This window comes from Planococcus kocurii, from assembly GCF_001465835.2.
Lineage (GTDB): Bacteria > Bacillota > Bacilli > Bacillales_A > Planococcaceae > Planococcus > Planococcus kocurii.
In genome coordinates this window covers 2960493-3075835 of sequence record NZ_CP013661.2, presented here as the reverse complement: position 1 = coordinate 3075835, position 115343 = coordinate 2960493, and the positions used below count along the sequence as shown (strand labels likewise).

Sequence of the window (115343 nt, the reverse complement as noted above, 5' to 3'; positions counted from 1 at the left end):
CTCTGTCGGCATATTTGTTGAATCGCTATTTGTCGAAGCACTATAAAAATACCAGACGACGGCAAGAATCAAAACAATAAACAGCGCAACAAGAACTTTAGGAATAATTTCAGCATACGCTTCACTCGGAGCTGTCCGCGTAATTGCGCGCCTTCTAGAAGTAAAGGTATCAGGCATTTCTTTTGGAGCAACAGGTTCATTTGCAGACAGTTCCTCTTTATGCTGTTCAAGCAGTTCTTCTCCACTTAGCCCGACTGCTGCCGCGTACTGCTTGATAAAAGCACGTACATAAAACGTACCCGGCATCATGCTGTGATTCCCATCTTCTATGCCCGCCAAGTAACGCTTTTGTATCTTGGTCAAGTCCTGTAAATCTTCTAAACTAAACCCTTTGGCGATTCTGGCTTGTTTCAGCCGAGTACCCAAGTCACTCAAAACAATCACCTACCTACTTAAAAGTTGAATCCATCGCCAAACATATTTCCTTGTGATTTCTCATCCATGAACGTATTTTTTTCCAATACTTCATACGTAATTTTTTCTTCCGGATGGTGACGTAGTTCAATAATATAATCAAAATCATCAATGCTATATTCTGATTGCTCGACAAACTTATCCGGGTGCTCTACTACTTTAATCGTTGGCATACGCATCATTTCCCGAACCAATTGCATGTGACGTTCATCAGCTGAGCGGCGTGTAACAATACCGTCTAAGATGAAGATATTGTTGTCGTTATGCTCATCACCCATCAACTGATTTCGAACCGTTTGCTTGATCATGGTAGAAGATAAGAAAATCCATTTTTTATTGGCGCTAACGCTCGCAGCCACGATTGACTCCGTTTTCCCCACACGAGGCATGCCTCTGAGTCCAACTAATTTGTGACCTTCTTGCTTAAAAATTTCTGCCATAAAATCCACCAGCAACCCTAATTCGTCACGCACAAAGCGAAACGTTTTGCGATCGTCAGCATCTCGCTGAATATATCTGCCGTGTCGCACCGCCAATATATCGCGTAGCTTCGGTTCACGGAACTTTGTTACAGCAATCGTATCGATAGTTGATAAAATTTGTTCAAAGCGCTCTAACTGTACGTCATGTTCTGCACGTAACAGCATGCCGCGACGACCTTGATCTACACCATTTATCGTCACGATATTTACTCGCAACATTCCCAGTAGAGAAGCGATGTCGCCAAGCAGACCGGGACGGTTAACTTGGATTTCATATTCAAAATACCATTCTTTCATGCACTATCCGTCCTTTCTCCATATAGAACTTCCTAAAAGCTATACGCGTTAAATTGCTGCTCTCGCGAAAAGTATGCTGCAATAGATAGAGTGTTTGGCTACGTAGGTTGAACGAATGATTTTCACTTGTTGATGTTCCGCAAAACAGCTGTGCTTTCGGGATCAGAGGATATGGGACATGCAACTGGCATGACAGAACATCGCGGTGCCAGTTGCCAAGGGCTCGCGCCATATCTTCTAGGCAACAACGAAAAAAATTACTACCTTCTTACTTAACGAGTTACTTAGCACCGGCACGTCCACGTGCCAGCGCTAAGTAAGAAGCTATGCCCAAAGTGGCCGAAGCGGTGTAAAAAAGTCGGCTTTTTTCATTCAACACCTATAGTTGAAAACCACTTTCTTACGTTTGACATCCTCAGTTAGTATACTAGCTGAATTGTCTTTAACAAAAAAGAGCATATAGTTACGAAAAAGCCTGAAAAGGCCATTATATTAACCAGCCACCATTCACTCGCAACGTTTGACCTGTCATATAATCCGCTTTCCCATTAACTAAAAAATCTACCGCATTCGCTATGTCCTGCGGAGCACCGAGACCAAGTGGAATCTCTTCCTCAATTTCTCGCAACTCTTCTACAGAAAATACAGCATTCATTTTCGTCTGGATAAATCCAGGTGACACGGCATTAACACGTGTTCCTGATGGTGCCATTTCTTTGGCGTACGCTTTCACAAAGGAGAGTTGCGCACCTTTTACAGATGAATACATGGTTTCCATGGAAGCACCTATCTCCCCCCAAATGGAAGAAATAAAGACAACGTAAGATCGATCGTAGCGATGAAAAAATGAAGAAATTGAACGAATCGCTGCGATTGGATTTTTCACATGGACTTGCCATAGTGAATTCATGTCTTGGTCCGATGTATCAATCAACATCTTCATCAGCGATTGACCGCTCGCAACAATAACACACGACGCATCAAAGACGTTGTCAGTAAGCTGCTGCGCACCTTCTTCACTAGCGAAGTCAGCCTGCACTGTTATAAATTCCTGCGCAGGGTAACGTGTTGCCAAGTGTTGGGCGAGTGGAGCCGTCGAATTGGTATTCCAGTGCAAGTATAAAGACCAACCACTCTCTGCCAACTGCTGCGCAATGCTTTCACCAATTTCACCAGATGCCCCTAACAGCACAGCAAACTTTTTCACTCTGTATCCTTTTTCGAAGGCATAATCGTGAAAACAGAATGCTGAGACTCGTGGCTAACCAAAGCAAATGCCTGTTGAAGATCAGCAACTTCTAACTCTTCAAGTACAGGAACTACATCAAACAAGTTCATTTCATTAAATGCGTAATTCGTGAATTGATTCGCAATGTATTCTGGTGAGTTTAATGCTCTTAAGAAAAAGCCGATTTTTTTGCGGCGAACACGATCCAGATCATCTTGTCCAAAAGGCCATTTTTCAACAGCATTTTGAAGCGTGTGTTTAACTTCTTTAATGAACGTTTCGGGTTTATGAGTATCGGAACCAATCAAGGCATAACCAAAGCCGCTTTCTAACGAATAATCAAACGAATAGGATTCATCAATCCAATCATTTTCATACGCTTCGTGATAAAAATCCGATGTGCGTCCAAACAACAATTCATACGCAAGTTGAGCAGCTAGTTCGTGCTTCAACATCTCAGGTCCAATCATATCGAGTTTCTCTGGCTTCAAACCATAGAAAACTTTTGGCTTCTGAACGCTCATTTCTAACACACGTTCTTTAATCGCTACTTCTTTTGGCTCTTGTGGATACATACGTTCGATTTCAGTTGGTTCTGCAAACGTTTTTTGTGCTTGGTCTTCTTTTACTAAAGTCATCATTTGTTCTGCATCCACATTTCCAACGATAAATAAAATCATATTTGATGGATGGTAAAACGTGTTGTAGCATGTATACAAATGTTCTGCTGTGATGTCTTGAATCGATTCCACTGTTCCTGCAATGTCAATTTTAACTGGGTGATTTTTGTACAAGTTTTCGATAATCCCAAAATAAAGACGCCAATCTGGCTGATCGTCGTACATTGTGATTTCTTGTGCAATAATGCCTTTTTCTTTTTCTACCGTTTTTTCTGTAAAGTACGGGCTTTGCACAAAATCCAATAACGTTTTTACGTTTTTGTCAATTTCACCTGTTGCGGAGAATAAATAAGCCGTGCGCGTAAACGACGTAAAGGCGTTTGCTGAAGCGCCTTGTTTGCTAAACTCTTGGAACACGTCGCCTGCTTCTTTTTCGAACATTTTATGTTCTAAAAAGTGCGCGATGCCATCTGGTACTTTAATAGCTTCCGTCTCACCTTGAGGTATAAAATGATTATCAATTGAACCGTATTTTGTAGTGAATGTAGCAAACGTTTTCGAAAATCCTTTTTTCGGCAAAATATAAACGGTTAAACCGTTATCGAGCGTTTCATGAAAAAGTGTTTCACCTAGTTGATCAAATTCAACTTTATGCATTTGTGTCATCCTCCTTACCAGATAGGAAGTAAGTCATTTCTAAAGACAATTCCTCAGCGACTTCTGCAATATCTTCTTTCGTTACGTTTTTCCATTTATTAATCATGTATTCAGGTTCGAAAGACTCTGTCAATTCCATGTACTGATCGTATATTTCAATTTGTCCACGTGCAGAATCTAGTGCTTCTTTTAATTGATTGATGAGCAGCGCTTTTGTCTGATCAAGTTCAACATCTGAAATATTGCCTTTTTTGACTTCTTCTAATTGTTCCAAAACCAAGTTCACAGCTTTTTCTTCTAATTTGGAATCAATGCCTGCTAAAACGAACATCAACCCAAATTGTGAAGCAAAAGAACTGGATACGTAATACGCCATACTTTCTTTTTCACGAATATTTACAAATAGTTTTGAGTGCGCATAGCCACCAAAAACACCATTCATCAATTGCATAACCGGGAATTTTTCGTGACGGAATGTAATGGGTGTAAAGAATGCCATATGCAGTTTGCCTTGCTTCATGTCTTCGTGTTCAAGGACACGTGACTGCTCAGGCTTAACCAATTCCATTGGAGCCACAGCAATTGCTTTTTCGCGATCTTTAAAATGGAAAAATTCACGGATGTATGACGCGATCATTGCCGGCTTTACATCGCCTACTGCATAAATTTCAATTTCATTTTGAGTGAGCATTTCTTGGTATTCAGCAACTAATTGCTCATTCGTAACAGCTTCTACTGCTTGAATCGTGCCGTTTGATGTAATCGAAGCAGGGTGGTTCGGCAAAGCGAGCTCCATCATGCGCTGCTGTGCATAGCGTGTCTTGTCATCAAACACCGATTCAATGCGTTGAACAATCGAATGTTTTTCCCGTATAAAAATAGACTCTTTAAATAAATCATTTTCAACATTAGGTTTGAATAGAACGATGTACATCAAGTTCAGTACTTTCTCAAGTACACCTTTTTCAGAAAGGTATTGATCATTAACCGTTTCAACATTCAAGGTTACTACATGTTCGTTGCCTCGTTTTGAGGAATCTATGTAAAGAGAAGTTCCATAAAGATCATCCAATACCATACGAAGTGCAGTGTGCGAAGGATAAACCTCGTTACTATGCTGCAAAACATTTGCCAAAATCGAGCGGGCAGACGCTTTTTCCTCCGTCAGTTTATCTTTAAATTTGATTGAAAAATTTATCGTTTTAAACTGTGTCGTTTCATTAACGTGTACATTCACGCCTTTAGCGATATTAATGGTTTCAAACATGTAGAATCCCCTCTCGTCGTTCATATCTTAACTATACCGAACTTTTTCCGTTAATTGCAAATAAAGAAAAGCGCAGGTACTAAATACTAACCGTATTTATGTGCATAAAAAAAGAGCCGTCGCAACTGACGGCTCTTTTGAAAGTCTTATCGTTGTCCTTTAATGTAAGGTTTACCATTGGCTAACGGTGCATTGGCACGGCCAATAAAGCCAGCTAACGCGATAATTGTTAAGACATACGGCAAGATTAACAAGAAGACGTTTGGAATTTCTGAAATATACGGAATGCGCGAACCGACAATACTTAATGATTGAGCAAACCCAAAGAACAAAGCAGCTCCCATAGCCCCAAGTGGATGCCATTTCCCAAAAATCATCGCAGCTAACGCCATAAATCCTTGTCCGTTAATCGTTGCATGTCCAAAATCATTTGTAATGGTTTGCGAATAAATGGCACCACCGACACCTGCTAAAGCTCCAGAAATCATAACGGCCACATAACGCATTCTTGTAACGTTGATCCCCATGGTATCTGCGGCCATCGGATGTTCCCCAACTGCGCGAAGGCGCAAGCCAAAAGGTGTTTTGTAAATGACAAACCATGCCACAAACGCTACCGCAATCGCAAAGAATGAGGTATTGTATACCGATTTAAAGAATAAAGGTCCAATAACTGGAATATCTGATAAAAACGGTACGTTATATCGTGAAAAACGTTCTGTGATGAAATCGGTTTGTCCTTTTCCAAAAATACTTTTCACTAAGTAAATTGACAATGCTGCTGCTAACAAGTTAATAGCAACCCCAGAGACTACTTGGTCCGCGCGGAACGAAATTGATGCAACCGCGTGCAAGAGTGACAAGAGTAATGCCGCTAGCATTGCCGCGACCAACGCAAGCCACGGTGTCGCTCCGCCAAATGTATCCGCGAACAATAAGTTAAATAAGATTCCGACAAAAGCGCCGATGACCATCAATCCTTCGAGACCGATGTTCACAACCCCTGATTTTTCCGAAAAGACGCCGCCAATCGCCACTAAAATAAGTGGCGCAGCATAGAAAATCGCTGAAGGAACGATGAAATATAGAACGTCAAGGAAACTCATATTACTTCGCCTCCTTCTTCTTAGCTGCTGCACGGAGCAACAGCAAACGAATAATGTAACCAGATGCTACAAAGAAGATAATCACTGCAATAACAATTTCAACAATTTCAATTGGAATACCGGCCGCATTTGGCATATTTAACGCTCCGTATTTTAGCGAGCCAAACAACGTAGCACCAAATACCACACCCAGTGGCGTATTCAATCCAAGTAACGCTACTGCAATCCCGTCAAAACCGATGCCGGTAAAGCCACCTTTTGATGACACATACTCAAATGTTCCAAGGGCTTCCATTGCACCTGCAAGTCCAGCAAACGCACCGGAAATAACCATAGCCAAAATGATGTTTTTATTGACATTCATCCCTGCATATTGAGAAGCGTTTTGGTTAAAACCAACTGCTTTTAGTTCAAAGCCCAGTGTAGTTTTTTCTAAAATAAACCACATAACACCCACCATCGCCAAGGCAATAATGATTCCGTAATGTAAACGAGAGAAATCCGTCAGTTCTTCTAAAAAATCAGAACGTAAAGAAGCACTTGCAAAAATATTTTCCGTACGGTCACCACCATCAGAAACTGTACGAATTAATGCATTGGATACGTGTAAAGCAATATAGTTCATCATAATTGTGACGATTACTTCATGAACATGAAATTTTGCTTTTAACAGTCCCGGTACAAATCCCCATAATGCGCCAGCTACCGCTGCAGCTAAAATGGCTAGAGGCAAATGAATAATTTTTGGCAATTCTACTGCTACGCCTACATATGCTGCTGCAAACCAGCCAACAATCAATTGTCCTTCAACACCAATATTAAAAAGCCCTGAACGAAACGCAAATGCTACCGCAAGACCTGCTAGTAGATAAGGAGTGATTTGTCGAACCGTTTCACCTATTGTATACAAGTCTCCAAAAATCCCGTTCCACAGAGCAGCATAGCCTTCAAGTGGATCGTAACCACTTACTAGCATAATCACCGCTCCGACCAAGAGGCCTAAAATAACGGAAATGACGGGGACCAGAATATTCGTCGCTCTATTCGACATGCTGATTCTCACCTTTCTTCGTCAAATCCTGTTGCTTTTTATCGACTGTATGACCCGCCATTAACAAGCCTAGTTCTTGCTCAGTAGTACTTTCTGGTATTACAATATCCACGATTTCACCGTCGTGAATAACCGCAATACGATCTGAAACGTTCATCACTTCATCCAACTCGAACGAAATCAACAAAACTGCCTTACCGTTATCACGTTGTTCAATCAACCGACTATGAATAAATTCAATTGCACCTACGTCCAATCCCCTGGTCGGTAATGCCGCAATCAGTAAATCAGGGTCACGATCAACTTCTCGGCCAATAATAGCTTTTTGTTGATTTCCTCCGGATAAGGATCTTGCCAATTCCGACGGCCCTTGAGTGCGGACATCAAAATCTTTTATAATTTGCAAGGCTTTTTCATTAATCTTGTCGTAGTCAATAATGCCCGACTTGGAAATAGGTTTTTTATAATAGGTTTGAAGTGAAATATTATGCCCTATCGGAAAATCCAATATGAGTCCGTGCTTATGGCGATCTTGAGGAATATGTCCAACGCCCGATTCTGTTACTTTTCGCGGTTTCATATTGGTAACATCTTTGCCATTGAGAGAAATGGTCCCACTTTTCACTTTACGAAGACCCGTAATTGCCTCGATCAGTTCAGATTGTCCGTTGCCATCAATTCCGGCAATCCCCATAATTTCACCTTTGCGAACGTTCAGATTCAAACTTTTAACTTTATCAATTCCGCGGTAATCTTGAACAACTAAATTTTTAATATCCAAAATTTCTTCACCCGGGAAAGCTTCTCCTTTTACCGTGGTAAATTCCACTGCGCGACCGACCATTAATGAGGCAAGGTCGTTCGGATTGGTTTCTGATGTAGTAACTGTGCCAATTCCCTTACCTTTTCGAATAACTGTTACGCGATCAGAAACATCCATAATTTCTTTTAGTTTATGCGTAATCAAAATAATCGACTTGCCCTCAGCTACTAATCGTTTCATAATTTGAATCAATTCAAGAATTTCCTGAGGTGTTAATGAAGCTGTTGGCTCATCAAAAATCAAAATCTCGGCTCCACGATAAAGCGTTTTCAGTATTTCTACACGTTGCTGCATTCCCACCGATATGTCTTCAATGATAGCGTTTGGATCTACATTCAAACTGTATTGCTCTGATAAGGCTTGAACTTTTTTAGCGGCGTCTTTTTTATTGGTAATTCCGTATTTAGTTGGTTCGCTTCCCAAAATAATGTTTTCGGTAACAGAAAAATTTTCGACTAGCATAAAATGCTGGTGGACCATGCCAATTCCGAGATCGTTAGCTATATTCGGATTAGAAATATCGACTTTTTTACCATGAACCCGAATTTCTCCACCTTCTGGCTGATACAGACCGAATAAGACGTTCATCAAAGTCGATTTACCCGCACCATTTTCTCCTAATAATGCATGAATTTCTCCCTTTTCCAGTTGCAGCGTAATGTTGTCATTGGCGACAAATGTACCGAACTCTTTACGGATATTCAGCATTTCGATTACATATTCCACTGTTGTCACTCCCTCAAAATCGCTGACTTCTTTTAAATTCATTAATTAATTAATACATGAAAGGCTTCTGTTGCAAAAAGCCTTTCATCTATTAATTTCTAGCTTGTAGACAAAAAAAATCATAAAGACCGGTCAAACCGGTCTTTATGATGACCGTGCTACAAAATAGCTATTACTTTACTGTTTCTGGAACTTCAATGTCACCATCGATTACTTGTTTTTGGAATTCTTCAATTTTCTTCATTACATCTTCAGGGATTGCTCCACGTGAATCAGCAAGACCTACACCTTCATCAGCTAAACCATAAGTAACTGTTTCGCCACCTGGGAATTCGCCTGCCATCGCTTGTTCAGAAATGTTGATAACGGCTGTATCCACACGTTTTAATACCGAAGTTAAAGTAACGTTAGCGTCACCAGTTTGACCTTCATCGTATTGGTCAGCATCTACGCCAATAACCCAAATATTGTCATCAGGATTTGCTTCTTTACGTTCTTTTGCTTCAGTGAATACGCCATTTCCTGTACCGCCAGCTGCGTGGAAAATGATATCTGCACCAGCAGAGTACATACGGTTAGCAGTTGTTTTACCTAATTCCGCTTTATCAAAAGCTCCTGTGTATTGAACATCGACTTTAATTGAATCGTCTACTGCTGCAACGCCTTCAAGGAATCCTGCTTCAAAACGCTCGATTACTGGAATTTCCATTCCACCGACAAAACCGATTTTTTTCGTTTCTGACATTAGAGCTGCTGCTACACCCGCAAGGAATGCGCCTTCTTGTTCTTTAAACAAGACACTTGCAACGTTTGGAGCGTCTACTACTGCATCAACGATTGCAATTTGAGCTTCTGGCTGCTGTTCAGCAATTTCTTTTACAGCACCTTCCATTAGGAAACCAATACCGTACACGACGTCAAAATCACGACGGATTAAGTTGTTCAAGTTGGTGTTGTAATCTGCATCAGATGCAGATTGAAGATAGTCAAAACCGCCATCGCCTTTTTTAAGACCATTTTCTTCGCCAAATTGTTGTAGCCCTTCCCAAGCAGATTGGTTAAAGGATTTATCATCTACTCCACCAACATCTGTAACCATCGCTACTGAGAAATCAGCTGTTTCTTCTCCGCCTTTTCCTTCATCAGTCTTGTCAGCTGTTGTGTCTTCGTCGCTTCCGCAAGCAGCTAGCATTGTACCAGCAGCTAGCATTAATGATAAACCTAAACCAAATTTACGTTTCGTCAATGTAATAACCCCCAAGGTTTTTTTGATATTAGCAGGAATTTGCTGTTTTACACACGTTTTCGAACTACATGGAAACTGAATTTATCAGCTCTAAAGTAATTCTTTGAATAAAGCACCAATCGATCGTCCTCATCGTAGTGGAGCTGTTTTAAAACAAGTAATGCTGTTTCCGGTTCACATTCTAAAATTGGCGAAGCCTCTTCATGATAACCAGTCGGATCGATAAACGTTACCGCATAGGAAATATGAATGTCCCCTGTTTCTTCAATCGCCTTAAAAATGGAACTTTCAGTACGTCCTAAAAAATCTGTAGGCAAATACGCAGCAGGAACCTTGTCTATGCAATAGACGACTGGATCTCCATTTGCCGTACGAACGCGTTCAATCGTAATAACAGTATCGTCGGCGGTGCAGTGAAAGCGCTTCATATCTTCTTCAGAAGAAAGGTTCTCCGACGTGCTCAAGTAGATTGCGCCGGGTTCCATTCCTGCCTGACGGATCATATCGGAAACACTTGTCAATTGTTCAATCCCTGAAGAAAATAGGGGTTTTGAATTGACAAATGTTCCAACTCCGTGGCGTCTGATGATAATATTATCTTCTTCCAACAACCGTAGCGCTTCTCGCAAAGTCGCACGGCTGACTCCAAGTGTTTTTGACAATTCAAATTCCGACGGCAACTTCTCTTTTTCTTTGTAGACGCCTGCAGCAATATCCTGCTTCATTCGATCAATCACTTGAAGATACAATGCACGATGATCTGATTTAATGGTCATCCGATTCACCACCTATGATAGAGATCAGACATCTGATGTAAAACATTCCTACTAATCAAAATTACTATACCACTTATTAGATACGAAATAAATAGCAATTTGTCGAATTCAGCGAATTTTCGCATCACAGCCATCTTAAATAGTGATCATTTTATCACAAAAACCTTCGAATACTTCAATATTCTTCCTGCTTTGGAACTAATACAGTCCGTGGCTTACTACCTTCATAAGGTCCAACCACACCACGCTGCTCCATTTGGTCTATAATTCTAGCGGCTCGAGAATAGCCGACACGGAAGCGGCGCTGCAACATTGACACGGATGCTGTCTGCATTTCTGTAACGAGTTGCACGGCATCATCATAAATTTCATCTGTTTCTTCATCTATTTTCGTTTCATCGATTTCACTCGGAATCATATCTTCTTGGTATTGGGCCTTTTGCTGTTCAATAACAAAGTCAACAATTTTTTCAACTTCTGAATCCGATAAAAATGCCCCTTGAACGCGCACAGGTTTTGATTGACCCGCTCCAAGAAAGAGCATATCTCCACGTCCAAGTAATTTCTCAGCTCCACCCATATCGAGAATTGTTCGCGAATCAATAGATGAGGACACCGCAAAAGCAATACGCGACGGAATATTCGCCTTAATAACGCCTGTAATGACGTTAACACTTGGACGCTGTGTCGCTATGATTAAGTGAATCCCAGCAGCGCGCGCCATCTGTGCTAGACGTGTAATCGCATCTTCTACTTCATTTGAAGCAACCATCATCAAATCCGCTAATTCGTCGACGATGACTACAATAAAGGGTAATTTCGGATGCTTGTCTTCATTTTCCTCATTGAAAACACGAACATATTCGTTATAGCCTTCAATATTACGTGTCCCTGTATGTGAAAAGAGTTCATATCTTCTTTCCATTTCCGAGACGATTTTCTTTAACGCTTGTGCTGCTTTTCGTGGATCCGTTACCACAGGCGCTAACAGATGCGGAATCCCATTATAAACGTTCAATTCGACCATTTTCGGATCGATCATCATCATTTTCACTTCATGGGGCTTAGCGCGCATAATAATACTTGTGATAATGCCGTTAATGCACACCGATTTCCCGCTACCCGTCGAACCAGCAACTAGTAGATGTGGCATTTTATTTAATTCGGTCATCACCGCTTGTCCTGTCACATCTCTGCCTAAAGCGAATAATAGTTTGGCATCCGGCTTGTTGTTCTCTTCTGATTCTAATACTTCACGCAAGCTAACTATTGAAACTTCCGAGTTTGGCACTTCGATACCGATTGCTGATTTACCTGGAATGGGTGCTTCAATTCGAATATCACGTGCAGCTAAAGCTAACGCCAAATCATCATGCAAACTAACTATTTTACTTACTTTCACACCGGTATCCGGCAACACCTCATATTTTGTCACTGCTGGTCCTAAATGCACTTGTGTCACTTTTGCCCGCACACCAAAACTTTGGAACGTTTTTTCGAGTTTTTTAGCATTTTTTTGTATGCCTGAATATTCTCCGCTTTGGTCGTGATGCGGCGGCAGGGTCAACAAGCTAAGAGGCGGCAGCTGATATTCTTCATTTTCTAGTTCTTCTGCCGTCGATAGTAACTGAACGTCTTCTGTTTTCATTTCCTTAGCAGGCTGTTGTGGTGCCTCGGTCTGTCTCGGTTTCACATTTTCGGTAAAGGCTGAAATAATCGGCTCTTGTTGTTTTGGTCGGTATAGAAGATCTTCTTGTTCATCCTCTTCTTCATAAGCCAATGATTCATTGATTTCTACTACTTGTTCAGGCTCCGACTTTTTACGCGGAGTGCGTACTTTTTTGGGTTTGGCCTGTTGGAAACGATTCATTAACGCATCGATAGCCGGACGCGCACTCGGTATTTTTTCTGCAATAAACGGTGCGGCTGCTTTTCCCGTTAAAATAATCGCCCCGATCGACAGTAAAATAATTGCGACAATCCATGTGCCAGCTGTATCAACTAACACATGCAAGAGTGCGTACAACAGCGCACCAATGAGGCCACCTCCAGTTGCCAAATAACTATTCCAAATAGTGCCCGTCATTTTTGTTGTACGAATTGTTTCATCGATGACATTTGATGAAGTAATCGGCAAAATAGTGCCAGCTGCCCAGATTAAATGACAGATTAGCAAAATACCAATTAAGACAAATGCAGAACCAAATGCCACTTTCATTCTTGGCTTTGGCCATTTCCGCTTGACCATCACATAAATCGCCAGATAGATAAGCACTAACGGTAGTAGAAAGGCCATATAGCCCACTAAAAACTCGGCCATATTGTAAAACATTTTGCCAATAACCCCGAGCTGGAATGTCATCAATATCGCAACCCCTACTAATACTAAGCCAATCACTTCATAAGCAATCATTGGCATGGGCTGTCTCTTTCTATTTTTAGACTTTGTTTTAGGTTTTACTTTTGCTCTCGCTTTGGATTTCGCTTTCGTCGTTGCACGAGCCCTGTTCATTGCAATCCCTCATTTCTTTCATAATCGAAAAAGGATTTCCGCCGATTAAATCGGTATGGAAATCCTTCTACTTTTTTCTTAGTATTCCATAATAATTGGGATAATCATTGGACGACGTTTTGTTTGTTGGAACAAGTAAGAATTCAATGTATCACGAATTTCTTGTTTAATATTGTTCCACTCGAATGCGTCTCTCGTAACGTATTTTTCAACGACTTTTCGAACAAGTCTTGTCGATTCTTCCATCAATTCCTCTGATTCACGAACATAGACAAAGCCGCGTGAAATCATTTCCGGACCCGATGCAATTTTCTTTTCTTTGCGGTTTAACGTAACCACGACGATAAAAATACCATCTTGCGACAATAATTTACGATCACGTAGAACGATGTTTCCTACGTCGCCAATGCCGATTCCATCGATTAAGACGTTTCCAGCAGTAACACGTCCACTCATCCGAACTTTGCCGCCTTTGTATTCGACGATGTCCCCTTTGTCAGCAATAAAGATCTCAGACTTATGCAACCCAACTTGTTGAGCTAATTTAGAGTGCGCGATTAGCATTTTGTATTCACCTTGAATCGGAATGAAATACTTAGGCTTCATCATATTGAGCATCATTTTCAAGTCTTCTTGACTACCATGTCCTGAGACGTGGACTTTCTTACTTGCAGTTAATACGTTTGCACCGGCTTTTGCCAGTTTGTTCATTGTTTGGAACATAGGAACTTCCATACCGGGTGATGGTGTGAATGTAATTAATACTGTGTCGGTTTCTTTAATTTTAACGTCTTTGTGTTGTTTACGAACCATTTTGTCCAAGGCTTCCAGTGGTTCGCCTTGGTTACCTGTAACGATAATCACAACTTCGTCATCACGGTAGTTTTCCAAATCTTTTAAGGAGATTACAACATCTTCATGAACGGTCAAATAGCCAAGACGCAATCCAACTTCATAACTATTTTCAAGACTTCTACCAGCTACCGCTACTTTTTTACCTGTAGTTGCTGCGCTATCAAATACTTGCTGAATACGAATAAAGTTTGATGAATACAGAGATACCAGTACACGCCCTTCTGCAGCTAGGAATGCTGATAAAATATGATCAGCAACCACGATTTCAGAAGTTGTGTACCCTGGACGCTCAGCTTCAGTTGAATCAGACAACAGCATTAAAACGCCGTCTTCTCCAAGTTTCGCCATTTTTGCGATATCTGGCTTGTAACTTCCTTTAGCCGACTGATCAAATTTAAATTCACCCGTATGCACAATGGCACCTTCTGATGTGTGGAAGACGATTCCAAGTGCATCAGGAATACTATGTGTCGTATGGAAAAACGTTACATGTGTTTTATCAAAGTTCATCCGGCTTTTATTGGTCACTTCAAAAAACTTCACATGTTTTAAAGAGCCTTGTTCTTTAATATGTTCTTTAGCTAACGCAATTGTTAATTTCGATCCATAAACTGGTGCTTGAATCTTTTTCATTAGATAAGCGATTGATCCAATCGCATCTTCATGACCGTGAGTCAGAAAAACTCCCTTTACACGGTCTTTGTTCTCTTCTAGGAATGTCATATCCGGAATGACGATGTCAACACCCAGCATCTCATCTTCTGGGAACATCAATCCGCTATCTACAACAAATAAATCTTCATCAATTTCTATTACATACATTGCTTTGCCGATTTCGCCGACGCCGCCTAAAGGGATAACTCTTATTACTTCATTTTTAATTTTACTCAATTTATTTCCTCCTAAAATTCACCCGTACGCATCCATAGACTTCATTATACGGGAATGACCGGAAACAGTCCAAAGAAAAAAACAAACCGAGGATGATCGGCTTGTTTTAGGGGTCTGTAACTTCTATCAAATAACATTTTCTTCGATTAGCGCTTCAGCAATCTGAACAGAATTCAAGGCTGCCCCTTTAACTAGATTGTCTGCAACTATCCACAAATGAAAGCCATTTGGATTGTCTAAATCCTGACGAATACGTCCGACAAACACTTCGTCTAGGCCCGCAGCCATTAATGGCATGGGATAAATTTGATTTGATGGGTCATCCATCAATTCAACACCTGGTGCGTCTTTAATCGCTTGTTTAACCTGTGCGATAGTCGCTGCACGCGATAGTTCTACATACACTGATTCGGAGTGGCCTGTGACTACTGGCAGACGTACACACGTGGCTGCTACGGCTAAAGAATCGTCATGCATAATTTTTTTAGTTTCATTGATCATTTTCATTTCTTCTAATGTATAACCATTATCAGCAAATTGATCAATCTGGGGAATCACATTAAAGGCAATCGGGTAATGATTTTTTGCCGATTTAACTGGTAGCATTTCGGCTTGTGCATCTTTTGCGTGGTCAAAATCAGCTGCCTGTGCTTTTAATTCGTTAATTGCACCGATGCCTGCTCCAGAAACAGCTTGATAAGTCGAAACTACAACTTTGGTCATTCCAAACTGTTCTTTTAACGGTTGCAACGCACAAACCATTTGGATCGTTGAACAGTTTGGATTGGCAATGATTCCTTTGTGAAGACCCAGATCGCTTTTGTTTACCTCTGGCACAACTAATGGCACGTCTTTGTCCATTCGGAATGCGCTGGTGTTATCAATAACAATCGCTCCTCGTTTAACGGCTTCAGGTGCAAATTTCTCTGAAATACTGCCACCTGCGCTGAACAATGCAATGTCTATCCCTTTAAACGATTCAGGTTTCGCTTCTTGAACTGTAAAAGTTTTCCCTTTAAACTCAATTTCTTTTCCGGCAGAACGGCTCGAAGACAAAAAGACAATATCTTTTATCGGGAAATCCCGTTTTTCCAATTGCTCTTTCATTTGCTGGCCAACTGCTCCAGTTGCTCCCATAATTGCTACGTTATACGTTTTCACAATATTCGCTCCTTCAATGATGATTTGAATTATTGTAACATAATTTAGTCTGCTAAAGGAATAGAAAACACAAAAAAGCTTCCTTAAACTAAAGAAGCTTCAGACTGTAGACAAAGTCTTATTAAACTGAATAGTAATGCATAATTTCCAACTGGGCTGGCCACTTCGCTTTCCGTGGGCTCAGCTTCAGCCTCCTCGTCACTGACGTTCCTGCGGGGTCTTCAGCTTTCGCTGTCCCACAGGAGTCTTCGTGGACCAGCCCAGTTGAAGGCTTCTTACTACGAACAACGTGAGATTCTTTAGTGCGCTTCACCGTATAAATAACGTGTTAAAAGCTTTTTGCCTACTCACTCTAGGATTCGGAGCACCTAGTGACGAAGGGCAAAGATATGCTCCTGCATCGCTGCGCTAGCTTCGTCGCAAAGCCACTGCCCGAAGTCCCTTCGGTCACTGACTTTCCTGCGGAAAAACGAAGGGATGAGACCCCGCAGGAGCTTGCGACGAGGAGGCTCAGCGCGGAGTCCGCGGAAAGCGTCCACTAGGTGCGGAGAATCCCACATGCATACAAAAAATGAGTAACTATTCTTTTGTCTACAAGCTGAAGCTTACTTAAACTAAGGAAGCTTCTTTCGGACGAATAATAGAAACAGCGGGTGCTTCTATCAGAATTTCTAACAGGTCCACTACTTTTTCGAGTGATACTTGGTCAATTTGTGTTAACACTTCTTCGTAAGTTTGATGTTTTCCTAGCAGCAATTCATGTCTGCCATTGCGGCTCATGCGTGCGCTCGTACTTTCAAGCCCAAGCATCAAACTGCCTTTTAACTGTTCTTTAGAGTCTGTGACCTCTTGTTCTGTAATACCACCATTTTTTAATTCTTTAAGTAAGCTTAAAATGACTTGTTGCATTTCAGCCATTTGCTCATCTGAAGTTCCTCCGTAAATCGCCAAAGTTCCGTGGTCGGAATATGCCGAATGATAAGAGAAAATAGAGTAAGCTAAACCCCGTTGTTCTCTAATTTCTTGGAACAGTCTCGAAGACATAGATCCCCCGATAATATTGTTTAACACTGTAATGTTATAAATATCTGGATCGTTTAAAGATAAGCCCGGATAACCAAGGCATAAATGACCTTGTTCCGTTTCTTTATTTTTTAAGGAATAGCCAGACGTGAAATTAGGAAGTTCATACTTTTTAGGGCTTTCTTCTTTTTCAAAAAGCCCAAATAACGTTTCAATCTTCTCAATTAAGGCCGGAGTAATATTACCTGCTACTGACACTACAGTATTCGCTGGTGTGTAGTGGCGGTCCATATAATCGCGAATTTTCTCTGGTGTAAATTTTGCTAATGTTTCAGCAGTTCCAAGTATGGGTGCACCAATGGAATTTTCGGGATACATCACACGCCAAAGTTGCTCATGAACATCATCGTCAGGCATATCTTCTGTCATGCTGATTTCTTCAAGAATAACTTGACGTTCTTTATCAAACTCTTCAGGGTCCATTTGTGAGTGGAAAAACATATCTGCTAGCACGGTTACTGCGTGTTCTGCATGATGATCTAATACTTTGGCATAGTAGCATGTATATTCTTTTGAGGTATAAGCGTTGATGTCGCCGCCAATACGATCAAATTCACGAGCAATTTCTTTAGCTGTTCGTGACTCCGTACCTTTAAACAGCATATGTTCGATAAAATGGGTAATGCCATTTTCTTCTGGCAATTCGTCTCGGGATCCGTTGTTCACAAAGACACCCATTGCGATAGAATGAAAATGCGGGATATGTTCGGAAACAATGCGCAATCCATTTTTGCAAGTCTGTGTAGTCACCATGTGCATGTTCCTCCTCATAGTAAAAAATTGCCGACAAAGTCGGCAATTTCCGTATGGTTAACTTTATTCTTGGTCTTGTTTTTCAGCAGCTTCTTTTTGTTCTTTTAAAACAATCTTACGTGACAAGTTTACACGGCCTTGACGGTCAATTTCAATTACTTTGACTTGAATGATTTGATCCATTTTCAAAACGTCTTCTACTTCTTTGGTCCGTTCTTCTTGGATTTCAGAAATATGAAGAAGACCGTCTTTGCCAGGGAACAATTCAACAAATGCACCGAACTTCTCAATTCGCTTCACTTTGCCTTCGTAATATTCGCCGACTTTCGCCTCGCGAACGATGTTTTCAATCATTGCTTTCGCTTTCGCGTTCATTTCTTCATCAACAGATGAAATGAAGATTGTACCGTTTTGTTCGGTATCAATCTTAACGCCCGTTTCATCAATGATTTTGTTGATCACTTTACCACCAGGTCCAATAACATCGCGGATCTTGTCTGGGTTGATCTTCACCATGATAATTTTCGGTGCATATTTAGAAAGAGTTGTTCTTGGTTCAGCAATCGTCGCAAGCATGGATTCCAGAATATGAATACGACCGATTTGAGCTTGTGCCAATGCCTCTTCCAGAATTTCACGAGAAAGACCATCGATTTTAATGTCCATTTGAAGAGCAGTAATGCCTTTTGCAGTACCCGCTACTTTAAAGTCCATATCGCCAAGATAATCTTCCATTCCTTGAATGTCAGAAAGAACGGTATAGTTTTCGCCTTTTTTCACTAGACCCATTGCAATACCTGCAACTGGAGCAGTTAAAGGTACACCTGCATCCATCATCGCAAGTGTTGACGCACAAATACTTGCTTGTGAAGTTGAACCATTCGATTCAAGTACTTCTGCAACAAGACGAATTGTGTAAGGGAAATCTTTTTCGTTTGGAATAACCGCTTCTAATGCACGTTCACCAAGTGCCCCGTGACCGATTTCGCGGCGTCCTGGTCCACGAAGGAATCCAGTTTCACCAACCGAGAACAACGGGAAGTTGTAATGATGCATAAAGCGTTTTGTATCTTCAATGCCAAGGCCATCAATAATTTGAACATCGCCTAATGCACCTAGTGTACAAATACTCATCGCTTGCGTTTGTCCACGAGTAAATAATCCTGAGCCGTGTGTGCGGTTAAGAACACCGACTTCAGAAGACAATGGACGAATTTCAGAAGGTCCACGGCCATCCGGACGAATTTTTTCGTCTGTAATTAGGCGGCGAACTTCTTCTTTGACCATTTTATCAAGAATTTGGCCAGCTTGCTTCTTAACTGCATCTTCTGACTCTTCATATGCAGCCATTGCACGTGCTTTAACTTCATCTATTGCTTCGTTGCGCGCTTGTTTTTCGTTAATTTGAACAGCAGCGTTTAAGTCAGTTTCCACAGCTTCTTTAATAGAAGATGTCAATTCTGCATCTAATTCATACAATTTGATATCTGTTTTTGCTTTACCAACTTCTGCAGCAATCTGTTCTTGGAAAGCGATCAATTTCTTGATTTCTTCGTGACCGAACATAATAGCTTCTAAAATGATTTCTTCAGAAACTTCTTTTGCTCCTGCTTCAACCATGTTGATCGCATCTTTTGTACCAGCTACGATCAAGTTAATCGAGCTTTGCTCAAGTTGTTCATTTGTTGGGTTGATGATGTATTGTCCGTCGATTAACCCAACAATGACTCCAGCAATCGGTCCACCAAAAGGAATATCTGAGATCATTAATGCAAGTGAAGAACCGAACATTGCAGCCATTTCTGACGGGCAATCCTGATCGACAGACATAACCATTGAAATCACTTGGACTTCGTTACGGAAACCATCCGGGAATAGTGGACGGATCGGACGATCGATTAAACGACTTGTTAACGTCGCTTTTTCAGATGGACGGCCTTCACGTTTAATGAAACCACCAGGAATTTTACCGACAGCGTAAAGACGTTCTTCGTAGTTAACAGTCAACGGGAAAAAATCTAAAGGTTTCGGCGTTTTTGATGCAGTTGCCGTAGATAAAACTGCTGTATCGCCATAACGGATTAATGCTGCTCCGTTTGCTTGTTTTGCTAATTGACCGACCTCAACTTGCAACTCGCGGCCAGCCCAATCAAGTGTGTAAACTTTTTTTGTTTGCTCCATATTATCGAGCTCCTCTCTCTTACCGTATATCTATATACTGTATGTATCTACTAGTAGTGTATCAAAAAGGCATCCAATGTGCGATGCGATAAATTAAAGTTTAATCCATAAAGAAAAAGCGGGACGAATCCCGCTTTTACTGTTTACTATTAACGGCGTAGGCCAAGTCTTGCGATTAACTCGCGGTAGCGAGCTACTTCGTTTTCACGTAAGTATTTTAGCAAGTTACGACGGCGTCCAACCATTTTGAATAGACCACGACGTGAGTGATGATCTTTTTTGTGAGTACGTAAGTGCTCATTCAAGTTGTTGATGTCTTCTGTAAGAATAGCGATTTGAATATCTGCAGACCCAGTATCTGTGTCGTGCACTTTGTATTCGCTAATCAATTCATTTTTGCGTTCTTGAGTGATTGCCATACTGTTTCCACCTCCTAATTTCTGATATCCCCTATTACCGAGCAAACGTTGGTGATTCGAATTGCCAAGCAACGGTTTGTACTTTCAGTACTCATAAATAATAGCATAAGACTTTTTCAAAATCAACCGTACGAGTTAATTTGTCCCTGCAAAAAACTGTTCAGCTGTTAATTTATCCGATTGAATCTGTGCTTTCAATTCGTCAATCCCTGAAAATTTTTGCTCATCCCGGATCCGTTCATACCACTCGACTTCTACCATTTCCCCGTAAATGGATTTATCGAAATGAAGAATATGGACCTCGATTACTTGTTTTTTTACATCTGGATCATTGAAGGTAGGCTTGTAACCAATATTGCAGACACCATTATATAGCTGTCCTTGCACCTGAATTTTCACCGCATAGACCCCGCGGCTCGGTACGATTGCACCAAGCTCTGGCTCCACGTTAGCTGTCGGAAATCCAATCGTACGGCCTCGCTTGTCGCCATTAACTACAGTACCCAGAACTCTGAACGGTCGACCAAGCAACTGGCATACTTTTCCGGTTTCGCCTTGCTTTAATAATTCACGAATACGGGTCGAACTGATTTTCTCGTCACTTTCTTCTAACTTCTCCGCAACGGTTACGTCATAATGACCCTTGCTCATTAGTTTCATCAATGCCATATCGCCTTTTCCTTTGCTACCAAAAGAAAAATCGAATCCAGCTGTCACGTGTTTTACTTGAAGGTTTTTAACGAAAATTTCGATAAATTCCTGTGGCGTCAATTTAGCAAATTCAGAAGTAAAGCGGACGATAAAACAATAATCCACGTCCATCTCCTCTAAGATATCCATTTTTTGCTGCATAGGTGTAATATAAAAGACTTCTTCTTTTCTTCCGCCCAATACAAGCGATGGATGAGGATCAAAAGTCATGACTGCTGACTTTATATTTTTTTGGTGAGCTTGTTTGATGGCTTCTCCTATGACGCGTTGATGTCCTTTATGTACACCATCAAAAAAACCTAACGCCAGGGAGATTGGTCCAGTTTCACTATCTGGTTTTACATGGTTCGGGTAATTCAAATGAATAATTTCCATATTACACCTCGTCTGCTGTCGGAAAACCGAACATTTTTTCAGGTTTCATTTTATCCGCTTTTTCAGGGTGATTTTTATAGAGTGCCACTGGCTGCCCCTTGTAGGTTAAAGCTACAAAACCCATTTCATCTAGTATGGCGTGGCGCGCTAACACTTGACCATTTTTCACAGCAAAAACTTGTTGCTGTTCAATTTCCAAAAACGGAAACGCACTTAGGCCATAACTCAACGGTTTTAAAATATCATCCATATGCCCATTTTGAGCAAGTTCAGCCACTTCAGCAAGTGTTACACAATCTTTTTCACTAAATTTCCCTGATTCTGTGCGTGTTAGTCTCGACATATGCGCAGGATAACCTAGCGCTTCCCCAATTTGCACGGCCAATGTCCGAATATAAGTTCCTTTGCCACAACGGATGCGAATATTAAAGCTAATTTTTTCACCGATCCATCGCTGATCGTCATCAAGCAATTCAATCGAATCAATGCTCACAATTCGTTCAGGTCGCTCAACCGGAATTCCTTGACGGGCATATTCGTATAATTTTTTGCCATTTACTTTGACTGCTGAATACATCGGTGGAATTTGTTTAATGTTACCGGTCAGCTGCAGCAAAACTTCTGCCACTTGCGCTCGCGTAATCACTTTTTCAGAAGCATCTGTCTCAACTGTTTCACCTGTAGCATCTTCTGTATCTGTTGAGTAGCCAATTGTCACTTCAGCTTCATAGGTCTTGCCTTGGTCCGTAATATATTCAGCCACTTTGGTCGTGTTTCCGATACAAATCGGCAATACCCCATCCACTTCAGGGTCTAGTGTGCCGGTATGTCCTACTTTTTTTGTTTGAAGAATTTTTCTGAGTTTAAAAACACAATCATGGGAAGTCATTCCTTTTTCTTTCCATAATGGTAAAATTCCATTTAGCGCCATTTTGTTGATCTCCTTTGCTTGATGCCAAAAAAAGCCTGCTATCTACAATAGACAGCAGGCTTTGATTTCAATCTTCTTTTGGTTCTTGAATACCACGCAATAACGTATCAATTCGATTGCCGTACGCAACCGATGAATCGATTTCAAAAGACAATTCAGGAGTTTTACGGAGACGGATCCGCTGTCCAATTTCGGAGCGAATAAATCCTTTTGACTTCGTCAACCCAAGCAATGTCTGTTCTTTTGCATGGTCTTCGCCTAATACGCTGATGTATACAGTTGCCTGCTGGAGATCTCCTGTAACTTCAACATCTGTTACAGTGACAAATCCGATACGTGGATCTTTCAGTTTTCGACTGATGATATCACTAAGCTCTTTTTTCATCTGCTCAGCTACACGATTCGCGCGCATTGTCATTGATGGTCCACCTCGTTCTTACAAATATTCTTTTTCAAACTCCAAGCATTCCCATGCAGGATTGCTTTCCAAATAGTAAAGAACTTGTGCCATTTCATTATCTGCCACTTCTTTTGATGAAGAAACAATAACAAAAGCAAGGCGGGTTCGCTGCCATACATTTTGGTGATCAATCTCTGCTGTAGAAACATTGAATTTTTGCTTGCTACGGGTCAGCATACTCTTCACTACTGCCCGTTTATCTTTTAACGAATGTGCAGTTGGAATGAAAAATTCACATTCCATATACAGGATCATTTGCGTACGATTTCTTCCATAATATACGCTTCGATAATGTCTAACTCTTTAACATCATTGAAGTTTTTAATTGTGATCCCACATTCGTATCCTTTTGCTACTTCTTTCGCGTCGTCTTTAAAACGTTTCAACGTATCGATTTCGCCTTCAAATACAACGATTCCTTCACGAATGACACGGACGCCGCTATCACGCGTGATCTTGCCTTCAGTTACATAGCTTCCGGCAATTGTTCCGACTTTAGAAACTTTGAATGTACTACGGATTTCTGCTTGTCCGATAATTTTTTCTTCAAATTCAGGATCAAGCAATCCTTTCATAGCAAATTCGATTTCTTCAATTACTTTATAGATAATGCGGTGTAAACGGATGTCCACGCCTTCAGCATCAGCAGCACGTTTTGCGTTTGCATCTGGACGAACGTTAAAACCAATAACGATAGCGTTTGAAGCAGCTGCCAATGAAACATCAGATTCTGTAATCGCACCAGCACCCGTGTGGATAATTTTCACATTGACGCCTTCTACATCAAGTTTAAGAAGAGATGCAGCCATTGCTTCAACGGCTCCTTGAACGTCAGCTTTGACGATCAAGTTTAACTCCTTCATTTCGCCTTGTTTCAATTGATCAAACAAGTTATCAAGTGTAACGCGTGTTTTCTCAGAACGCTGAACTTGAAGCGCTGAAGTTGCACGTGTTTCTCCCACTTGACGAGCAGTTTTCTCATCTTCGAAGACAACAAAACGGTCACCCGCTTGAGGTACATCATTCAAACCGGTAATTTCAACTGGTGTTGATGGTCCCGCTTCTTTTACGCGGCGGCCAATATCAGACACCATTGCCCGAACGCGACCAAATGTATTTCCGACAACAATCGGATCTCCAACTTTTAATGTTCCATCTTGTACTAGAAGAGTTGCAACAGAACCGCGACCTTTATCAAGCTCTGCTTCAATCACTGTACCAATTGCACGACGTGCGGGATTTGCTTTTAGTTCGCCAACTTCTGAAACTAGTAAGATCATTTCAAGTAATGAATCGATGCCGTCTCCAGTTAAAGCAGAAATTGGAACGAAGATTGTTTCGCCACCCCAAGCCTCTGCCACTAGTCCATGTTCAGTCAATTCTTGCATGACACGATCAGGATTTGCACTTGGCTTATCCATTTTGTTGACTGCGATAATAATTGGAACTTCTGCAGCTTTGGCATGGTTAATCGCCTCTACCGTTTGTGGCATAACGCCATCATCAGCCGCTACAACGATAATCGCAATGTCAGTCACTTTTGCTCCGCGCGCACGCATTGTTGTAAACGCTGCGTGTCCAGGAGTGTCCAGGAACGTGATTTTTTTGCCGTTGTCAACTACTTGGTAAGCACCAATATGTTGCGTAATTCCACCTGCTTCTCCAGCAGTCACTTTCGTGTTGCGGATTGAATCCAGCAAAGTTGTTTTACCATGGTCAACGTGCCCCATAATTGTGACAACTGGTGGACGCTCTTCATTAAGATTTTCATCTTCTGGTTCAAAATAAACTTCAAGATCGGTTTTATCCACCAAGATCTCTTCTTCTACTTCAACCTCATATTCAGCACAAATTAATTCAATTGTATCTTTATCCAATTCTTGGTTAATGGTAGCCATTGCACCAAGCATGAATAATTTTTTAATAATTTCAGACGGCTCGCGTCCTAATTTTTTTGCCAGCTCAGCTACTGTCAATGACTCACTGAAAGTAATTTTAGCTGGTAACTCTTTTTCTTTTTTAGGCATTGGTGGCAACGGATTTACCGGTTGTTGCTGTTTGCCTTTACGGTTACGGTTTTGGAAGCCGTTACGGTTTCCACCACCAGGACGACCTGAAGAACGTTGACCCGGACCTGCTGTTGGTTTAGCTGCCTTTGGCGTAAAGTTTGATCCTGTTTTGGCTGGTGCTGTTGGTCGTTGGCCATTCCCTTGTGAACGGGATTGTCCTTGACTAGGAGCTGCTGCCGGACGGGATTGACTTTGTCCTGATGGGCGTGACTGTCCGCCTTGTGACGGACGGGATTGTCCACCTTGTGATGGGCGTGATTGGCCTTGTGACGGACGGGATTGACTTCCCGATGGACGTGACGGGCCTTGTGATGATGGACGTGACGGGCTTGATGGTGCTTGTGTGCGCTGTCCAGCTGAAGCGTTTTTGTAAATGCCGTCCAACTTTGTCACATCTGTATCTTCTAATGTCGCCATATGGTTTGGCACTTTAACATTAAGCTTTGACAATTCATTGATAATTTCTTTACTTGGCTTATCTACTTTTTTCGCGTATTCATGTACTCGAATTTTGGTCATCTGCTCGCCCCCGATTAATTTCTTCAATTAAGCTGATTAGTTTTTTTGCAAATCCAGAATCTGTGATTGCAATTACTACTCGCTCTTCCTTACCTATCGCATGTCCCAATTCATACCGGGATCCAAAAACACGGAGTTCTACTCCATTGGATTTACATTTATCGTGCAACTTCTTGTGTGTATTATCAGAAGCGTCTTCAGAAATAATTACTAATTTCGCTTTCCCTTTTCGAACTTCACTCACGGACATCTCTTCACCTGAAATAGTCATTCTTGCACGTGTGGCTAATCCAAGTAATTGAAGGATTTTTTGTTTGTTCATTATTTCAACTGCTCTCTAAGAACGACGCGAATTAACTCATCATAAATTTCGTCTGGAACTTTAACTTCTAGTTGCTTGTCCAGTACTTTCTTTTTGCGGGCAGTCGCGATGGCATCTTCCGATTTCGAAAGATATGCGCCGCGTCCTGATTTTTTGCCTGTCAAATCGACGGATACCTCGCCTTCTTTCGAACGGACAACGCGGGTCATTTCTTTTTTAGGATGCATCTCGCCTGTAGCTACACACTTCCGTAATGGAATTTTCTTTTGCAGAGCCAACGGACATCACCTTTTCTACGTTATTCTTTTTCTTCGTAAAAATCAAAATCGTCTAGTTCTTCGCCAGATTCAACTAGTTCAATGCTAGAATTTTCGTTTGGATAAATTCCTAGTTCGCGTGCATCTGTTTCACTTTTAATATCGATTTTCCAACCTGTTAACTTCGCTGCTAAACGGGCATTTTGTCCACGTTTACCGATAGCAAGAGATAGTTGATAGTCAGGCACAACAACGGTTGTGGATTTTGCTTCTTCGTTTACTTGTACATCTAATACTTTAGATGGGCTAAGCGCATTTGCTACAAAAACGACCGGTTCTTCTGACCATTCTACAATATCGATTTTTTCTCCACTTAATTCGTTAACGATTGTCTGAACACGACCACCTTTAGATCCAACGCACGAACCTACTGGATCAATATCATCACGGTGGGCAAAAACGGAAATTTTCGAGCGATCTCCTGCTTCGCGTGCAATTGATTTGATTTCAACAATGCCATCATAAATTTCAGGCACTTCGTTTTCGAATAAACGGCGCAGTAGTCCTGGATGTGTACGTGATACAAACACTTGTGGTCCGCGTGTCGTGCGTTCTACTTTCGTGATGTACACTTTAATGCGGTCATGCGGTTTGTAATGTTCATTTGGCATTTGTTCTGTCTGCGGTAACACAGCTTCAACCTTGCCAAGTCCAACGTATAAATTACGAGCGTCCATACGCTCAACGATACCGTTTACGATATCATCTGCACGATCAACAAACTCTTCAAAGATTAAGCCACGCTCAGCCTCACGAACGCGCTGAGTAACAACTTGTTTGGCTGTCTGTGCAGCAATACGACCGAAGTTTCGTGGTGTTACTTCTTGTTCCACGATATCTCCTAGTTCATAAGCTGGATTAATAACTTTAGCATCTTCTAATGAGATGTGAAGACGTTCATCTTCTACTTCTTCTACAACATCTTTACGTGAATAAACCAGCATTGTTCCTGTGTTCAAGTTCAAGTCTACACGAACATTCTGCGCTTGGTTAAAATTCCGTTTGTATGCTGTTACTAATGCCGCTTCAATCGCTTCAATCAAGACTTCACGTGAAATCCCTTTTTGTTTCTCTAGTACTTCAAAAGCATCCAATAACTCACTGCTCATTTTATTCACTCCCAGGTTCTTCAATCAGGTTTTACAGAAAAATCAATGGCTAAACGGATCACTGCGATCTTGTCTTTTGCGATATTAATTATTTTTCTGCGTGTTTTGATTTTAATTTCAATTTCTACTTGTTCATCATCGTAGGACTTTAAATAACCTTCAAACTCTTTAGCATCTTCAACCGGTTCATAGGTTTTGATGTAGATAAATTTAGTAAGGGCTTTTTCAAAGTCTTTTTCTTTCTTCAATGGACGTTCAGCACCTGGAGATGAAACTTCCAAGAAATAGTTTTGTTCAATCGGATCTAATTGATCCAAAATTTCGCTCAACTTTTCGCTTACTAAAGCGCATTGGTCAATATCGATAGGTGCTTCTGGATTATCCACATATACTCGTAAAAACCAGTCGCGACCTTCTTTTAAAAATTCCACGTCTACAAGTTCCAATGCTAATTCACTGGTAATGGGTTGTACTATTTTCTCGATTTGTTCTGTAATTTTGCTCATATAAGCCTCCCGCCAATTTTATGCCAAACAAACAGAAAAGAGCGGGAGAACCCACTCTTCTGCGACAGAGCTATCAATAAATGTTACTACAATAATACCACAACCGGCACCGCGGTGCAACCGGCTAGAACAAGGATAGCTGATTCGCCTCAGGCATGCCTTCAAGGCAACCGTGATCATCCATGTATTCGATGATTGTTTTTGAAACACGACCACGTTGCTGCAAATCTTCTTTTGATAAAAACTCTCCATGCTCGCGTGCAGCAACGATTGATTTTGCCGCATTGGTCCCGAGTCCTGGAATGGCATTAAAAGGAGGAATCAGGCTATTTCCTTCAATAATAAATTCATCTGCAGAGGATTTATACAAATCGACTTTTTGGAAAGTATAGCCACGCTCCACCATTTCGAGTGTCAGTTCCATAACCGTTAATAAGTTTTTCTCTTTTGTCGAAGCCTCCAATCCTTTGGCATTAATTTCGCTAACTACAGTCCGAATCGCTTGTGATCCTTTGGCCATAGCATTGACATCGAAATCTTCCGCACGAACCGTAAAGTAAGCCGCGTAATAAAGAACCGGGAAATGTACTTTGAAATAAGCAATTCTTACCGCCATCAATACATAAGCAGCAGCGTGGGCTTTCGGGAACATATACTTAATCTTTTTGCATGACTCGATGTACCAGTTCGGCACACCCTCTTTTTTCATCGCTTCCTCAAATTCAGGCGTTAACCCTTTACCTTTTCGGACTGACTCCATAATTTTAAACGCTAATGAAGATTCAAGCCCTTGATAAATCAAGTAAACCATGATGTCATCACGGCAACCAATTACATCGGACAGCTGACAAGTTCCGTTTTGAATTAATTCTTGCGCGTTACTCAACCAAACGTCTGTCCCGTGAGAAAGTCCTGAAATCTGAACCAGTTCCGAGAATGTATTTGGCTTTGTTTCTTCTAACATCTGGCGCACAAATCGCGTACCAAATTCAGGAATGCCAAGTGTCCCCGTTTTGCAACCAATTTGTTCTTTCGTTACACCGAGCGATTCTGGTCCAGCGAATATTTTCATCACTTCAGGATCATCGGTCGGGATGGTTTTCGGATCGATTCCTGATAAATCTTGTAGCATGCGAATAACTGTCGGGTCATCGTGACCAAGTATATCAAGCTTCAATAAATTATCGTGAATCGAATGGAAATCAAAATGCGTTGTTTTCCATTCAGAGTCTTGCGCATCTGCCGGAAACTGTATCGGCGAAAAATCATAGATGTCCATATAATCAGGTACGACAATAATTCCTCCTGGATGCTGTCCGGTACTTCGTTTAACGCCCGAACATCCTTGCACCAGACGATCGATTTCTGCTCCGCGCAACGTCATATCACGATCATTTGCATATCCCCGCACGTACCCATAGGCTGTTTTTTCCGCAACCGTACCGATCGTTCCTGCACGGAATACATTGTCTTCACCGAATAATTCCTTTGTATAGTTGTGGGCTTTTGATTGATATTCACCGCTAAAGTTCAGATCAATATCGGGAACTTTATCCCCTTTAAATCCTAAGAAGGTTTCAAACGGAATATCTTGACCTTCTTTTTGATATGGCACGTCGCAATCCGGACAATTTTTGTCTTTTAAGTCAAACCCAGAGCTTACCGAACCGTCATCAAAGAACTCTGATTTTTTGCATTTTCTACAAATGTAATGTGGCGGCAACGGATTTACTTCCGTAATCTCTGTTAATGTTGCGACGAGCGAAGAACCAACCGACCCACGAGAACCTACTAGATAGCCATCGTCCAATGACTTTTTAACAAGCTTATGTGAAATCAAGTAAATAACCGCAAATCCGTGACCGATAATGGACTTTAGTTCTTTTTCAATACGCGCCTCTACGATTTCTGGTAAAGGCAATCCATAAATCTGTTTTGCCATGTTGTAGCTCAACTCACGGATCTCTTCATCGGCTCCTTCAATCTTCGGTGTATACAATTCATCCTTAATGGGTTTCACAACATCAATCATGTCTGAAATTTTCAAGGAATTTGCTACAACTAGTTCGTGCGCTGTTTCACTTCCAAGAAATTCAAAAGCATCTAGCATTTCATTTGTCGTTCTAAAATGTACTTTTGGTAATTTGGTTCGATTCAGTGGATTGGCTCCACCTTGAGACCCAATCAACACTTGTCGGAAAATAGCATCTGTCTCGTCTAAATAATGGACATTGCCAGTAGCAACCAGAGGAATCTCTAATTTACGGCTGATTTTCACTAATTTCCGGATAATGTCTTCCAAGTTCCATTCATCACGGATCATTTCTCGTTCGATTAAATGCGAGTAAACCTCTTTTGGATGAACTTCCAAATAATCATAAAATTGCGCTGCTTTTTCAACTTCTTCCATTGATTTTTGCATGACCGCTTCAAATACTTCACCTTTATCACAACCTGAACCGACTAACAGCCCATTTCGATGTTTTTGCAATAGTGAACGCGGAATACGCGGCACTCGGTAGAAATAATCGATATGTGAAGCAGACACCAGCTTGAATAGGTTTTTTAATCCTTCTTGGTTTTGCGCAAGTAACGTACAGTGAGTTGGACGTGCACGTTTGTACGCATCCCCACTACCGACATAGTCATTGATTTGATCGTGATAAAGAATCCCTTTTTGATCTGCTTCTTTTAACAGATGCGTCAATAAATACGAAGTCGCTTCTGTATCATAGATGGCTCGGTGATGTTGTGTCAGCTCAATGCCAAATTTCTTAGCCAAGGTGTTTAACCGGTGACTTTTCAACTCTGGATGGAGCATGCGGGCCAGTTCTAACGTATCAATGGTGGCATGCTTTTTATCGATACCGTATTTTTTATAGCATACGTATAAAAAGCCCATATCGAATGAAGCATTATGGGCAACCATAATATGATCGCCTGCCCATTCATGGTATTTGCGAATCACTTCTTCCACTTCTGGTGCGTTCTTGACCATGTCGTCTGTAATGCCCGTCAACTCAATTGTCGTCGATGACAGCTCATGATGAGGGTTGGCAAAGCTTTCGAACTTATCAATAATTTGGCCGCCCTTAATTTTTACAGCAGCTAGTTCAATAATGGTGTCGTATACAGCAGACAACCCTGTTGTCTCTAAGTCAAATACCACAAACGTTTCTTCTTCTAATAACGCATGACGCTCTTCATAAGCAATCGGTACCCCGTCGTCTACTAAATTTGCTTCTAAACCAAATATTGCTTTAATGCCATGTTTTTTACTGGCAGCATAGGCATCCGGAAATGATTGCACTCCAGCATGATCGGTAATTGCGATTGCTGGATGTCCCCATTTAGCCGCTTGACTGACGAGTGAATCGACAGAAGACACAGCATCCATTTGACTCATCGGTGTATGCAAATGCAATTCGACACGCTTTTCTTCTGCTGTATCCCGGCGAAGTTCCGGTTTGATCTCAACCATATCTTGCGCCATCATGACTAAATCACGAACAAAAGTGTCCGTTTGGATCGAGCCGCGCGCTTTTAACCACATGCCTTTTTTCGCATTAGCCATGAGTTCAGCATCTTCTTTATCACGCGAGAACATCTTGATAAGAATTGAATCAGTATAATCCGTTATTTTAACTGTTAACAGCGAACGTCCACTTCGAAGTTCTCTCACTTCTGCATCAAAGACGTAACCTTCAACTGTCACTCGGCGCTCTTCATCAGTGATGGATTTAATCTCTACAATATTTTCATCTGGCTTGATAGCAGTACCCATCTGGAATGGTCCTGAAGGAGCTCCATTTTCTCTCTGGTTGGTTTCTCGTTTTTTCATATCTGATAGTGCTTTTCTAGCCATTTCTTCTTCTTCACGTAGACGCTCTGCCATAAATGCTTCGTGGGCAGCTTCCTGATTTTCGTCAGACAGTTGGAAATCGATCGCGACATGTGGAAATCCAAACTGACGGTATACTGCTGCTAGTTTTTCGCTGTATTTTGATTTTAACGCCATCATTTCATGTTGATGATTGCATTGTAATAATAGTTTATTGCCATTCCATACAGGTACTTGCGACAATAAGCGATCACGCAGTGGAGGTGCCATGTCTGCTAATTCTTCAACCGCGTATTTCCAGTAAGACAACACAAGATTCTCTTGTGCTGTTTCTTGCGTTGTTTCAATAGTTAATTGAACGGAAGCAATCGGAGAAAAGGTACTATAAAGTCGCTCTTTAACTAATAAGTACAAATCAATCGGCAGGATATTCTTCAATTTCACAAGAAATTTCCACGACCGCTCTTTTTTATGGACCGTCATCCGTGTCAATTCAGCCTCTTCAAAAAAAGGCATGTGCACATCGTCCGTTAAGTCGAGATGCTGAAGCAGCAAGTTGAATCGCATTTTGGAGTCTTGCTCGTTTGTCATAATGATCCCCTTCATGGTAGTGATTTGAGAAAAGCGAATTGTAAAAAATTGCTTTAGGCGGACGCTTTCCACTCTTCCTTTAAATGCTATGTGTATAGAAGTAACTAAAACCCTAAAAATATAGAAATTAATAAACAGGAAGGTAAGTGATTCTTTTCCTAATCAGGAAAGTAGCTATACCCGTTCATTAAGTTTTGATAGCTCATTTGAGACATCCCTGTAGATTCTGAAGCGGGCAGAAAAAGAAAGGAAAGTACAATGTGTACTTTCCTTTCATCATATCAGATTTCGTTATTATTTTTTAAAAAACTGCTGTATTTTCTCAAGTACTTCGTCACGCGTCCATTCAAATGTTTCACCTGTACGACGTATTTTAACTTCTAAAATGCCTTCTGCTGCTTTTTTACCAATGGTGATACGGATTGGTAAGCCGATCAAGTCTGCATCTGCAAATTTCACACCTGCTCGTTCTTTGCGGTCATCAAGTAATACTTCGTAACGGTTTTCTTTTAATAACGAATACAGTTCTTCGCCAAGTTCACGCTGCGTATCGTCTTTAACATTAACCGGTACTAAATGAACTTCATAAGGAGCAACAACATCTGGCCAGGTAAAACCATTTTCGTCTTGGAATTGTTCTGCAACTGCAGCCAATACACGAGATACACCAATTCCGTAACATCCCATAATATAAGGCATCGCTTTGCCTTGATCGTTTAAGAACGTACCTTTTAACGGAATACTGTATGTTGTGCCCAATTTGAAAATGTGACCTACTTCAATGCCTTTAGCAAATTGAATTGTTCCTTGTCCGTCTGGAGAGGCATCTCCTTCTTGGATAAAGCGCAGGTCGTGGAAAGCAGGAACTGTAAAGTCTTTTCCTGGTGTTACATTTTTATAATGATAGCCGCTTTCGTTAGCTCCAGCAATTCCATTAACGATGTTTTCCACTGCGTGATCAGCAAACAAACGAATATCTTCAGGCAAATTGATAGGCCCTAACGAACCGATATCACAGCCTAATAATTGCTGTACCTCTTCTGGTGTAGCCATTTCGATAACAGTAGCACCGGTAGCATGTTTAACTTTAACATCGTTCACTTCATGATCGCCTCTTGCTAAAACGATAACCAATTCCTCATCCGCTTTAAAGACCATTGTTTTAATGCATTTATCAGCAGTAGTTCCAAAAAATTCTGCAACGTCTGTAATTGTATTCTTACCTGGCGTTGCAACTTTTTCCAACGTTTCAGGAGTTTCGTCTGAAACTGGATAATTTACGTTAACTGCAGCCATTTCGATATTCGCTGCATATGAAGAAGTGTCCGAATAAGCAATTGTATCTTCACCAATTTCCGACAACACCATAAACTCATGGTTGTCTTTTCCACCAATCGCACCTGAATCCGCAATAACTGCGCGGAAATTTAGTCCAAGACGTGTAAAGATATTCGTATATGCTTGCATCATTACGTCATACGTTTCATCTAAACTTTCAGTCGTCGCATGAAACGAATAAGCATCTTTCATTAAAAATTCACGACCACGTAACAAGCCAAAGCGAGGACGTTTCTCATCTCTAAATTTTGATTGAATTTGGAATAAGTTCAATGGCAATTTCTTGTAAGATTTAATTTCATCACGCAATAAGCTTGTGATCACTTCTTCATGCGTTGCGCCTAGGGCAAATTCGCGGTCGTTACGATCTTTCAAACGCATCAATTCGTCCCCGTAGGTATACCACCGGCCTGATTCTTGCCATAATTCGGCTTGCTGAAGTGCAGGCATGAAAATCTCGACGCTGTTCGCTGCTTCCATTTCTTCGCGAATTACCGTTTCAACTTTTTGAAGTACACGTTTACCGAGTGGCAAGAACGAATAAATACCACTCGTATTTTGTCGAATAAATCCGGCACGCAATAATAATTGATGCGATTTCACTTCTGCATCTGCTGGCGTTTCACGTAATGTCGGGATAAAAGTTGCTGTTTGTTTCATTCCAAAATACACCTCAACTGACTATAAAATTTTTAAAACGAAAAGCTTTGGACAGGCAACTATATGCCTGTCCAGTACTGCCCACTTGCTATTATTTAAAAGAAATACTTTTGAATGTCATTCCAAGTGACGACAATCATTAACAGCATGAGAAGCATAATTCCAACAAAATGGACCATTCCTTCTTTTTGCCGATCCACCGGTTTGCCCCGCACCGCTTCAAGAATAAAGAACATTAAACGTCCACCGTCAAGTGCTGGTAATGGCAGTAGATTCATGATGCCGAGATTAATGCTGAGCATACCTGCCCAACTCATCAAAGTAAAGAATCCGTATTTAGCTACTTCTTCAGTCGTTTTGTAAATGCCCACTGGACCAGAAAGTGCATCAATTGTAAACTGGCCCGTTACGAGCATACCAAGCAAACGGAAAATTTCTTTAAACCAAAAGATGGTTTGTTCTGCGCCGTAGGCAAAAGATCCAAAGAAATCTTTTTCTACCGGACTTTCGTAAAGTACACCGATTACACCGATTTCTTCAGCGGATTGACCTGAAATTTCAGGTGTAATGGTAAAGTCTAACAGCTCACCGTCTCGTTCAACACTAAAAGCAAGCGGATTCCCCGCATTCGTCTGAACCGATTCAACTAGTTCATCCCAAGTGCCAATTTGTTTTCCTTCAATTTCAGTTACCAAGTCACCATTTTGCATTCCAGCTTCTGCCGCTGGACTTGCTTCCGTTACTTCGGTAATAACAGGTTCAAAAGTTGGGACACCCTGCATCATACCAATTACTGTAAAAATAAGAAATGCCAAAATGAAATTGAAAAGCGGTCCTGCAAAAATTGTCATGAATCGTTTGCCCACTGATTTCGAATCAAATTGTCGGTCGTAAGGGGCCAAAATGGTTTCTCTGCCATTTTCCTCAACAACCGCGTCACGCGCAACTTCAATGCGTATTAGCTTTTCATCTTCATCATAGCCTTTGATCCACAGTTCTTTTTCAAGGTCTGCTTCTTCTACTTCAAGAAATAAAATTTCAGGGTAAACATGCTTCTGATTCATGATGATTTTTTTAGCTTGGCCTTCTTTGTTTAAAAGAACACCAATACGATGACCTGCTTGAAGATGGATTGTGTCCATATCTTCGCCTGCCATACGTACATAGCCACCAATTGGTAACAAACGCAACGTATAAAGCGTTTCTCCTTTAGTAATACCCAAAATTTTCGGGCCCATACCAATCGCAAATTCACGGACTAAAATACCGGCTCGCTTTGCAAAAAGGAAATGACCAAATTCATGAAAAAATACTAAAGCACCGAAAATTATTATAAACGAGATAACTGTCTCCATTTTAAACCCATCCTTATAAATTTATTCGGTTTTGATCTTTAGTCATTTTAGCATGTTTTTTACAGATTTTCTTGTTTCAGCATCTACGTGCAGAATGGTTTCAAGATCTGGATTGCTTAAAACTTCATGGTGATCCATTGCACGTTCAATCATTTCTTCAATTTGCAAGAACTTGATTTTTTCGTCAAGAAACAGAGCGACAGCCTGTTCATTTGCTGCATTTAAAACAGTAGTCATCGTACCGCCTGCATTTCCAGCATCAAAGGCTAACTGCAAAGCATGAAAACGTTTATAGTCCATCTTTTTAAAATTCAATTGACTAATTTCAGCTAAATCCAATCGTTTTGCTGTCGGTCGTGGAAGTCGATTAGGATAGGACAATGCATACTGAATTGGCACTCTCATATCAGGAGTTCCAAGTTGTGCGATTACGCTCGTATCTTGAAATTCGACCATCGAATGAATAATACTTTCTCGGTGAAGCACCACATCTATATCGGCATATGCAAAACCAAATAGCACATGAGCTTCAATGACTTCCAAACCTTTATTAACCATAGTCGCCGAATCAATGGTGATTTTTGATCCCATTGACCAATTCGGATGATTCAAGGCATCCTGTACCGTAACATTTTTTAGCTGGTCACGAGTCAAATCGCGAAAGCTACCGCCAGAAGCGGTCAAAATCAACCGACTAGCTTGATCTTTTTTCTCTCCATTGAGCGCTTGGAACAATGCGGAATGTTCACTGTCGACCGGAAGGATCACTGCCCCAAACTGTTTGGCACTATTCATAACTAAATGGCCTGCTGTAACGAGCGTTTCTTTGTTAGCGATTGCAATGGTACGCCCCAGCTTAATCGCTTCTAACGTCGGCTCAAGGCCCACACTGCCAAGAACTGCATTAACTAAGATGTCAGCATCCCAAACAGCAATTTCGATTAATCCTTTCGCACCTGAAACGAATGCCGTCGCTGGGAATTCTGCTGTCAGTGTTTTAGCATCTTCCGCTTGCTGAATACAGACAATTTCCGGATTGAATTCAACGATCAATTTACGCGTAACATCCATGTTTTTTCCGGCAGAAAATCCAATCAACGAAAATTCATGCGGATGTTCTCGGATGATATCAGCTGTTTGTACACCGATTGAACCGGTAGCTCCCAATAAAACAATTTTCTTAACCATTCAGCAAGTTCCTCTCTTAGATAAAATGTAAAAAATGAAGCAAAGGCATAACAAATAAAATACTATCAAAACGATCCAATATTCCGCCGTGCCCTGGCAAAATCGAACCTGAATCTTTTACATTGAAATGGCGTTTTAGCGCAGATTCTACCAAATCACCCATTTGTCCGAAAATCGAAGCGATAATTGTGACGATGACAATCAGGATGATTGAGTGATTTAACGGAATAAAGTAGTTAAATATCAATGCAATCCCAATTGCCCAAACAATACCCCCTACAAATCCTTCAATCGTTTTGTTCGGTGAAATTTCTGGCCAGAGTTTCCGCTTTCCAATTTTGCGCCCTGTAAAATATGCACCTGAATCGGTAAACCAGACTACCAATAATGCAAAAATTAAGTAACTCAAGCTTGCTTCGCGTGTTTCGATAAAATAGAAGAAGCCGATTCCTACATATAAAGTTCCTAAAACAGCAAAAGCGGCATCATCGAAAGTAAAACTATTTTTCACGACAACTGTATGTATTAATAGAAGAATAACGGCTAAAAAGGCAAATTCGACTTTTTCATAACCTGTCCATTCAAATACTTGGTCTGCCCAACGATCAGGGAGCATAAACGCATAAAGTGCTAGCAAAGAAATAAGACCGGGAATACTCCGTAGACTCCGGCCTTTCATTTTCAAAAGTTCCTGCAACGCTACTGTCCCTAGCAAATAAACCAGCAGGACAAACGGAACGCCTCCATAAATAACAAAAGGAATGAAAAGAGCTGCCGCAATGACACCTGTTATAATCCGTTGTTTCATTTCACTTCGTCTCCTTTCAACCCTCCGTAACGCCGATTGCGTTTTTGGTAATTCCTAATTGCTTCCAACAAGGAATCTTCATTAAAATCGGGCCACAAGGTTTCCGTGAACCAAAACTCAGTATAGGCCAATTGCCAAAGCATAAAATTACTTAAACGGACTTCGCCACTTGTGCGGATTAATAAATCCGGTTCTGGCAACCCTTTTGTCATCAACCCCCCAGAAATAAGATCTTCGCTTATATCATTGATATCTAAAGTCCCAGCAGCTACTTGCGCTGCGATATCTTTTACAGCATCCACAATCTCTGCACGGCTGCCATAGTTTAAAGCGAAGTTTAAGACCAGTCCGGTATTATCTTTTGTAGCTTCTTTCGCTTTCTCAATTGCCCGTAATGTGTGCCCTGGCAAATTATGACGATAACCCATCATTTCTACTCGCACATTTTCTTCAATCAGTTCCGGTAGAAAAGTTGTTAAAAACTCTTCAGGTAACCGCATCAAGAAATCCACTTCAATTTTTGGTCGCTTCCAATTCTCAGTAGAAAATGCGTATAAAGTTAACACATCCACACCCAGTTCGTTGGCAAGCTTAGTCACTTTGCGAACAGTCTTCATCCCTTCGTGATGACCTGCAACTCTGGGCAGTGCACGTTTTTTTGCCCAGCGTCCATTACCATCCATGATAATTGCAATATGAGCCGGAACCTTTTCAGTTGAAATCAAAACTGAGCGATCTCCGGTTCCCAAAGACTGATCAGTATTTCGTTTTAATAGTTTATTGAACATATTTAATCCTCCACCTAGTACAAATCGGCATGTCTATTGCTTATCATATCAAAAAAAACAGCATTGTGCGCTTCTTTAAAGAGACAGCACCTATTTTTTGCATGAAAAAGCGTCCTGTTTAACAGGACGCTCGACATGAAATGAAGTTCGATTTAAACTTCCATAATCTCTTTTTCTTTACCTTTAACCATTTCATCAATTTTCGTAATGTTATCGTCCGTTAGCTTTTGGACGTCGTCAGAATAACCACGCAAGTCATCAACTGTGATTTCACTTTTCTTTTCCAGTTTTTTGAACTCGTCATTCGCATCTCGACGAATATTACGAATTCCAACTTTTGCTTCTTCCGCTTCTTTTTTCACTTGTTTCACAAGATCTTTGCGGCGTTCTTCTGTCAGTGCAGGTACGGCTAAACGAATTACCGAACCATCGTTTGATGGGCTCAGCCCTAAGTCAGACTTAAGGATTGCTTTTTCGATATCACCAAGAACTGATTTGTCATACGGCTGAATCATGATCAACCGTGCTTCAGGAATCGAAATTCCTGCCACTTGGTTGACTGGAGTCGGAGAACCATAGTAGTCAATTGTTAACTTATCAAGAATTGATGGAGTTGCACGCCCCGCACGGATAGAGGCCAAATCACGCGAAAAAGCTTGAATTGCATTAGTCATTTTAGATGTAGTTTCATTCATTACTGATTTCGGCATTAGATTGTTCTCCTCACTACTGTCCCGATTTTCTCTCCGAGTACAGCTCTTTTTATATTTCCATTTTCCATAATTGAGAATACTACGAGTGGAATATCATTGTCCATACATAGTGTTGAAGCTGTTGAATCCATCACTTGCAAGCCTTGTTGAATCACATCGAAATAAGAAAGTTCTTCATATTTTACTGCTGTAGAATCCGTCTTCGGATCAGCTGAATACACGCCATCAACATTGTTTTTCGCCATTAAAATGACATCGGCTTCAATTTCTGCCGCACGTAATGCTGCTGTTGTATCAGTTGAGAAGTATGGATTTCCTGTACCTGCCGCAAAAATGACAACTCGTTTTTTCTCTAAATGACGGATGGCTCTTCTGCGGATATAAGGTTCAGCTACTTGGCGCATTTCAATAGATGACAGGACACGCGTTTCTACATCTTGCTTTTCTAATGAATCCTGTAACGCCAATGAGTTCATTACGGTTGCCAGCATGCCCATATAATCGGCTGTGGCACGGTCCATTCCCATTTCAGAACCAACTTTGCCTCTCCAAATATTGCCGCCGCCTACTACTACTGCGACTTCCACTCCGAGTTCCACCACTTCTTTTACTTGGCTTGCGACTGATTTGATGATTTCAGGGGACAATCCGAACCCCTGTCCACCTGCCATTGCTTCACCACTTAGTTTTAATACAATGCGTTTATATTGCTGAACACTCATCGGTACCCTCCGTTACACTTTTATTGAAAAATAGGGAACACATTCTTGTGTTCCCCAAGATAAAACATATGATAAAAAATCTTATTTTTTGTTAACTTGGCTCATAACTTCATCAGCAAAGTTGTCTTCACGTTTTTCGATGCCTTCTCCAACTTCGTAACGGATGAATTCTTTAATCGATCCACCAGTAGAAGTAGCGAAATCACGAACTTTTTGATCAGAGTTTTTAACAAATGCTTGGTCAAGCAAGCAAATGTCTTCGAAATATTTACCAAGGCGGCCTTCAACCATTTTCGCAACGATTTTTTCTGGTTTGCCTTCGTTTAACGCTTGCTCAGTCAACACTTTACGTTCGTGTTCTACTTCGTCAGCAGAAACTTCGTCACGTGAGATGTATTTAGGGTTTAATGCAGCAATGTGCATAGCGATGTCGCGTGCAGCATCTGAATCTGTAGAGTTTTCAAGAACTACAAGTACTGAAATTCGTCCACCCATGTGAAGGTATGGTCCGAAAGCATCTGCATCTGTTTTTGTACGAATTTCAAAACGACGCAATGTGATTTTTTCACCAATTTTAGCGATTGCGTTTGAAATGTGGTCTGCAACTGATAAACCATTAGACATAGTTGATGAATTTGCTTCTTCAACAGTAGCTGGTTTGGTTGTAATCAGGTGCTCGCCCAATTCTTTTACTAAGGTTTGGAAACCGTCGTTTTTCGCAACAAAGTCAGTTTCAGCGTTTACTTCGAAGATAATTGCTTCGTTTTCTTGAACAAGAATTGAAGTGATTCCTTCTGCTGCAATACGGTCTGCTTTTTTAGATGCGCTTGAAAGACCTTTTTCACGCAAGAAATCTAAAGCTGCTTCCATATCTCCGTTTGTTTCGACTAATGCTTTTTTGCAATCCATCATACCTGCGCCTGTTTTTTCGCGCAATTCTTTTACCATTTGTGCTGTAACTGCCATGATTAATTTCCTCCTTTATGATATGTTGCTATTTTCTCAAAAAAAGGTGATAAGAGGGGTTGGCCGCTTATCACCTGTGTAATCGTGAATTACTCAGCAGATTCAGCTTGAGTTTCTTCATCTTCTTCCGGTTTTGATTCAAGCAAAGCATCCGCCATTTTACCAGTTAGTAATTTAACTGCGCGAATTGCATCGTCGTTTGCAGGAATAACATAATCGATTTCATCCGGGTCACAGTTAGTATCTACGATACCAACGATTGGAATGTTCAATTTCATTGCTTCTGCAACAGCGATACGTTCTTTACGTGGATCAACTACGAACATTACGTCCGGTAGAGCTTTCATATCACGGATACCGCCTAAGAATTTAACAAGACGTTCGTGTTGTTTTTTCAACTGAACAACTTCTTTTTTCGGTAGAACTTCAAAAGTTCCATCTTCTTCCATGCGCTCGATTTGTTTCAAACGGTTCACACGTTTTTGGATTGTACCGAAGTTAGTAAGTGTTCCACCCAACCAGCGTTGGTTGATGTAGTAGTTACCAGAGCGTTCTGCTTCTTCTTTAATCGCGTCTTGTGCTTGTTTTTTCGTACCAACGAAAAGCACTTTCCCGCCTTCTTCGCCAACTTGTTTCATGAAGCTATAAGCTTCTTCCAGTTTGCGAACTGTTTTTTGTAGATCGATGATGTAGATACCGTTACGCTCCACGAAAATATATTTTTTCATTTTCGGGTTCCAACGACGAGTCTGGTGACCGAAGTGAACACCAGCTTCTAACAATTGTTTCATTGAGATTACTGCCATGATTTGTTTCCTCCTGATAGGTTATTTTTTCCCTCCGCATTTTTCTTCTCTGAACCGTTACCCAAGTTGGGCACCTACGACTCAAATCGAAATGCGTGTGTATTTAACACCATTTGAAATTATATCACGCTAACGCTTTAAAGCGCAACACTTTTATCTTAAATAAGGTTAAATAGACAGAAGAAAAGATGTCAGGATAAATTCCTGACATCTTAAAATTCGTTTAGTTCATTTTTAATTGTTCTAGTTCTGCAAGGAATTTTGCGTTCAATACTTTGATGTATGTCCCTTTCATTCCTAGAGAACGTGATTCGATAACACCAGCACTTTCAAGTTTGCGAAGTGCGTTAACGATTACTGAACGTGTAATTCCTACGCGGTCAGCGATTTTAGAAGCAACTAACAATCCTTCGTTGCCATCAAGTTCTTCAAAGATATGCTCGATAGCTTCAAGTTCACTGTAAGAAAGTGAAGAAATCGCCATTTGTACAACTGCTTTGCTGCGTGCTTCTTCTTCGATACGGTCACCTTTTTCGCGAAGGATTTCCATCCCTACTACAGTAGCGCCATATTCACCAAGAATTAAATCGTCGTCATGGAATTCTGCATCCACACGTCCAAGAAGCAAAGTTCCAAGACGTTCGCCGCCACCATTAATTGGCACGATCGTTGTTAAACCATTTTTAAACAATTCGCGTTCTTCTACAGGGAAGATTGTGTGCTCACTGTTAACATCCAAGTTTTCAGTCGTTTCAGTGATGTTTGAAAGCTTTTGTGTATACTCAACTGGGAATTGACGATCCTCAAGCATACCTTTCATACGATCATTCTCGATCTGTTGGTTAATTGCATAGCCTAATACTTTACCTTTACGGCTAACTACGAATGCGTTGCATTCGATTACTTCGCTTAAAGTCTCAGCCATATCTTTAAAGTTTACTTTTTTCCCGCCTGCTGCTTCCAGCATTGAGTTAATTCGTCTTGTTTTCCCTAATAAATTCATTTAAATGAACCTCCTACATAAATTCTTGCTCTGTTTATTCAATATTCTAAAGGTTTTTACTCTTTATTGAAACTATTTCGCCTTGTTTTACAGAATAAATTGTGACAAGTCTTTGTTTTTCGCCACATTCTCGAGTTTTTCGTTCACATATTGAGGGGTAATGTCAATTTGTGCCGGTGAAATCTCGGAAGCTTCGAAAGACAAATCTTCCAACAGACGCTCGAGTATGGTATGCAGTCTGCGTGCGCCGATGTTATCTGTGTCCTGATTTACTTCATATGCAATTTCTGCAAGTCTGACTATTGAGGCATCATTAAATTGTACCACAACTCCCTCTGTTTCGAGAAGAGCTTTATACTGATTTATTAAAGAATGTTTTGGTTCCGTTAAAATTTTAACAAAATCTCCCACTTCTAGCTTCTGTAATTCAACACGAATCGGAAAACGCCCCTGTAATTCAGGAATCAAATCAGACGGTTTAGACATATGGAAAGCTCCAGCAGCAACGAATAACATATAATCCGTTTTAACCGCACCATATTTTGTGGACACAGTAGAGCCTTCAACGATTGGCAAAATATCACGCTGCACACCTTCTCGTGACACATCTACAGATGAAGAACCATTCTTGCTAGCAATCTTGTCCATTTCATCAATGAAGATGATGCCATGCTGTTCTGCACGCTCAATTGCTTCTGATGCCACTTCTTCATCATCTACCAATTTTGCCGCCTCTTCAGTTGTTAAAATACGACGAGCTTCTTTTACCTGCAAACGACGTTTTTTCTTTTTCTTTGGCATAAGGGAAGAAAATGCATCTTGCATACTCGCACCCATTTGCTCCATGCCCGAACCTTGCAATGCATCAAACATAGAATTTGAATTTTCAACTACTTCTACGGTTATCCACTCATCTTCTAACTTACCTGCTTTTAAGTCCGCAGCGATTTCTCTTCTTTTCACACGAACTTCAACTTCTGCAGTCGGTTCTTCTTCTTCTTCTTGTTCAAGCTTCTGACCAAATAGCATTTCTAACGGATTTTGGTTTGCTTGTTTTTTACGCATCGAGGGAGCTAACAATTTTACAATTCGTTCATTAGCCGCCGACTCTGCTTGAAATTGAACTGCTTCAAACTTTTCCTCTTTGACAATACGAACAGCTGCCTCGACCAAGTCACGAACCATCGACTCGACATCCCGACCCACATAGCCAACTTCTGTAAACTTGGTTGCTTCGACTTTGATAAATGGTGCCCCGGTCAATTTAGCAATTCTGCGAGCAATTTCTGTTTTTCCGACGCCTGTAGGTCCGATCATTAAAATGTTTTTCGGAATAACTTCTCCACGCATTTCTTCGTCCAAACGGCTTCTTCTGTAGCGATTACGCAAAGCGATTGCTATGGAACGTTTTGCGTCTTTTTGACCAACGATATAACGATCTAAGTGGTCAGTAATTTGTCTTGGCGTTAAATCTGATTGATTTTTCATTCGGACAATTCCTCCACAACAATTTGATGATTTGTATAAACACAAATATCTGCGGCTGTTTCTAAAGCCGATTTTGCAATTTCTGCAGCTGTAAAATGATCACCTGCATATTTCTTTAACGCCCGCCCTGCTGCTAGTGCGTAGTTGCCGCCCGAACCGATTGCTAAAATTCCATCATCAGGTTCAATTACTTCTCCAGTACCTGAAACGAGCAACAATTCATCTTTGTTCATAATGATGAGCATTGCTTCTAATTGACGAAGCATTTTGTCTCCGCGCCATTGTTTTGCTAATTCGACAGCTGCTCGTTGCAAGTTGCCGTTGTACTCAGTCAGTTTTCCTTCGAACATTTCGAAGAGAGTAAAAGCGTCTGCGACTGACCCTGCAAATCCAGTCAGAACTTGTCCGTTATAAAGTTTCCGTACCTTTCTGGCTGTGTGCTTCATGACAACAGCATTACCAAATGTTACTTGACCGTCGCCTGACATGGCGCATTGGCCATTGTGGCGAACAGCGAATATCGTAGTTGCATGGAATTCTTGCATTGTGAAATTCTCCTCTCTAAGCTCGCGGGTGTGAATTTAAATACGTATTGCGCAAATGTTCTTTCGTCACATGCGTGTAAACTTGTGTAGAACTCAAGTGGGAATGCCCAAGCAGTTCTTGGACGGTCCGAATGTCGGCTCCGTTGTTTATTAAGTGAGTTGCAAAACTGTGGCGAATCATGTGCGGATAGATTGAAGAATTGACAGAAGCCTTTTTCATGCATTCGCTCAAAATGTGGCGAACTCCACGATCGGTTACTGCCTCTCCCCGGCTATTTACAAATAAGTAATCGTGTTTTTGATTCTTCATCAGTTTAGGACGCGCATCTTCCATATAATGTTCCAACGCGTCTTGTGCGAATTGCCCATAAGGGATGTAACGTTCTTTTCTGCCTTTGCCCATCACCTTGACAATCTGTATGGCTTGGTCTAAATCACCTAAGCGAATAGAGACGCACTCGCTGACTCGCATTCCTGTCGCGTACAACAATTCTAAGAGCGCGGTATTGCGTACTGATAATTTGTCTTCACCTAGAACGGACTTAAAAAGCTGCGCAAGCTCTTCTTCATAAAAAAATTGTGGGAGACGTTCTTCTTTTTTTGGATGGTAGAGAGATCTAAATGCAGCTTCATCTAGTCCAAACTCACGATTGCCGTAACGGAAAAATGATCGAATCGCAGAAATTTTCCTAGAAACCGTCGTTCTAGACAACTTGGCATCATATAGCTTTGTCATATAGTTTCGGGCATGTATATACTCAACTTCTCTAATGTTAGGTACGCCTTCAGCATTCAAAAACAGAAAAAAATCCGCCAAATCATGTTCATAATGGTGGACAGTGTGTTCTGAATAATTTTTCTCTAATTGAATATAGGTCATAAAGGATTCAAGCATCTTTTCTTTCTCCATATGTGCTCCACCTTTCACCAAATAGAAAAGCCTCTAAATTATAACAACATTTAGAGGCTTTTATCAATTAAACCGTTACTGTATTCATATAATTTTGAATTGATTCGAGTGCACGGTTTGCGTGTCTTTCAGCACGTTCTTGTTTCGAACGAATCCGTTCACCTAGCTCCGGGAATAACCCAAAGTTAACATTCATCGGCTGAAAATTCTTGCTGTCTGCTTCAGTAATGTAACGTGCCATGCTACCTAACGCTGTGTCCGCTGGGAACACTAGCAATTCTTCGCCCAACGCTAATTTCGCTGCATTGATTCCTGCTAGTAACCCACTTCCTGCAGATTCTACATACCCTTCGACTCCAGTCATTTGACCTGCGAAGAAGATATTGGCATCTGCTTTCAGCTGATACGTCGGTTTCAATACGCGTGGTGAATTGATGAACGTGTTACGGTGCATCACACCATAACGCACAATTTCCACATTCTCTAAACCAGGAATTAATTTCAATACCTCTTTTTGAGGTCCCCATTTTAAATGCGTCTGGAATCCAACAATATTGTAAAGTGTTCCAGCAGCGTCGTCTTGACGAAGTTGAACGACCGCATACGGACGCTCGCCTGTTTTCGGATCTTCTAGTCCTACTGGTTTCATCGGACCAAACGTTAAGGTTTTTTCACCTCTAGCCGCCATCACTTCGACAGGCATACAGCCTTCAAAATAAATCTCTTTTTCAAATTCTTTCAGAGGCACAACTTCTGCTTCGACAAGCGCGGTGTGGAAACGTTTAAATTCTTCTTCTGTCATCGGACAGTTCAGGTAAGCCGCTTCGCCTTTATCGTAACGGGACTTCAAATAAACCTTATCCATATCAATACTGTCTTTTTCAACGATTGGCGCTGCTGCATCATAGAAGTATAAATATTCTTCGCCAGTCAAGCCACGTATTTTTTCAGCAAGCGCAGGAGATGTTAATGGGCCTGTCGCGATAATCGTAATGCCTTCTGGAATCTCTGTTACTTCTTCGTTGATTACTTCTACTAACGGATGGTTTTTTACTTTGTCAGTAACGGCCGCCGCAAATTCATGGCGATCCACCGCAAGTGCCCCTCCAGCCGGTACAGACGCACCGTCTGCTGATTCGATAATCACTGAATCCAGTTTACGCATTTCTTCTTTAATAACTCCAACTGCATTAGTTAAAGAGTTAGCACGTAGTGAATTGCTGCACACCAACTCGGCAAATTTGTCTGTATGATGGGCTGCCGTCTGTTTAACAGGGCGCATTTCGTATAAACGGACATTAATCCCGCGTTTTGCGATTTGCCACGCTGCTTCACTACCAGCTAATCCTGCCCCAATTACGTTTACATATTTCGTCATTTTCAAACACCTCTATAGTATTATTGAACTTCTTCTTTATAATCACAGCTTGTGCAATTGATTTGAACGCCTTTTTTCACTTTTTTCTCTACCAGCAACTCGTTACATTTCGGACATGGGCGTTCAATTGGTTTATCCCATGATACGAATTCACATTCTGGGTAACGTTCGCAGCCGTAGAATATCCGGCGCTTCTTACTTTTTCTTTCAACAATTTCGCCTTCTTTACATGTTGGGCATTTCACGCCAATGTGCTTGACGATGGCTTTTGTATTTCGGCATTCAGGGAAATTGCTACAAGCCATGAACTTACCATAACGTCCCAATTTATAAACCATTGCCGAACCACACAGTTCGCAATCTTCACCAGCTGGTTCATCTTTAATCTGTACTTTTTCCATTTCATTTTCTGCCACTTCGACATTTTTTTCGAATTTCTGGTAAAAAGCATCGATAATGGTGCGCCATTCAATTTCGCCATCTTCCACTGTATCCAAATCATGCTCCATTTTAGCCGTAAATTCGATATTTAAAATGTCCGGGAAAAACTCGAGCACTAGCTGATGAACAATTTCACCCAGCTCCGTTGGAATAAAGCGTTTAGCGTCTAATGTAACATAGCCACGTTTTTGAATGGTATCCAAAGTTGGTGCATAAGTTGATGGACGTCCAATTCCTAGTTCTTCAAGTGCTCGTACTAAGCGAGCCTCTGTAAAGCGCGGAGGTGGCTGCGTAAAATGCTGATTTGGTGTAACGTCGACCGCTTTCACGATATCGCCTTCAGCCATTTCCGGCAGTATATTATCTTTTTCTTCTTTCTGGTCATCGGTGCCTTCAATATAAAGCTTCATAAAACCGGGAAACTTAACCTGAGAACCATTTGCACGGAACACTGCTTCACCGTTTTGCAACTCTGCCATAACTGTATCTAGAACAGCCGATGACATTTGGCTCGCTACAAATCGATCCCAAATCAATTTATATAGACGGTAAAGATCACGTGATAAAATGCTCTTCATCGATTCTGGCGTTCTCATCACGCTTGTCGGTCGAACCGCTTCATGGGCGTCTTGTGATTTTGCTGACTGCTTAGCTGGCGCTTTTTGTGTCACGTATTCCTCGCCGTAGTTCTCGACGATAAAGTCCATTGTGTCTTTTTTTGCCGTATCCGAGATTCGGGTAGAGTCCGTTCTCATATACGTAATCAAACCCGTGATGCCTTCTTTCCCTACTGAAATACCTTCATACAGCTGTTGTGCAAGCATCATGGTCTTTTTAGCTCGGAAGTTTAATTTACGAGCAGCTTCTTGCTGAAGTGAAGAAGTTGTAAAAGAAGGAGAAGGGTTTCTTTTTCTTTCTTTTTTCACTACGCGATTTACGGTAAAGTTTTTTCCTGACATGGAAGACATGACCGCTTTAACGTCAGCCTCATTATGCAATTTCATTTTTTCTTTTGTGTTGCCATAAAATTGCGCTTCGAAGTTTTTCTTCGCTTTTTCGAACTCTCCAGTGATTGACCAGTATTCCTCTGGTTCGAAGCTCTTGATTTCATTTTCTCGATCGATAACTAAACGCAACGCGACAGATTGTACGCGTCCAGCTGATAAGCCTTTTTTTACTTTTTTCCAAAGTAATGGGCTGATGCTGTAGCCGACAAGTCGATCTAATATCCGTCGTGCTTGTTGCGCATCGACTAAGTCCATATCAATTTTACGCGGATGCTTAAATGATTCCTTAATCGCATCTTTGGTAATTTCATTAAAAACGACACGGCAATCTGAAGTTTGATCAATACCGAGTGCCGTCGCCAAATGCCATGCAATTGCTTCTCCTTCTCTGTCGGGGTCAGCCGCGAGAAAGACTTTCTTCGCTTTTTTCGCTTCTTTTTTAAGATCTTGCAAAATTGGTCCTTTACCTCTTATCGTAATATATCGAGGTTCATAATTGTTTTCCACGTCTACACCCATTTGACTCCGGGGCAAATCGCGTAAATGTCCAAGTGAAGCACGGACTTTATATTTCTTACCCAAATACCGTTCGATCGTCTTAGCCTTTGCAGGCGACTCAACAATCACTAAAAAATCCGCCATAACTATTTCCTCCTCATAGAGGTTTCTCAAAATGCTTAAAAGAATTACCTGTTGCAAAATGTATAACAGATTTTAGCTTAATGCAAGGCTTTTCATTTTTTTCATTGTTTTTCAGCTGTCATTTGTTGGTATTCTTCGAGTACTTGCCAGCCATTCCACACGGGTTTTGCGCCTTCTAAAATTAATTTATGCGGTCCTTCAGATAATAGCGAACCAATATCTCCAGGAACTGCAAAAATATCTTTTCCGTGATCTAGCGCATGTTCAATTGTACTCAAAGTACCACTTTTCACTAGAGCTTCCGTTACAACAATTCCTTTAGATAATCCACTAATGATGCGATTTCTCATCGGAAAATTCCATTTTAAGGGTTTCATATAAGGGGGATACTCAGTCAAAACCAACTGTTTTTCTTCTATTATATCGTTTAATGCGTTGTTTTCTTTTGGGTAAGGATGCAAAAAACCACTACCTGTAACAGCAATCGTTCGACCACCTAAATCAATCGTTTTTTGATGGGCCATAGCATCTGCGCCTCTTGCTAGCCCACTGACAATAACAAAACCGCTTTCAACAAGCGGAGGTACGATTTTTTCAAGAGCTTTTTGTGTGTATGAAGAGGCTTTTCGGGAACCGATGATGGCTATTTTTTGAGAATTTGCGAGTAAAGCAATGTCTCCTTTCGCATAAAGTACAGCTGGTGGATCGATTAATTCAAATAAACTTTCGGGATAGAAAGGATGTTGATAAGACATGGGGAGGATCCTATATTTGTCGTAGGCTTCATGTAAGGGATATGTCAGGGATTGTCTGTAAGAGGCTTTTAGTTTGATTGCTTGTTCTAATTTAATGTTCAGTAGTGACATTAATTCATTTGGTGATTTTTGTTCAAGTGCTGATAAATCTGGATCATCCGCCAGTAGTGGCAGTAATTTGTTCAAACTTTTTGGATATACGTAATGCAGCGCTAGTAACCGTTCTGTAAATTCTTTGTTCATGTTATTCCTCCTGTTCTTTTTTAAGGTAAAAATGCATATCTTCGCATGCACTTATAGTCCATATTAATAGGTTTTACACTTGCTGTAAATAAAGGAAAATGAATAGTAAAGTTTTGTACTAACCATATGACCGTTCGGACAGAATCCTTTTAATGGATTATCAAAAGCTAAGATAAAACAGTCAGTACTGTATCGGTTTTGATAAAATCAGGAATTCTATAATTAATTCAGTTATTGCCAGTTTGCTTTCACCGGATTATCACAATGCAAAAAAAGGCTCAAAATACTGATAACACAGCATTTTGAGCCTTCCTTATAGATCAATGAGTTTTACACTTGTCGTATAAACCTTTTTCTTTAATCACTTTGATCAACGTTTCTCCAATTACGGATGGAGTGTCTGCAACTTCGATTCCAGCTTCATTCATTGCTTTGATTTTATCAGCAGCTGTTCCTTTACCGCCAGAAATAATCGCACCGGCATGGCCCATACGTTTTCCTTCAGGTGCAGTTTGTCCGCCGATAAATCCGACAACAGGTTTTGTCATGTTCGCTTTAACCCACTCAGCAGCTTCTTCTTCAGCTGTTCCGCCGATTTCACCGATCATAACAACTGCGTACGTATCTTCATCTTCGTTGAATTCTTTCAACACATCGATAAAGTTTGTACCGTTTACAGGGTCTCCACCGATACCGACAGCTGTCGATTGGCCAATTCCCTCTTCAGACAATTGGTGAGTCGCTTCATACGTCAATGTACCTGAACGTGAAACAACGCCAACATGTCCTTTTTTGTGAATGTATCCAGGCATGATGCCGATTTTACATTCGTCCGGAGTGATAACGCCCGGGCAGTTTGGTCCAACAAGACGTGTTTTCTTGCCTTCCATGTAACGGTTCACTTTCACCATATCCAATACAGGAATGTGCTCAGTGATACAAATTGCCATGTCAAGCTCAGCTTCAACAGCCTCAAGAATTGCGTCTGCTGCGAAAGGTGCCGGTACGTAAATTACAGATACGTTAGCGCCTGTAGCTTTTACTGCTTCTTCAACAGTATTGAAGACAGGTACGCCTTCAGCTTCAGTTCCGCCTTTACCTGGTGTTACACCCGCAACGATTTTCGTTCCGTATTCAAGCATTTGCTTTGTATGGAAAAGGGCAGTTGACCCTGTAATTCCTTGTACAAGCACTTTTGTGTCTTTGTTAATGTATACACTCATTTTTGTCCCTGCCCTTCTTTAGCCTACAAGTTCTACGATCTGTTTAGCGCCGTCTGCCATTGTTCCAGCAGCTACGATATTAAGACCTGATTCATTCAGCAGTTTTTTACCGATTTCTACGTTTGTTCCTTCAAGACGGACTACTAATGGCACTTCAAGACTTACTTCTTTGGCAGCTTGAATAACGCCTTCTGCAATGATGTCACACTTCATGATACCGCCAAAAATGTTAACGAAAATTCCTTTTACATTCTTATCTGAAAGAATGATTTTGAAAGCTTCCGTTACTTTTTCAGCGGTCGCACCGCCCCCAACGTCAAGGAAGTTAGCGGGTGTTCCGCCGTAATAGTTGATCGTGTCCATTGTTGCCATAGCAAGTCCGGCGCCGTTAACCATACAGCCGATGTTCCCATCTAAAGAAATGTAGCTTAAGTCATACTTAGAGGCTTCGATTTCTTTTGCATCTTCTTCGTCGAAATCGCGAAGTTCCACAATGTCTTTGTGGCGGTAAAGAGCGTTTTCATCGAAATCAAATTTCGCATCAAGCGCTAAAATATTGCCGTCGCCAGTTTCAACTAACGGGTTAATTTCAACGATAGATGCATCTTTTTCGATAAATACAGTGTATAGGCCAAGCATGAATTTCGCTGCTTTGTTTACAAGCTTTGGCGGAATGTTCATGTTGAAAGCCATGCGGCGTGCCTGGAAACCAGTCAAACCGATTACTGGATCGATAATTTCTTTAAAGATTTTTTCAGGAGTGTTTTCAGAAACTTCTTCGATATCAACTCCGCCCTCTTCAGAGCCCATAAGAGTAACACGAGCAGTTTGGCGGTCAAGCACCAATCCGATGTAATACTCCTTCTTAATGTCAGATCCTTCTTCGATCAACAGGCGTTTAATTTCTTTGCCTTCTGGACCTGTCTGATGAGTCACAAGAACTTTACCTAAAAGTTCTTTTGCATATGTACGGACTTCATCCAGATTTTTAGCGATTTTAACACCGCCAGCTTTGCCTCGTCCACCTGCGTGGATTTGCGCTTTAACCACGACAACATCCGTACTCAGTTCTTTCGCCGCTTTTACTGCTTCTTCCGGAGAAAAAGCAACAGTGCCGTAAGAAACTGCTACGCCGTATTGTCTGAGGAGTTCTTTTCCTTGATATTCATGGATATTCATCTGTCATCCTCCAATCAAACATCTTTATCGTAATTTTATTGCCTTTACCATTGTATTAAAGTTGTCACAAAAAGTCCACCGTTGTTCGTTATTCCGACAAAACTTCATCTATTTAAACCAGCGATTTTTTTGTCAAAAGAGATTTTATCGGTTCGAATGTTGATCGGTGGATTTTACATGGACCATATTTTTCAAGCGCTGCGATATGATCTTTCGTGCCATAACCGGAATGTTTTTCAAATCCGTACTGTGGATATTGAAGAGCGTATTCCGCCATAAGGGCATCTCTTCCTGTTTTCGCTAAAATAGAAGCTGCTGCAATGCTTAAGCTCTTAGCATCACCTTTGATGATGGATTCACAAGGCATTGGCAGTTTGAGCATCATCGCATCAGCCAGTACGATATGAGGAGAAGGGGAAAGCGCCAGTGCTGCTTGGGTCATCGAGCTTTTTGTTGCCTGATAAATATTAAGCCGATCAATTTCTTCAGGGGACTGGACATGAACCGAATAGCTAATGGCAATCGTTTTAATAATTTCTGCAAACTGATCGCGCTTAACTTTACTCAACTGCTTAGAATCATCTAAACCCACAAGGCTCGAGCAGTCCTCAGGCAAAATGACGGCAGCTGTTACCACAGGACCAGCTAGCGGACCTCTTCCGGCTTCATCAATTCCTGCCACTAAATCAGCTTTGGATTTTCTGAATACATCGTCGAATACTAATTTAGAATTATGATTTTCCAACAATTTTTTTCGATGCATTTGCTTGCGTAGCCAAGATGCTAATAAAGTTTGAACACTTTTACGCGTGTCCTTTTCAAGCTCCTCCATCCACGGTTGCCATTCCGTTATGCCATTCAATTTTTCTTTTATTTCCGTAGTTGTTTGCATCGATTCAACTTCTCTCGCCATTTAATTTTTTCTAAATTATTCATGCTGTTTCACTACACCGTCGCTTTTTCAATTCCAATGCTACGGTTAAAGCCGCAACACTTGTGTCACTTATCAAAAAAGCTGTTCCTCAAAATCGAGGAACAGCCGGTAATCGAATAGAGGAAACCCTCACTCTTCTTCAATCATTTCATCTCTATAATCGAACGTTACTTTGCCCAAATGCTGGTTCCGAATATCGCGAACAATTATTTCAGCGGTTGTTTCATAGTCGATTTCGCCATGCTGATCTAAACAACGACGCTTTTTTCCGATATGATCAAAGGTATTGACGATTTCTTCATCCACATGGTCAATTCCGTAACGCTCCATCATGCGTTCTGGATAGCGTTCTGCTAGAAATTTCAGAGAATAAATAGCCAGTTCCTGCATTTGAATAACTGAATCTTTGATTGCTCCCGTAACGGCCAGTTTCAATCCAGTCTCAGGATCTTCAAACTTCGGCCATAAAATACCCGGTGTATCCAATAGTTCAATTTCTTTCCCGACTTTAATCCACTGCTGAGCTTTCGTAACACCTGGCATATTTCCAGTTTTCGCTAAGCTTTTTTTCGATAAACGGTTGATGAGTGTCGATTTACCGACATTTGGAATTCCAACAATCATCGCTCGAATGGCACGAGGCTTAATACCTTTTGAAATCATCCGATCCCATTTTTCTTCAAGTATTTCTTTTGATGCTTTCGTAACTAATTGCAACCCTCTGCCTTCAAGCGAGTTGATGGCAACTGCACGAGTACCTTGATCTTCGAAATAACGAATCCATTTTTTCGTTTCAACTTCATCGGCCATGTCCATTTTGTTCAAGATAATAAGACGTGGTTTTTGCTGAATCACTTGATCGATCATTGGATTTCGTGAAGATAAAGGCAATCTGGCATCCACAAGTTCGAAAATAATATCCACTAACTTTAGTTTTTCAGTAACTTGTCTTCGCGCTTTCGCCATGTGTCCAGGAAACCATTGTATCGTCATAAAACCACTCCTTATTTTACAATTCCCGCTTCAGCCAATGGCCAGAAAACAAAATTCGTGTCCCCGATCACTTCATCGGTCGAGACCAATCCAATATGGCGGCTATCTTTGCTTGCACGGCGATTATCCCCCATCACAAAGATAGATCCTTCAGGTATGGTACTTTGTCCTTCGGTAACATCTTCTAAGACAAAATCTTCTGTCAGTGTACCGGTAATTCCTTGCTTATAAATGTCTAGATAAGGTTCTTCTACTGCTTCTCCATTTATATATAATTGGTCATCTTCATAGGCAATGTGATCACCTGGCAAACCGATTATACGCTTAATATAATCTTTTTGTTCAGGGGCATGAAAAACGATAATATCGAAACGGTCAGGTTCCCCAACTGAATAACCAATCTTGTTGACAATCATGCGATCTCCGTGCTCTAAAGTCGGCATCATTGACTCTCCATCTACTACAATCGGTGTGAATAAAAAGAAACGGATAATTGCTGCCAAACCGAAGGCGATCAACAGAGCTTTGGACCATTCCCACATTTCATTTTTCTTCTTCACTTCAGTCTCCATGCGCGTTCCTCCCCAAACTTACTGTTTTAATTGTACAAGGAATTAAACTTTTTAGCAAAAAGAAAGAGGGCGCAAGCGCCCTCTTTCATTAATACAAGCTTATCGAATTTCTTTGATACGAGCTGCTTTACCGCGTAGGTCACGCAAGTAATACAATTTAGCACGACGAACTTTACCACGACGGGTAACTTCAAGTTGTGCAATTTTTGGTGTGTGTACAGGGAATGTACGCTCAACACCAACACCGTAAGAGATTTTGCGAACAGTGAATGACTCACTGATTCCGCCTCCGCGACGGCCAATTACGACTCCTTCGTATACCTGAATACGTTCGCGTGTACCCTCAACAACTTTAACGTGGACGCGAACAGTGTCTCCAGGACGGAACGTTGGAAGATCCGTACGAATTTGTTCTTTAGTGATTTCTGTAATAATGTTTTGCATTATTTTTCTCTCCTTCTACAGATGTTCTTACACCAAATCAGCTGTTGCAGCGGAACATCGTGATCCTGTACTTCACATAAAAGTACAGTGTCCATAATACCACTGATAACCTGACAGCGCAAGAGCAAGCTGCACTCTATTTTCATTTCTTTAATTGGGCGATTATTTTTTTCTGTTTGTCATCCAACTCGATGTGTTCGAGCAGATCTGGCCGTCTTTCAAGCGTCCGTTTTAAGGTTTGTTCTTCGCGCCATTGATCAACTTTACCGTGATTACCGGAAGTTAAGACATCTGGTACTTTCCAGCCTCTGAAATCGGCAGGACGGGTGTATTGCGGGTGCTCTAGAAGTCCTGTAGAGAATGAGTCGCGAATTGGCGAATCGGCGTTACCTAGCACCCCAGGAAGCAGTCTAACGACACTATCAATGACCGTCATGGCTGCAAGTTCTCCTCCGGTTAGCACAAAGTCTCCAATTGAAATTTCATCTGTGACCAAATGTTCTCGAATTCGTTCATCATAGCCCTCGTAATGTCCGCAAATAAATACTAGTTCCTGTTCGTTTGCTAACTCTTCAGCTTTTTGCTGCGTAAAGCGCTCACCTTGTGGACACATTAAAATAACGCGTGGTTTGCTGTTTGTCGTGAGACTTTCAACCGCATTGAAAATCGGTTCTGGTTTTAGAACCATTCCTGCTCCGCCACCAAATGGGTAATCATCAACTTGGCGTTTGTTATCGGCAAATTCACGAATGTCCACAACGTTTAAACTAACTGCATTTTTATCCTGCGCTTTTTTCATAATTGAATGTTGAAAGACCCCTTCAAACATCGGCGGAAATAACGATAGAACATTTATGTTCATCAAGACAATAACCCTTCTATTACTTCGATCACGACTTTCTTTTGGTCAATATCAATTTCTTGGACGATTTCTTCAGTGTAAGGAATATAATGCTTCTTCCCCGACTCAGGTGTAACTTCCCAAACGTCATTGGCACCAGTTTCCAAAATTTCACTGATCTTTCCGAGTTCTTGCCCTTCGGTTGAAAACACTGTGCACCCCAAAATTTCATGATGGTAATACGCATTATCTTCTAGTTCAGTCAAATCATGTTCAGAAATTCGCAAATAAGATTCTTTAAACGGCTCTACGTCATTGATATATGGATAACCCTCAAAAGTTAGTAACTCAAAGTTTTTATGTCGGCGCTGACTGGCGATTTTTACCATGATTGGTTTTTTTGCATCCGGCATGAAAAGCCCGAGCTTCGTCCCAACTGCAAAGCGTTCTTCTGGAAAATCCGTACGCGATAAAACACGTACTTCGCCACGAATTCCGTGTGTATTGACAATCTTTCCTACATTAAACCATTGCATAAGCAAACATCCTTTCACTTTTATTTTTCTGAAAAAAAAAGAAGGAACCTGGGCTCCTTCTTCTTAATCAACAATATCGAGATACGTTTTTTTCTTATGATAACCACCTGCTGCTGAGTACACAATTGAACGAACAGCTTTCGCTACACGCCCCTGCTTCCCGATCACTTTCCCTGTATCCTCTGGATGCACAGAAAGCTTGTAGACAATTCGGCTTGCGTTTTCGTCAGTAACGACGCGAACTTCTTCCGGATAATCAACTAACGGTTTGACAATGCTCTCAATCAGCTGCCTCATAAAAAACTCTCCCTTATTTGTTTAGTTTTTCGTTATGGAATTTCTCCATAATGCCTTTTTGAGAAAACAAGTTACGTACAGTATCAGATGGTTTTGCACCATCATGAAGCCATTTCAATACTTGCTCTTCGTCGATCTTAACTTCAGCTGGAACTGTCAGTGGGTTGTAAGTACCTACTGTCTGGATTTGACGGCCGTCACGTGGAGCACGTGAGTCAGCTACTACAATACGGTAAAAAGGAGATTTTTTAGCTCCCATACGTTTCAAGCGAATTTTTACTGCCATTTCTTAAAGCACCTCCGAATAGTTTCACACAAGATATTATATTAGCAAGCTTTAAATAGTTTGTAAAGTATTTTTTCTTAACACCTTGAAATTTTTACTTGAAAAGTGAGTCTAGGCCCGGCATTCCCATTTTTTTTCTTCCTTTTTTCGTGTTCATACCAGACATTTGCTTCATCATTTTCTTCATGTCTTCAAACTGTTTTAGCAGTCTGTTGACATCTTGAATATTGGTCCCCGACCCTTTAGCAATTCGTTTTTTTCGATTGGCATTAATGATTTCGGGAGTGGTTTTCTCTTTTTTTGTCATCGAATAGATAATCGCTTCTACGCGATCCATTTGGCCTTCATCGACTTTTGCGTTTTCTAACCCTTTGATTTTATTGGCACCTGGCAACATTTTCAGTATCTCGTCCAATGGTCCCATTTGTTTGACTTGTGTCATTTGTTCAAGAAAATCATCAAAAGTAAAAGTAGAAGTTCTGAACTTTTCTTCTAACTCTTTTGCTTTTACTTCATCAACATTTGACTGCGCTTTTTCAATGAGCGACAGCATATCGCCCATGCCAAGTATTCGTGACGCCATACGTTCGGGGTGGAAAGCTTCAAGCGCATCCATTTTTTCACCCATCCCGACAAATTTAATCGGTTTTTGAGTGACAGAACGAATGGATAATGCCGCACCGCCTCGTGTATCACCATCAAGCTTCGTTAAAACGACGCCAGTGATGCCAATGGCTGCATCAAAATTTTGGGCCACGTTGACAGCATCTTGTCCTGTCATAGAATCGACGACCAAGAAAATTTCATCTGGCTCTTTAAGCGCACGAATATCTTTCAATTCCTGCATCAACGCCTCATCGACATGCAAACGCCCTGCTGTATCAATAATGACCGTATCCAAATGCTCTGCCTTCGCATGTTCAATTGCCTGACGCGCAATTTCCACAGGAGACATGTCTGTCCCTTTAGAAAAAACCGGAAGCGATAACTGCTTACCAATCGTCTCTAACTGCTGAATCGCGGCCGGACGATAAACATCGGCCGCTACGAGTAGCGGTTTACGATTGTGTTTTCTGCGCAACAAATTAGCGAGTTTTCCCGTGGTTGTCGTTTTACCGGCACCTTGCAAACCAACCATCATAATGACGGTCGGTTGTTTTGTAGAAAACTCGATTTTCCGCTCTTCGCCACCCATCAATTCTGTCAGTTCATCTTTAACGATTTTAACGACTTGTTGTCCTGGTGTTAGGCTGTCCATGACATCTTGTCCAATCGCTCGTTCACTGATTTTCTTGACGAATTCTTTCACTACTTTTAAGTTGACATCCGCTTCGATCAAGGCGAAACGAACTTCACGCATCATTTCCTTAACGTCTGCTTCGTTGACTTTACCTTTACCTTTTATCTTAGTCATCGTCCCTTGCAGGCGTTCGGATAAACCTTCAAATGCCATTCTTTCCGCCTCCTAATCCCATTCCTTTAGTTCGCCCAAAAATTGCTGGACGCGCTCTTCTGTGAATGGCTGTTTTTCAAATGACGAAACCAGTTGCTGCCGTTTCTGAAACTTTTCAAATAGCTGCAACTTGCGTTCATATTCTTCTAGCATTGCTTCTGTCCGGCGAATGTTATCGTAAACTGCCTGACGGGTGATATGGTATTCTTCGGCAATTTCGCCCAGTGAATGGTCGTCTAAATAGTACAGCATCATATAGCTACGCTGTTTTGGCGTCAGTAACTCCTGATAGAAATCAAACAAATAGTTCATACGTGTTGTTTTTTCTAGTCCCATCATTGACGCTCACCCCATTCATTCTAATGCTTAGAATACTGAAAATCGACAAAGCTGTCAAGTAATTTTACTTGTCTGCTTTAGCATCTTCCAATTCTTGCTCTTTATCCAATCCTTCAGCAAACAAGCCGTAAACGTATTTTTGCGCATCGAAAGGTTGCAGGTCATCTAGTTTTTCACCAAGGCCTACAAATTTCACAGGAATTTTTAATTTATTGCGAATCGCCAAGACAATTCCGCCTTTTGCTGTCCCATCTAGTTTTGTTAGAACAATGCCCGTAACATCGGTAACTTCTTTGAATGTCTGTGCCTGGAGCATAGCATTTTGACCGGTCGTAGCATCAAGTGCCAGTAATACTTCATGAGGCGCACCGGGAATTTCACGCGAAATAACACGATGAACTTTTTGCAGTTCGTTCATCAAATTGACTTTGTTTTGCAGACGTCCTGCCGTATCGCAAATAAGCACGTCCACTCCGCGGGATTTAGCGGAACGTACAGCGTCATACATAACCGCTGCTGGGTCTGACCCTTCACTTTGTTTAATCACATCCACGCCAACTCGCTTGCCCCAGACGTCCAATTGCTCGATTGCACCGGCACGGAATGTATCACCTGCCGCAAGCATAACGGTTTTGCCTTCATTTTTGAAACGATGAGCGAGTTTTCCGATAGTGGTAGTTTTGCCAACACCGTTAACTCCAACCATCAAAATGACCGTCAATCCTTCAACAAAATTGATTTCATTGATTTCTGCTTCACCAGCTTCATAGATTTCCACCAGTTTTTCCGAAATAACGGATTGGACATTTGACGTATCTTTTACGTTTTTCCGTTGCACTTCAAAACGCAAGTCGTCCATTAACTCAATAACCGTTTCGAAACCGACATCCGCTTGCAACAAAATTTCTTCTAGTTCCTCAAAAAAGTCTTCATCGACTTTTCGGTATTTCGCTACCAAATCATTGATTTTTGATGTAAAACCAATACGGGTTTTGGCTAATCCTTCTTTGTATTTTTCAGTTGATTCTTCAGCTTCAGTATTGCCAGCAAATTTATCTTTTAGTTTTTTGAAGAAACTCATGTGTATCCACTCCTTTTTCAGGTTTTTTCTTCGAGCCTGACCGAAACCAGTTTCGATATCCCAGATTCTTGCATGGTGATGCCATATAAAACGTCGGCACCTTCCATTGTCCCTTTACGATGTGTAATGACGATAAACTGCGTATCTTCGCTGAATTTCTTCAGGTATTGACTGTAACGCACGACATTCGATTCATCAAGCGCCGCCTCGACTTCATCAAGCACACAGAAGGGTACAGGACGCACATTCAAAATCGCAAATAATAAAGCGATCGCTGTAAGTGCACGTTCTCCACCAGATAGCAAACTCAAATTTTGCAACTTTTTACCAGGTGGCTGAGCAATAATCTCTACACCTGTTCTCAACATATCTTGCGGATCTGTCAATACTAAGTCAGCAGAGCCCCCACCAAACAACTCTTTAAAGACCCGTTGGAACTGCTTGCGAATGGCATGAAAAGTATCGTCAAAACGACTAGTCATTTCTCCGTCCATTTCCCGAATTAATGTTCGCAATGTTTCTTTCGCTTCGTTTAAATCGTTACGTTGCTCTGTTAAAAAGGCATGGCGGTCAGAGACATGTTCAAATTCTTCGATTGCACCAATATGGACAGGCCCTAATTCTTCAATAGATTGTTTCAGCAATTTAACTTTTCTACGAACAACGGCTTCTTCATCAATCATTTCAAACTGTTTTGCTTGCTCTAGTGTCAGCTGATAATTGGTGTCAAGCTGGGTAATAAAACTTTGAATTTGAACTTCTAACCGTGTTGATTTGACTTCATAAATTCGAATCGCTTCCACATAGCCTTTATAAATACGTTGGTGTTCTTTTAAATCTTCTTCCAAACCAGTTAAGGTATCTTGCTGTCCTAAGCGTTGTTTTTTTGTCTGCTCAACCGTTTGCAACATGTGCATTTTTTTCGTTGACCAGGTCTCAATTTCTTGCAGAATTTCCTTGTCTGAATACACTTTTACTGCTTCTTCTGACTGAATCCATTGCAACTCTTTTTGATTTTCTTGCAGTTTGTAATTGCTTTTCTCGAGTCGCTCAAAAAGCTCCGCTTCACTCACTGTTAATTGATTGAGGCGTTCTTTTGTTACAGCATCTAACGACTTTTGTTCTGCTAATTTCTCCAAAACTTGATCACGTGCTGATTGGTTTTGCTGCTTAAACAGCGTGAGTTCGTCAATTTCCACGGTAATAGCAGCCAATTCTTTTACGATGCTCTCACGGCGTATAGATGCTACTTCTTTTCGTCCAGTAATGGCTGTCAAATCATATTCTTTGTTTTTTTGTTCTGCTTCAAAAAGATGGAAACGCTCTAACGTTGTCTTTAAAACAGCTTCAATTTCACGAAGAATGGTCGAACTTTCCGCTTCTGAATCCCGGTATTTCTCCCCTTCATTTTTCAAGGCTTGAATGGATTCCTCTGCCACTTTCACTTCTGCCTGTTCTTTGATTACTGTTTTTTCAGCGTTTATGATGGTCTCTTTTAACTCTGCTGATTGCACAAGCAATTGCTCAAGTTCAGCTTTTCGCGTGAAGAATGAAGCTTGGGTTTTGTTAGCACCGCCTGTCATCGATCCACCGGCGTTCACGATATCGCCATCTAAGGTTACGACACGGAAGCGATTGCCGGTTGCTTTAGCAATCGCTGTCGCGCCTTTCAAGTCTTCAGCGATAATGACATTGCCTACTAAATTTTCAATAATCATCGCATACTGTGCATCGTAATCGATTAATTCGCATGCCATATTCACATAGGCTGGGTGCTCCCGCACAGTAGCCAATGTATGTTCTGGGATCTTCCGCGATTTCATGACAGTCATTGGTAAGAAAGTAGAACGTCCCGCCCTCTTTTTACGAAGAAAATCAATGGCTTCTCTAGCATGCTGCTCGTTTTCTGTAACAATGTGCTGACTTGAAGCACCTAATGCCGTTTCAATGGCCTTAGCATAAGTTTTCTCTACTTGCGCAATTTCAGCAACTGCTCCTCTAATGCCTGCTAGCTGGCCTTTTTCACGTGCCATTAATACTTCACGGACACCTTGAAAAAACCCTGAGAAATCGGCTTCAAGTTCCTGTAAGGTACCAACGCGAGCCGCAAGCTGTTTTTCAGACTGATAGGCTTGAAACAGCATCGCTTGCTTTTGATCAAATGATTGCTTTTGCAGTTGATAAGAAGCTTCCGCGTTTTTATATTGCTGACGCTTGTCTTCTAACAAGGTACGAATGTCTGCAACATTTTTTTCTGCATGCGTTTTTTGGCTTTTCAATTTCGATAGTTCCAACTCAAAGTCAGCCCGTTGCGAAGTAATTCGTCCGGTTGATTCTGACAGTTGTTGTTCTTGCAAACCAATATTTTTAAGCTCGTTTTTGACTGTTGCCTGCTCGTTCATCAAATCGATATAGACCGACTTGCAATTTTCAATTTCGTTGTCGATATCGGCCGGAGTTCGGTTCAACTGCTCTTCAAGTTGTTTAATCGTCGTCCGTATTTTTTGACGCTGTATTTTGCGTTCTTCTAATAACACCAACTGCTCATTGTGTTTTTTCTGAAGCAAAACATTTTCTAGTTTTTCCGCATCTAAATTACTTTGTAATTGCTGCGCTTGGCGATGAGCATTGCTTTTTTTCTCGGACATCAACAGTTTGCGTCCTTGCCATTTCTCCGTTTCGGCACTCGCTTCAACTAAAGCATTTTGCGCTTGATCTATTTTGCGATCCAACTCTGCGAGCGCTTGACGAATTTCAGCGACTGCACGCTCTTTCGTCGTAATTTCTGCAGCTATTTGCTGCTCTTTTTCTGAATGAACTGCTGCTTCTTGCGCTAGTTGATTGAGTTCCTGCTCCAAGTTGCTGGCATCATGAGCCAACAAGGCGATATCGGCATCTTTTAATTGTTCGTTCATATCCAAAAAATCGCGTGCAGTGGAGGCTTGAATTTGAAGCGGCTCCATACGACCATCCAATTCATGTAAAATATCCAATACACGATTAAGGTTTTCATCGGTTTCATTTAGTTTCATTTCAGCTTTTTTCTTCCGCTGCTTGTATTTCAACACACCTGCAGCTTCTTCAAATATAGATCGACGTTCTTCTGCTTTTGAATTCAGAATTTCATCTACTCGTCCCTGCGAAATAATGGAAAAGGCTTCTTTACCCAATCCAGAATCCATAAACAAGTCTGTAATATCTTTCAATCGACAATTTTGCTTATTCAGCAAATAGGCACTTTCACCACTGCGAAAAACCCTTCTCGTTACGCTGACTTCGCTGTAATCGAGAGGGACACGCCCGTCCGTATTATCTAAAATCAACGTAACTTCTGCAAAATTTAACGGTTTTCTTGAATCACTGCCAGCAAAAATAACGTCCTCCATTTTTGCACCGCGTAGTGATTTTGCTGATTGTTCTCCGAGCACCCAACGGATAGCATCGGTAACATTGCTTTTGCCGCTACCATTTGGTCCGACAACGGCGGTTACTCCAGGTACAAAGTCGATGCCGATACGATCAGCAAATGATTTGAACCCCATGATTTCCAATCTCTTCAAAAACATTACGACTACTCCTCCGCCAATTCTTGCAATTTACGGATTGCCAGCTGAGCTGCCTGCTGTTCCGCTTCTTTTTTCGATCGACCATTACCGACGCCAAGTTCCTTATCCGCAAGAGATACACGAGTCACAAATACACGGCTATGCGCTGGTCCGATTTCATCAATAATTTCGTAATTCAATGCTCCGGTATTTTTTTGTTGAACCAATTCTTGTAATTGGCTCTTATAATCCATCACATGCGAAAAAGCACCGATTTCCACTTTTGGAAATAATACCGTTTCCAAAAATGCGACAACAGGATCTAATCCTTGGTCTAGGTAAAGAGCGCCAATATACGATTCGAAAACATCTGCCAATAAAGCTGGACGTGTTCTTCCACCTGTTAACTCTTCTCCTTTACCTAAAAGGATATATTTACCGAAATTTAGTTCATTGGCAAATAAAACCAGAGAAGGTTCACAAACGATTGCTGCACGCAACTTTGTCAACTCGCCTTCGCTCATTTGTGGGTATTTCGTATACAGGTAATGCGAAACGGATAATTCCAATACCGCATCCCCTAGAAATTCCAAACGTTCGTTATCGGTAAATTGTTTTCTTCGATGCTCATTCACATAGGATGAATGGGTAAAAGCTTGATGCAATAAGGCAGGTTTATTAAATGAAACATTGAGTTCTTTTTGCAGTTGTTCAAATGACGCTTTGACACTTTCTTTTATGGTACTGGTCTTTTGGTGATTTACTTTTTTATTCATGGCCATTTTTATCTGCCTTCCTTTGTGTACTTCTTTCAATTTTACCTTTTTTTCAGCGATTGTGCAAAAGAGAATTGACGCACAATCGCTTAGTGTAACAGCAATTGTGCGTCAATGGTTTTAAGTATAATTTTCTGGTAGAACGTTTAGCACCCAGACTCTAGGGTCATAAGTCTCTCCAGCTATGCGGCAAAGTGCGCCGCTTCGCCGGAGCGTCTTATGCCCGTCGAGTCTACACGGGCGCTTTCGCTTTTCTTGGTGTCTAGCTCTAGCACCCAGACTCTAGGGTCATAAGTCTCTCCAGCTATGCGGCAAAGTGCGCCGCTTCGCCGGAGCGTCTTATGCCCGTCGAGTCTACACGGGCGCTTTCGCTTTTCTTGGTTACGCTTGTTTTTTCTCGATATACGTTACTGCGTCGCCTACTGTGTTCATGTTTTCAGCGTCTTCGTCAGAAATCTCCATATCGAACTCATCTTCAAGTTCCATAACAAGTTCTACTACGTCCAATGAATCTGCACCTAGGTCACCTGTGAATGAAGCTTCAAGTTTCACTTCGTTCTCTTCTACACCTAGACGATCCACGATTACTTTCGTTACTCTATCTAATACTGTTGACAATGTCGTCACCTCCCCTCAAATCAGTATACAAAAAAATTACCTACATGACCATGCCGCCGTCAAGATGAAGCGTTTGGCCCGTCATATAGGATGCATCATCCGAAGCTAAGAATAGCGCAGCTTTTGCAACGTCTTCTGGTGCACCAAAACGGCCTAATGGAATTTGTCCCATCATCGCTTTTTGAACGTCTTCACTCAATTTTTCGGTCATATCGGTCGTGATAAAGCCAGGAGCGACAGCATTGGCTGTAATTCCACGACTTGCTAGTTCACGCGCTGTCGTTTTCGTCAAGCCAATGACACCCGCTTTTGCTGCAACATAATTTGCTTGTCCAGCGTTGCCCATCACGCCTACGATTGAGGCAATATTGACGATTCGGCCAGAGCGCTGTTTCATCATTTGGCGTGTTACTGCTTTTGTGCAAATAAATACACCTTTTAAGTTAATATTGATGACATCGTCCCATTCGTCATCTTTCATACGCATCATCAAATTATCACGTGTGATACCCGCGTTATTCACTAAAATATCAACAGATCCAAACGTTTTCATCGTTTCATCGACCATCGCTTTAACTGATTCAGCATCTGAAACATTGGCTTTCACTGCAATTGCAGTACCACCATTAGCCTCAATATCCGCAACTACTGCTTCTGCTTTTTCTTGGCTACCGCTATAATTGACAACTACTTTTGCACCGTCTGCCGCAAATTTGCGCGCGATTTCTGCTCCAATTCCACGAGATCCACCAGTAATAATGGCTGTTTTCCCTGCAAGTTTACTCATTTTGCCAACTCCTCTACCGCTTTTTCAAATGACGCTAAGTCATAAACTGGCAAAGTTTTAACTGAGCGATCAATTTTTTTCACTAATCCACTCAATACTTTCCCAGGGCCAATTTCGATAAATACGGTTACACCAAGATCAATCATTTCGCGCACCGATTGTTCCCATAGGACTGGGGAATACAATTGACGAACAAGAAGATCTTGAATTTGTGTCGCATTTGTTTCCGCTTTTGCTGTGACGTTTGAAACGACTGGTACTTTCGCATCTAACAAGAAAGAAACGCTCAGTTCTTTCGCTAAATCTTGGGATGCCGAACGCATCAATTCCGAGTGGAACGGTCCGCTGACATCAAGTGGAATGGCACGCTTAGCTCCACGCTCTTTAGCGACGATACACGCTTGCTCAACTCCTGCTTTTGTACCCGAAATAACGATTTGTCCTGGGCAATTCAAGTTAGCAAGTTGCACAACACCTGTCGTGTCCGTCACTTCATTTGTTACTTTTTCAAGTTCTTCACTTTCCATACCAAGAATAGCAGCCATTGTCCCTTCTCCTGCTGGGAAAGCTGTATTCATAAACAATCCACGCTTATGTACAATGTTAACCGCTGTTGGAAATTCTAACACATTCGAAGTTACGAGCGCGCTATATTCGCCAAGGCTATGACCCGCTGTATAATCCGGTCTAATCCCTGCTCGAATCAATCGTTCTGTAATCATTGAACTAACTGTTAAAAGAGCTGGTTGCGCATGATAGGTTAACGTCAATTCTTCTTGTGGGCCTTCTAGCATCAACTTAGATAAATCTAAATCAAGTGTTTGGTTGGCACTTTCAAAGAAATTACGGCTCGTATCGTCTGTTAAAAAGCTTTCGCCCATTCCAACCATTTGCGACCCTTGGCCTGGATAGATAAATGCAATCTTAGTCTTCATGTAAAGTCTCCTTTTTCAGCGTACTGTAAATTGTTCCCGTTACATCAAATTCAACCATCGTACGTGTTTGGCGTATCGCATTGAATAAGGCATTAGCATTTGACGAACCATGCGCTTTTATAACGGGTGCTTTTAAACCGAATAATCCGGCGCCGCCATATTCGCTATAATCCAACATGCCTTTCAACCCTTTTAAATCATCTTTCACAAGAAAAGCCGCAACTTTTGTTTTAACTGAGCTCATAAAGACATCTTTCATCATCGCAAAAACATTCATTGCCGTTCCTTCGATGGTCTTCAACACCATATTGCCAGTAAAGCCGTCGGTTACCACAACATCAGCCACACCATTTAATAAATCACGTGACTCAACGTTGCCAATAAAATGGACTGGCGCTTCTTTTAATAATGGAAAAGCGGCTTTTGTTAAGTCATTGCCTTTTTTCTCTTCGGTTCCGATATTCAAAAGACCCACTGTTGGATTGTTAATGCCGCGAACTTTTTCAGCATAAATGCTGCCCATAATCGCATATTGCACAAGATGTTCCGGTTTAGCTTCTGCATTGGCACCCATATCAAGCATGACAAACCCTTTGCCATCAATAGTTGGCAAAGTTGGGGCTAATGCTGGACGATCCACCCCATCAATGCGGCCAACAACAAATAAACCCGCTGACATAAGAGCCCCTGTATTTCCTGCAGATACGCAAGCGTCGGCTTCGCCATCTTTTACAGCTTGTGCCATCCGAACCATCGAGGCATCTTTTTTTCGTTTAACCGATCGCACAGGATCATCTTCTGAAGTGATTACTTCTTCACAATGGACGATTGTTAACCGGTCATGTTCCTTCAAGAATTCTTGCATCTTTTCCTGATGACCAAATAATTGAATTTCAACATCTGTAAATTCTGCTAATGCTTTATAGACACCTGCAATAATTTCTTTTGGCGCATGATCTCCACCCATTGCATCTACTGCTATTTTCATTCTATGTCACCTTCACTTTGTTCTGTCATACGGTACATTTCAAAAGTGCCAATAAAAACCGTCTGCTGTTCTACCGATGAAACTACTTTAACAAACGCCCTGTTTTTTTCAGGGTGGCTGTCGATTACTTCTGCTTTTGCAACAATCCGTTGCCCGGCAGTTACCGGTCGCAAAAATTGCAGTTCCGACTTTACCGTTAATGCCAGTTCTTCGTTCATTACTGCCACGGCCAACGAATTGGCTTGTGCAAATAAATGATGACCTCTGGCAATCTGATTACGTTGAAAAACATGTTCTGGCTTTACATCAAAAATCGAAATCGCTCTTTTGTCTAGTTCAATGTCAATAATCTCACCAATCACTTCGTCGATTGGCAAAGATTTCACTTCATCTTCGAAGGTTTTCACGGCTACGTGTTTAATGCGTTCGCGCAGCTCTGGAATAGCAAGCTCCATTCGATCTAATCGAATGGTTTGCACACTAACGTCAAATGCTACCGACAATTCTTCATCGGTGACGAAAGGATTTTCTTTGATTGAGTCTTTTAACGCTTGTTGCCGTTGTTTTTTTGGTCTTTTCACTGTGTCACCGCCCGCTATTAGCACTTGGTACTAATATGAGTATATAAATAACAAAAAAAGAATGCAAGGAAAATAATGATTCCTGCATTCTCAATCTAACCGGCCACCTGTTAATATTCCTGACTGTTCTATCTGTTGACGTAAACAACGCATATCATCCGCTTGCCAAAATTCGTCGCTGCTGATTAGTTTTTCAGCATCTTTTCTAGCTGCTTCAAGCGCTCGGTAATCATGAATCAAATCGGCCATTTTAAATTCTGGAATCCCGCTTTGTTTACGGCCGAAAAAGTCACCCGGACCTCTTAACTGCAAATCTTTTTCTGCTAGCACAAAACCATCGTTGGTTTCAGTCATCGTCGTCATACGCTCTTTACCAATTTCTGTCTTCGGGTCTGCTAACAAGATGCAATAAGACTGTTCACTGCCACGTCCAACACGGCCTCGTAATTGGTGTAACTGAGACAAACCGAAACGTTCGGCGTCGTAAATAAGCATAAACGACGCGTTTGGTACATTAACGCCAACCTCTACAACCGTTGTCGACACTAATACAGCAATTTGTCCTTCTGAAAATTCGCGCATTGTCTGTTCTTTTTCATCTGAGTGCAAGCGCCCGTGCATCAATCCAACCGTAAAACGCTCATTGAAATACATCGATAACTGCTGAAACAAATCAACGGCATTTTGATAATCCAGTTTATCAGATTCCTCGATCAGTGGACAGATGACATAGGCTTGCCGTCCTGCAGCCAACTCTTTTTCCATCCGCCCGACAATTTTGCCGAACATCTCCTTTTTCATCCAATAGGTTTCAATTTCTTTACGACCAGCTGGCATTTCATCGATAACGGATACATCCATTTCTCCAAAAGCAGAAATCGCCAACGTTCGTGGAATTGGTGTAGCCGTCATAAATAGAACATCAGGATTATAGCCTTTATCCTTTAACACACGTCGCTGATCCACGCCAAACCGGTGCTGCTCATCGGTAATAACAAGACCGAGCTTGTGGAATCGTACTTCTGGCTGAATCAACGCATGCGTTCCAATTAACAGATCGATTTCCCCATTTGCTAACTGTTCCAAAATCAATTGTCGTTTCTTTCCTTTTACTGAGCCTGTTAAAAGAGCAATGTTCAATGAAAACGGACTGAACCACTGCACCAATGTGTTAGCATGTTGTTCCGCCAAAATTTCAGTAGGCGCCATTAACGCACCTTGTAGCCCTGCTGTATGAGCTGCATATAACGCAATTGCCGCTACTACTGTTTTACCTGACCCCACATCACCCTGCAGGAGTCGATTCATACGGAACGGCTCTTTCATATCTTTGCAAATTTCATTGACCACTCGTTTTTGTGCAGCAGTCAAATTGAAAGGCAATGATTCAATAAATCCCTTCAACCGTTCGAGATCGTAATCGATAAAAGAGCCGCCTTCTTCCTCACGATTTTTTTTACGAAGCGCTTGCATCTTTAATTGAAATACTAATAATTCTTCGTAAACAAAACGCCGACGCGCTTGTTTGACTTTTTCACCATCTGGAGGAAAATGAACCCATTCTAAAGCATCTTGTACCGGCGCTAATTGATAGGCATCAACAAACCTTTTTGGCAAACAATCTTCCATGTCTTCTTTTACTAAATCCAATGCTTGGCGCATCAGCTTGCGAAATGTTTTTTGGTGAATGCTGCCTTTTAAGCTGTAGACCGGTTCGAAATCCGCTCCATTTGTCCTCGGCCCAATCGTGTGACTTGATACCGTAATGACTTGACGCCCACGATCCCATTTACCCGTTAGTGTAATAATTTCTCCCAACTGCAATTTCGCTTTAACATAAGGCTGATTGAAAAATATAGCCTTTATCAGATGGCGCCCTACTAACACCCGGACTTGCGTTCGCGATTTATTTTTACCTAAAAAAAGGACGGAAGGTTCGCTTTCGACCCTTCCCTCCACTGTTACGCGTTCATTATGAGGTGTATCGGCCAGATCTTTTAATTGAAAATCCTCATGGCGATACGGAAATGTCATGATCAAGTCATGCAATGTCTCAATTTTCATTTCCTGTAAGGTTTCGGTTGCTTGCTTCCCTACTCCTTTTAATGTGGCGACTGACTCTTTACTGCCCACTTCCGACAACTGCTCCTCCAAAAATTTTGGATTCAAGCCATTTTCCAGTAGGCGTTGCGGCAAGTCCGCCTTTTGCGGTTTCTCTTAGCGCACTCGGCATCGATTGGCCGATTTCGAACATCGCACCAATAACTTCGTCACACGGAATACGGCTAGTCACACCAGCTAACGCCATGTCTGCCGCTACTACTGCATTGGCAGCTCCCATTGCATTACGTTTTACACAAGGCACTTCTACCAATCCCGCCACTGGATCGCAGACTAGACCGAGCATATTCTTCATCGTAATGGCAAATGCTTCTGAGCTTTGCTGAGGCGTACCACCAGCCATTTCAATAATAGCAGCTGATGCCATACCAGCGGCTGATCCGACTTCTGCTTGACAGCCACCTGCTGCACCTGAAATCGATGCATTATTGGCCACAACAAAGCCAAAAGCGCCTGCTGTAAATAAATAACGGATCATTTGCTCGCGTGTTGGATTTAATTTATTTTGCACAGCAAATAACGTACCTGGTACCACGCCAGCAGATCCCGCTGTTGGTGTCGCACAAATAGTGCCCATCGCTGCATTGACTTCGTTAGTCGCAACCGCTTTACTAACTGCGTCAAGCAGCAAATCTCCAGAAAGCGTATTGCCTTTTTCGCGATAAGCTTGCAACAATACAGCATCTCCACCCGTCAATCCTGAAACCGAGTGAACTCCTTTTAACCCTTTTTCTACAGCTTCTTCCATGACCGTCAAGTTACGATCCATTTGAATCATGATGTCTTCACGCGATCGATTGGTCATCAGTATTTCTTGTTCAATCATAATTTCAGAAATTAATTTCTGTTCTTTTTCAGCCCGTTCAACTAACTCTCTTACATTACGGAATAAAGCTTCCATTATCATAGCCTCCAATTTAATCGGCGATTCGTGTCACCTGCGTGATATTCGGAAGTTTTTTCAATTCATCCATCACTTCTTTATCAACATTTTGATCTACTTCGATGACCATCAATGCCATATGTCCTTTTTCTTTCCGAGAAACTTCCATGTGACCGATGTTAATATCGTATTTGTAGAGGCAATTCGCAACATTGGCGATACACCCTGAACGATCTTCATGGACAACTAAAATTGCCGGATGGTTCCCTGATAAACGAAGCGGGAAGCCATTTAACTCGGTGATTTCAATTTTACCGCCACCAATTGAAATGCCCATCATCGACATTTCAGATTTTTCATCTCCGATGACGATGCGTGCTGTATTCGGATGATCAACATGACCCGTTTCAGGAATAAACTCATAGGTCATTCCTGCTTTTTGCGCTTCTTCAAACGACGTTTTGATGCGTTCATCAAAAGTATCATAGTCTAATAATCCACCGATGATGGCAACGTCTGTACTGTGCCCTTTATAAGTTTCTGCAAACGAACCGTAAAGGTGCACTTTTGCCCAATCCGGTTGTCTCCCGAACAAATCCCTCGCTACTCTTCCGATGCGGGCTGCTCCCGCAGTATGCGAAGAAGAAGGCCCAATCATGACTGGACCGATTATATCAAAAACAGATTTGAACTTCATGGCTCAAACCCCTCACTTTCAATTTACGTATACTGTTAGTGTACATGATTTCGACTTATTTAACAAAAATAAAAAGCGCATACATTCGTATGCGCCTTAGCCATTTGACTATATTAAAAAAACAAAAAGAAAAATTATTCTACAGCAAGTATGAAAGGATACAATGGCTGTTTACCATTATGAATTTCAACTTCAACCGCGCTATTTAAAGACTCAATAAATTCGCCCAATTTCTGAGCATCTGCCGCTGTCGCATCTTCTCCATAAAGAATTGTGACAATTTCCGCTTCGTTGTCTACTAGCTTTTTAGCCAACTCTTCAGTGACACGTTCTAGATTGCTATCAGAAACGATGATTTTCCCTTCGGAAATACCCATGAAATCATCTTTCTTAATGGCAATGCCATCAATCGATGTATCCCGAACAGCAAATGTGACAGAACCTGATTTCACATGTTTTGAAGCACTTGCCATTGCTAGTTGGTTGGTTTCTACGGTTGCTTCCGGGTTGAAAGCGAGTAATGCTGCCATTCCTTGAGGTACATCTTTAGTAGGCACTACAGCCGCTTCAATAGCTAAAAGTTCAGCCGCTTGTTCGGCTGCCATAATAATGTTTTTGTTATTCGGCAAAATCAAAACACGCTCTGCACCAATCGATTTGACAGCATTAACGATATCCTCTGTCGATGGATTCATGGTCTGCCCGCCTTCAATGACATACGAAGCTCCAATACTACGCAACAGTTCTGAAATTCCTTCACCCATGGCAACTGTTACAACCGCATAAGGATGTGTCGCTTGTTGTTTAGGTGCATTTTTTTGGAAGCCTTCGCCAACAATATCGATATGCTGTTGACGCATATTCTCGATTTTCATACTGATCAAGCTGCCGTAATCCTGACCATATGTAAGAACTTTTCCAGGTTCTTCCGAATGAATATGAATTTTCGCCACTTCCTCATCTGCGATGACCAATAGCGAATCCCCGTAACTACTCAAGTCAGAACGAAATAAAGCCTCATTAAATTCTTTTTTGCCTGTTTCGAACTTCACCATAAATTCTGTACAGTAGCCAAACTCAATATCGGCGGTATCCATAAAGCCAGCAATGTTTTTATGGTGCTCTGCACTGACCAAATCGTTCATTGAATGATGTGCGTGTTTTTCAGGTAATTCTTCCCCTTTTAGCGAAGCAAGAAAGCCTTCGTAAACATATACAAGACCTTGTCCGCCGCTATCAACAACGCCGACTTCTTTTAATACGGGAAGTAAGTCAGGTGTCCGTTCCAAAGAAGCTTTTGCTTCGGTCACTACAGCCTCGAACCAAACAATGAGGTCTTCTTCTGTTTTTGCTGCTTCCATGCCTTTAGCAGCCGCATCTTTTGCGACTGTCAAGATCGTTCCTTCAACTGGTTTCATAACCGCTTTATACGCTGTTTCAACACCGTGTTGAAGAGCTTCTGCAAACTTAAGCGCTGTCAATTCTGATTCTGAAGCAATGTATTTACCAAAACCTCTGAAAAGTTGCGAAAGAATAACACCCGAATTTCCACGTGCTCCCATCAATAAACCTTTAGATAAGGCACCTGCTGTCTTGCCAATATGCACTTCTGCTTGAGCTGTTGTTTCTTTTGCTCCAGAAGTCATTGACAAATTCATATTGGTCCCCGTGTCTCCATCAGGAACGGGGAAAACATTTAATGCATCAACATAATCCGCATTTTGAAAAAGATGGTGAGATCCCATCTGTACCATTTCTGCGAACTTTACTCCATTTAATGACTTCATAACTGATTCTTCCTCCTCCTACGGGTTCGTTACACGAACTCCCTGGACAAAAATATTGACTGCTTTTACAGACATACCTAATGTTTTAGTAATGGTGTACTTCACTTTGGACTGAACTTGATAAGCTACTTCAGAAATTTTCGTTCCATAGCTAATGATGACATACATATCAATAACCAAATTTTCATCTTCTTGGCGCACAAGAACTCCTTTGGCAAAATTTTCTTTGCGGAGTATATCTGTCAAGCCATCGCGTATTTGGTGTTTCGTTGCCATGCCTACAATGCCATAGCATTCGATTGCTGCGCCGCCTGCTATTTGAGCAATTACATCATTGGAAATATCGATTTGACCATATTCATTCTTTAATTCAATCGACATTGAAATTCCTCCTTGAGTCCTATTTCACTCTTCCCATTCTACCTCAAACCTTTATAGATGAAAAGCCGCCGTTTAAGGTGTAAAGGTTTTTTTCTTTAAAGACCTTCAAATATAGTTGCAAACCCCATATTTCTGTGTTAAATTATTAAAGTATGTGAAACGAAAAACGAACTGAAATTCTATCATAATTTTCAGCTTCACTTGTGAGGAGGGACTTACATGCCTAAAGTATGTGCAGTTAGTGGACGTAAAGCTCGCGCGGGAAATGCCCGTTCGCACGCAATGAATTCGACAAAACGTACATGGGGAGCAAACCTTCAAAAAGTTCGTATCCTTGTAAACGGTAAACCGAAACGTGTATGGGTTTCTGCGAGAGCAATGAAATCAGGTAAAGTTGAGCGCGTATAATCGCTCATGGATAATGCCAGGCTGATTTAATCAGCCTGGCATTTTTTCGTTTTCTACCATAGGTAAAACACCTTTACACTAGCAATAAAATAGACGGAGAAAAGGTATATTCTTTTCTCCGTCTATTTTACTTGAGAAACTGTATAAGTAGTTCTGTCGAAAGTTTACTCCATCCCTAAGCATCTGAACTTTCTATCATCAGACAATAACCGCTGTTGATTGTTACACTTCCAACATTAAAAAGTTCATTGCTGACGAAGCGTGTCGTTCCAAAAGAAATGTCTTCATCCGTTACAGGATATTTAAAACCCGTTAACGTCAAGCCTTTAACTTCCTCTGCAAACGGATAAAACGACACGTAACGGAAACGCTGATCTTTTTCAATGCGATGAGTCCCAGGACTTAAAAAACGGAGCCGGTTTTGATTGTTCAACAACACAAAGCGAGTTTTCGGAAATTGCTGTTGATACTTGAACAAGACGTGCAAAACGCTCATGTAATGATCGAGTCGGCCTCCTGTTACTCCCGAAACTATGACAAGATTTGGATGATAGCCCATTGCCGCCTCAAGTCCGAGTTCTGTATCAGACTGATCTTTTTCAGACGGAGAACGTGACAACTCAGGCAAAGCGATCCGTATTTGTTCGTACTCTTTAACGCTTACCGAGTCGAAATCACCGACAGCCGAAATGGGTTGAATTTTTTTGGCGAGCAATGTAAGTGTTCCTGAATCGACGCCTATATACAAAGCTTCTGGAAATAAAGAAAAATCCGGCAGTTCATCTGCCGGACCTCCTGCGATTAAAACGATGTTCAAGAAATCGCCTCTTCTCCTGCTTTCTTGATTGCTTGAAGAGCTTGTGTGCGGTCATTTTTGCTATAAATAGCGGAACCTGCCACAAAGACAGTTGCACCTGCTTGTGCACAAGGCACGATTGTTTCTTCATTGATGCCTCCATCAATTTCAATGTCGATGGATAAGCCTTTTTCTTTGATTATATCAGCCAACTGTTTAACTTTTGGCACTACCGACTGAATGAATTTTTGACCACCAAATCCAGGATTGACTGTCATAAACAACACGAGGTCGATATCTTCAAGAATGTGTTGAATGGTTTCAACCGGCGTATGTGGATTTAACACGACTCCCGGTTTAACACCAAACGAGCGAATCAACTGAATTGTCCGGTGCAAGTGAGGGCATGCTTCTACATGTACCGTAATATAGTCAGCTCCCGCTTTTGCAAATTCTTCAATATAAAGATCTGGATTTTCAATCATCAAATGAACATCCATTGGTAATTTGGTCAACGGCTTAATAGCATTTAAGACGACTGCTCCAAATGAAATGTTCGGCACAAAATGACCATCCATAACATCCACATGAATCCAATCTGCTCCTGCTTTTTCTACTTCTAACACTTCTTCTCCAAGTTTTGCGAAATCTGCTGCTAAAATAGACGGTGCAATTTTAATCATTTGAATACCTCGGCTTTCGACTCATAATTTCTTCTAAAAACTTCAAGTAATGCTTGTAGCGATATGCTGGAATTTCTTTCGCTTCAACTGCCGCTTTAATCGCACACTTCGGTTCATTCATGTGTAAGCATTCTCGGAACTTGCATGCGTTAGAACGTACCGCAAATTCAGGGAAGCACGCAGACAATTCTTCCCGCTCCATCGTTTCAAAGTCAAACGAACTAAAACCAGGCGTATCAGCTAGTAAACCATTATTAACGGCGATCAACTCCACGTGGCGCGTTGTATGTTTGCCTCGGTTTAACGCTTTGGAAATATCGTCCGTCTTTAATTCTAGCGACGGCAAAATCGTATTGAGCATCGTTGATTTTCCAACTCCAGATTGTCCTGCTAACACACTAATTTTGCCTTCAAGAACCGGCATCAACCGGTCTTTTAAATGCGGATCGTCTATGAACGTCGGAATCACTTCATAACCGATTTTTTCGTAATCTTCAATATACGATTGGATTTTTGCGTGTTCTTCTGGCTTTAACAAATCCATTTTCGTTAAACAAATAATGGGTTGAATCGAATGTGATTCAATAGCGGTTAAAAAGCGATCTAACAGTAATGGATGAAAATCAGGTTGTTTTGCTGAAAATACCAAGATTGCTTGGTCAACATTGGTAATTGGTGGACGTACCAATTCATTTTTCCGTTCATGGACATGTAAAATTGTGCCTTCCAACTCATTATCTGCTTTATAGTCGACGTAATCTCCAACTAAAGGTGTTATTTGGCGATTGCGAAAAACTCCTCGTCCACGGCATTGAGTGTAACGTTCACCATCCTCGTCTAATACATAATAAAATCCGCTTAATGCTTTTCTGATTTGACCTTTCGGCATTGTTTCACTCCTTTCATTGGCTATTCTACAGTTGAATAATCAAAGGTTTCTTCTAAAATAATTGTGGAATCACGAACAATTCGGTAAGAGGCACTTTGACCTTCTGCAATTTGCAACTCAATGCGATGAGATTGATCTTCAGTAATGGTAAACTCCTCAAATGGCTCTACCATTGTATGTGTATTGTCTTGAATATAAACTTGAATGGTCTGTTTGACCGGGTCTTCACCTTCAGCAGCAGGCTGGGCCGGTTCATACGGAATTTCTGCCGTGTGAATGTAAGTCTTCAGTGGCTGTTCTGCTTCGCCTGCTGATAATGTCACTTCAATCGTTCCACCCGCTACGAGTTGTCCTCCAGCTGCTGGGCTTTGAGACATGACTTTCCCAGCTTCTACTGCATCTGATGCTTGTTCTGAAACAATACGGATATTAAACCCTGAAGACCGAGCATAGTCGTTCAGATTTGCTTCTGTAAATCCAGCTAAATCTTCTACATTTCGAAGGTCTTCACCTTTACTCACTATAAACTCAACATCCGTTTCACTGACAATCACTTCTTCACCAGCTGCTGGTTGTTGACTCAAAATGGTCCCAACCGGTTCTTCAGAAAATTCTTCAGTAGGTTTTACTGAAGCAAACTCTTTGTCGTTTAAAGCTTTTGTGGCTTCTTCTAGCGTGTTGCCGATAAAATCGGCCATTTCAACTTTTTCTTTCCCAATACTAACAAATAACTGAACTTTGGTTTCACGGTCCCTCATTTTCCCAGCTTCTGGAATTGTTCGAATCACATGATTTTCTGCTATTTCTTCTGAATACCCTTCGGTTTCATCGCCTATAACAAAGCCAGCTGCTTGTAGCTCTTCTACCGCTTCGGTGCGTTCCATTTCTGAAACATCAGGTACTGCTACTTGTCGCGGCTCAAACAGTCCAGGAAATGCGATTGCTTGCACCAGACCAGCTAGTAATAAGAAAGACAACACCCCAATAATCCACGGCCATTTCTTTTTCTTCTTTTTGATAGGAGCTTTTTGTTGTTCTTCTACTTCTTTAATAGGTAGCGGCATTGTTTTTGTGTTTGCCTCGCTACCATAAGCTGCCGGGTCTTTAATTGCTGGCATGGCACGTGTTTCATCTTGGTCCACTGGCACGACGAATTTTGGTTCGTTTAGTCGCTCTGGCAACAATACAGTCGCGAGATCTGCTTCCATTTCGTCAGCAGATTGATAACGATGTTGCACATTTTTAGCAGTTGCTTTTAAGACGACATTTTCCAAGCTTTGTGGCAAAGAAGGAACCGTGTCACGCAGTGAAGGTGTTTCTGTTTGTAGATGCTTTAATGCAATAGAAACAGCTGACTCGCCTGAAAATGGTAACTTACCAGTAATTAATTCGTACATCACAATTCCGAGTGAATAGATATCGGATTTCTTATTGGCTGTACCACCTCGTGCCTGTTCTGGCGACAAATAATGGACGGTTCCTAGTACCGAATTTGTTTGCGTATAGGATGTTGCACTTAACGCCATTGCAATTCCGAAATCGGATATTTTTACATTGCCTTCTGCGTCCATCAAAATATTTTGCGGCTTAATGTCCCGATGGACGATTTGGTTGTGGTGGGCATGCGCCAAAGCCGACGCCAATTGCCTCATAATCTCAACAGCACGCTCAGGAGCTACTGGTGAATGTTCGATTATGTATTCTTTCAAGGTTTTTCCTGGAACGTATTCCATGACTAAGTAATGAATTGACTCATCTTCGCCCACATCAAAAATGTTCACGATATTGGGATGTGCCAAACTAGTCGTAGACAAGGCTTCTCTTTGAAAGCGCCGACGTAATTCTTCTTCATTAGAGAAATCATAACGCAAAATCTTGATGGCGATATCCCGGTCCAAAATCATGTCATGTGCTAAATATACATTGGACATCCCACCACCACCGATCAATTCCTTGATCTTATAGCGGCCGTTGATACTTTTTCCAATCAACATAGTTACACCTCCTCATCCACAGAGGACAGAAGAATTAACGAAATATTATCTTCTCCTCCTAGATCGTTGGCCAAATTTACTAGCTCCTGGCCCTTTTGGGATAAAGGAGCCGTAGCACGAACGATGGAGGCAAGTTCTTCTTTCGGAATTTTATTGCTCAAGCCGTCTGAACAAATTAATAGGTACGAAGCATCTGCAAATGAAAAATCGATTAACTCTCTTTCAATCCCCGATTCAGTACCAAGTGCACGAACGATCCAATTTTTCTTTGGATGCGCTTCCGCTTCTTCTTGAGTAATTTCACCGCTGTCTACAAGTACGTTAACGTAAGAGTGATCTCTTGTAATTTGCTGTATCGTCTCGTTAATTAGATACGCACGGCTGTCACCAATATGACATAAAACACCTTCATCGCCTTCAATTAGCGCGGCGATTAATGTCGTGCCCATGCCTTTACATTCTTGATTAGCTACCGAGTGGTCAAACACCACACGATTAATCGTATCGATTCTTCCTGAAAGCCATTCCTTTTTGCTATCTAGTGTCAAAAACGCTGTGTCGTCATCTTCTAAAAAGTAGTGACTCAACTGATCGACAGTCATTTGACTAGCAACGTCACCAGCCTTGTGACCGCCCATACCGTCTGCTACGATCGCCAACATTAGTCCACTTGGTCGCTTAAGTACTGCAACACTGTCTTCGTTCACGACGCGAATTTTACCTGTATCGCTCTCAACCACATACTGAAACAAATTACGACACCCCGATTCTCTTTAAGCTATTGCTGTCTTTTGTGTCTTTTTGAAAGCTGCAATGAAAAAACCATCGCTTGCATAATCCTGCGGAAACACTTGAACAAAACCTGTATGTTTAATGCCCATTGTTGCTGGCAAAGCTGCCTGAACCTTCTCCATTTCAGGATGTTCTTTCAAAAACCGTTCAGCTGTCCCTCTGTTTTCAACAGCATCTACTGTGCAGGTGCTATAAACCAAAATGCCATTCTCTTTTAATAAACGAGCTGCTTGGTCCAGCAATTCGAGTTGAATTTCTTGTAACCGCGCAAAGTCCGCTTCTTTTTTTGTGTACTTAATATCAGGTTTGCGCTTAATAACACCTAATCCACTACAAGGTGCATCCACGAGAACACGGTCAAATTGCTCTTCGCCAAAACGTTCGACACTTTGCTTGCCATCACCTACTATTGTTTCAATAACAGTGTGACCCAGTCTTGTAGCATTTTCATCAATTAGCTTTACTTTGTGCTGATGCAAATCAAGCGCGTACAAAGTCCCGCTATTGTTCATTTTTTCAGCGATATGAGTCGTTTTCCCACCCGGTGCTGCACACATATCTAGAACTGTCATACCTGGTTCAACTTGCAAGGCGTAAGCTGGAAGCATAGAACTTTCATCTTGAATCGTAATAAAACCTTTTTCAAATGTTGCCGTTCTCGCAGGTTGGCCATTTGTAACGATTAAACATTCCGGAATCAGTTTGCTCGGTACAGCTTCTAATTCTTCTGACTGAAGCATTTCAATCACTTCGTCAACCGAAGCACGAGCTGTGTTAACACGCACTGTTTGTGCTGGTGTTTTGTTATTCTCTAACGCCATTTCACGTGTTTTTTCTAAACCGAATTGCTCTGCCCAGCGTCTAATCATCCATTCGGGATGACTTGTTTCGATGGAGATTTTTTCGAATGGGTCGCTGATTGTATTGAATGAGCGAACTCCGTTTCGCTGCACTGAGCGCAATACGCCGTTGATGACAGACGCAACTCCCCCGTGCCCGCGACGTTTAGCAATTTCAACTGCTTCGTGAACGACGGCGTGTGCAGGAATTCGATCTAAATAAACAATTTGATACAAAGACAGTCTCAACAAAGTTTTGACCCATGGCTCAATTTTTCCTTTTAAGTAAGGCTCTAAATAATAGTCCAATGTCATTTGGTGTTGCAACGTACCGTACGTAATTTCTGTCAGTAAGCCCCTATTTTTAGCTGCGATGCCGTAGCTTTCGATAGTTTGATGAAGCAATAGGTTACTGTAAGCTTGCTTGTTTTCAACAGCCCAAAGAATCGAAAACGCAGCATCTCGGACATTGCCTTGAAGTTTTTTATTTTTCATTGGAATAAATCTCCTACCTGGATGTTAAGTCCTTTTAAATAATCTTTTGCTGTCATGCGTTTTTTTCCAGCTGGTTGCAACTCAGTAATTGCCAAAACACCTTCACCCGTCTGCACCAAAATCGAATCTTCGGTTAAGCCGACTACTTGACCCGTACGGCCTTTTGCGTTTGACGAAGTTTTTTCTGTCCACCAGATTTTCATAGTAGCTCCATTAACACTTGTATACGCGACCGGCCACGGGTGTAAACCGCGTACTTGGTTGTAAATCGCTGTAGCCGATTTCGACCAATCGATTTGTTCTTGTTCGCGCGAAATATTGCGTGCATAAGTAACGGCCTGATCATCTTGTGGAATACGATTATTGGTCCCAGCAATTATCGATGGTAACGTTTGTTGTAACAAGTCACGCCCTGCAACACTCAATTTATCGAACATACTACCGGTATGATCTTGTTCTTCGATTGACACAGTTACTTGCGAGATGATGTCGCCTGCATCTAGTCGGTCAACCATATACATGATTGTCACACCCGTTTCAGACTGACCATCTATAATGGCTTGATGAATCGGAGCACCACCACGGTATGCTGGCAGTAAAGAAGCATGCACATTGATTGCGCCATACTTTGGGGCTTCTAATAGTTCACTTGGTAAAATTTGTCCAAATGCTGCGGTGACGATTAAGTCTGCTTGTAAATCTAACACCTGTTGCAGTTCATCTTTGTTTTTCAGTTTTTCTGGTTGATATACGGGTAAGCCAAGACGCAACGCCTCTTCTTTTACAGGTGTTGGTGTCATTATTTTTTTACGTCCCACTGGTCGATCAGGTTGCGTGACTACTGAAATTACATCGTAGCCTTCTTCGACCAGCATACGTAATATTGGTGCTGAAAAAGCCGGAGTTCCCATAAAGACAATTTTGGTCAAACCTGTTCCTCCTCTGCTTCTTGCTGACGAATCATTTCATCTAATTCTTCTTGTGTAACATATTTGGTGATTTTGTTAGTAAACAAGATACCATCTAAATGATCCATTTCGTGTTGAATTGCACGAGCTTCGTAGCCTTCTGCCTCTAATTCGTACCAAGAGCCGTCACGTTCTTGTGCTTTAATTTTTATGTGGTCGTAGCGTTCCACTTCTCCGAAAATCCCTGGAAAACTTAAGCATCCTTCGATATCCGTTTCAGCGCCTTCAAACAGCACCAATTCTGGGTTAATCATTTCAATCGGTTCTTGACCTTCACGAAAATCGACAATGGCCGCTCGGACTGCGATGCCTACTTGAGGAGCAGCGATTCCGACGCCATCTGATTCAACCATTGTGTCGTGCATGTCATCTAAAAGAATCGCTAAGTTCTTATCAAAAGTAGTTACAGCTATACATTTTTTCTCTAATACTTCGTTAGGGTGTTTTATAACAGGTCTGATTGACATATTCATTTCCTCTTTTCTCTTACATGACCGATGTCGGGTTCATATCAATCGACAAAGTAGCACCTTTTTTTAGCCACTCCGCGCGGTGCATTTTGATCAACTGCTGCATCGTATCGGTCAGTTTCGGTTCTTTTTTGTATTTTATCAAACATTGATAGCGATATCTATTGTTGACACGAGCAATTAGCGAAGCTGAAGGTCCGATGATCAAGGTTCCAGGGGACAACTGACTCTTCAAATAACGGACTGCTTGTTCTGCATATTCGGCGACTGTCATTAAATCCTCATGCGTAAACTGGATATTGACAACATAATAATACGGCGGGTAACCGCTTGTTCTGCGCATCGCCATTTCTTGCTCGTAAAAAGGTTCGTACAATTGATCTTTTGCTAACGTAATTGCGTAATGTTCTGGCGTGTACGACTGAACAAAAACAGTACCTGGAAGAACGTCACGACCTGCTCGACCACTAACTTGCGTTAATAATTGATAGGTCTTTTCTGCCGCACGAAAGTCAGGCAAATGAAGTGTCGTATCCGCTGACAGTACACCGACTAATGTGATGTTGGGAAAGTCCAGTCCTTTGGCAATCATTTGAGTGCCAAGCAAAATATCTGCTTTGCCTTCGCCAAATGCTGAAAGAATTTTTTCATGTGCGCCTTTCGTACGTGTCGTATCAACGTCCATTCGTAAAACTCGAGCTTGCGGCACTACTTTTGCTAACTCTTCTTCGACTTTCTGTGTACCGGTTCCAAAAAACCGGATATGCTCACTTTCACATTCCGGACAGGTTTTCGGTACACGTTCGTCATAGCCGCAATAATGGCACCTCATCGTTTCGCTTGACCGATGATACGTTAGTGAAATATCGCAATTTGGACATTGCATGACCGTACCACAATCACGGCATAGTACGAACGATGAATAGCCGCGTTTGTTAAGAAACAGCACAGTTTGCTGTTTTTTCTCTAAACGATCACGAATAGCGTCCGCCAATTGTACAGAGAACATGGAACGATTGCCATTCCGCAATTCTTCACGCATGTCGACAATATGAACTTCAGGCAAAGGTTGATTTTTTGCACGTTTTTCCAGCACTAATAATTCATAGACGCCTTTTTGTGCGCGCGCGTATGATTCGAGTGAAGGTGTCGCACTGCCCAAAATAACCGGACAATTATGATACTCACTGCGCCAAATTGCCATGTCTCTTGCATGATAGCGCGGGGAATCGTCTTGCTTATAGCTTGATTCGTGCTCTTCATCGAGGATAATTAGACCCAAGTTCTGAAACGGCGCAAAAATAGCCGAACGCGCCCCGACAACTACTTTCACTTCAGCTCGTTGGATTTTACGCCATTCGTCGTATTTTTCACCAGCCGACAAGCCACTATGAAGAACTGCAACTTGATCGCCAAATCGTTCTTTAAAACGAATGGTCATTTGAGGCGTCAGTGAAATTTCTGGTACGAGCATAATTGCTTCTTTGCCTTGCTTAAGCACTTTGTCAATTGTCTGTAAGTAAATCTCTGTTTTCCCACTTCCCGTAATACCGTGCAATAGGAAGGTTTTGGGTGTATTCAATGCGCTATCAATCAGATCAAAAGCAGCTTGCTGCGCTCGAGTCAATTTCAAGAAAGATTTCTGTTCAATTGCCGTTAACAGCATTGGATCGCGGTAAGATTCCATATTGGAAATCTGAGCTGCGCCTTTTTCAACCAAACTATAAATAGTTGGCAAGGTAACCCCGGCTTCTTTTTGCAGTTGAGAAGATTCGATGGCCCGTCCTGCATTTTTCAGGAAATACTCCATTAGCTTTACTTGTTGTTTTGCATTTGCGCGAATGTTTAAAGCTTCTAATGCTTCTAAACTACTTGAGATATGAACCATTCGCACCTTTTTTACAGCAGTTTGCTGCTGAATGTCCGTATCGGCTATAATGGTCCCTTTTTCCATTTCTTTTTTTAACAGTCCGTAGACATCGACTGCATCTTGCAATCGAATGAATGGTCGGCTTTCAAAATAAGGGCGTAAAGGAGGCGCAATTTCTTCAAGCGCTGCATTCAGCACAAAGCGTTTTTCGTATTTTGCACGCAAGGCTGCCGGTACCATAACTTGCAGCGCATCAATTTCAAAACATACCGTTTGTTGCTTCATCCACTGTGCCATTTTTAATAATTCTTCATTTAATACAGGTACTACGTCCATTAGCTCATGGATGGGTTTTAGACGTTTCGGATCAAATTCTGAGGACGACTTAATTTTCGTAATGAATCCTAGCACTTTACGGTTGCCGAACGGTACTTTCACACGCATCCCTGGCTCTGCCAAAACTTCCACTTCGGTTGGGATGGCATAGTCAAAAGGCCGGTCGATTGGATGTGCAGCAACGTCTACGATAACTTCAGCTATCATGCGATTCTTCTCTATCCGTAATCAGCTTAAACAATTGGCGTGCCAATTGCTGCTTGGGCATCATATCAAAAATTTGCTCAAAGTCATTTTTCCCATAAATCGTAACTCGATTCGTATCCGATTCAAACCCTGCTTGGACTTCTGTTACATCATTGGCGATCATGTAATCTGCATTTTTACGCGCTAGCTTGTCTTTAGCATATTGACTTACATTATTGGTTTCAGCTGCAAAACCAATCAATATTTGATTGGTTTTATGCTGACCAAGATGTTGAAGAATATCAACTGTTCGTTCTAGAACAAGGGTTGAATTGCCTTGTTGTTTTTTTATTTTTTGATTGGCAATTGCTTGTGGTCTATAATCGGCAACTGCTGCTGTTTTAACGACATAATTTGCCGTCTCGTATTGAGCTGCTACTGCCTGCAACATGTCTTCAGCGCTTTCCACTAGAATTCTTGTTACGCCACTCGGTACTGGTAATGAAACCGGACCACTAATCAAGATTGTTTCAGCACCCATCTCAGCTGCTGCTGCAGCCATAGCATAGCCCATTTTTCCGCTGGAGAAATTAGTCAAAAAACGAACCGGATCAATTCGTTCACGAGTTGGTCCCGCTGTTACAACTACTTTTTTACCAGCCAGTATATATTCACTTGAAAAATAATCGTTGATCAATGCTGTAATTTTTTCTGGTTCTTCTAAACGACCTTTCCCAACATATCCACAGGCAAGAAACCCTTCAGATGGCTCGATAAAACGGATGCCGTCTTCATGAAGCTGCTGGATATTGCGTTTGACTGCCGGATGGTCATACATATGGACATTCATTGCTGGTGCAATCCAAATAGGTGCAGTTGCAGCAAGTAAAGTCGTTGTCACCATATCATCACCGATGCCATTTGCCAATTTCCCGATAACATTGGCAGTGCCAGGCGCTACAATAATCAGGTCTGCCCAATCCGCAAGATCGATATGCGCAATGACAGAAGAATCCTTTTCATCAAACGTATCCGTGTAGACATCGTTTCTCGACATGACCTGAAAAGTTAGCGGTTGCACAAATTGCTGCGCTGACTCTGTCATCATCACTTTTACAGAAGCGCCGGCTTGAGACAGTTTACTAACAAGTGCCACCGCTTTATAAACGGCGATTCCTCCGCTGACACATAATAGAATTTTACGATTCTCCACCAACTGAAACACCCTTTCTAAACAACAAACTCCCAAAGAACAAATTTGCTCTGGGAGTCGTCTGTTGCGATTAATGGTTAAATTTCATCTTCATATATTGCGAATTCATCTTGTTTTTCTTGTGTTAAAACGCCAGCTGCTACTTCTTCAAGCGCTTTTCCAACCGATTTAACTGAAACGTATGAATCTAGTTTTTCATCACCGTTTTCGTGCAATTGACGTGCACGTTTTGAAGCAAGTGCCACCAATGAGTATTTTGAATCAATGCGGCTTTTTAGTTTATCAACGGATGGGTATAACATCAGACATTCTCCTTTAGCATATCAAAGTATCTTCTTTCAACACGCTCACGCTTGCAATGTTCTGCAATAATGATGGCATTGATTCGATCACAGGCATTTTCAACTTCATCGTTTTCTACAACATAATCGTACAAGTTCATCATTTCCAACTCTTGACGAGCGGCTTGCAACCGAGAAGCAATCACTTCATCCGATTCAGTACCACGTCCGACAAGTCGCTCTTCTAATTCTGATAAACTTGGTGGTGCTAAGAAAATAAACAAGCCATCTGGAACTTTCGAGCGTACTTGTGCTGCACCTTGAACTTCAATTTCTAGGAACACATCGCGGCCAGCATCGCGCATTTTGTTAACATACGCAAGCGGTGTACCGTAATAGTTCCCAACAAATTCTGCGTACTCTAGCAACTCATCTTGCTCAATCAATCTTTCAAATTCACGTTTTGTCTTGAAGAAATAATCTTCTTCGTCAACTTCTCCTTCACGAGGCGACCTAGTCGTCATCGAGATAGAGTATTCATAATTTGTATCCGGCTGTGAGAACAGCTCTTTTCGTACCGTGCCTTTGCCAACACCCGAAGGCCCTGATAGGACGATCAGCAGTCCACGTTGGTTTCTCATTTTATCCCTCATTTACCTCGTCATCATTTTCTACTTAAACGCAGGAACGCGGTCTTGGCAAACACCATAGAAACCCATCCATAGCTATTTGCTACGCGATTCCCAGATCAGTTAGTTTGCCGACGTGTGAGTCTAGTGTGATAATGGAAACCATTCGGCTGACCGGAGATGCTTTCAATTATCAACAAAAAGAAATGTTGCGTTTCTCACCAAACTCTTCGCCGCCATTTACGACCAATCGTTGTTCTTCGTTTTCTTACTAACTGTCTTATTATATCATAATACACCGTGAAAATGATAAGATGGAACAAAACGATTTGAAAGAGGGATATTTAATGGCATTTGATGGATTATTCACAAAATCGATGACTGGCGAACTTCAACAACTGGTCACCGGCAGGATTTCAAAAGTTCATCAGCCCAACCAGCTTGAACTACTTTTACATATACGGGCTCAAGGAAAAAATCATAAATTGCTCATTTCGATTCACCCATCGTATTCACGGATTCACTTGACAGCAGCAGCGAACGTCAACCCTTCTGAACCACCGATGTTTTGCATGTTGCTACGCAAGCATATCGAAGGCGGCGTCATTACAGAAATTTCTCAATACGGAATGGACCGTCTCATCATGCTGAAAATCAAAGCAAAAAATGAAATCGGCGATGACATTGAACGTGAGCTACACGTTGAAATGATGGGGCGACATTCCAACGTTATTTTAATCGACGCTGAGCGAACCATGATTCTCGACAGCTTGAAGCACTTGCCGCCGAGCGTCAATTCGTTTCGGACCATTCTTCCCGGACAGCCGTATATCTTTCCACCTGCTCAGGAGAAAAAGGATCCATTTGAAGCCATTGATGAATTGAACAAAGCTGAACCCTCTGAAATTGTCGGTCAGTTTTCTGGCTTTTCGCCACTCAATGCACGTGAACTTGCGTTTCGTCTAGAAAGTTCTGCGGATAAGACTGAAACGACTAAAGCGTTTCTTGCTGACTTCTCAAAAGCTAATCCGACCGGCTATTATATCGAACACCAAGGCAAAAGCTTCTTTTCTGCCAGCCCGTTAACCCATATCACAGAAAACGGTCTTGAATTTAGCACACTCGGTGAACTACTCGACCGAATGTATTATGCCAAAGCCGAACGTGATCGTGTAAAACAACAAGCCGGTGATTTGGAAAGATGGCTACAAAATGAGATTTCCAAACTAAAACTCAAGCTGAAAAAACTAAAAAAAGAGCAAGATCAAGCTGAAAAACGCGATGTTCTTCAGTTAAATGGCGAATTAATTATGGCCAATCTTCACCGTATGACTAAAGGCATGAAGGAAATCGAAGTTGATAATTATTACAATGATGAAAAAGTGACCATTACGTTAGATCCGCGTAAAACACCAATTGATAATTCACAGCGTTACTATTCGCGCTACCAAAAAGCTAAAACAGCCGTTGTCAAAACGCAAGAACAAATAAGTAAGACAGAAGAAGATGTCGAGTATTTCGAAACCTTAATGTCTCAAGTTCAACAAGCTGGCATTTCAGATATTGAAGAAATTCGCGAAGAACTAGCTGAACAAGGCTTTATGAAAGCACAGAAATCAAAGAAAAAGAAAAAACCTACTAAGCCTTCTGTGGAGTCTTATGTGTCTTCTGCGGGAATACCCATTTCTGTCGGTAAAAACAATAAGCAAAACGATTACGTGACATTTAAAGTAGCAGCCAAGTCTGATGTATGGCTGCATACGAAAGACATTCCAGGGTCTCACGTCATTATCCATGATAACAATCCGGATGAAACGACGATACTTGAAGCAGCCACAATCGCCGCATATTTCAGTAAAGCAAGAGAGTCGTCTTCTGTTCCTGTCGATTACACCGAGGCACGACAAGTAAAAAAACCGAATGGCTCAAAACCAGGTTTTGTTATTTATTTTGAACAAAAAACCGTGTTTGTAACGCCTGATGAAGAACTGGTTATTAAGTTAAAAAAATAGTTTATGTGCCGGAAAGCTCTTTGCTTTCTGGTTTTTTTGTAAAAATTAAGAGGTTTGTCTAAACACTAGCTTTGCGCATCGCTCTCGCAATTAGCCGGAGTTTAATAATTTGAAAGTACGTACTCTCTCTTTAAGAGCAATCAGCTATTTAGTTTACATAATTAAAATATCGTTAACACAAAAATAAATTCAATTTGGAGTTAAAACATTGCCCTAGTTTAGAGTAAATGCTATGTTCTTAAAGGATTAAAATTTAAGGGGGCTTTATTACATGAATACATATTTCTTGAAAAAAAAGACGTTTTTAACAACCGGTGTACTTGCTGCATTGTTATTGGTTGGATGTAGTGATGAGGAAAGTTCAACCACGAAAGAAACATCAGCTTGGGATGAAATTCAAGACAAAGGTTCTTTAACAGTCGCTACTTCTGGCACATTGTTAGCAACATCTTTTCGTGATTCTGAATCTGATGAATTAACCGGTTTTGAAGTGGAAGTTGTACGTGAACTCGGTAATCGTTTAGAACTTGATATCGAATTTAAAGAACTTGGATTTGATGAGATGTTGACGAGCGTAAATACAGGCCAAATAGATCTTGCCGCAAATGATATCGAAATTACAGAAGGCCGTGCCGAAGAATTTATTTTTTCGACGCCGATTAAACATTCATACGGCACAGCTGTTGTTCGAAAAGATGATTTATCGGACATTTCAAGTTTAGAAGATTTACCGGGTAAAAAAGCAGCTGGAGCTTCTACTTCAATTTACATGGAAATTGCACGTGATTATGGGGCCGAAGAAGTTACTTATGATAACGCTTCAAACGAGGTGTACTTAAGAGACGTGTCCATCGGTCGGACAGATGTTATTTTAAACGATTATTATTTGTCGACATTTGGAGTAGCGGCTTTTCCTGAACTAAATATCACCATTCATCCGGATATTAAATACGCACCATCAGAAGTGGGTCTTGTCATGAACAAAGACAATACAGAACTTGCTGACCATGTCGACACTGCTCTAGAAGAAATGTTGAAAGATGGTACAATTACGGAAATTTCTAAAGAATTTTTCGGTGGTGCAGATGTCTCTATTAAACCTGATATTGAAGAAAATTAAACAGGAGGTCATTTGATGAATGACATTGAATGGGGATTGCTATTCGATCCCGCTTTAGCGATTGAATCTTTGCCCTATGTGCTTGAAGGCATCGGTTATACATTGCTGATTTCCGTTGTTAGTATGATTGTCGGTATGATCATTGGCTTTTTCTTATCACTTGCTAGAACGTCTAGATTATTCGTCTTGCAATTTCCGGCACGCCTTTATATTTCCTTTATGAGAGGCGTACCGATACTCGTCATCTTGTTTCTGCTGTATTTCGCTTTGCCGGTCGTCGGCATCGAATTTACAGCTGTACAAGCCGCTTTAATTGGCTTCACGATTAACAGTGCCGCTTATATTGCGGAAGTTTTCCGTTCTTCATTGGCATCGGTTGATAAAGGGCAATGGGAATCCTCGACCGCACTGGGGTTGACCTACTGGCAATCGATGCGACGTATTATTCTTCCGCAATCTATTCGTATTGCGATACCTCCTTTATCGAATGTTTATCTAGACTTGATCAAAGCTTCTTCATTAGCTGCGATGATTACCGTTCCAGAAATTTTTCAGAAAGCACGAATTGTCGGTGCACGCGAATACGATTTACTGACGATGTTGATTTTAGTGGCGCTCATTTACTGGGCAATTTGTTCGGTTATGACGATTTTGCAAAACTACCTTGAAAAACGTTACGCCGATTACATTTAAGAAGCATCCGGAGAGTGTTCTTCCGGATGCTTCTTTCGATTGATCGCATTTACATTTCTTGCATATAGAGAACTTCCCACATATGGCCATCCAAGTCTATAAAGCTGCCATAATACATAAATTCGTCGTCTACGTTTTCATTTGCCAGTTGAGCTCCTGCTGTTAATGCCAGACTGATTAACTCGTCTACTTTTTCTTTGCTAGGAGCTGAAATAGTAAGAATAACTTCTCTTTGGCTAGAGGTATCTGCAATTTCTTTTTTTGTGAACCCTTTAAAATATGCCTCAGTCAAGAGCATCACATAACTAGTGGGCCCAATAATCAAAGCTGCACCATCATCATTGGTCATGTTGTTTTCAAATTCAAATCCGAGTTGCTTGAAAAAAGAGACCGACTTCTCTAAGTTTTTCACCGGCAAATTGACGAAGATGTGACTCGATTGGATACTCATGCTGTTGCCTCCCTTTTTCTTTTTAACATTAGTTATTCGCTGTAGCCTTCTGTTCTTCCTGCAAAGAAAAAAAGATCCTCAGAAAGGATCTTTTAAGCTAGCCGATATCGCACCAAATAAGGCAGCATGAGACTATTTACAGGAATGATAATTAACACAGCCAGTATAAATGTTTATGTGCTAGTTGGATAAGATAAAAGATTGAAAGCAAAAATTAGTCCTATCACTAGTAAGGAAGCTAAAATGCGTGACAGAAATTGGACTTTATAAAGCTTTCCACAATTTTGGCAAGCAACCGGCTTATAAGCAAGCCACAAAGATTTACTAACTTGTTTCCAAGTAAATGAAGTACGGCAGATTTCGCATTTCTGCATTAGGTATCCGCCTTAAGCTCATCTACATATTGTTTTGCTTCTAACAGCGACCAGCCGAATTCCTGTCGCGTGCGTTTTACCGCTTCAATTGTTTTACCTTGTTGTAAAAGTTCGCGAAGTTCTTCATTGACCTTTTGTTCTACCGATGCCATCTCTGGCATTGTTTGTTTAAGCAGTTTCTCAACTTTACTGACTCTGTTTTCAAGTGTTTCAATGTGTTTCTCTACCGCGCTATATACAATATAACCGGCTATAAGAATTGTTCCGACTACAATACTGATCCACGTTAAATCCATTTTCAGCCTCCTAAATAAGCTTTTCCGCGTTGATAAAATCCGTTCATTTCTTCTTGTGGCACTAACGCGCCGCCAGTTGACCAAACAATGTGAGTAGCTGCAGTCATCGAAACTTGGTTGGTTTTTGCGTAACCCGAAGCCCTGATTTTCAGTGGACCCAACAATCCGGCTGTAGCAGATGGTTCAATGAAGATTTCTTCACTATCTGCTAGAAGAGTCAATAATTTAAATAGCTCCTGATCTTCAATCGTATAGATGCCACTAATGGTTTTTTCACTAATACCAGAAGCAAAGCTCGACGGCCTTCCAACTGCCAGTCCGTCTCCTTCTGTGACGTTATCGATGCCAAAATCTTGGACGCAGAGCTTTTCTTTTTCACCTGTCATTAATCCGACCAACACGGCAGGAGAATGCGTTGGTTCCACGAAAAAGCAATGAACCGCATCTCCGAAAATTTGGCGCATTCCAAATGCAATGCCACCAGGTGCCCCGCCTACTCCACATGGTAAATAGACAAAAAGTGGATGGTCAGCATCCACTTGAATAGCTGCAGCATCTAATTGTTGCTTAAGACGAAAAGCGGCAACACTGTACCCTAAAAATAAATGTTCAGATTTTTCATCATCAACAAAATAAGCATCGGACTTGGCGAGCGTTCTCTGTCGTCCTGCAGCTATGGCTTCACTAAAATCTCCTTCAAATTCTACGACAGTTGCTCCTTTTTCACGCAGTAAGTCTTTTTTCCATTGTTTCGCGTCTGAAGACATATAGACGGAAACTTGGAATCCGAGTTTGGCGCTGATAATACCAATACTAAGACCGAGATTCCCGGTAGAACCTACGCCAATCGAATAGTGGCTAAAAAACTGCTTGAACTGTTGAGATGAGAACTGCTCATAACTTTGTTCCGTTGCCAGTAGTCCTGCAGCTATGGCTAATTTCTCTGCATGATGCAGCACTTCATAAACACCGCCACGTGCTTTAATGGATCCAGCAATTGGTAATTCATTATCGCATTTCAAAAATAACTTTCCTTCAATTTCCCCGTCGTAATGATTGTCGAGTTGCTGTTTCATCATAGGAATTTCACGTAGCGGTGATTCTACAATGCCGTTAGCTGCCGCAGTATCTGGAAACTCTGTTGCTAAATACGGCGCAAATCGTTGCCAAAGCTGCTCTGCTCGTTGCATATCTGCTAAATTCACGGCAAGCCCAGATATGTCCGCCATTTTTTTACGTTTTGAATTTAACCAAAAAACTGTCTCTAAATTAATCATATTTTTCAGCATTGGATATTGTTCGATCCAGCTGTTGATTTGTTGTTGTTGCATGGACTTGAAATCTCCTTTCATTCGAATAGTCTAGTAATTACATTATAAAGGAGCCACTAAAGAATTTCATCCTTGCTAATTTTTCATCAACTTGTTGAAAGGTGACTCATCCCTTTCGTTACTCCTAATAAAGCCAGTCCAATCAATAGAAATACCCACCACTGAATTTGAATGACTGGACCAATTCCTTCAAAGACATAGCCAACTCCCATTATAAAAGCAACTCCGGCCATACCAAACAATCCGGATTGAACATAAATTTTCCAGTTTTGAATTTCCTTTTTAAAAACAGAAGAACGAATAATTCGAAAAACAATAAATACACCTAGAATACCAACCAGAAACAATGCCAGTAAAATTAGCAACACACTTCCTAATGCAAAATCATTATCTACAGGAATAAAAATCGAAATCACACCATTTAGGATTCCATATGAAAGTGCAAACCAACCTGCCAACCCAAGCATGAATGATGTCGCAAGCAACATAATATTTCGTTTATCCTCTTTCGGTATATTGGCAATGAGTTCATCTGCATAAGCTTCTGGAGAATCACCAAACAAATCCGCAGCATTTTTGCCATTCTCCTGACCTTCAATTATATGATCTAATAAATCCATCAACAGCTCTTCTGCTGCACGCTCATCAACTCGAAGATCTGTTCGTATATACAGCAATAAATCTTCATAGACTTTCTCGTTTTCAGAAGTTAAAAGCTCTCTTTTATCGTTATTCTCCTTAATCAGTTTAATCGTTCCTCTCATCGTGTCCACCCCTTTTCAGTAATTGACTGACCGGCTCGGCAATTTGCAGCCACTCAAAAGCCATTTGCTCTAGCTCCACTTTTCCTTCCTCGGTCAAAAAATAATACTTGCGATTCGGCCCGGTTGCAGAAGGTCTCATTTCACCGCGGATAAAGCCATTTTTCTGTAGCCGAAGTAACACGGGATAAATAGTGCCATCACTAATGTCCGGCAACCCAATTCTTTGTAGCTTTTGCGAAAGTTCATAGCCATAGATCGGTTGCTCTTCCACTACAGCCATTACACAAGCTTCTAAAACCCCTTTTAGCAATTGGCTTCTAAGAGCCATATCAGTCTCTCCCTTCGGTACTCGGCAATACAAGATAGTGTTCCAAAAAAATAACTACCTTGCATTACCAATTAGTTGTTTATAGTGTAATCAGTTTACTCATTTATGTCAACAATTTCAACATAGAAAAAAACCGACCAATTGGCCGGCTTTACAAGGTTCCTGCTTTTAACTTTTCATGCCAATCTGCAAGCATCGGCAGTTCGTCTTCACTAATAGCACCCGTACTCAACGCCTGTTCAACAAGCGCTGGGAAATCCGTTAACGTGTGGAACGTGTAACCTGCACCTGTGATGGCCTCGATGGATTGCGGTAAATCGTAAGTGAAAATCGCCACGATTCCAAGTACGTCAAAGCCTGCTGCTTCTAACGCTTGTGCTGCTTGCAAAACAGAACCACCTTTAGAAATCAAATCTTCTACGACCACTACTTTTTGACCTTTTTCGATTTTGCCTTCAATCATATTTGTTTGACCGTGTTCTTTCGCTTTCGAACGGACGTAAACCATTGGCAGTTCAAGTAAATCACTAACCCAAGCCGCATGCGGAATACCTGCAGTGGCAGTTCCTGCGACCACTTCACAGTCAGGATAATATTCGTTAATGGTTTCTGCTAGACTGGCAGCAATGTCTTTGCGTACTTTTGGGTAAGACATTGTCAATCGGTTATCACAGTAAATCGGTGACTTAACGCCTGACGCCCAAGTAAAGGGATCTTGCGGACGCAATTCGACTGCGCCAATAGATAGTAAATGATTTGCTACTTTTAACTTCATTATTGTCCACTCCATTCTGTTGCAATCTGGCTGTAACTTTCTGATGGGTTGTCAGCTTTTGTAATGGCTCGACCGACCACAATATGACTAGAACCTTTTTCACGCGCTTGCGCTGGAGTCGCGATGCGTTTTTGATCGTCTGCTAAAACGCCTGCCGGTCGAATGCCTGGTGTGACACGCAAAAATTCTTGTCCGCATGCATCTCCTATAGCTTGTGCTTCTAGTACGGAACAAACCACACCGTCTAATCCTGCTTGCATCGCACGTTTTGCGTAATGCAATACGGATTCTTCCAGGCTGACATAAATCAATTGATCTTCGTGCATCTGTTCTTCACTAGTTGAAGTCAATTGTGTCACAGCAATCAGTTTTGTATCACTATCCGCTAGTCCACGTTTAGCTGCTTTCATCATTTCAAATCCTCCTGCAGCATGAACATTGACCATGTCCACCCCAAGTTTAGACAAGCCACGCATAGCAGATTCAACGGTATTTGGAATATCGTGTAGTTTCAAGTCTAAGAAAATTTCATGACCGAGCGATTTGATGTAACGAATTAGCTCAGGCCCTTCTTGGTAATAAAGCTCCATGCCTACTTTGACAAAAAGCGGCTTAGAAAACTGCATTAAAAATTCTTCTACTTGTTGTTTTGATGCAAAATCTAAAGCAATAATGGGTTTACTCACAGACGGTGGCTCCTTCCGACAAGTTGTTCTACTGAATCAAATCCAAGTTCATGCAAGCGTTCGGGTAGTTGAGCGATGATTTCTGGGCACACAAACGGATTGACGAAATTAGCTGTTCCGACCGCTACAGCGCTCGCGCCGGCTGATAAAAAGTCGATGACATCGTCCACATTTGTTACCCCACCCATACCGATAATTGGCAGCTTAGTATGCTGACTAACTTCATAAATCATCCGTAAAGCGACCGGTTTAATAGCTGGGCCTGACAAGCCACCTGTAATATTGGCGATAATCGGACGTCCAGTTTTCGTATCCATGCGCATGCCGAGTAATGTATTAATCATCGTAATGCCATCCGCACCACCTTCTTCGACTGCTTTGGCGATTGACACGATATTCGTCACGTTCGGCGACAATTTAATATAAACCGGCACAGCAGACACTTCTTTTACAGCACGTGTTAACTCACGGGCTACGTCTGGATCGGTACCGAACGTGATGCCGCCTTGCTTAACGTTTGGACACGAAATATTGATTTCCAGTGCATGAACATTTGGTGCTTGTGAAATAGCTTTCGCGACTTCGACATAGTCTTCTGTCGTCGTTCCCGCTACATTGGCAATGATCGGCACGTCGTACTTTTCTAACCATGGTAATTCTTGACCGGCTACTTTTTCAAGGCCAGGATTTTGTAAACCGATAGCGTTTAGCATACCCGATGCTGTTTCTGCAACTCGCGGAGTCGGATTACCAAGACGCATTTCAACGGTCGTTGCTTTAATCATGATAGCGCCAAGCTGCGACAAATCATATAATTGCGCATACTCTTTACCAAAACCGAAACAGCCAGAAGCTGGCATGATTGGGTTTTTTAAGTTGAGTCCTGGAAGTTTAACTGTTAAATCAATCATGAAATCACCACTCCTGCTGGAAAAACCGGCCCATCTGAACATACTTTGATGTAATCCGTTTCACTTTTCGTTGTTCGGCAAACGCAAGCGAAGCAAGCTCCAATGCCACAACCCATGCGCTGTTCATAAGACAAAAACCCTTTTTTCTGTGGATAAGCCCATTGCACCGCTTCAAGCATCGCAGTTGGACCACAGCTGTAATAAGTATCAAAATCTGCTGGCAACTCATTAAGGATATGCGTCACGAATCCTTGTGTACCATGTGATCCATCAACCGTTGCAATATGCGTATCTCCAAGTCCACGAAATTTTTCTTCGTAGAAAACGGCTTGTTTGCTTTCAAATCCGAGGATATGGACAGTTTCGATACCGCGTGCGTTTAACTGTTTGGCGAGTTCATATAGCGGTGGAACACCGATTCCTCCGCCAATCAAATACGCTTTTTTCACAGCTTCTTCTACTGGAAAGCCATGTCCGAGTGGTCCGAGCACGTCTAAGGTATCACCGGCTCTTTTTTCAGCCAATAACTGTGTACCGCGTCCTTCTGCTCGGTAAATCATTGTAAATTGCGAAGCTTCTAGATCGATCGAAGCCACTGAAATTGGGCGCCGCAACAAGGGTTCAAAACTATCGGCCACACGAATATGGACAAATTGTCCGGGCTCTGCCATTTCATTGGCAAGAACCCCTTTTACAGTTAGTTCAAAAATATGATGGGCGATTTGCTGCTGCTTGATAATTTGCATACGTTCTTGTTTGATCATATACCTGTCCCCATTTCCTCCGCTGAGAAGGTCATTGATTCGATGACACGTAGCATCGCTTCTGCTGTGTCTAGTGAAGTTAAGCAAGGAATGCCGTTTTCAACCGATTCACGGCGAATGCGGAATCCGTCACGCTCTGGCTGTTTGCCCTTTGTTAAGGTGTTGATGACAATTTGCGTATCGCCATTTTGAATAACATCTAGTAAAGTTTTGCCTTCTGAACCAATTTTACCGATTGGTGCTACTACTATGCCAGCTTCCTCGAATGCTTTGGCAGTTCCACCTGTAGCCATAATTTGATAACCGATCGCTTTAAAGCGTTTTGCTAACCCAATCGCTTCTTCTTTGTCTTTATCTGCGACGGTTAGTAGCACTGTGCCGTGATCTTTCACTTCCATACCTGCTGCGGCTAGTCCTTTATACAAGGCTTTTTCAAGTGTTGTGTCTTTGCCCATGACTTCTCCGGTAGATTTCATTTCTGGCCCGAGTGTAATGTCAACACGGCGTAGCTTGGCAAAAGAGAAGACCGGTACTTTGACGAATACTCCTTTTGAAATTGGTGCAAGTCCTGGTGTAAAGCCTTGGTCAACGATGCTTTGCCCTAAAATTGCTTTTGTCGCAATATTAGCCATTGGAATTGATGTAATTTTACTCATGAATGGCACTGTACGACTTGATCTTGGATTGACTTCAATCACAAAGACTTCGCCTTTCGAGATAACATACTGGATGTTCAATAAGCCGATGATGTTCAATCCTTTTGCTAATCGTGTGGTGTAATCAACGAGTGTATCAAGTAATTCTGTTGAAATGTTTTGTGTTGGGTAAACTGCGATCGAGTCACCCGAGTGAACGCCTGCACGTTCAATATGTTCCATAATCCCTGGAATTAAGACATGTTCACCGTCTGAAATGGCATCGACTTCAATTTCGATTCCTGTTAAGTAACGATCAACGAGTACCGGATGTTCTGGACTTGCTTCTACTGCGTGTTCCATGTAATATTTCAGGTCTTCTTCGTTGTAGACGATTTCCATTGCGCGTCCTCCAAGTACATACGAAGGACGAACGAGTACCGGATAACCGATGTCCGCAGCGATAATGATGGCTTCGTCTGCATTGACAGCCGTTTTTCCTAAAGGTTGTGGAATGCCGATTTCGTGCAAAGCTGCTTCGAATTTATTGCGATTTTCTGCTCTGTCTGTATCTTCTAGTGAAGTTCCTAAAATTTTAACACCGTTTTGCTCAAGTTTTTCAGCTAAGTTAATGGCCGTCTGTCCGCCGAATTGAACGACAACTCCTTTTGGCTGCTCCAGATCGACAATGTGCATAACATCTTCGATTGTCAGCGGTTCAAAATACAATTTATCGGAAATCGAGAAATCGGTTGAAACGGTTTCCGGATTATTGTTGACGATTATCGCTTCGTAACCCGCTTCTTTAATCGCCCATACAGAGTGTACCGTCGCATAGTCGAATTCAACGCCTTGACCGATACGGATTGGGCCTGAACCGAGAACGATGACCGACTCTTTGTCTGTTTTTACTGATTCATTTTCATCTTCATACGTGCCGTAAAAATAAGGCGTTTCCGATTCAAACTCTGCCGCACATGTATCGACCATTTTGTAAACCGGCATTAATTTTTGTTCTTTGCGCCAGTTGTATACTTGCTGTTCAGTGGTATTCCAAAGTTTCGCAATTGTCCGGTCTGCAAAGCCTAAACGTTTGGCACGTTTTGCTACGTCGTAGTCAAACGCGGCATTTTTCAAATCTTCTTCGTATTTTACGATGTTTTCGAATTTCTTCAGGAAGAATAAATCGATTTGGCTCCATTCGTTAATGGTTTCGATTGTTACACCGCGGCGAAGTGCTTCGCCGATAAAGAACAAACGCTCATCTCCCGCTCGACAAATGCGTTTTTGAATCCATTCATCACTCATGCTATCCGCATTTTTTAGCTCTAAGTGGAATTGCCCTGTTTCTAATGAACGGACAGCTTTTAAAATAGACTCTTCAAATGTACGACCCATCGCCATCACTTCGCCGGTTGCTTTCATTTGCGTTCCTAAATTACGTTTAGCAGATTCGAATTTATCAAACGGCCAGCGTGGAATTTTCGTTACCACATAATCAAGTGCCGGCTCAAATGCAGCATATGTGCGTCCAGTAACGGGGTTCATCATTTCATCCAAAGTTAAACCGACAGCAATTTTTGCAGCTAGTTTCGCTATTGGATAACCTGTTGCTTTTGATGCTAGTGCAGAAGAGCGACTAACCCGCGGATTTACTTCAATGATGTAGTAGTTAAAGCTAAATGGATCTAATGCCAGCTGTACGTTACAGCCTCCTTCAATTTTCAAGGCGCGAATAATTTTCAGCGACACATTTCGTAGCATTTGGTATTCACGGTCTGACAAAGTTTGGCTAGGTGCGACCACAATCGAGTCTCCAGTATGGATGCCAACTGGATCAATGTTTTCCATGTTACAAACGACTATCGCCGTATCGTTTTTATCGCGCATCACTTCGTATTCAATTTCTTTAAAACCTGCAATTGATTTTTCTAGTAAACATTGTGTAACCGGGCTATATTTCAAACCACTTGCTACAATTTCTTTCAGTTGATCATAATTCTCGCAAATGCCTCCGCCCGTTCCACCTAGTGTAAAGGCTGGACGAACGATCACTGGATAACCCACACGGTCAACGAAATTTTCAGCTTCTGTCATGTTGTGAATAATATCTGAATCTGGAACCGGTTCGCCAAGTTCGTTCATCAACGTTCGGAACAAGTCACGGTCTTCTGCTTTATGGATGGCTTCAAGCTTGGTACCTAAAATTTCAATATTCAACTCATCTAAAATACCTGACTCATCCAGTTCAATCGCCATGTTCAGTCCTGTTTGGCCTCCAAGTGTCGGAAGCAGTGCATCCGGACGCTCTTTACGCAAGATGCGGCTAACGAATTCCAGTGTGATCGGTTCGATATACACTTTATCTGCAATTTCTGTGTCTGTCATGATAGTTGCTGGGTTTGAGTTAATTAGGATTACGCGGTATCCTTCTTCTTTTAACGCAAGACACGCTTGTGTTCCTGCATAGTCAAACTCTGCTGCTTGTCCGATTACGATGGGTCCTGATCCGATTACGAGTATACTTTGAATATCTTGTCTTTTAGGCATGTTGTTGCTCCTTTCGAGTTGCGTTCATAACATCAATAAAGCGATCAAATAAGTAGTTGGAGTCTTCTGGTCCGGGTGATGATTCTGGGTGGTATTGAACTGTGAATGCTGGGTAATCTAAGTGTGCCAAGCCTTCGTTCGTACCATCGTTTAATGCGCTATGCGTTACTTTTAGGCGAGTTCCTTGCAAGGTATCTTCATCCACAGCGTAACCGTGGTTTTGTGATGTGATTTCGATTTTCCCTGTAACTAAGTCGCGTACTGGATGATTTCCTCCGCGATGACCGAATTTCAATTTAAAGGTGTCCGCACCGCAAGCTCTTGCGAATAATTGGTGTCCTAGGCAGATGCCGAAGATTGGAACTTGACCAAGTAGTTCACGTACCACTTCTACACATTCCTCTACATCTTTTGGATCTCCAGGGCCGTTTGATAACATAACGCCGTCAGGTCCCCAAGCAAGAATTTCTTTTGATGCCGTGTTATAAGGAACGACAATGACGTCGCAATCGCGGTTATTAAGCTCACGCAAAATGCCATGCTTCATGCCGTAGTCAATTAATACAACGCGTTTGCCACGGCCAGGGCTTGGATAAGGACGTGCTGTTGAAACTTGCGCCACTTGGTCGCTTGGCAAAATCGTTTCTTGAAGCGTCTTCACGACTGCTGCTAATTGAACCTCTTCACCTGCTGCTGTTAAGACACCTTTGATGGCACCTTTTGAGCGAATCAAACGCGTCAGTTTTCGTGTATCAATACCTGAAATTCCAGGAATATCTTTCGTTTTAAATAACTCGTCCAAGGTTGAATTGTTTCTGAAATTGGAAGGGAACTCAGCAAGTTCACGAACGACCATGCCTTTTACTGCGGGTTCAATCGATTCGAAATCGTCGCTATTAATGCCATAGTTGCCGATTAGTGGGTAAGTCATCGTGACAATTTGTCCGCAGTAAGAAGGATCCGATAAAATTTCCTGATAACCCGTCATACTCGTATTAAAAACGATTTCCCCAACAGAAGCACTATCGCTTCCGAATGCTGTTCCTTCAAATACCGTACCGTCTTCTAAAATTAAATAACGTTTCATTAATTTTTCTCCTCCTGCCATACGATTTCGCCACCAAAGATGGTTGTTACTGGCCACCCTGTACAATTCCAACCATTAAATGGTGTGTTTTTACCTTTTGATAAAAATTCTTCTACTTGAATTGGTTGTTCTTTTTCAAGATCTAATAATACGAGATCCGCTGTTTGTCCAATTTCTAAAGTGCCATATGGCAAGTTGAATGTTTGGCTTGGTTTGATGGTTAACCAGTCGATTAATTGTTGTAACGACCATGTGCCGGTTTTGACAAAGTTGCTATAGAGCAGTGGAAATGCTGTTTCAAAACCGACGATTCCAAACATCGAACCATTCATGCCATTTGTTTTTTCTGCTTCCGTGTGCGGTGCATGGTCTGTCGCGATAAAGTCTAGCGTGCCATCAAGCAAGCCTTCGTGTAACGCTTCCCAATCTTCTTTTGCACGTAGTGGTGGATTCATTTTGTAATTGGCATCGTCCGCTGGAATATCATCTTCTGTTAAGAGCAAATGATGAGGTGTAACTTCAGCTGTTACGCGCACTCCTGCACGCTTTGCGTCGCGAATGACGCGAACTGATTCTTTTGTGCTGACGTGGCAAACGTGATAATGTGCGCCTGCTGCTTCTGCTAGTAAAATGTCGCGTGCAATATGCACCGATTCCGCAATTGCTGGAATCCCTTTAAGCCCAAGTTCTCTACTGCGTTTGCCTTCGTGCATGACACCGTCATATATCAAGCTATTGTCTTCACAATGCGCAACGACTGCCATATCAATTTTTGCTGCGTCTTGCATTGTTTCGTACATCATGCCTGCTTCTTGAATGCCAACACCGTCATCCGTAAAAGCAAAAGCACCGTTTTCTTTTAGTTCTTGTAAGTTTGTACGTTCTTTTCCTGCTTCTCTGATGGTGATTGACGCGTACGGCAAAACTCGGATAAGCGCATTTTTTTCAATCAATCCGTTGACTAGCTGCAGATTTTCTTTCGTATCCGGAACAGGACGCGTGTTTGGCATCGCACAAATTGTGGTGTAGCCACCTTTTGCTGCCGAATGTGTTCCACTTTCGATGGTTTCTTTCTGCTCACCACCCGGTTCACGCAAATGAACATGGACATCAACAAATCCTGGTGCAATCATCCGGCCTTTGCCGTCAATTTGGGTCTCGTTATCCACTTGTAACTCTTTACCGATTTCTTTAATTTTGCCTTCTTTAATCCGGATAGTTGTAGGGGTTAATTCTCCATTTTGCAGCATGTTTACGTTTTTAATGAATAAATTCAAGTTAATCTCTCCCTTTCAATGCGTATTCAAGTACTGCCATCCGAATAAAAACTCCGTTTGCCATTTGTTTAAAAATTCGTGAACGTTCACATTCGACTAAGCAATCTGCAATTTCGACGCCGCGGTTGATTGGCGCAGGATGCATAATAATGGCACCATCCTTCATTTTCTTTTCGCGTTCGATCGTTAAGCCGTATTGCTCATGGTAATTTTCTTTCGAGAAAAGAGCTGATACTGCATGCCGTTCATGCTGCACGCGAAGCATCATGACAACATCTGTAGTTTCAATAAAGTCATCCAAGTGCTCGGAAGATTCGTACTCTCCGCTCCAGTCCGCCGGGCACACAAAACTCACTTTTGCTCCTAATTGTTTGAGTGCCGCTGCATTTGATTTTGCGACACGGCTATGAGCAATGTCTCCAACGATGGTGACATGAATGCCTTCGATCCGTCCAAACTCTTGATATATGGTCATTAAGTCTAAAAGAGATTGTGTTGGATGTTGACCTGAGCCATCTCCACCATTGATGACAGCAACGTCGCATCCTTCTAGTTGTTGATAATACTCTTCTTCTTCATGACGTATAATGACTGCACCTACGCCAATTGCTTCCATCGTTTTTACTGTATCGTAAAGTGTTTCACCTTTTAAGATGCTAGAAAAAGCTGTTTCAAAAGGTAGTACAGCGAGTCCCATATGATGCTCTGCCATTTCAAAACTCATTTTTGTTCTTGTGCTTGGTTCGAAAAACAAGTTGACGACCGTGCCATCAATTGGCGCTCTCTTGCCTTGCTGAAATTCTCCAGCACGCTTAAGCAAACTCATAATCGTGTCATTTTCTAAGTTGTTCATAGATAGTAAGTTTGGCAAAATTGACTCATCCTCTCATTCGTCAGACAAAAAAACACCTTCCCAGAGGCAGGAAGGTGTGAGGAAAAAAGGGTAGTGTTTACCCATTCTTCAACCCTTTCCATGCCTCTCTGGACATTCATTAAAAGGTAATTATTTAGTTCCGTCGTCTACTTCTTCTTTGTTCATTCCCGGTAGCACTAAGTTCAAAATGACACCAACAATGGCAGCGAGCGCCATTCCTTCGATTGAGAATGTTTCACTAAATTCAATTTTAGCTCCGCCAATCCCGATAACCAAGATAACTGAAGAAATCACTAAATTTCGGTTGTTGCCAAAGTCGATGTTGTTATCTACTAGCATACGCAAACCAGAAGATGCGATAATACCGAACAATAAGATCGAAATTCCGCCTAGAACAGCCGTTGGAATTGTCTCGATGACGGCCATCAATTTGCCAAAGAACGAAAAGACGATGGCAAACACTGCCGCTCCAAAGATGACATAGACTGAAAACACTTTCGTAATTGCGAGTACCCCAATATTCTCACCGTATGTCGTCTTTGGCGGGCCGCCAACTAGTGAAGAGATAAAGGTTCCAATCCCATCACCTAGTATCGACCGATGTAAGCCTGGGTCTTTTATGTAATTTCGATTGACAATCTTGCCTAGTACCAGTTGATGACCGATATGTTCAGAAATCGTGACGATGGCAATTGGGACCATGACGAACAACAAGGTTGGTGTTACTTGAAAGGAGTAATCCACCCCAGGAATTAAGAATTCTGGTACTGCAAACCATTTCGCGTCAGCAATGACGCCGTAGTCAATAATGCCAATGGCAGCTGAGTAGCCATACCCTACGATAATACCGATCAAAATTGGCATCAATGAAATGATATTCTTAAAATAAATGTTACAAATGATAGCGGTTAGCAGCGTAACAATAGCTGCCGAAAAATGCAGCAAGCTATATTCTGAAGCATTCCCTACTGGAATGGTCATGGCCATATTTACTGCTGTTCCTGATAAAGCCAGTCCGATGACAATGATAACCGGCCCTACGACAATCGGTGGAAGTAATTTCATCAACCAGTGATAGCCTGTTTTCCAAATGATCAACGCGACGATTGCGTAGACCAATGAAACAAACATGGCGCCAATCATTGCTGAGCCAATCCCGCCAGTTTTCGTAGCAATGGTAATCGGCAAGATAAAAGCGAATGAAGATCCGAGATATGCCGGTACTTTAAATTGTGTGATGAGGATAAAGATGATTGTTGCAATTCCACTTGTTAACAATGCGATAGCTGGACTTAAACCAACCAATTGCGGTACCAATATTGTTGCGCCAAACATCGCGAACATGTGCTGCAAGCTTAGCGAGATCCATTGTCCTGTTTTTGGTTTATCTTGTACGTCTAAAATTGCTTCACTCAATTTCCATTCTCCTTTGTTTCCGACTCTTTATTCGTGAATGGCAACGCGGTCCACTTGATCGCTTTCAACCATTTGAACAATGATTCGTTCATCACTTGAAGTTGGAATGTTTTTTCCGACAAAGTCAGCACGTATTGGCAATTCGCGATGTCCTCGGTCAATCAATACTGCTAGTTGAATTTGTGCCGGTCGTCCTAGGTCCATAACGGCATCCATAGCTGCGCGTACAGTGCGTCCTGTATAGAGCACATCATCTACTAAGATGACTTTTTTATCGAGTATGCTGTGTTTAATATCAACTTGTTGCACTAACGGTTCTTGGTTTTTTGTTTTGATGCTCAAGTCATCTCGATAAAGCGTAATATCAAGTTCGCCTTTCATAATGGGACGCCCTTCGATTTTTTCGATTTTTTCGGCCAGTCGCTTTGCGATAAATGCACCGCGCGTTTTGATACCAACTAATATACAATCATCGATGCCTTTATTGCGTTCGATAATTTCATGTGCAATGCGTGTAATTGCTCGGCTAATTGCCTGTTCATCTAAAATATCTGCTTTTTCCACCATAAGATCCGCTCCTTTTTTGCAAATAAAAAACCTCTTGCCAGAGAGGCAAGAGGATAGATGCGCAGAAAAGTTCAGCACGGAAGACAGACTTCCGGCTTGCGTAAATACCTTTTCAGCCTCTCTGGACTGTTTTTAAAGGTGTTCATTATTCGATTCGTTTTTTTAAGTATAAAGAAAGAAGGTCCCTTTTGTCAATCCTTGTCGCGAAGAGATTCTAGAAGTTCTGCAAATTCAGCTGGTGGCTCTACAGAGAACTCCATGTATTCGTTCGTTTTTGGATGATCAAAACCGATAACTTCCGCGTGAAGTGCTTGACCGCCAACATCCATTGTTTTCTTCGGTCCGTACTTTGGATCTCCAACAAGCGGGTAGCCAATGTATTTCATGTGCACACGAATTTGGTGCGTTCTGCCTGTTTCTAGGCGGCATTCTACTAATGTAAAATCACCAAAACGTTCCAAAACTCGGAAATGTGTTACGGCATGTTTTCCTTTATCAACGATTGCCATGTTTTGGCGTTCTTTTGGATCACGCGCAATTGGTGCTTGAATCGTTCCTTTATCGTGAGGAATGTGACCATGTACGAGCGCTACATATTTACGCGTAACCGTCTTTTTCACTAATTGATCAACTAATGACGTATGGGAAGCGTCATTTTTGGCTACCATCAATAAGCCAGATGTATCTTTATCAATTCTATGGACAATCCCCGGACGCACTACACCATTGATTCCTGACAAATCTGTACAGTGATGCATTAAGCCATTAACCAATGTGCCTTTAGCGTGTCCTGGAGCCGGATGTACAACCATTCCTTTTGGTTTGTTAACTACGAGGACGTCTTCATCTTCATAGACAATTTCCAAATTAAGATCTTCGGGAACTACATCTAATTCTTCAAGTTCAGGCGGTGTGACAACGATAACATCCTGCAAACGAACTTTGTAATTCGGTTTTACTTTAATGCCGTTAACTTTTACGGCTCCTTCTTTGACCCAATTGCTAATCTGTGAACGTGACCAGTCTTCATCTATTGATGACACAGCTTTGTCTACCCGTTCGCCTGTCATTTCTTCGGTAATTTCAATCGTTAATTCTTCCATTAAGACACCTTTTTCTTTTGTTGTTTTTCGTCATAAATAATAAAAATAATCATCAATACGACACCAATCGTTAAAGCAGCATCTGCAACATTAAATATCGGGAAATCATAATTGACCACGGGAATTAGCACATCTACAAAATCGACAACTTCCCCGCGTAGCATGCGGTCGATAAAATTGCCGATCGCTCCACCCAAAAGAACCATTAAACTAAGCTGGAACAACGGTTGCCCTTGTGCATGTTTATGAAAATAGTAAAGAATTCCGATAACAACTGCCACGGTAATGACGGCAAACAGCCACATCTGTCCCTCGAGCATGCCCCAAGCAGCGCCGCGATTACGGTGCGACAACCAGCCGAGATAAGGATCAATTACTGAAATCCTTTCACCCAATTCCATATTTTTAAGGACCAACCATTTTGTCCATTGATCTAATGCAATGATTACTAATGCGATTCCATAATAAATAAACATCCATATCCTCCGTCAATTCATCAGTCAATCTATTTTAACACAATGTAAGGGGAAAAAGTAAAGGGTCTAGAGAAGCCGAATTCCAGCTCTCTAAACCCTTTCTTTTTTAGCGGTAGTTTCGATTAAGCAAACTGCGTTTCTACAACACTTGCACAGCGAAGACACAAGGTTGGATGTGCTTCACTTTGACCAATTTCCTCAGAAATTGTCCAGCAACGTTCACATTTTTCACCTTCAGCTTTTTGAACTGTAACAGAAACTTCGTTCAATTTCACTGCATGTTCTGGTGCTTGTTCTTGCGTTCCACCGTATTCATATTTCGATACAATAAATAATTGAGCAAGATTTTCATCAGTAGAAGCTAATAAGTTCGCAAGTTCTTCATCACCATAAACTGTCACTTTTGCTTCTAATGATTTACCGATTGTTTTAGCTGCACGCGCTTCTTCTAATGCTTTTAAGACATCATCGCGAACATCCATGAAACGGCTCCATTTCTCATCCAATCCTTCAAATGCTGGATTGGAAACAGCTTCTGGGAAGTCAGTTAATTGAACACTTTCTTCTTCTACAAAGCTTAGGTAAGACCATAATTCATCTGCCGTATGTGGAATGATTGGTGAAGACAGTTTCAAAATCGCCATCAGCGAATCAAACATAACTGTCTGCATCGCACGACGATGAGGATGATCTGCACGTTCGATATAAACAACATCTTTCGCTACATCTAAGTAAAACGAGCTTAAATCGTTCGCACAGTAATTGTTCAATGCATGATAGATTGTTGAGAATTCATACGTTTCATATGACTTCCGTACCGTTTCTACCATTTTCTGCAATTTCATTACCATGTATTGATCCATTTCACGCATATCTTCAAATGCGACATGATGCTCTTTTTCATTAAAATCAACTAAATTTCCATGAAGGAATTTCAGTGTATTACGGATTTTCCGGTATACTTCCGATACTTGCTTAAAGTTTTCATCGGAAACACGAACGTCCGCCGTATAATCTACAGAAGCCACCCAAAGGCGCAGAATATCCGCTCCCATTTGGTTCATAACTTTTGCAGGGACAATAACATTACCGAGCGACTTACTCATTTTGCGGCCGTTGCCATCAAGCGTAAAGCCGTGGCTCAAGATACCTTTGTATGGTGCGATACCATTGATCGCAACACTCGTTGTTAGTGAAGAGTTGAACCAACCGCGGTATTGGTCAGATCCTTCTAGGTAAAGATCAGCCGGGTAATGCAAGTCTTCTCGCTCAACAAGAACACCTTGGTGAGAAGATCCAGAATCAAACCAAACATCCATAATATCCGTTTCTCTAGTAAACAAGCCATTCGGGCTACTTGGATGCGTGAATCCTGACGGCAATAACTCTGCTGCTGAACGCTCAAACCAAATGTTCGATCCGTTTTCGCGGAACAACTTAGCCACGTGGGCAATTGTTTCTTCTGTAATGATGGGATCTCCATTTTCAGCGTAAAACACAGGAATTGGAACGCCCCATACGCGTTGACGTGAGATATTCCAATCTCCACGGTCACGTAGCATATTGTAAAGACGCGTTTCGCCCCATGCTGGAGTGAACGAAGTTTCTTTGATCGCTTTTAAGATTTGGTCACGGAATGCATCGATCGATACGAACCACTGAGCTGTCGCCCGGTAAATTACTGGCTTTTTCGTCCGCCAGTCATGCGGATACGAGTGTGTAATAAACGAAATTTTTTCAAGAGCGCCTGCATGATCAAGTGCTTCTGTGATCGACTTATTCGCTTTTTCATAAAACTCGCCTTCAAACCCAGGCGCTTCGTCTGTCATGACTCCGCGTTCATCAACTGGACAAAGAACATCCAATCCGTATTTCTTGCCGATTAAGAAGTCATCTTCACCGTGACCAGGAGCTGTGTGAACGCAACCAGTACCTGAATCTGTCGTAACGTGTTCTCCGAGCATAACCAAAGAAGTACGGTCATATAATGGGTGTTTTGTTAGGATATGCTCTAGTTCAGCTCCCTGCACTAAGCGAACAACTTCGTAGTCTACCCATTCCAATTCCTCAGCCACTTCTTTTAATAACTCTTGTGCCACAATATAAAGAGAACCATTTACGGAAACTTCCGCGTAATCCAACTTAGCGTGTACAGAAATACCAAGGTTAGCTGGGATTGTCCAAGGAGTTGTCGTCCAGATTACGAAGTTTGTGCCCTCAGCCAATACACCTTTACCGTCAGTGACTGGGAAAGATACATAGATTGAAGGAGATTTTTTATCATGATACTCGATTTCTGCTTCAGCAAGTGACGATTCACTTGATGGAGACCAATAAACCGGTTTCAATCCTTTATAGATATAGCCTTTGTTGGCCATTTTACCAAACACTTCAATTTGACGTGCTTCGTATGCTGGTTTTAATGTGACATATGGATTTTCCCAATCGCCACGAACACCGATGCGTTTGAATTGAGAGCGCTGGTTATCGATTTGTTGGTAAGCATATTCTTCACATAGCTTGCGGAATTCCGCTAACGACATTTCTTTCCGATTAACGCCTTTGTTTGTTAAAGCTTGTTCGATCGGTAATCCGTGCGTATCCCAGCCCGGAACGTATGGTGCATGAAAGCCCATCATTGAACGAGAACGAACGACCATATCTTTTAGTACTTTGTTTAATGCGTGACCCATATGCAAATCGCCGTTCGCGTACGGAGGTCCGTCATGAAGAATGAAGAATGGACGACCTTTTGTGCGGTCTAGCACTTTCTTGTAAATGTCCATCTCTTCCCATTTTTGTTGCATCTCCGGTTCCCGGTTTGGCAAATTACCACGCATCGGAAAATCTGTTTTCGGCATTAATAACGTATCTTTGTATTCCATTTCCATTCCTCCTATAGGCATAATAAAAAGCCCCCATCCCTGGTAAAGGGACGAGAAGCTTAAACTCGCGGTACCACCCTTGTTGCAGCTCGATAGCTGCCACTCGATCACCGTAACGTGGCGTAGACGGAATTGGGTACTGTTGTTCACCAATTCTGCTCAAGAGTGATTTTCATCTATGAGGTCGTATCAGGCTCTCACTGTCCCTGACTCGCTAAATCATCCTACATAGCCTACTGTCTCTATCAGCGCGTTTTTTTGTATGTCGTAATTATAGAAGTAGAAAGTCTCAGAGTCAAGAGTTCGACTCTTCTTTATCCTTCTCAATCTTCTCTAAATTCTGTGTGTCGATATCGTATTCTAATAAGGTTTCCCAATCATCTGTTTCAATTAAATCTAATTGAGCTTCAACGAGCATTTTGAAACGATTTTTAAAGATACGAGATTGTTTTTTCAATTCTTCAATTTCAGTAGCAATGCGACGTGCTTTTGTCAACGACTCGTTAACAATACGATCAGCATTTTTCTCAGCTTCCTTGACAATCAACTCTGCTTCTTTCTGCGAGTTGCGTCGAACTTCTTCCGAAGCTTCTTGAGCGACGAAAATTGATTTTTGTAAGGTTGACTCGATTGTATTGAAATGGCCAACTCGTTCGTCGGTTGTACGTAACCGTTCTTCTAAAGTTGCCTTATCTTTTAACAAAATTTCATAATCTCTCATAATTTGTTCCAAGAATTCATTTACTTCGTCTTCTTGATATCCACGGAACGCCCGGCTGAATTCTTTGTTATGTATATCTAACGGGGATAATGGCATTGAGTAAACCTCTCCTTAACTTGTCATGTTATCTTCCTATTATACAGTTCATGGCGCTAAATTTCAGTATTATTTCGTATTTTTTCCGAACCGTCTAGTTTTTTGCTTCTAAGCGGCCAATCTGTAGTCGAACTTTATCCTTCTTGGTGCGGCCTTCGATCATAATCAACCGAACGCGACCAAAGCCTCTTGAAGAGATCATATCCGATTCGTGCAGTTCAAATGACGGCTGCTCTTGCAAAGTCCAGTTGACTTTCACTTTTCCACCGTGGATTAACGCCGATGCTTTCTGGCGAGAAATGTGATAAACCGAACTCATTACCGTATCCAACCTCATGGAACTGACCGTATACGATTCTTCAATCCATTCTTCACTCGTCTCGATTAATTCTTTTTCGTTTGTTATTTCGTTTAACTGAACTTTCACTTTTGCTGCACTAACAAAATTACTTTGCATATAAGGACTGATTTCATTCATAACTGCAAGTTGAACACGTTCGTTGTCTATGCGAATGTCTCCGAATTTACTGCGGTCAAGCCCCAATGACATTAATGATCCTAATATATCAGGATGACGCAAGTTGACAAATTTCGATGGATACTTCAATTCAAAAACAGTAATATTAAAATCTTCCTGTTGTGGTTCAAAATAAGAAGGATACAGTAACACTCGTTGTCTTTCTGCATTTTTAAAAACGCCAGACGTCATCATTTTCACGTCGCTCGATCCGATGACTGCTTCAACAATAAAGCGCTGTCGCGGATCGAGAAAATCAGTCAATCTTGGTGAATAACGGTCTTCAACTTCCCGTAGCCAGCCCGAAGCTTGTTCGATAAACTGCTGTTCTTCTTTTCTAAAATGTTGAAATATCTCTTCCATACGAATGCTCCTTCACATGTGATTGGTTTTTAAGAAAAAAACCTCACATCACGTGAGGTTTAGGGTTAGGCTAAATAATTAAATAACACGATGATGCCTTGACTAGCTAAACTCAAAGTGAATATCGCAACAATTGGTGAGATGTCGATCATACCGATTGGCGGGATAAAGCGTCTGAATATATCCAAATAAGGATCCGTAATTTTAGAAATCATTTGTCCAAAGCTAGATTCTTTTATGCTCGGTACCCAACTCATGAATACACTAACAATTAGAATATAGAAGTAGATATTAATCGCCGAAAGTAATAAATTAACAAAAATTATCATATTATTTTAAGGCACCTTTCTTATTGTTGCTCGTCGTAGTAATAATCTGAAATAGCGCCATCCACTTCTACAGTGTCTGGTACGCATAAGAAAATATCCGTTCCAATACGTTGAATATCTCCACCAAGAGCGTAAACTGTCCCACTCAAAAAGTCGATGATTCGTAGGCCTTGATCTTTTTCAATGCGTTGAAGATTAACAACGACAGCCTGTTTGTTTTTTAGACTTTCCGCTATATCTTGTGCTTCTGCATAAACTCTAGGTTCTGCCAAGCTAACTTTTGAAGATTTTGAAGCACTTTGTAAACTAACTAAATTAGGCACAATGGTCTCCTCTACTTTCTGGCGCCGCTCTTTCGGTGCTTTTTTCGGTTCTTGCATCGCAGCTGGTTTTTCATAACGTGGAGCTGACTTTTGCTGTGTCATAGGTTGTTCGTGCACTTGCTCTTCTTCATACTCATCTAAGTAAAAGAAATTTTTAAATTTGTTTTTCATACTCATCGCTTTGCCTCACTTTCCGACCCGACTAACGCTGTTCCAATTCGGACAAAAGTTGCTCCTTCTTGAGCAGCGATTAAGTAATCATTGGACATTCCCATGGAACATTCTGTACACGGTGCATGGGCCCAGTGTTTCTCTGATACTTGGAGTTGGAGTAATTTTAGTCCTTTAAATGCTTCGCGAATAATTTGTTCGTCTGTAGTGTTTGGCGCCATTGTCATCAATCCAACTACTTGAATTTTATCGAAATCTTTTAGAGATTCAATAAAATCAATTGCGTTTGCAGGATCAATTCCACTTTTTGACTCTTCACCAGATACGTTAATTTGGACAAAACATTTCACTTGGCGACTTGCACGTTTTTGGATTTCTTTCGCTAAACTAGAGCGGTCCAAAGAATGCAAATAATCAATTTCGTTAATAACATCTTTTACTTTTCGTGTTTGCAAATTGCCGATATAATGCCAAGATACATCTTCTTCAATTGCTTCAAGTTTCGATGCCAATCCTTCTGGGCGATTTTCACCCAAATGGCGGATTCCAGCGTGAACTGCTTCTTTCGTACGTTTCACATCCACTTGTTTAGTCACAGCAATAATTTGTATATTATCTTTAATAGCATTTAACTGTCCGGTAATTTCTTTAAAGACGGGTTCAATAGGTTTCATATATTCACAACTTTTCTATAGAAGTCCCCTACATTGTACCAAGTTTCAGCTGATTTATCAATTAAGCTCTTTCCTAAAAAAAACAGCTGCCCAACGGCAGCTGTTTGGATTAACGTCTCTTTTGACGATTGCGTAAGAAAGTCGGGATGTCTAGTGCATCGTCGCTTTGTTTTTCTTGTCTTTGAGGCTCTTGGTTGTAGTAAGGTGGTTGTTCGTCACGACGTTGCTCGTCACGGCGTTGATCTTCGCGACGCGCATCACGAATTGAAGGCGCTGGAGTTTGTTGTTGAATCGACTGCACACGGCTTGAATTCAATCCAGATCCTCTTGGTGTTCTTGGTTGAAGTTGCTCTTCGTTAAATCCAGTCGCAATAACTGTCACGATGATTTCATCTTTTAAGTTATCGTTAATAACAGAACCGAAAATCATGTTTACTTCTTCATCAGAAGCTGATGCAACAATATCAGCTGCTTCTTGAACTTCATAAAGGCTAAGATTAGATCCACCTGTAATATTCATCAAGACACCTTTAGCACCGTCAACTGAAACTTCAAGTAACGGACTTGAGACAGCTTTTTTAGCTGCTTCAGAAGCACGGTTTTCCCCTGAAGATACACCGATTCCCATTAATGCAGAACCTTTATTCGACATAATTGTTTTAACATCGGCGAAATCTAAGTTGATCAATCCAGGAACGGCGATCAAATCAGAAATACCCGATACACCTTGACGAAGAACATTATCCGCTTCACGGAATGCTTCCAGCATTGGTGTGTTTTTGTCAACGATTTCAAGTAAGCGGTCATTCGGGATAACGATTAAGGTATCAACAGATTCTTTCATAGAAGAAATACCGCCGATTGCTTGAGTAGAACGCTTACGGCCTTCAAAAGTAAATGGACGAGTAACAACACCAACTGTTAAAGCGCCAAGTTCTTTAGCAATTCCAGCAATAACTGGTGCTGCTCCAGTACCTGTTCCGCCGCCCATTCCTGCTGTTACGAATACCATATCCGCTCCGCGCAAAGCTTCTTCGATTTGCTCTTTGCTTTCTTCTGCAGCTTTTTTCCCCACATCAGGGTTAGCACCGGCACCAAGTCCGCGTGTCAATTTCCCCCCGATTTGAAGACGTACTTCTGCTTTTGAAAGGTTCAAAGCTTGAGCATCTGTATTTACTGCAATAAATTCTACACCTTGTACTCCATGTTCGATCATGCGGTTTACAGCGTTGTTTCCTCCGCCACCAACACCAATAACTTTAATTACGGCCAGTGCATCAATATTTGTATCAAATTCCAACATTCTTTTTCCTCCTAAAATTGCTTAGCTTTTATAGTTGCAAGCTAGATGCAACATTGATTTTATTCAAAGAATCGATCAAACATCTTTTTAGCTTTGGTTACGACACCTTCAGAATTTTGCTTTGGCTGCTTTTGTTTTTTAGGTTGCTGCACTTCTTGGTGCTCAACTTTCGCAGTTCCCGCAACAGCTCCACCATTTCCAATACGGCCATAAAAGACATCTTCCATGTA

Annotated in this window: 109 protein-coding genes and 1 other annotated feature (2 of these 110 cut by a window edge); of the genes, 4 read left to right on the top strand and 105 right to left on the bottom strand. The window is 41.5% G+C overall.

Annotation, left to right across the window (positions count from 1 at the left end; translation table 11 throughout):
- The 67 genes from AUO94_RS14910 to AUO94_RS14580 all read right to left on the bottom strand — a co-directional run.
- On the bottom strand, positions 1 to 444 hold the 5' portion of the coding sequence (locus AUO94_RS14910) for a helix-turn-helix domain-containing protein (RefSeq protein ID WP_237150128.1). 423 nt of this gene lie to the left of the window's left edge; the window shows 444 of its 867 coding nt (coding positions 1–444); it begins with the start codon at positions 442 to 444; its stop codon lies beyond the left edge, outside the window.
- 8 nt (positions 445 to 452) lie between these two features.
- On the bottom strand, positions 453 to 1253 hold the full coding sequence (locus tag AUO94_RS14905) for a YmfK family protein (protein WP_058384969.1): 801 nt from the start codon (positions 1251 to 1253) through the stop codon (positions 453 to 455).
- A 487-nt stretch (positions 1254 to 1740) separates the two neighbouring features.
- On the bottom strand, positions 1741 to 2460 hold the full coding sequence (gene ymfI / locus AUO94_RS14900; protein WP_058384968.1) for an elongation factor P 5-aminopentanone reductase: 720 nt from the start codon (positions 2458 to 2460) through the stop codon (positions 1741 to 1743).
- Positions 2457 to 3758: an EF-P 5-aminopentanol modification-associated protein YfmH gene (gene yfmH / locus AUO94_RS14895; RefSeq protein WP_058384967.1), complete on the bottom strand. Its 1302-nt coding sequence runs from the start codon at positions 3756 to 3758 to the stop codon at positions 2457 to 2459. The genes ymfI and yfmH overlap by 4 nt, the downstream gene beginning before the upstream one ends.
- Complete coding sequence (gene yfmF / locus AUO94_RS14890) at positions 3751 to 5025, bottom strand: EF-P 5-aminopentanol modification-associated protein YfmF (RefSeq protein WP_058384966.1); 1275 nt, start codon at positions 5023 to 5025, stop codon at positions 3751 to 3753. Before yfmF ends, yfmH begins: the two co-directional genes overlap by 8 nt.
- Before the next feature lie 146 nt (positions 5026 to 5171).
- Complete coding sequence (locus tag AUO94_RS14885) at positions 5172 to 6131, bottom strand: ABC transporter permease (RefSeq protein ID WP_058384965.1); 960 nt, start codon at positions 6129 to 6131, stop codon at positions 5172 to 5174.
- 1 nt (position 6132) lies between these two features.
- The gene (locus AUO94_RS14880; protein WP_058384964.1) at positions 6133 to 7182 is read right to left on the bottom strand and encodes an ABC transporter permease; all 1050 of its coding nucleotides are present in this window, start codon (positions 7180 to 7182) and stop codon (positions 6133 to 6135) included.
- Positions 7172 to 8731, bottom strand: coding sequence for an ABC transporter ATP-binding protein (locus AUO94_RS14875; RefSeq protein ID WP_058386875.1), 1560 nt, complete (start codon positions 8729 to 8731; stop codon positions 7172 to 7174). Before AUO94_RS14875 ends, AUO94_RS14880 begins: the two co-directional genes overlap by 11 nt.
- 172 nt (positions 8732 to 8903) lie before the next feature.
- Positions 8904 to 9977: a BMP family lipoprotein gene (locus tag AUO94_RS14870; RefSeq protein WP_058384963.1), complete on the bottom strand. Its 1074-nt coding sequence runs from the start codon at positions 9975 to 9977 to the stop codon at positions 8904 to 8906.
- A 47-nt stretch (positions 9978 to 10024) separates the two neighbouring features.
- Positions 10025 to 10753, bottom strand: coding sequence for a GntR family transcriptional regulator (locus AUO94_RS14865; RefSeq protein ID WP_058384962.1), 729 nt, complete (start codon positions 10751 to 10753; stop codon positions 10025 to 10027).
- Between the two features lie 175 nt (positions 10754 to 10928).
- Positions 10929 to 13265: an FtsK/SpoIIIE family DNA translocase gene (locus tag AUO94_RS14860; protein WP_058384961.1), complete on the bottom strand. Its 2337-nt coding sequence runs from the start codon at positions 13263 to 13265 to the stop codon at positions 10929 to 10931.
- 78 nt (positions 13266 to 13343) lie between these two features.
- Positions 13344 to 15011: a ribonuclease J gene (locus tag AUO94_RS14855; RefSeq protein WP_058384960.1), complete on the bottom strand. Its 1668-nt coding sequence runs from the start codon at positions 15009 to 15011 to the stop codon at positions 13344 to 13346.
- 126 nt (positions 15012 to 15137) lie between these two features.
- Entirely contained in the window at positions 15138 to 16175 is a 1038-nt protein-coding gene (locus AUO94_RS14850; protein WP_082707557.1) for an aspartate-semialdehyde dehydrogenase, read from the bottom strand.
- Positions 16176 to 16781: 606 nt separating this feature from the next.
- Positions 16782 to 18008 carry a M16 family metallopeptidase gene (locus tag AUO94_RS14845; RefSeq protein ID WP_058384959.1) on the bottom strand — a complete coding sequence of 409 codons (1227 nt, stop codon included), beginning with the start codon at positions 18006 to 18008 and terminating at the stop codon, positions 16782 to 16784.
- Positions 18009 to 18071: 63 nt separating this feature from the next.
- Complete coding sequence (gene pnp, locus AUO94_RS14840) at positions 18072 to 20189, bottom strand: polyribonucleotide nucleotidyltransferase (RefSeq protein ID WP_058384958.1); 2118 nt, start codon at positions 20187 to 20189, stop codon at positions 18072 to 18074.
- 149 nt (positions 20190 to 20338) lie between these two features.
- Positions 20339 to 20608, bottom strand: coding sequence for a 30S ribosomal protein S15 (gene rpsO / locus AUO94_RS14835; protein WP_038704238.1), 270 nt, complete (start codon positions 20606 to 20608; stop codon positions 20339 to 20341).
- Between the two features lie 135 nt (positions 20609 to 20743).
- A complete protein-coding gene (ribF, locus tag AUO94_RS14830; RefSeq protein WP_058384957.1) occupies positions 20744 to 21694 on the bottom strand; it encodes a riboflavin biosynthesis protein RibF in 951 nt (316 codons plus the stop codon).
- Position 21695: 1 nt separating this feature from the next.
- Positions 21696 to 22625, bottom strand: coding sequence for a tRNA pseudouridine(55) synthase TruB (gene truB / locus AUO94_RS14825; protein WP_058384956.1), 930 nt, complete (start codon positions 22623 to 22625; stop codon positions 21696 to 21698).
- A gap of 67 nt (positions 22626 to 22692) precedes the next feature.
- Positions 22693 to 23043, bottom strand: a complete 351-nt coding sequence (gene rbfA / locus AUO94_RS14820) for a 30S ribosome-binding factor RbfA (RefSeq protein ID WP_006828239.1) — start codon at positions 23041 to 23043, stop codon at positions 22693 to 22695.
- 18 nt (positions 23044 to 23061) lie between these two features.
- Positions 23062 to 23340 carry a DUF503 domain-containing protein gene (locus AUO94_RS14815; RefSeq protein WP_058384955.1) on the bottom strand — a complete coding sequence of 93 codons (279 nt, stop codon included), beginning with the start codon at positions 23338 to 23340 and terminating at the stop codon, positions 23062 to 23064.
- Positions 23337 to 25673 (bottom strand): translation initiation factor IF-2, encoded by a 2337-nt coding sequence (gene infB / locus AUO94_RS14810; protein ID WP_058384954.1) that lies wholly within the window; start codon positions 25671 to 25673, stop codon positions 23337 to 23339. The genes AUO94_RS14815 and infB overlap by 4 nt, the downstream gene beginning before the upstream one ends.
- Positions 25651 to 25995 (bottom strand): YlxQ family RNA-binding protein, encoded by a 345-nt coding sequence (locus tag AUO94_RS14805; protein WP_058384953.1) that lies wholly within the window; start codon positions 25993 to 25995, stop codon positions 25651 to 25653. The genes infB and AUO94_RS14805 overlap by 23 nt, the downstream gene beginning before the upstream one ends.
- A complete protein-coding gene (gene rnpM, locus AUO94_RS14800; RefSeq protein WP_008430874.1) occupies positions 25995 to 26273 on the bottom strand; it encodes an RNase P modulator RnpM in 279 nt (92 codons plus the stop codon). Before rnpM ends, AUO94_RS14805 begins: the two co-directional genes overlap by 1 nt.
- Before the next feature lie 20 nt (positions 26274 to 26293).
- Complete coding sequence (gene nusA, locus AUO94_RS14795) at positions 26294 to 27421, bottom strand: transcription termination factor NusA (RefSeq protein WP_058384952.1); 1128 nt, start codon at positions 27419 to 27421, stop codon at positions 26294 to 26296.
- 20 nt (positions 27422 to 27441) lie between these two features.
- Entirely contained in the window at positions 27442 to 27927 is a 486-nt protein-coding gene (gene rimP / locus AUO94_RS14790; protein WP_058384951.1) for a ribosome maturation factor RimP, read from the bottom strand.
- 124 nt (positions 27928 to 28051) lie between these two features.
- A complete protein-coding gene (locus tag AUO94_RS14785; RefSeq protein WP_058384950.1) occupies positions 28052 to 32359 on the bottom strand; it encodes a PolC-type DNA polymerase III in 4308 nt (1435 codons plus the stop codon).
- A 294-nt stretch (positions 32360 to 32653) separates the two neighbouring features.
- Positions 32654 to 34357 carry a proline--tRNA ligase gene (locus AUO94_RS14780; RefSeq protein WP_058384949.1) on the bottom strand — a complete coding sequence of 568 codons (1704 nt, stop codon included), beginning with the start codon at positions 34355 to 34357 and terminating at the stop codon, positions 32654 to 32656.
- Between the two features lie 95 nt (positions 34358 to 34452).
- Positions 34453 to 35712 carry an RIP metalloprotease RseP gene (gene rseP, locus AUO94_RS14775; RefSeq protein ID WP_058384948.1) on the bottom strand — a complete coding sequence of 420 codons (1260 nt, stop codon included), beginning with the start codon at positions 35710 to 35712 and terminating at the stop codon, positions 34453 to 34455.
- 42 nt (positions 35713 to 35754) lie between these two features.
- Positions 35755 to 36900 (bottom strand): 1-deoxy-D-xylulose-5-phosphate reductoisomerase, encoded by a 1146-nt coding sequence (gene dxr, locus AUO94_RS14770; protein WP_058384947.1) that lies wholly within the window; start codon positions 36898 to 36900, stop codon positions 35755 to 35757.
- A 16-nt stretch (positions 36901 to 36916) separates the two neighbouring features.
- The gene (locus tag AUO94_RS14765) at positions 36917 to 37708 is read right to left on the bottom strand and encodes a phosphatidate cytidylyltransferase (protein WP_058384946.1); all 792 of its coding nucleotides are present in this window, start codon (positions 37706 to 37708) and stop codon (positions 36917 to 36919) included.
- A complete protein-coding gene (locus AUO94_RS14760; RefSeq protein ID WP_058384945.1) occupies positions 37705 to 38496 on the bottom strand; it encodes an undecaprenyl pyrophosphate synthase in 792 nt (263 codons plus the stop codon). Before AUO94_RS14760 ends, AUO94_RS14765 begins: the two co-directional genes overlap by 4 nt.
- Before the next feature lie 152 nt (positions 38497 to 38648).
- Positions 38649 to 39206 carry a ribosome recycling factor gene (gene frr / locus AUO94_RS14755; protein WP_058384944.1) on the bottom strand — a complete coding sequence of 186 codons (558 nt, stop codon included), beginning with the start codon at positions 39204 to 39206 and terminating at the stop codon, positions 38649 to 38651.
- Complete coding sequence (pyrH, locus tag AUO94_RS14750) at positions 39206 to 39931, bottom strand: UMP kinase (protein WP_058384943.1); 726 nt, start codon at positions 39929 to 39931, stop codon at positions 39206 to 39208. Before pyrH ends, frr begins: the two co-directional genes overlap by 1 nt.
- A gap of 81 nt (positions 39932 to 40012) precedes the next feature.
- A complete protein-coding gene (gene tsf, locus AUO94_RS14745; protein WP_058384942.1) occupies positions 40013 to 40897 on the bottom strand; it encodes a translation elongation factor Ts in 885 nt (294 codons plus the stop codon).
- 89 nt (positions 40898 to 40986) lie between these two features.
- The gene (rpsB, locus tag AUO94_RS14740; protein WP_038704256.1) at positions 40987 to 41703 is read right to left on the bottom strand and encodes a 30S ribosomal protein S2; all 717 of its coding nucleotides are present in this window, start codon (positions 41701 to 41703) and stop codon (positions 40987 to 40989) included.
- A gap of 223 nt (positions 41704 to 41926) precedes the next feature.
- Positions 41927 to 42706, bottom strand: a complete 780-nt coding sequence (codY, locus tag AUO94_RS14735; RefSeq protein WP_058384941.1) for a GTP-sensing pleiotropic transcriptional regulator CodY — start codon at positions 42704 to 42706, stop codon at positions 41927 to 41929.
- Between the two features lie 87 nt (positions 42707 to 42793).
- A complete protein-coding gene (gene hslU, locus AUO94_RS14730; RefSeq protein ID WP_058384940.1) occupies positions 42794 to 44194 on the bottom strand; it encodes an ATP-dependent protease ATPase subunit HslU in 1401 nt (466 codons plus the stop codon).
- Positions 44191 to 44739, bottom strand: a complete 549-nt coding sequence (gene hslV, locus AUO94_RS14725) for an ATP-dependent protease subunit HslV (RefSeq protein ID WP_058384939.1) — start codon at positions 44737 to 44739, stop codon at positions 44191 to 44193. The genes hslU and hslV overlap by 4 nt, the downstream gene beginning before the upstream one ends.
- A 16-nt stretch (positions 44740 to 44755) precedes the next feature.
- Complete coding sequence (xerC, locus tag AUO94_RS14720; RefSeq protein ID WP_058384938.1) at positions 44756 to 45649, bottom strand: tyrosine recombinase XerC; 894 nt, start codon at positions 45647 to 45649, stop codon at positions 44756 to 44758.
- A gap of 67 nt (positions 45650 to 45716) precedes the next feature.
- Positions 45717 to 47027: an FADH(2)-oxidizing methylenetetrahydrofolate--tRNA-(uracil(54)-C(5))-methyltransferase TrmFO gene (gene trmFO, locus AUO94_RS14715; protein ID WP_058384937.1), complete on the bottom strand. Its 1311-nt coding sequence runs from the start codon at positions 47025 to 47027 to the stop codon at positions 45717 to 45719.
- 20 nt (positions 47028 to 47047) lie between these two features.
- Positions 47048 to 49117, bottom strand: a complete 2070-nt coding sequence (gene topA / locus AUO94_RS14710) for a type I DNA topoisomerase (RefSeq protein WP_058384936.1) — start codon at positions 49115 to 49117, stop codon at positions 47048 to 47050.
- Positions 49118 to 49218: 101 nt separating this feature from the next.
- Positions 49219 to 50115 (bottom strand): DNA-processing protein DprA, encoded by an 897-nt coding sequence (dprA, locus tag AUO94_RS14705; protein WP_058384935.1) that lies wholly within the window; start codon positions 50113 to 50115, stop codon positions 49219 to 49221.
- 320 nt (positions 50116 to 50435) lie between these two features.
- Positions 50436 to 51338, bottom strand: a complete 903-nt coding sequence (gene sucD, locus AUO94_RS14700) for a succinate--CoA ligase subunit alpha (RefSeq protein WP_008430844.1) — start codon at positions 51336 to 51338, stop codon at positions 50436 to 50438.
- Positions 51339 to 51356: 18 nt separating this feature from the next.
- Entirely contained in the window at positions 51357 to 52517 is a 1161-nt protein-coding gene (gene sucC / locus AUO94_RS14695) for an ADP-forming succinate--CoA ligase subunit beta (RefSeq protein ID WP_058384934.1), read from the bottom strand.
- A gap of 112 nt (positions 52518 to 52629) precedes the next feature.
- Positions 52630 to 53409, bottom strand: a complete 780-nt coding sequence (locus AUO94_RS14690) for a ribonuclease HII (RefSeq protein WP_058384933.1) — start codon at positions 53407 to 53409, stop codon at positions 52630 to 52632.
- Between the two features lie 171 nt (positions 53410 to 53580).
- A complete protein-coding gene (ylqF, locus tag AUO94_RS14685; RefSeq protein ID WP_058384932.1) occupies positions 53581 to 54444 on the bottom strand; it encodes a ribosome biogenesis GTPase YlqF in 864 nt (287 codons plus the stop codon).
- 11 nt (positions 54445 to 54455) lie between these two features.
- Positions 54456 to 55016 (bottom strand): signal peptidase I, encoded by a 561-nt coding sequence (gene lepB / locus AUO94_RS14680; RefSeq protein ID WP_058384931.1) that lies wholly within the window; start codon positions 55014 to 55016, stop codon positions 54456 to 54458.
- A 99-nt stretch (positions 55017 to 55115) separates the two neighbouring features.
- Entirely contained in the window at positions 55116 to 55460 is a 345-nt protein-coding gene (gene rplS / locus AUO94_RS14675) for a 50S ribosomal protein L19 (RefSeq protein ID WP_058384930.1), read from the bottom strand.
- Positions 55461 to 55602: 142 nt separating this feature from the next.
- Positions 55603 to 56322: a tRNA (guanosine(37)-N1)-methyltransferase TrmD gene (gene trmD, locus AUO94_RS14670; protein WP_058386873.1), complete on the bottom strand. Its 720-nt coding sequence runs from the start codon at positions 56320 to 56322 to the stop codon at positions 55603 to 55605.
- Positions 56322 to 56837, bottom strand: a complete 516-nt coding sequence (gene rimM, locus AUO94_RS14665) for a ribosome maturation factor RimM (protein ID WP_058384929.1) — start codon at positions 56835 to 56837, stop codon at positions 56322 to 56324. Before rimM ends, trmD begins: the two co-directional genes overlap by 1 nt.
- Before the next feature lie 63 nt (positions 56838 to 56900).
- Positions 56901 to 57134, bottom strand: coding sequence for a KH domain-containing protein (locus AUO94_RS14660; protein ID WP_058384928.1), 234 nt, complete (start codon positions 57132 to 57134; stop codon positions 56901 to 56903).
- Positions 57135 to 57147: 13 nt separating this feature from the next.
- Positions 57148 to 57420 (bottom strand): 30S ribosomal protein S16, encoded by a 273-nt coding sequence (rpsP, locus tag AUO94_RS14655; protein ID WP_008497962.1) that lies wholly within the window; start codon positions 57418 to 57420, stop codon positions 57148 to 57150.
- 94 nt (positions 57421 to 57514) lie between these two features.
- Positions 57515 to 58873, bottom strand: a complete 1359-nt coding sequence (gene ffh, locus AUO94_RS14650) for a signal recognition particle protein (protein WP_058384927.1) — start codon at positions 58871 to 58873, stop codon at positions 57515 to 57517.
- A gap of 12 nt (positions 58874 to 58885) precedes the next feature.
- Entirely contained in the window at positions 58886 to 59209 is a 324-nt protein-coding gene (locus AUO94_RS14645) for a putative DNA-binding protein (RefSeq protein ID WP_058386872.1), read from the bottom strand.
- A 67-nt stretch (positions 59210 to 59276) separates the two neighbouring features.
- On the bottom strand, positions 59277 to 60293 hold the full coding sequence (ftsY, locus tag AUO94_RS14640; protein WP_058384926.1) for a signal recognition particle-docking protein FtsY: 1017 nt from the start codon (positions 60291 to 60293) through the stop codon (positions 59277 to 59279).
- Positions 60294 to 60310: 17 nt separating this feature from the next.
- Positions 60311 to 63859 carry a chromosome segregation protein SMC gene (gene smc, locus AUO94_RS14635; RefSeq protein WP_058384925.1) on the bottom strand — a complete coding sequence of 1183 codons (3549 nt, stop codon included), beginning with the start codon at positions 63857 to 63859 and terminating at the stop codon, positions 60311 to 60313.
- Between the two features lie 5 nt (positions 63860 to 63864).
- Positions 63865 to 64620 carry a ribonuclease III gene (gene rnc, locus AUO94_RS14630; RefSeq protein WP_058384924.1) on the bottom strand — a complete coding sequence of 252 codons (756 nt, stop codon included), beginning with the start codon at positions 64618 to 64620 and terminating at the stop codon, positions 63865 to 63867.
- A 375-nt stretch (positions 64621 to 64995) separates the two neighbouring features.
- Complete coding sequence (locus AUO94_RS14625) at positions 64996 to 65232, bottom strand: acyl carrier protein (RefSeq protein ID WP_058384923.1); 237 nt, start codon at positions 65230 to 65232, stop codon at positions 64996 to 64998.
- A 40-nt stretch (positions 65233 to 65272) separates the two neighbouring features.
- Positions 65273 to 66019: a 3-oxoacyl-[acyl-carrier-protein] reductase gene (gene fabG / locus AUO94_RS14620; RefSeq protein WP_058384922.1), complete on the bottom strand. Its 747-nt coding sequence runs from the start codon at positions 66017 to 66019 to the stop codon at positions 65273 to 65275.
- Positions 66016 to 66954, bottom strand: coding sequence for an ACP S-malonyltransferase (fabD, locus tag AUO94_RS14615; RefSeq protein ID WP_058384921.1), 939 nt, complete (start codon positions 66952 to 66954; stop codon positions 66016 to 66018). Before fabD ends, fabG begins: the two co-directional genes overlap by 4 nt.
- Positions 66944 to 67942 carry a phosphate acyltransferase PlsX gene (gene plsX / locus AUO94_RS14610; protein ID WP_058384920.1) on the bottom strand — a complete coding sequence of 333 codons (999 nt, stop codon included), beginning with the start codon at positions 67940 to 67942 and terminating at the stop codon, positions 66944 to 66946. The genes fabD and plsX overlap by 11 nt, the downstream gene beginning before the upstream one ends.
- Positions 67939 to 68523: a transcription factor FapR gene (gene fapR, locus AUO94_RS14605; protein WP_058384919.1), complete on the bottom strand. Its 585-nt coding sequence runs from the start codon at positions 68521 to 68523 to the stop codon at positions 67939 to 67941. Before fapR ends, plsX begins: the two co-directional genes overlap by 4 nt.
- 90 nt (positions 68524 to 68613) lie before the next feature.
- On the bottom strand, positions 68614 to 70656 hold the full coding sequence (recG, locus tag AUO94_RS14600) for an ATP-dependent DNA helicase RecG (protein WP_058386871.1): 2043 nt from the start codon (positions 70654 to 70656) through the stop codon (positions 68614 to 68616).
- Entirely contained in the window at positions 70646 to 71545 is a 900-nt protein-coding gene (gene sdaAA, locus AUO94_RS14595; protein WP_058384918.1) for an L-serine ammonia-lyase, iron-sulfur-dependent, subunit alpha, read from the bottom strand. The genes recG and sdaAA overlap by 11 nt, the downstream gene beginning before the upstream one ends.
- Before the next feature lie 16 nt (positions 71546 to 71561).
- Positions 71562 to 72224, bottom strand: coding sequence for an L-serine ammonia-lyase, iron-sulfur-dependent subunit beta (gene sdaAB / locus AUO94_RS14590; protein WP_058384917.1), 663 nt, complete (start codon positions 72222 to 72224; stop codon positions 71562 to 71564).
- 134 nt (positions 72225 to 72358) lie between these two features.
- Positions 72359 to 74011, bottom strand: a complete 1653-nt coding sequence (locus AUO94_RS14585; RefSeq protein WP_058384916.1) for a DAK2 domain-containing protein — start codon at positions 74009 to 74011, stop codon at positions 72359 to 72361.
- Between the two features lie 18 nt (positions 74012 to 74029).
- Positions 74030 to 74392 carry an Asp23/Gls24 family envelope stress response protein gene (locus AUO94_RS14580; RefSeq protein ID WP_058384915.1) on the bottom strand — a complete coding sequence of 121 codons (363 nt, stop codon included), beginning with the start codon at positions 74390 to 74392 and terminating at the stop codon, positions 74030 to 74032.
- A gap of 219 nt (positions 74393 to 74611) precedes the next feature.
- On the opposite strand from AUO94_RS14580, the gene rpmB reads away from it, so the two are divergent.
- On the top strand, positions 74612 to 74800 hold the full coding sequence (rpmB, locus tag AUO94_RS14575) for a 50S ribosomal protein L28 (RefSeq protein ID WP_058384914.1): 189 nt from the start codon (positions 74612 to 74614) through the stop codon (positions 74798 to 74800).
- A gap of 175 nt (positions 74801 to 74975) precedes the next feature.
- On the opposite strand, the gene AUO94_RS14570 is transcribed toward rpmB, so the two are convergent.
- The 12 genes from AUO94_RS14570 to gmk form a co-directional block, all read right to left on the bottom strand.
- Positions 74976 to 75617, bottom strand: a complete 642-nt coding sequence (locus AUO94_RS14570) for a thiamine diphosphokinase (protein ID WP_058384913.1) — start codon at positions 75615 to 75617, stop codon at positions 74976 to 74978.
- Entirely contained in the window at positions 75614 to 76279 is a 666-nt protein-coding gene (gene rpe / locus AUO94_RS14565) for a ribulose-phosphate 3-epimerase (protein ID WP_058384912.1), read from the bottom strand. Before rpe ends, AUO94_RS14570 begins: the two co-directional genes overlap by 4 nt.
- The gene (gene rsgA / locus AUO94_RS14560; protein ID WP_058384911.1) at positions 76272 to 77168 is read right to left on the bottom strand and encodes a ribosome small subunit-dependent GTPase A; all 897 of its coding nucleotides are present in this window, start codon (positions 77166 to 77168) and stop codon (positions 76272 to 76274) included. Before rsgA ends, rpe begins: the two co-directional genes overlap by 8 nt.
- Positions 77169 to 77188: 20 nt before the next feature.
- Positions 77189 to 79162, bottom strand: coding sequence for a Stk1 family PASTA domain-containing Ser/Thr kinase (gene pknB, locus AUO94_RS14555; RefSeq protein WP_058384910.1), 1974 nt, complete (start codon positions 79160 to 79162; stop codon positions 77189 to 77191).
- A 2-nt stretch (positions 79163 to 79164) separates the two neighbouring features.
- Positions 79165 to 79914, bottom strand: a complete 750-nt coding sequence (locus AUO94_RS14550; protein WP_058384909.1) for a Stp1/IreP family PP2C-type Ser/Thr phosphatase — start codon at positions 79912 to 79914, stop codon at positions 79165 to 79167.
- Positions 79915 to 79935: 21 nt separating this feature from the next.
- Positions 79936 to 81288, bottom strand: a complete 1353-nt coding sequence (gene rsmB, locus AUO94_RS14545) for a 16S rRNA (cytosine(967)-C(5))-methyltransferase RsmB (protein WP_058384908.1) — start codon at positions 81286 to 81288, stop codon at positions 79936 to 79938.
- On the bottom strand, positions 81285 to 82217 hold the full coding sequence (fmt, locus tag AUO94_RS14540) for a methionyl-tRNA formyltransferase (protein ID WP_058384907.1): 933 nt from the start codon (positions 82215 to 82217) through the stop codon (positions 81285 to 81287). Before fmt ends, rsmB begins: the two co-directional genes overlap by 4 nt.
- Complete coding sequence (gene def / locus AUO94_RS14535; RefSeq protein WP_058384906.1) at positions 82214 to 82723, bottom strand: peptide deformylase; 510 nt, start codon at positions 82721 to 82723, stop codon at positions 82214 to 82216. The genes fmt and def overlap by 4 nt, the downstream gene beginning before the upstream one ends.
- A 19-nt stretch (positions 82724 to 82742) precedes the next feature.
- On the bottom strand, positions 82743 to 85139 hold the full coding sequence (priA, locus tag AUO94_RS14530; RefSeq protein WP_058384905.1) for a primosomal protein N': 2397 nt from the start codon (positions 85137 to 85139) through the stop codon (positions 82743 to 82745).
- Positions 85129 to 86334 (bottom strand): bifunctional phosphopantothenoylcysteine decarboxylase/phosphopantothenate--cysteine ligase CoaBC, encoded by a 1206-nt coding sequence (gene coaBC / locus AUO94_RS14525; protein WP_058384904.1) that lies wholly within the window; start codon positions 86332 to 86334, stop codon positions 85129 to 85131. Before coaBC ends, priA begins: the two co-directional genes overlap by 11 nt.
- 74 nt (positions 86335 to 86408) lie before the next feature.
- The gene (rpoZ, locus tag AUO94_RS14520; protein ID WP_058384903.1) at positions 86409 to 86633 is read right to left on the bottom strand and encodes a DNA-directed RNA polymerase subunit omega; all 225 of its coding nucleotides are present in this window, start codon (positions 86631 to 86633) and stop codon (positions 86409 to 86411) included.
- Positions 86633 to 87253: a guanylate kinase gene (gene gmk, locus AUO94_RS14515; RefSeq protein ID WP_058384902.1), complete on the bottom strand. Its 621-nt coding sequence runs from the start codon at positions 87251 to 87253 to the stop codon at positions 86633 to 86635. Before gmk ends, rpoZ begins: the two co-directional genes overlap by 1 nt.
- A gap of 335 nt (positions 87254 to 87588) precedes the next feature.
- On the opposite strand from gmk, the gene AUO94_RS14510 reads away from it, so the two are divergent.
- From AUO94_RS14510 to AUO94_RS14500, 3 genes are all read left to right on the top strand, one after another.
- Complete coding sequence (locus AUO94_RS14510; RefSeq protein WP_058384901.1) at positions 87589 to 89253, top strand: Rqc2 family fibronectin-binding protein; 1665 nt, start codon at positions 87589 to 87591, stop codon at positions 89251 to 89253.
- Positions 89254 to 89524: 271 nt separating this feature from the next.
- Positions 89525 to 90373 carry a transporter substrate-binding domain-containing protein gene (locus tag AUO94_RS14505; protein WP_058384900.1) on the top strand — a complete coding sequence of 283 codons (849 nt, stop codon included), beginning with the start codon at positions 89525 to 89527 and terminating at the stop codon, positions 90371 to 90373.
- Between the two features lie 12 nt (positions 90374 to 90385).
- Positions 90386 to 91066, top strand: coding sequence for an amino acid ABC transporter permease (locus AUO94_RS14500; protein ID WP_058384899.1), 681 nt, complete (start codon positions 90386 to 90388; stop codon positions 91064 to 91066).
- Between the two features lie 49 nt (positions 91067 to 91115).
- Here the strand turns inward: AUO94_RS14500 and AUO94_RS14495 are convergent, their stop codons facing one another.
- From AUO94_RS14495 to ftsA, 26 genes are all read right to left on the bottom strand, one after another.
- The gene (locus AUO94_RS14495) at positions 91116 to 91517 is read right to left on the bottom strand and encodes a VOC family protein (RefSeq protein ID WP_058384898.1); all 402 of its coding nucleotides are present in this window, start codon (positions 91515 to 91517) and stop codon (positions 91116 to 91118) included.
- A gap of 173 nt (positions 91518 to 91690) precedes the next feature.
- Positions 91691 to 91891: a TIGR04104 family putative zinc finger protein gene (locus tag AUO94_RS17830; protein WP_156423948.1), complete on the bottom strand. Its 201-nt coding sequence runs from the start codon at positions 91889 to 91891 to the stop codon at positions 91691 to 91693.
- Positions 91891 to 92187 carry a hypothetical protein gene (locus AUO94_RS14490; protein ID WP_058384897.1) on the bottom strand — a complete coding sequence of 99 codons (297 nt, stop codon included), beginning with the start codon at positions 92185 to 92187 and terminating at the stop codon, positions 91891 to 91893. Before AUO94_RS14490 ends, AUO94_RS17830 begins: the two co-directional genes overlap by 1 nt.
- 2 nt (positions 92188 to 92189) lie before the next feature.
- On the bottom strand, positions 92190 to 93518 hold the full coding sequence (locus AUO94_RS14485; RefSeq protein ID WP_082707556.1) for a D-serine ammonia-lyase: 1329 nt from the start codon (positions 93516 to 93518) through the stop codon (positions 92190 to 92192).
- A gap of 86 nt (positions 93519 to 93604) precedes the next feature.
- On the bottom strand, positions 93605 to 94282 hold the full coding sequence (locus AUO94_RS14480) for a DUF1129 family protein (RefSeq protein WP_058384895.1): 678 nt from the start codon (positions 94280 to 94282) through the stop codon (positions 93605 to 93607).
- Positions 94266 to 94610 (bottom strand): PadR family transcriptional regulator, encoded by a 345-nt coding sequence (locus AUO94_RS14475; RefSeq protein WP_058384894.1) that lies wholly within the window; start codon positions 94608 to 94610, stop codon positions 94266 to 94268. Before AUO94_RS14475 ends, AUO94_RS14480 begins: the two co-directional genes overlap by 17 nt.
- Positions 94611 to 94761: 151 nt before the next feature.
- Complete coding sequence (gene pyrE, locus AUO94_RS14470) at positions 94762 to 95385, bottom strand: orotate phosphoribosyltransferase (RefSeq protein ID WP_058384893.1); 624 nt, start codon at positions 95383 to 95385, stop codon at positions 94762 to 94764.
- Entirely contained in the window at positions 95385 to 96011 is a 627-nt protein-coding gene (pyrF, locus tag AUO94_RS14465) for an orotidine-5'-phosphate decarboxylase (RefSeq protein ID WP_237150219.1), read from the bottom strand. Before pyrF ends, pyrE begins: the two co-directional genes overlap by 1 nt.
- Positions 96012 to 96067: 56 nt before the next feature.
- Positions 96068 to 96982 carry a dihydroorotate dehydrogenase gene (locus AUO94_RS14460; protein ID WP_058384891.1) on the bottom strand — a complete coding sequence of 305 codons (915 nt, stop codon included), beginning with the start codon at positions 96980 to 96982 and terminating at the stop codon, positions 96068 to 96070.
- On the bottom strand, positions 96979 to 97746 hold the full coding sequence (locus AUO94_RS14455; RefSeq protein ID WP_058384890.1) for a dihydroorotate dehydrogenase electron transfer subunit: 768 nt from the start codon (positions 97744 to 97746) through the stop codon (positions 96979 to 96981). The genes AUO94_RS14460 and AUO94_RS14455 overlap by 4 nt, the downstream gene beginning before the upstream one ends.
- Positions 97743 to 100931, bottom strand: coding sequence for a carbamoyl-phosphate synthase large subunit (gene carB / locus AUO94_RS14450; protein ID WP_058384889.1), 3189 nt, complete (start codon positions 100929 to 100931; stop codon positions 97743 to 97745). The genes AUO94_RS14455 and carB overlap by 4 nt, the downstream gene beginning before the upstream one ends.
- Entirely contained in the window at positions 100924 to 102018 is a 1095-nt protein-coding gene (locus tag AUO94_RS14445; protein ID WP_316833286.1) for a carbamoyl phosphate synthase small subunit, read from the bottom strand. The genes carB and AUO94_RS14445 overlap by 8 nt, the downstream gene beginning before the upstream one ends.
- A complete protein-coding gene (locus AUO94_RS14440; protein ID WP_082707555.1) occupies positions 102018 to 103295 on the bottom strand; it encodes a dihydroorotase in 1278 nt (425 codons plus the stop codon). Before AUO94_RS14440 ends, AUO94_RS14445 begins: the two co-directional genes overlap by 1 nt.
- Position 103296: 1 nt before the next feature.
- Positions 103297 to 104166 (bottom strand): aspartate carbamoyltransferase catalytic subunit, encoded by an 870-nt coding sequence (locus AUO94_RS14435; RefSeq protein ID WP_058384887.1) that lies wholly within the window; start codon positions 104164 to 104166, stop codon positions 103297 to 103299.
- 132 nt (positions 104167 to 104298) lie between these two features.
- Positions 104299 to 105585, bottom strand: coding sequence for a solute carrier family 23 protein (locus tag AUO94_RS14430; RefSeq protein ID WP_058384886.1), 1287 nt, complete (start codon positions 105583 to 105585; stop codon positions 104299 to 104301).
- A gap of 27 nt (positions 105586 to 105612) precedes the next feature.
- Complete coding sequence (gene pyrR, locus AUO94_RS14425; RefSeq protein ID WP_269465415.1) at positions 105613 to 106149, bottom strand: bifunctional pyr operon transcriptional regulator/uracil phosphoribosyltransferase PyrR; 537 nt, start codon at positions 106147 to 106149, stop codon at positions 105613 to 105615.
- Positions 106150 to 106343: 194 nt separating this feature from the next.
- Positions 106344 to 107255, bottom strand: a complete 912-nt coding sequence (locus AUO94_RS14420; RefSeq protein WP_058384884.1) for an RluA family pseudouridine synthase — start codon at positions 107253 to 107255, stop codon at positions 106344 to 106346.
- Positions 107255 to 107731, bottom strand: a complete 477-nt coding sequence (gene lspA / locus AUO94_RS14415; RefSeq protein WP_058384883.1) for a signal peptidase II — start codon at positions 107729 to 107731, stop codon at positions 107255 to 107257. Before lspA ends, AUO94_RS14420 begins: the two co-directional genes overlap by 1 nt.
- Positions 107732 to 107853: 122 nt before the next feature.
- Positions 107854 to 110616 carry an isoleucine--tRNA ligase gene (gene ileS / locus AUO94_RS14410; protein ID WP_058384882.1) on the bottom strand — a complete coding sequence of 921 codons (2763 nt, stop codon included), beginning with the start codon at positions 110614 to 110616 and terminating at the stop codon, positions 107854 to 107856.
- A gap of 43 nt (positions 110617 to 110659) precedes the next feature.
- Positions 110660 to 110874 (bottom strand) — a binding site (T-box leader).
- Between the two features lie 37 nt (positions 110875 to 110911).
- Entirely contained in the window at positions 110912 to 111433 is a 522-nt protein-coding gene (locus tag AUO94_RS14405) for a DivIVA domain-containing protein (protein ID WP_058384881.1), read from the bottom strand.
- 94 nt (positions 111434 to 111527) lie between these two features.
- On the bottom strand, positions 111528 to 112313 hold the full coding sequence (locus tag AUO94_RS14400; protein WP_058384880.1) for a YlmH family RNA-binding protein: 786 nt from the start codon (positions 112311 to 112313) through the stop codon (positions 111528 to 111530).
- Positions 112314 to 112378: 65 nt separating this feature from the next.
- Positions 112379 to 112642 carry a YggT family protein gene (locus AUO94_RS14395; protein ID WP_058384879.1) on the bottom strand — a complete coding sequence of 88 codons (264 nt, stop codon included), beginning with the start codon at positions 112640 to 112642 and terminating at the stop codon, positions 112379 to 112381.
- 20 nt (positions 112643 to 112662) lie between these two features.
- Positions 112663 to 113142 (bottom strand): cell division protein SepF, encoded by a 480-nt coding sequence (locus AUO94_RS14390; protein ID WP_058384878.1) that lies wholly within the window; start codon positions 113140 to 113142, stop codon positions 112663 to 112665.
- Entirely contained in the window at positions 113139 to 113810 is a 672-nt protein-coding gene (locus AUO94_RS14385) for a YggS family pyridoxal phosphate-dependent enzyme (protein ID WP_058384877.1), read from the bottom strand. The genes AUO94_RS14390 and AUO94_RS14385 overlap by 4 nt, the downstream gene beginning before the upstream one ends.
- A gap of 109 nt (positions 113811 to 113919) precedes the next feature.
- Positions 113920 to 115113 carry a cell division protein FtsZ gene (gene ftsZ / locus AUO94_RS14380; RefSeq protein ID WP_058384876.1) on the bottom strand — a complete coding sequence of 398 codons (1194 nt, stop codon included), beginning with the start codon at positions 115111 to 115113 and terminating at the stop codon, positions 113920 to 113922.
- Between the two features lie 59 nt (positions 115114 to 115172).
- Positions 115173 to 115343, bottom strand: the 3' portion of a protein-coding gene (gene ftsA / locus AUO94_RS14375) for a cell division protein FtsA (RefSeq protein WP_058384875.1). 1113 nt of this gene lie beyond the right edge of the window; the window shows 171 of its 1284 coding nt (coding positions 1114–1284); its start codon lies off the right edge, out of view — the gene reads right to left on this strand; its stop codon occupies positions 115173 to 115175.

Excerpts from the sequence above, each read along its gene's own strand:
- pyrE (WP_058384893.1), bottom strand. The coding sequence starts at position 95,385 with ATGAAGTTAAAAGTAGCAAATCATTTACTATCTATTGGCGCAGTCGAA.
- carB (WP_058384889.1), bottom strand. The coding sequence starts at position 100,931 with ATGCCTAAAAGACAAGATATTCAAAGTATACTCGTAATCGGATCAGGA.
- ylqF (WP_058384932.1), bottom strand. The coding sequence starts at position 54,444 with ATGACGATACAATGGTTTCCTGGACACATGGCGAAAGCGCGAAGACAA.
- yfmF (WP_058384966.1), bottom strand. The coding sequence starts at position 5,025 with ATGTTTGAAACCATTAATATCGCTAAAGGCGTGAATGTACACGTTAAT.
- AUO94_RS14475 (WP_058384894.1), bottom strand. The coding sequence starts at position 94,610 with ATGGCTCTTAGAAGCCAATTGCTAAAAGGGGTTTTAGAAGCTTGTGTA.
- AUO94_RS14505 (WP_058384900.1), top strand. The coding sequence starts at position 89,525 with ATGAATACATATTTCTTGAAAAAAAAGACGTTTTTAACAACCGGTGTA.
- ffh (WP_058384927.1), bottom strand. The coding sequence starts at position 58,873 with ATGGCATTTGAAGGTTTATCCGAACGCCTGCAAGGGACGATGACTAAG.
- AUO94_RS14905 (WP_058384969.1), bottom strand. The coding sequence starts at position 1,253 with ATGAAAGAATGGTATTTTGAATATGAAATCCAAGTTAACCGTCCCGGT.
- sucD (WP_008430844.1), bottom strand. The coding sequence starts at position 51,338 with ATGAGTGTATACATTAACAAAGACACAAAAGTGCTTGTACAAGGAATT.
- topA (WP_058384936.1), bottom strand. The coding sequence starts at position 49,117 with ATGGCGGATTTTTTAGTGATTGTTGAGTCGCCTGCAAAGGCTAAGACG.
- AUO94_RS14845 (WP_058384959.1), bottom strand. The coding sequence starts at position 18,008 with ATGGTGACTACACAGACTTGCAAAAATGGATTGCGCATTGTTTCCGAA.
- rseP (WP_058384948.1), bottom strand. The coding sequence starts at position 35,712 with ATGGAGACAGTTATCTCGTTTATAATAATTTTCGGTGCTTTAGTATTT.
- rpe (WP_058384912.1), bottom strand. The coding sequence starts at position 76,279 with ATGATTAAAATTGCACCGTCTATTTTAGCAGCAGATTTCGCAAAACTT.
- dprA (WP_058384935.1), bottom strand. The coding sequence starts at position 50,115 with ATGAACAAAGAATTTACAGAACGGTTACTAGCGCTGCATTACGTATAT.
- trmD (WP_058386873.1), bottom strand. The coding sequence starts at position 56,322 with ATGAACATAAATGTTCTATCGTTATTTCCGCCGATGTTTGAAGGGGTC.
- AUO94_RS17830 (WP_156423948.1), bottom strand. The coding sequence starts at position 91,891 with ATGCAGAAATGCGAAATCTGCCGTACTTCATTTACTTGGAAACAAGTT.
- AUO94_RS14785 (WP_058384950.1), bottom strand. The coding sequence starts at position 32,359 with ATGACAAACGAGCAAGACTCCAAAATGCGATTCAACTTGCTGCTTCAG.
- nusA (WP_058384952.1), bottom strand. The coding sequence starts at position 27,421 with ATGAGCAGTGAGTTATTGGATGCTTTTGAAGTACTAGAGAAACAAAAA.
- AUO94_RS14765 (WP_058384946.1), bottom strand. The coding sequence starts at position 37,708 with ATGAAACAACGGATTATAACAGGTGTCATTGCGGCAGCTCTTTTCATT.
- ileS (WP_058384882.1), bottom strand. The coding sequence starts at position 110,616 with ATGGAATACAAAGATACGTTATTAATGCCGAAAACAGATTTTCCGATG.
- smc (WP_058384925.1), bottom strand. The coding sequence starts at position 63,859 with ATGTTTTTGAAGAGATTGGAAATCATGGGGTTCAAATCATTTGCTGAT.
- ftsZ (WP_058384876.1), bottom strand. The coding sequence starts at position 115,113 with ATGTTGGAATTTGATACAAATATTGATGCACTGGCCGTAATTAAAGTT.
- truB (WP_058384956.1), bottom strand. The coding sequence starts at position 22,625 with ATGGCGCTAAATGGAATTTTACCATTATGGAAAGAAAAAGGAATGACT.
- rpsO (WP_038704238.1), bottom strand. The coding sequence starts at position 20,608 with ATGGCAATCACTCAAGAACGCAAAAATGAATTGATTAGCGAATACAAA.
- AUO94_RS14420 (WP_058384884.1), bottom strand. The coding sequence starts at position 107,255 with ATGGAAGAATTAACGATTGAAATTACCGAAGAAATGACAGGCGAACGG.
- trmFO (WP_058384937.1), bottom strand. The coding sequence starts at position 47,027 with ATGACGAAATATGTAAACGTAATTGGGGCAGGATTAGCTGGTAGTGAA.
- AUO94_RS14400 (WP_058384880.1), bottom strand. The coding sequence starts at position 112,313 with ATGGAAGAGATATTTCAACATTTTAGAAAAGAAGAACAGCAGTTTATC.
- ftsY (WP_058384926.1), bottom strand. The coding sequence starts at position 60,293 with ATGAGTTTCTTCAAAAAACTAAAAGATAAATTTGCTGGCAATACTGAA.
- rpoZ (WP_058384903.1), bottom strand. The coding sequence starts at position 86,633 with ATGTTATACCCATCCGTTGATAAACTAAAAAGCCGCATTGATTCAAAA.
- AUO94_RS14880 (WP_058384964.1), bottom strand. The coding sequence starts at position 7,182 with ATGTCGAATAGAGCGACGAATATTCTGGTCCCCGTCATTTCCGTTATT.
- AUO94_RS14660 (WP_058384928.1), bottom strand. The coding sequence starts at position 57,134 with ATGAGGCAGCTGATTGAGAGCATTGTCAAACCGTTAGTTGATTATCCG.
- plsX (WP_058384920.1), bottom strand. The coding sequence starts at position 67,942 with ATGAAAATAGCAGTAGATGCAATGGGTGGAGATCATGCGCCAAAAGAA.
- AUO94_RS14860 (WP_058384961.1), bottom strand. The coding sequence starts at position 13,265 with ATGAACAGGGCTCGTGCAACGACGAAAGCGAAATCCAAAGCGAGAGCA.
- AUO94_RS14385 (WP_058384877.1), bottom strand. The coding sequence starts at position 113,810 with ATGAAACCTATTGAACCCGTCTTTAAAGAAATTACCGGACAGTTAAAT.
- hslV (WP_058384939.1), bottom strand. The coding sequence starts at position 44,739 with ATGCAAGAATTCCATGCAACTACGATATTCGCTGTTCGCCACAATGGC.
- frr (WP_058384944.1), bottom strand. The coding sequence starts at position 39,206 with ATGCCGAAATCAGTAATGAATGAAACTACATCTAAAATGACTAATGCA.
- pyrH (WP_058384943.1), bottom strand. The coding sequence starts at position 39,931 with ATGAGTGTTCAGCAATATAAACGCATTGTATTAAAACTAAGTGGTGAA.
- lspA (WP_058384883.1), bottom strand. The coding sequence starts at position 107,731 with ATGTTTATTTATTATGGAATCGCATTAGTAATCATTGCATTAGATCAA.
- rsmB (WP_058384908.1), bottom strand. The coding sequence starts at position 81,288 with ATGAAAAATAAAAAACTTCAAGGCAATGTCCGAGATGCTGCGTTTTCG.
- lepB (WP_058384931.1), bottom strand. The coding sequence starts at position 55,016 with ATGGAGACTGAAGTGAAGAAGAAAAATGAAATGTGGGAATGGTCCAAA.
- AUO94_RS14885 (WP_058384965.1), bottom strand. The coding sequence starts at position 6,131 with ATGAGTTTCCTTGACGTTCTATATTTCATCGTTCCTTCAGCGATTTTC.
- AUO94_RS14585 (WP_058384916.1), bottom strand. The coding sequence starts at position 74,011 with ATGAAGTCATTAAATGGAGTAAAGTTCGCAGAAATGGTACAGATGGGA.
- AUO94_RS14390 (WP_058384878.1), bottom strand. The coding sequence starts at position 113,142 with ATGAGTATGAAAAACAAATTTAAAAATTTCTTTTACTTAGATGAGTAT.
- fabD (WP_058384921.1), bottom strand. The coding sequence starts at position 66,954 with ATGAAGACTAAGATTGCATTTATCTATCCAGGCCAAGGGTCGCAAATG.
- tsf (WP_058384942.1), bottom strand. The coding sequence starts at position 40,897 with ATGGCAGTTACAGCACAAATGGTAAAAGAATTGCGCGAAAAAACAGGC.
- AUO94_RS14760 (WP_058384945.1), bottom strand. The coding sequence starts at position 38,496 with ATGTTCAATAAACTATTAAAACGAAATACTGATCAGTCTTTGGGAACC.
- rbfA (WP_006828239.1), bottom strand. The coding sequence starts at position 23,043 with ATGACAATGCGCGCGAATCGTGTAGCTGAGCAGATGAAAAAAGAGCTT.
- def (WP_058384906.1), bottom strand. The coding sequence starts at position 82,723 with ATGTCAATCAGACCTGTTATAAAACACCCTAACGAAGTATTAGAGAAA.
- sdaAB (WP_058384917.1), bottom strand. The coding sequence starts at position 72,224 with ATGAAGTTCAAATCTGTTTTTGATATAATCGGTCCAGTCATGATTGGG.
- ribF (WP_058384957.1), bottom strand. The coding sequence starts at position 21,694 with ATGGAAATTATTCATTTGAATTACCCGAACCATGTAAAACCAGATAGT.
- infB (WP_058384954.1), bottom strand. The coding sequence starts at position 25,673 with ATGACCAAAATTCGAGTACATGAATACGCGAAAAAAGTAGATAAGCCA.
- AUO94_RS14495 (WP_058384898.1), bottom strand. The coding sequence starts at position 91,517 with ATGAGTATCCAATCGAGTCACATCTTCGTCAATTTGCCGGTGAAAAAC.
- AUO94_RS14510 (WP_058384901.1), top strand. The coding sequence starts at position 87,589 with ATGGCATTTGATGGATTATTCACAAAATCGATGACTGGCGAACTTCAA.
- AUO94_RS14480 (WP_058384895.1), bottom strand. The coding sequence starts at position 94,282 with ATGAGAGGAACGATTAAACTGATTAAGGAGAATAACGATAAAAGAGAG.
- hslU (WP_058384940.1), bottom strand. The coding sequence starts at position 44,194 with ATGAAAAATCAATCAGATTTAACGCCAAGACAAATTACTGACCACTTA.
- AUO94_RS14445 (WP_316833286.1), bottom strand. The coding sequence starts at position 102,018 with ATGAAACGTTATTTAATTTTAGAAGACGGTACGGTATTTGAAGGAACA.
- gmk (WP_058384902.1), bottom strand. The coding sequence starts at position 87,253 with ATGAGAAACCAACGTGGACTGCTGATCGTCCTATCAGGGCCTTCGGGT.
- sdaAA (WP_058384918.1), bottom strand. The coding sequence starts at position 71,545 with ATGGAAGCTTTATTCCGTAATGTAAGAGAGTTAGTTGAACGGGCTGAA.
- AUO94_RS14645 (WP_058386872.1), bottom strand. The coding sequence starts at position 59,209 with ATGGGACTAGAAAAAACAACACGTATGAACTATTTGTTTGATTTCTAT.
- sucC (WP_058384934.1), bottom strand. The coding sequence starts at position 52,517 with ATGAATATCCATGAATATCAAGGAAAAGAACTCCTCAGACAATACGGC.
- rpmB (WP_058384914.1), top strand. The coding sequence starts at position 74,612 with ATGCCTAAAGTATGTGCAGTTAGTGGACGTAAAGCTCGCGCGGGAAAT.
- AUO94_RS14460 (WP_058384891.1), bottom strand. The coding sequence starts at position 96,982 with ATGATTGATTTAACAGTTAAACTTCCAGGACTCAACTTAAAAAACCCA.
- pnp (WP_058384958.1), bottom strand. The coding sequence starts at position 20,189 with ATGGAGCAAACAAAAAAAGTTTACACACTTGATTGGGCTGGCCGCGAG.
- fabG (WP_058384922.1), bottom strand. The coding sequence starts at position 66,019 with ATGAGTAAACTTGCAGGGAAAACAGCCATTATTACTGGTGGATCTCGT.
- rpsB (WP_038704256.1), bottom strand. The coding sequence starts at position 41,703 with ATGGCAGTAATCTCAATGAAACAATTGTTAGAAGCTGGTGTTCACTTC.
- AUO94_RS14580 (WP_058384915.1), bottom strand. The coding sequence starts at position 74,392 with ATGTCGATTGAATTAAAGAATGAATATGGTCAAATCGATATTTCCAAT.
- AUO94_RS14455 (WP_058384890.1), bottom strand. The coding sequence starts at position 97,746 with ATGATCAAACAAGAACGTATGCAAATTATCAAGCAGCAGCAAATCGCC.
- codY (WP_058384941.1), bottom strand. The coding sequence starts at position 42,706 with ATGAATTTATTAGGGAAAACAAGACGAATTAACTCAATGCTGGAAGCA.
- rpsP (WP_008497962.1), bottom strand. The coding sequence starts at position 57,420 with ATGGCAGTAAAAATTCGCTTGAAACGTATGGGAGCTAAAAAATCTCCT.
- pknB (WP_058384910.1), bottom strand. The coding sequence starts at position 79,162 with ATGTTGATTGGAAAAAGTATCAACGGCCGCTATAAGATCAAGGAATTG.
- rplS (WP_058384930.1), bottom strand. The coding sequence starts at position 55,460 with ATGCAAAACATTATTACAGAAATCACTAAAGAACAAATTCGTACGGAT.
- AUO94_RS14485 (WP_082707556.1), bottom strand. The coding sequence starts at position 93,518 with ATGCAACAACAACAAATCAACAGCTGGATCGAACAATATCCAATGCTG.
- AUO94_RS14490 (WP_058384897.1), bottom strand. The coding sequence starts at position 92,187 with ATGGATTTAACGTGGATCAGTATTGTAGTCGGAACAATTCTTATAGCC.
- dxr (WP_058384947.1), bottom strand. The coding sequence starts at position 36,900 with ATGGTTAAGAAAATTGTTTTATTGGGAGCTACCGGTTCAATCGGTGTA.
- AUO94_RS14690 (WP_058384933.1), bottom strand. The coding sequence starts at position 53,409 with ATGCAAACAACTACGGAAATAAAAGAAAAATTGAATGGCATAACGGAA.
- AUO94_RS14815 (WP_058384955.1), bottom strand. The coding sequence starts at position 23,340 with ATGATCCTGTATATGGAATGTGAATTTTTCATTCCAACTGCACATTCG.
- AUO94_RS14405 (WP_058384881.1), bottom strand. The coding sequence starts at position 111,433 with ATGCCATTATCCCCGTTAGATATACATAACAAAGAATTCAGCCGGGCG.
- AUO94_RS14780 (WP_058384949.1), bottom strand. The coding sequence starts at position 34,357 with ATGAAACAAACAGCAACTTTTATCCCGACATTACGTGAAACGCCAGCA.
- AUO94_RS14865 (WP_058384962.1), bottom strand. The coding sequence starts at position 10,753 with ATGACCATTAAATCAGATCATCGTGCATTGTATCTTCAAGTGATTGAT.
- rimM (WP_058384929.1), bottom strand. The coding sequence starts at position 56,837 with ATGCAATGGTTTAATGTAGGAAAGATTGTCAATACACACGGAATTCGT.
- rnc (WP_058384924.1), bottom strand. The coding sequence starts at position 64,620 with ATGGCCATGAATAAAAAAGTAAATCACCAAAAGACCAGTACCATAAAA.
- priA (WP_058384905.1), bottom strand. The coding sequence starts at position 85,139 with ATGATAGCTGAAGTTATCGTAGACGTTGCTGCACATCCAATCGACCGG.
- xerC (WP_058384938.1), bottom strand. The coding sequence starts at position 45,649 with ATGGAGAAAGAAAAGATGCTTGAATCCTTTATGACCTATATTCAATTA.
- rsgA (WP_058384911.1), bottom strand. The coding sequence starts at position 77,168 with ATGCCGAAAGGTCAAATCAGAAAAGCATTAAGCGGATTTTATTATGTA.
- AUO94_RS14805 (WP_058384953.1), bottom strand. The coding sequence starts at position 25,995 with ATGAACAAACAAAAAATCCTTCAATTACTTGGATTAGCCACACGTGCA.
- AUO94_RS14395 (WP_058384879.1), bottom strand. The coding sequence starts at position 112,642 with ATGATAATTTTTGTTAATTTATTACTTTCGGCGATTAATATCTACTTC.
- pyrF (WP_237150219.1), bottom strand. The coding sequence starts at position 96,011 with ATGCAGTTTTCTAAGCCGCTTTTTGTCAAAGTAGGCATGGAGCTTTAT.
- rimP (WP_058384951.1), bottom strand. The coding sequence starts at position 27,927 with ATGAGCAAAATTACAGAACAAATCGAGAAAATAGTACAACCCATTACC.
- yfmH (WP_058384967.1), bottom strand. The coding sequence starts at position 3,758 with ATGCATAAAGTTGAATTTGATCAACTAGGTGAAACACTTTTTCATGAA.